Below are 113457 nucleotides of genomic sequence, written 5' to 3' on the forward strand. Positions count from 1 at the left end.
CGGAGCGGGCCCGGCGGGCCTGGCCACCGCGGTCAACGCCGCCCAGCGCGGCCACCGGGTCACGCTGTTCGAGGCTGCCGCGGAGATCGGCGGTCAATTCGACTTGGCCAGAAGGATTCCCGGCAAGGAGGAATTCGCCGAGACGATCCGCTACTACACCACCATGCTGGACAAGCACGGCGTCGACGTGCGGCTGTCCACCCGGGCCGGGGTCGACGAGGTCACCGGCTACGACGACGTGGTGCTGGCGACCGGGGTGACGCCGCGCATGCCCGACATTCCCGGGATCGATCACCCGAAGGTGCTGTCGTATGCCCAAGCCCTCACCGGTGCCCCCGTGGGCGAAACCGTCGCCGTGATCGGCGCGGGCGGCATCGGTTTCGATGTCAGCGAATTTCTGACAACCGACTCGTCGCCCACGCTCAATCTCAAGGAATGGAAGGCCGAATGGGGCGCGGCCGACCCCCAGGAGGCCCGCGGCGCACTGATCACTCCCCTGCCGGCCCCGGCGGTCCGCGAGGTGTATCTGCTGCAGCGCACCAAGGGGCCGCAGGGTCGCAAGTTGGGTAAGACCTCGGGCTGGGTGCACCGAGCCTCACTGAAAGCCAAAGGGGTGCAACAGCTGTCGGGTGTGAACTACGAACGCATCGACGACGCCGGACTGCACATCAGCTTCGGGCCTGAACATGCGGATCCCCGAGTGCTCGAGGTCGACAACGTAGTCATCTGCGCCGGCCAGGAATCCGTGCGCGACCTCGAAGACGCCCTGCGCGCCAGGGGAATCGAACCGCACATCATCGGCGGCGCGGACGTGGCGGCCGAACTCGACGCCAAACGAGCCATCCGCCAGGGCACCGAACTCGCCGCACGGTTGTGACCGTGGTGCGGCGCCGGAATAGGTTGTCGCGCTGGGCGGCTCCGGAGGGCTGAGAGCCACCCAGCGCGACATGCCTGCGGGCGCTACGGGCTACGCCTCAGGCCTGCTTGAGCGCCTCGATCTCGAGGGTGATGGTCACCTTGTCGCCGATGACGGTGCCACCGGTCTCCAGCGGCATGTCGATGTCGATACCGAAGTCCTTGCGGTTCAAGACGACCGAGGCCTCGAAGCCCGCAACCGGTCCCTGGCCCATGCCGGGGTTGACGCCGTTGAACTCGAGCTTGAGCGAAACCGGCTTGGTCACGCCCTTGAGGGTGAAGTCACCGTCGACGACGTAGTCGTCGCCGTCGCGCCGCACACCGGTCGAGACGAACGTGGCGGTGGGGTGATTCTCGGCGTCGAAGAAGTCTGCAGACCGCACGTGCGCGTCGCGCTGCTCGTTGCGGGTGTTGATCGAGTTGACGTCGATGGTGGCACTCACCGACGGGGTGCCGTCCTCGGCGACGACGATTTCGCCGCTGAACGTCTCGAAGCTGCCGCGAACCTTGCTCACCATCAGATGCCGGACTGAAAAGTTGATCGAGGAGTGCACGGGGTCGATCGCCCAGGTTCCGGCGGTCAGGTCGGTGTCCAGTGCTACTGCTGCAGTCATGTCGTCTCCTTGCTTTCGAGGGCCGGCCCGTCCGGCGCCTTCAAGAAGGGTAACCGGACCACGGTCCGATTCCATTCCCGGGAAGTCGAGGAATTTTCGAGAATTTTCGGCCGCCGCAGCGCAGGATGCTCTGACCACTATTTGTCGTGCACGACAATTTCGACCGAAGGACCATCACATGCGCGCCGCCGCCCTCGGACTCATCCTTGGAGTCACTGCCGTCCCCCTGATCGGCGTGGGTACAGCCCCAGTCGCAGGCGCTTACAGCAACTGCTCCGAAGCCCGGGCAGCCGGTGCCGCACCCCTGTACGCGGGACAACCTGGATACAGCCGGAAGCTCGATCGCGACGGCGACGGCGTGGCATGCGAAACCGGCGGCGGCAGTGCAGCGACCGGAAGTCTTCCGCTGCTCGGCGTGCCGAATGTTCCCGTGGCACCCGCACCCGCGGTACCACCCGCCGCGCCCGCACCGACGGGTACCGGCGCCGCGATCACCACGGTGGTCCAGTGGACAGGCACGGACTGCATCGACATCACTGCCCCGGCCGGATCCGCAGGCACACTGCAGACCGCGACCCACTGCGGCGGTCAGGCCACCTTGACGAGCAGTGGCAGCGGCGACCAGATGGTCGGGGCCGACCCGATCATCGGCGACGCCGGAACGCTGTCGTGCGAAATCCTGAGCGGGCGGCTCGTCGACGCAGGCACGGCCGGCGACGGGCACGACGTCAACTGCCTCACCCGCGCCGACGCGCTGTCGTAGCGCTCGCAGTGACTACGCGGCGAGAGGCGTGTAGTCGGTGGTGCGTTGGCGTGCTGGGCGGCCGATGCCCTCGGCGATCGCGACCAGCTCCGCCACCGTCTTGGCCGAACCGTTCTCCGAACCGGCCATGCGCGAGATGGTCTCTTCCATCAACGTGCCGCCCAGATCGTTGGCACCGCCCCGCAGCATCACCTGGGTGCGCTCGACACCGAGCTTGACCCAGCTGGTCTGGATGTGAGAGATCCGGCCATGCAACATGATCCGGGCCAACGCATGCACGGCCCGGTTGTCACGGTGCGTCGGCCCCGGACGCGCCCCACCGGCCAGGTACAGCGGTGAGGACTGGTGCACGAACGGCAGCGGCACGAATTCGGTGAACCCGCCGGTCTTGTCCTGGATCGAGCGCAGCACGTTGAGGTGGCCCACCCAGTGCCGCGGGGTGTCGACGTGGCCGTACATCATCGTCGACGACGACCGCAGCCCGACTTCGTGCGCGGTGGTCACCACATTGATCCACTCCGACGTCGGCAGCTTGCCCTTGGTCAAAACCCACCGCACCTCGTCGTCGAGGATCTCGGCAGCCGTGCCCGGGATGGTGTCCAGGCCGGCCTCACGCAGCGACGTCAGCCACTCCCGCACCGACATCCCACTGCGCGTCACGCCGTTGGCGATCTCCATGGGCGAGAAGGCGTGCACGTGCATGGACGGCACGCGCTTCTTGACCGCACGGACCAGATCCGCATAACCCGTGACGGGCAGCTCGGGATCGATGCCGCCCTGCATGCACACCTCGGTCGCCCCCGCGACGTGCGCCTCCCACGCCCGGTCGGCAACCTCGTCGGTCGACAACGAGTACGCGTCGGCGTCACCCTTGCGCTGCGCGAACGCGCAGAACCGGCAGCCGGTGTAGCAGATGTTGGTGAAGTTGATGTTGCGGTTGACGACGAACGTGACGTCATCGCCGACGACGTCACGGCGCAGCGAATCCGCCAGCGCGGTAACCGCTTCCAACGCAGGCCCGTCCGCAGTGGCCAGCGCCAGATACTCGTCGTCACTGCAGCCGGCCGGGTCACGTTCGGCCGAACGCAGCGCCGCCAGCACATCGGTGTCGATGCGTTCGGGCGCCCGCGCCGCCAACTCGGTGACCTTGGCGCGGATCGACTCCCAGTCACCGAACGCGCTGTCGAGGTCACTGCGCGTCTCGGTGAGCCGCCCCTCGGAATCGATCGCCGTGTGCAGATCGGTGCGCCCCAACGATTCGGATGCCTCGTCGGGCTCTTGCCAGGGCCGACCGACCGGGTTGACGTCGAGCGCATAACCGGTGTCCGCGTCCGCCAGTGCGTCGACGTGGCTGCGCACCCGCGGGTCGATCCACGCCGCCCCGGCCTGCACATACTGCGGTTGCGCGGTCAGCCGCTGCACCAGGTCATAGCCCGCCTCGGCGGTCACATCGGCCAGATCGTCCAACGCGGGCCACGGACGCTCGGGGTTGACGTGGTCAGGAGTCAGCGGCGAAACACCGCCCCAATCGTCGACACCCGCGCCGATCAGCGCCAGGCATTCGTCGCGCGAGACCAGGTTCGGCGGAGCCTGGATGCGCATCTTCGGGCCCAGCACCAGGCGGGTGACCGCAATGGTCGCCAGGAAGTCGTCGATCCCGGCGTCGGGCGCCGACGCCATTGCCGTGTGATCCTTGGCCCGGAAGTTCTGCACGATCACTTCCTGAACGTGGCCGAACTCCTTGTGGGACTTGCGGATCGCATGCATGGTCTCGGCGCGCTCGACCAGCGTCTCACCGATTCCCACCAGCAGACCTGTCGTGAACGGGATCGACAGCCGCCCGGCATCGTCGAGAGTGCGCAGCCGCACCGCCGGATCCTTGTCGGGACTGCCGTAATGCGCCTCACCCTTGGTTTCGAAAAGCCGCCGCGACGTGGTCTCCAGCATCATGCCCATCGACGGAGCGACCGGCTTGAGCCGCGACAGCTCCGACCAGCTCATCACCCCGGGATTCAGGTGCGGCAGCAGGCCGGTCTCTTCCAAAACCCGGATGGCCATCGCCCGCACGTAGTCCAGCGTCGAGTCGTACCCACGCTCGTCGAGCCACTGCCGGGCCTCGTCCCAGCGATCCTCCGGACGGTCACCGAGTGTGAAAAGCGCTTCCTTGCAACCCAGTTCAGCGCCACGCCGAGCCACGTCGAGGATCTCGTCGGGCTCCATGTACATGCCCATGCCCTGGGCGCGCAGCCGGCCCGGCACGGTCACGAACGTGCAGTAGTGGCACGTGTCGCGGCACAGATGGGTGACGGGGATGAACACCTTGCGCGAGTAGCTGACCGGCAGCCTGCCGCCCGGGCCGCGCCGGCCCGCCGACTCCAGACCCGCATCCCGCACCCGCGCCGCGCTACGACACAGCTCGACCAGATCATCACCGCGCGCGGTCATCGCGATCGCGGCCTCGTCGACGTTGAGCGCAACGCCGTCGCGCGCTCTTCGCAGCACACGCCGCAACGCTGAGGGGCTGGGCGCCCCGGCTTTCGGTGGGACCACGGGGCTCGGCAAGTCGGCGCCGCGCTGGGGGTTCAGAGCCACTTCCGTGTAACCCCGGCGTTGTCCACAATCATCCACGCGTCTCACATTCTGAAACCACTCCGCCTGGCATACCGGCCACAGTAGTCCCAGCATCGGTACCCGTGGCGACCCGCCGGTGGCTGCGCAGTCCGCGATGTTCGCATTGTTGTTTCCAATGCGTTATCTAACTCGCCATCAGCTACACACAAGAGAGCGAATCGTGACGATATTGTCAGCATTCACGTTAAGTTGAGCCTGGACCAGGCTGCGATTTTCCAGGGGTGGTGCAATGAGGGTCTCTGTCCGCTCGTATGTGATGGCGGGAGCAGCGGCAGCCACTGCAACTGCCGTAGCGCTCGCACCATTGCAGGCCACCCCCTCCGACGTCGCGGTCCCCGCGCACGCCACCCCGACCACCCAGCCGCATCTGTCGCAGGCCATGGTCGACCTGTTGGCCGCGGCCAGCCGAATGACCGCCGCGCTGCCGGTGCCCAAGGCGCCGAACGTGAGCGGGGCACCTGCCGGTGCGGCGCCCGCTGCGGCCGTCACCGGTGACGTCACGGTTCAGAACGCCGCGAGTGATTTCGTCACGTCGGCCTATGAGTACATCCAGGACTGGGTCAACTGGGGCGTGAATTACGGCGTCGACATCGCGTACTGGCTGGGTGGCTGGGGAGTACCGTTCGCGAGCCTCATCGGCGCACAGGTCGACATCATCTACTACAGCGCGGTCGTGCCGGTCGCGGACAGTGTCGTCTACAACCTCATCAGCCCCGTCCTCAACAACCCGTTGAACCTGGGCGTCTGGGCGAACGGCTTGGTGGATGTCGGCTGGAGCATCGTGGCCGCGGCCTGGAACACCGTCGTCGCCGAGGCCAACTACTTCCTCGGCTGGGTACTGCCTCCGTTGCCGGGACCGCCACCGATATCGCTCGCGGCGACAACGAACCTCACCGCTTCGGCGACCGACGCTTCACAGCCGGTCGACTTCGTCACCGAAACGGTCACCGGCGGCATCAGCTTGGCGTACGACTCACTGGCCGATGCCGGTAAGCGCCTGGCCGATGCCCTTCAGAACGGACTCGGCGCAGAAGGCGGACTGCTCGCAGGCGGCGCCATCGACGAGGGCACAACACTCACCGACGCGGTCGGCGAGATCACTCCTGCCGAGGAGATCGCCCCCGCCGTCGCGAAGTCGGTGGAGGGCCTTGGCACGACGCTCACCGAGACGGCCGAAACCGTCTCCGAGAACGTCGAGAAGATCGCCGGCCTGGCCAGCCAGGACGGCGTCGCCGATGTTCCGAAGTCGGTGACGCAGTCGCTCACCAAGCCCGACGACACCACGACAGACAAGACCGAGGCCTCCGACACCAAACCCGCGCGGTCACTGACTCGTGCGGTGCGGGACGCGACCACCAAGGTCGCCGCGGACGTCAAGAAGGCCACCGACGATGTGCGCAATGCGGTGCGCACTATCGGGACTGCCGGCAAGAAGTCGCAGGAGTCCTCGGAGTCCGACACCAAGTCGGAGGCCAAGTCCGACACCAAGTCCGATGCCGCAAAGCCTGCCAAGAAAGAACAGCGCGAACGGCCGGCGAAGAACAAGACAGAGGGCAGCTCGGCCAGCAGCGAGTAGCTCAGTGGCGCTGCCGCCGCCACAACAGCCAGGCCGGTGGCAGCGCCCCGAGCGCGATGAGTAGCAACGCGCCGTAGGCCATCAGGCCTTGGCCCGCGAAGATGATGTCCCCACCGGGGCCGCCGAGTGTCATCGCAGCGATCGTCGCGAGCCACGTCCACAGGGGCAGCGCCGCAAGGCGGTTGGATTCGGTCCACTGCGCCGCGGCCCACACCAGAGCCATGTTGACCGCACCCGCGATCAGCGCGCTGACGGGAAACGGGATCGCGCCGAGGTAGGACGGCAGCAGGAGCGCGCTGACAACCGCCGAGATGATTCCGTCGACAGCGAGCAGGGTGAGGATGATGCCGGCGAGCACCGGATCGGGAATGTCGTCGGCGCGAGAAGAGTCCCCGCTCAGGTCGGGATGCTGTCGAGCAGCGACACCAGGGAACCGACCACCCACTGGAAGTTGTCGGCCCGGTCCTGCCAGTGCTGCAGGTTCGGATCCAGATCGGGGTCCATGGTTTTCCCTTCGACGCGGCAGCTGACTTTCCGGAGCTTACAACGTCCGGTTCCGGCTATTCCAGATCCAGGCCGGCGAGTAGGTCGGTTTCCCAACCGCGGGCATCGCGCGGGCCCGCCGTTCCCGCGACCAGGACGTAGTGCTCCTCGCCGAGGATGGGCAAGGCGATGTTGTTGGACAGCGCGCAGGCCTGCGCGTCAGGAGAGACCGTGACCTGGGTGGCATGTGCGCGCATGGCGGCCACCTTGGCCTCCCGCGAGGCATTGGCGTCGACGACGGCATCGATACGGCCGTCCGGGTAACCGAACGGCACGTCCTCGATGTTCACCCTGATCCATTCGGCGGGTACGTCGCCCAACGCCTTCAGGCCGGCCCCCATCGCACTGGTGGCCATGACCGTCCAATAGAACTTCGGTATGGCCCAGTGTTCAGCTGCGGCGGCGACGGCTCGAGTCGTGACGCGGTGTGTCTGGATGTGGTCGGGATGCCCGTACCCGCCGTCGGGGTCGTAGGTGACGACGACGTGCGGGCGCATCTCCCGGATGATGTCGACCAGTGCGCCGACCGCTTCGTCCATGTCGGCGTCGACGAATCGCTGCCGCCCGCGCGCCGGTGTGCCGTCCATCCCGGAATCACGCCAATGCCCGGCGCCGCCGAGGAACTGCGGTGCGCCGACCCCGAGCGCGGCCAGGGCCGCGGTCAGTTCACTGATGCGGTAGCCGCCGAGCTGGTCGGCGTGGTCGACCGCCAGTTGCGCATAGCGCTCGCCGATCACCTCCCCCTCTTCCCCCAACGTGCAGGTGACCACCCGGACCTCGGCACCACGTGCGACGTAGTGCGCGATGGTGGCGCCGGTGGTGAGTGTTTCGTCGTCGGGATGGGCGTGGACGAACAGCAGGCGGGGTTTCTCGTGCGCAGGCATCCCGACTGACGCTACGCCCCGACGCTCGAGCGGGAAAAGGCGGTAACGGATGAGGAATTCGGCCGTCGCGCATACATTCACTCAGGTGAATCGGCGGGAGCTGGAATACGCCTCCAGCATTGTCATCATCGGGCTGCTCGCCGGCCTTGCCGGGATGGCGACCACCGTGTTGCTGCATGCGGTCGAGCACCTGACCTATCACTACTCGTTCGGCTCACTGCTCGAGGGCGTCACCGAAAGCAGCCCGATCCGGCGCGCGCTGGGGCCTATGGTCGGCGGCGCGCTGGCCGGGCTGGGGTGGTGGGCGTTGCGCCGTAGGGTCGAGATCCCCGCGCTGTCGGCCACCATTTCCGAGCACCGGCGCGTTCCGCGGTTGCCGCTCACCCTGGATGCCGCGCTGCAGGTGCTGCTCGTCGGCGCAGGCGCGTCGCTGGGCAGGGAGGGTGCACCACGCCAATTCTCGGTCGCACTGGGCGATCTCGGAACCTCACGGTGGTCGTTGACCGCCCGAGACCGAGAGATCCTGCTGGCCTGTGCGGCGGGCGCGGGCCTGGCCGCGGTGTACAGCGTCCCGGTGGGCGGCGCGCTGTTCGCGACGCGCATCATGCTCAACACCTGGCAACCCAGGGCTGTGGGCACCGCGCTGATCACCTCGAGCCTGGCCGTTGCCGTCGCCGCACCGGTCACCCATGTGCGTGCCCCGCTCGACTGGCCCGATCCCGAACTGTCCTATCTCCTTTGCGGTTTCGCGCTCGTGCTGGCCCCGCTCGCACTGGGCGTCGGCTTGGCGTTCAACTGGATCATGGCCGCCGCGCGGCCCGCCACCATGACGACATCCTGGTTGTTGATTCCGGGGATCGCGGCTGCCGGACTGTTGATCGGCATCTGCTCGGTGTGGTGGCCCGAACTGCCCGGCAACGGCAAGAGCATCCTGACCGTCAGCCTCAGCAGCACCATGACGCTCGGCGGCGCCGCGGTGATCCTGTTCCTCAAACCCACGCTCACCGCAGTATTTCTGCGCGCCGGCGCGGTCGGCGGAATGCTCACGCCGTCGCTGGCCACCGGCGCGGCACTGGGTTCGGTGGTGGCGCTGTCGATCAACACGTGGACCGAACACCACGTGAGCATGCCGGCCGTGTCATTGACCTGTGCCGCAGGCGTTCTGGCCGTGACGCAGCGGGCACCACTGTGGGCCGCGTTGTTCGTGTGGGAACTCGCGCGGCCACCATGGTGGGTGCTGGTGCCGTTCGTCGTCGCTGCCGCCGCGACCGATACATTGCGACGGTTGTGGGAGCGTCGGCGGGAGCCGGCCGTTCCCGCATAGGCGCAAAGTGGCAGCATCCGCCAAGTCATTGCGACCGCAAGTCCGCAGCAAATTCGTCGATGCCGGCTTCGGCGTGATCGCCATGCCACGACCGGCGTCGCCCGGCAGGCGCGCCACGGCGAAGCCCCGCACCGGCGGACGCGGGGCACACCGCAACACAGTTGGATTCAAGTTGCCCCGGGAAAGCACATATAGGCGGCCTACTCAACCCTCCAACAGTTAATTGGTGTCAGCAGCTGACATTAATTAACTGGACCGTAAGTGGCCATTTTCGACGCGTCGAATCGCTTCTGGGGAAATTCAGCCACACAAACCGGAAACGCCAAGCGCCAACCCTTTCACCAGCTAGTTTCCTTTGCGAACGGTTCCAGTTGCCGACGTTTGCGCAGCGACATCGACCGTTGTCGAAGTTCGTTAGAATCCCGAATTTTTAGGTTTTTCTCAGTTAGCTTTTGCGGTGTCAGCGCATTTACACCGACGTAAAGGAGATTTCATGCAAGTCGCTGCACGTTCTTATCTGGCCGCCGGAGCGGCACTCGTCGGAGCCAGCGCCATGGCCATCAGCCCGGTCGCGCCGCCATTGCCTGACATCGACGTTCCCGCAGTCTCTTCGGTCAACGTCAGCCTCAGCGCAGCTGTCGATCCGATCGAGGCCTACATCCAGTTGATCGGCAACACCATCACCAATGTGGGAACGACGATCGAAACGGAGTTGGCCGACCCCGCGCCGGTATTACAGCAACTCATCGCGAATCAGCTGATCACCGCTCAAGCGCTCGCCACAGGCCTGCAGGGAGCCGGTGAGGGCCTGATCAACCAGCTGGATCCGGCGAATCCGTATGGCATTCCCGCGGGACTGCAACAGGCGCTCACCCATCTCCTCGAAGGCGACGTCAACGCTGCGGTGTCCGCGGCGTGGGGTGCCCTGCTCAGCCCCGTGTTGAACGTCGGCCTCCCGTTGCTCGAACCGACGATCAACGCCATCAAGCAGCCGGTGCAGAACCTGCTCAACGTGCTGAACAACCCGCTCGTCGTCCTGATGCCGGTACTCGGGGCACTCAACGTCGCGTACACCACCGTCACCGTCACCGGGAACGTCGGCCAGGACATCGTCGACTCGGTCAAGGAAGGCGATCCGCTCGGTGTCGTCAACGCGATGCTCGGCGGACCCGCCCGCATCACCGACGCGTTCCTCAACGGCAATGAGCTCGGCGGCGGCGTCTTCGGTCCCAACCTCGGTCTGTTGTCCGCGCTCCGGCAAGCCCGCGAGGCACTCGCGGCCGCCATCACGCCGCCCGCGGCTGATGTCAATGCGGTGACGGCCGCACCCGACACGGCCGCCGCTACGGTGACTTTGGACGTCTCTCCGCAGTCGGTGCAGACGCCCGCCGAGTCCAGCACGGTGTCGACCGCCGACACAACGCCGACGTCGGAAGCTGCCGCTTCGAACGAAAGCGGCGCGGCCGCAACGGGAACCGCAGCCGGCACAGAGGGCTCCACGACGTCCGAAGCCGAATCCGAAAGCACGTCCACGTCGACGGCCGGCAGCACGACAGTCGTGAAGGACAGCATCAAGGCGGAACCCGGCAAGACAGACACGTCGGTCAAGTCCAGCCGGACCAACCCGCTCAAGCAGGTCCGGAATGACATCCGGGACACCGTCAGGAACGTCACCGACGGGTTGAAGAAGGCTGCCGAGGGTCTCACCGGCAAACCCAAGAGTCCCAAGGCGAAGACCGATTCGCCAAGCGGTTCAACCAGTTCCGGCGAAAATGCCGGTTCGTCTTCATCGAGCAGCGGGTCGAGCGGAAGCTCAAGCAACGCCGCCTGAGCCCGTATCGAACAGTGGCCCCCTGGTCTGCATGGCGAGGGGGCCACTGCCCTTTTCGCTATCGCGTCTTGGTCCAGTTCCCCGCGTCGCCGACGATGCCGACCGGTACCGCACCGGACAGGCTGACGTTCTGCACGCTCGGGCCTGCCGCGACGATGGTGGTGTCCTGCAGGATCGGCAGCACGGTGGCCATGTTCCACAACCGGGGTTCGACGGCTTCGATCACCGCGGCGATGTTCTCTGAACCATCCAGCGCCGCATCGATTTTCGGCTGAATACTGCGGTCGCAGATTCCGGTGATGTTGCTCGGCGCCTGCACCAGTTCACCACCGTCGAGCGACGGCGGCGCCGGCGGCGCGGTGGTCGCCGTCGCCGTCCCACTCGGCGGCGGCGTGGTGCTGCTCGGCGATGTCGTCGTCGGTGTGGGCACGCCGGGAGTGGCCGTGGCAACCGCCGTCGCCTCCAAAGCCCGGCAGCCGTAGCGCGATGCCAGCGTTGTCGCCAGGTCTCCCCCGGCCTGATGCCAGCCGACCACCGCGTCGACCCGATTGTTGGTCAATGCCTCGCCGTACAGCGCGACGGGATCCAGCGCCAGCACCGACGCGTCGATCCCGACGTTGCGCAACTGATCGGCCGCGGTGTTGGCGACGGCCACCGACGTCGGGTCGTTCGACGCCACTCCGAGCACCAGGGCCAACGGGGCTCCGTCCTTGGTGATGCGGGGCCTGCCGTTGTCCGGCGGCGGCGCCCCCGGTGTGGGTGGCGCGGCCGCCTGAGTCTCAAAACCGGCGCCGCGCAACAGGTCCAGTGCTGCGTCCCGGCTCATCGCCGGCGGCGCCGTGGGCACGTATCCCGGATCCGACGGCGAACGCACCTGGGCTTGCGCGAGGGTGACGGTGTTGTCGTCCCCCGCTCCCACCGAGGCGAGCAGGTCGACGTCGATGAGCCCCAGAATCGCCTTACGCACCTGGACATCGGCGAGCTTGGGCTGCTGGGCGCGCAAGGCCAGCTGCATGACGCGCGGAGTCACGATTCGCGCCGTCCGGACGTCGGGGATCGCGCTGAGCTGGGCGAAAGTCGCTGCGCCGCCGTGCACTTGGGCGACCTGAGTGTCGCCGTTGCGGATCGAATCGGCCAACGCGGCGGGTGCGCCGCCCCGGCGGAACAGCAGCAGATCGGGCTTGGCCGGCACGCTCCAGAACCGGTCGTTGCGGGCCAGCAGGATCTCGTCGCGTTGTGGGTCGATGCTCTCGACGCGGAACTGGCCGCCGGTGACGGGCATCGCCCTGGCCAATCCGGCTCCGAATCCGCCGGGCACGTCCTTGACGATGTGGGCGGGCAGGATGTCGTTGAACAGTTCGCGCCAAGCCGGGTACGGCTGCGAGAACGTCACGACGGCCTGCTTCCCGCCCTCGACGGACTGCACACCGGTGATCAGGTCGTAGCCAGCCGGGTCGACCACGCCGGGCTGGCTGACCATCTGCCGCCACAGGTACCAGTAGTCGTCAGCGGCGATCGGTGCGTTGTCGGTCCACTGCGCCTCGGGCCGGATCTTGTACGTCACCGTGAACGGGTTGTCGTTGGTCACCTCGGCGGACTCGAGCAACGTCTTGTCGAGTTCCCACCGCGAGCCCGTCGGGGACTTCGGATCGGGGACGGGCCGGAACGAGCTCGGCAGCACCAACGCGGCGACGGCCGCGTTCACCGGCGACTGGTCGGACAGCAGATGTGGATTGAAGCCTGGCCCGATCGCATCGATCGCCATGATGACCTGAGTCGCCTTCGGCGGCGGCGGTGGCGTGGACTCCGTCGTCTCGGTGCTCTGCGGTGCAGGAGGCGGACTGACCGTGCAGCCGCTAAGCAGAAGAGCCGGCACCGAGATGAGCGCCCCGATCGTCTTGTGGGCGCGTCTGGAGGGTGTCGGCACGCCCCTCAGGGTATCGACCCGCATCGGCGACGCTGCGAAGCGCTCAGCCGCGGGCCTTGGCACGCGCCTTGGCCCGCGCCCGCAGGCTCGCGGTGAGCTCGATCTTGCGCACGCGCACGATCTCCGGCGTCACCTCGACACATTCGTCGGCCGCGCAGAACTCCATGGCCTGCTCGAGGTCGAGTTCCAACGGCCGAGCGAGGGTCTCGATGACATCGGCCGTGGACGACCGCATGTTGGTCAGCTTCTTCTCGCGCGTGATGTTGATGTCGAGATCCTCGGCGCGCGGATTGATGCCGACCACCTGGCCCTCGTAGGTGTCCTGGCCGGGCTCGACGAAGAACTGCCCACGGTCGGCCAGCTGGATCATCGCGAACGGGGTGATGGATCCGGAGCGGTCGCTGACCAGCGAACCGGTGTGGCGGGCCCGGATCTCTCCGGCCCACGGCCGGTACCCGTCGAACACCGCGTTGGCGATGCCGGTGCCGCGGGTCTCGGTCAGGAAGTCGGTGCGGAAGCCGATCAGCCCGCGGCTGGGCACGATGAAGTCCATCCGCACCCAGCCCGCGGCATGGTTGGTCATCTCTTCCATGCGGCCCTTGCGCGCGGCCATCAGTTGCGTGATGGCGCCGACGAACTCTTCGGGACAGTCGATGGTCAGAGCCTCGAACGGTTCGTGCAGCTTGCCGTCGATCGTGCGGGTCACCACCTGTGGCTTGCCCACGGTGAGCTCGAAACCTTCGCGGCGCATCTGCTCGACAAGGATCGCCAGCGCCAGCTCGCCACGGCCCTGCACCTCCCAGGCGTCGGGACGGCCGATGTCGACGACACGGATCGACACGTTGCCGACGAGCTCCTGGTCGAGCCGGCTCTTGACCATCCGCGCGGTCAGCTTGTGCCCGGACACCCGGCCGGCCAGCGGCGAGGTGTTGGTGCCGATGACCACCGAGATGGCCGGCTCGTCGACCGTGACGCGGGGCAGGGCGTGCGCGTGCTCCGGGTCGGCCAGGGTGTCGCCGATCATGATCTCGGGGATGCCCGCGACGGCGACGATGTCACCCGCGACGGCCTCGGAGGTCGCGGTGCGCTCGACGCCTTCGGTGACCAGAAGTTCGGTGATCTTGGCGGAGGTGATCACGGGCGCGCCGTCCACCTCACGCATCCAGGCGACCTGCTGGCCCTTCTTGAGCTTGCCGTTGTAGATGCGCACGAGGGCCAACCGGCCGAGGAACGCCGAAGCGTCGAGGTTGGTGACGAGCGCCTGCAGCGGGGCTTCCGGGTCGCCTGACGGCGGCGGGATGTGCTCCATCAGCACGTCGAACAGCGGGTCGAGGTTCTCCCCGTCGGGGTTCTGGCCGTTTTCGGGCTGGGTGGTCGAGGCGATACCGGCCCGGCCCGACGCGTACAGCGTCGGCAGGTCGAGCGCCTTCTCGGCCGCGGCCTGGGCCTCCTCGTCGAGGTCGGACGCGACATCGAGCAGCAGATCGTGGCTTTCCTCGACCACCTCGGCGATACGTGCGTCGGGGCGGTCGGTCTTGTTGACCACCAGGATCACCGGCAGATGTGCGGCCAGCGCCTTACGCAGCACGAACCGGGTCTGCGGCAACGGCCCTTCGGAGGCGTCGACCAGCAGCAGCACACCGTCGACCATCGACAGGCCGCGCTCGACCTCGCCGCCGAAGTCCGCGTGGCCCGGCGTGTCGATCACGTTGATGACGGTGACCGTGCCGTCCGCGTTGTGCCGGTGCACCGCGGTGTTCTTGGCAAGGATCGTGATGCCCTTTTCCCGCTCCAGGTCGCCGGAGTCCATGATGCGCTCGGTGGAGTCGTCTCCGCGGTGGGTCAACGCACCCGACTGCCGCAGCATGGCGTCGACTAGGGTCGTTTTGCCGTGGTCGACGTGGGCCACGATGGCGACGTTGCGAAAGTTCACCTGGTGATTCTCGCAGTCAGGCCGGTCTATCACGAAAACGAGAGAGCCCCGTCACGTTGAAGCCCGCCAAGCTGGCCCACCTGAAACCCAAGAAGAAGTGCTGTCGGAGCAAGCCGCGGTGCAAACGATGCCCACTCGTGCTGCACAAGGTCCGCAAGGCCCACCACAACGGGGTGCGGGGTCACGAACTCGAAAAAGTCTTCAAAGTGGCCAGGAAATCCTAAGGCTCGAGAGCTACCTTTGAGTTATCCGTCAGGTGGTGTCAGGCACGGTTGGAGGTACCGATATGACGGTCTATGAAGTGCTCACCGTGGCATTGATCATCGTGCTGGCCGCAGCGACGACCGTGGCGATCTACGTGGGGCTGGCCAACTGGATCGGCGCCTGCTACATGGTGCGATGCAGCGAATGCCATCACCTGACCTTCGCCTCGGTAAACCGTCCGCAGCAGTCGTGTGCACATTGCCGTCATCCTGTGCTGCTGCATCCGCTGTACGCGGCGAGCCACCCCGGCGGAGGCGTGCGGGTGGTCGGCGACCGCCTGCGCTACTGAGCGTCAGGAGACCGTCGAGGCGCCGGTATCGGTGCCGAGGTAGTGCGGCACACCGCGGCTGCGGAACTGGCGGCCGGTCACCTTCTCGGTGCGGATCCGGACGAAGTGGTCACGTCTGCCGTCGACCCACGGTTGGACGAACGTCCCGGCGATGGCGACGAGCTCGTCCACGTCGGTGACGGTTTGTGCATGCCCAACCACGGTCACGCTCCAGCCGGTGTGCAGGTCGGCATCCAACTCGTCGGCCTCGAATGCCACCACCTGCTTCTCGGTGGCCGCTGACAGCTTGGCGCCGCCTGCGACCCGGAACACCACGTCGTCGTGCCAGAGCCGGAAGTTGACCGGTTGCACCGCGGGCAACGCCTCCTCGGTGAACACCAGGCGGCCCACGCGGACCTTGTTCAACAGATCCAGGCACTGCCTGCGGCTGAGAACGTCGAGTTCTTGTCCCTTGGGCATGATGATCAACCTCCTTGTACGAGTTCGAGAGTCCCCATTGGCGTGGAACGCCAATGGCCGATGCTGATGTCGGCCAGGCGGGCGAGCGACCGCTCGATACCGCGTGCGAGTTCGTCGACATCGGGCGTTGCGTCGTAGTCGCCGATGACGCCGAACACCAGGCGGTCGGCGTAGCTCATGATCGCCACGCCGGTACGCAACTGCATCGCGAGTGGTGGAATCGGCAGCAGCCGGACGACGTCACATCCCGTGATCCGCAACGGTTTCCGTGGACCGGGCACATTCGTCACGACGGTGACCACGCCGCGTTGGGGCAGCCGGGTCAGGGCCCGCACGGTCCATGCGGTCACCGGGAACGGGATCGCGTTCGCCGCGGACACCAGGATGTTGCCGGCCTGACACTGGCCGCCGCCCTTCGCTCTGGTCATCCGGGCGTGCACGGTGCGTAGTTGCTGTACCGGATCGGACTTCTCGACCGGCAGATACGGCAGCATGACAGACACCCGGTTGTCGGTGACGTCGCCGGCATCGGCAGACCGGACCGATACCGGCACCAGAGTCCGCAGCGAATGACGCCGGGGCTTTTCGCCGCGCCTGATCAGCGTGGCGCGGAAGCTGTCGGTGATCGCAGCCAGCGCAACGTCATTGAGCGTGACACCGAACGCGCGGCACACCGAGGTCACGTTGTCCAGCGGTACCTCGGCCGTGGCGTAGCGCCGCATGCTGGTGACGGGGCCGATCAGCGAGGACTCGGACGCCGGACGCAGCAGGCCGGTGACGATGTCGAGCGCACCGTGCACGGCCTGCACCGCGGCGCCCGGTAACCCGATCGAGGACCGCCACGCGGCGCCGATCCAGCCGACCGGGTCGAATCCTCCGGCCGCCCTTGCCGATTGATGGGGACGGACGCCGGCCGGCGCCGGCCCACCGCCGTCGTCGCACAGTCGATCGAGCAGGCGCGTGGCGGCGACGCCGTCGGCGATGCAGTGGTGAATCTTCATGAGGATCGCCCAGCGATTGCGCTCGAGCCCGTCGACGAGCCAGCACTCCCACAGCGGACGATCCCGGTCCAGCCGGCGCTCCATGACGTCGGCGGCCCACCGGTACAGCGCCGCGTCATCACCCGGCCGCGGCACCGCGGCATAGCGGATGTGATGCGATGCGTCGAAGTGGGTGTCATCGACCCAGTGCGGTGCGCCCAGATCCAAGGGTTGCGTGCGCAAAACCTGCCGCAGCCGCGGAACCGTCGACGTCCGCTCCGCCAACGCCGCGACGACGGTTTCGACCTCAGGCATCGGCCCGTCGAGCACGGCGAGTGCGCCGATTGCCAGGCTTGCATGCGGGTCAGAGTCCTCGGCCTCCAAGAACCCCGCATCGAGAACCGTCAACTGCTCCATACCGATATCGTCTGCCGTCGGCGGTCGCGGTGGCAGGGCCGAAGGTCCCTACCTCAGCCGCGTCACCACCCGCGCCGGTGCGGACGCGACCCCACCAGCTCGGACTTCTCGGCGACATCGCGGCTGCGGTAGACGACGTAGGGCCGGAAGAGGTATCCGATGGGCGCGCTGAACACGTGCACGAGCCGCGTGAACGGCCACAGGCAGAACAGCACGAGCGCGATCATCACGTGGATGTGGAAGTACAGCGGGGCCTGCACCATGAGATCGCCGCGCGGCTGCAGGATCCAGATCGACCGGAACCAGGGTGACACGGTCTCGCGGTAGTCGTGTTCGGCCCCTTCAGGCGTCGCGCCGATCAGCGTGCACGCGAAACCCGCCAGCATCGCGGCCACGAGTGCCAGGTACATCGTCTTGTCGTTGACCGTGGTGGCCATGAACACCGGGCCCGTGGCCCTGCGACGGTAGATGAGCAGCGCAATACCGAGGAGCGCGGCCCCGCCCGCGATGCCGCCGAGCACCACGGCCTGCAGGTGGTAGACATGATCGCTCATGATCATGTCCATCCAGGATTCGGGGATCAGGAGCCCGACCACGTGCCCGATGATCACGACGAGCATGCCGAAGTGGAACATCGGGCTCGCGATGCGCAACAGCCTCGACTCGTAGAGCTGTGACGACCGCGTGGTCCAGCCGAACTTGTCGTAACGGTAGCGCCACCACGTGCCGACGCCGACAATCGCGAGGGTCACATAGGGCACCACGTCCCAGAAGATCACCCAACCCGACATCCCAGCTACCTCCTGCGCGGTGGCACGGTCAGTTGAAATGGCTGCAGTCCAACGGTTTCCATCGGCGGTCCGGACATCATCAGGCGCGAGACGTCGTCCACCGAGGCCAGCGCCGGCAGGGTGGCATCCACCGCCGCGACGACAGGCGCGTAGGGCGATCTCCGCTCGGCCAACGCCTGGGCCACCACACCGATGGGCACGCGGTATTTGGCGAGCAGCCGCCTTCCGGCCTCCGGGGCGACCGTCGCCGCGAACTCCAGCACCACCGGAAGATGGTCGGGTGCCTCTCCTTTGGGGATCTCGACGCCTGCGGCACGGTAGGTCTGGGTGAATTCGACCATCTGCGCACCTCGGTTACGAGTATCGCCTGCCGTCCAGTACGTCAGCAGCATGCTGCACCGCTTGTGCAGGTCGAAGGTGTCGACGTACTCCTGCTGCAGCTCCATCGTGGGGCGCAGGCTCAACCCGACAACGGTTTCGCCGAGCAGCGCCCGGGGTTCACCGGTGACGTGATCCAGTAGGCGTGCCGCGGTCTGCAGCCGGTCCAGATGGCCGTCGTCCGGGTAGGCCAGCAGCAGCGACGCCGCCTGCCACACCAGACGATCCTGCATCGTGTTGTCGCGGGTTCGATTGCGACGCTTCATCATCGATCACCACTCGGGAACATGCCCGACGGTACTCCCCTGCCATCCCAGTTGAGCAGGTTCACGCGCGAGGGGTTCTCGGCGTTGGCGGCCATGCCGCCACTGGTCTGCCGGTGCTGCAACGCGTGGAAGGTCTCCACGGCCACCGGCACGGGCCCGCCGCTGGCCTCGCCGAACGGGCCCGACTCGTACATACCCGGTCCGCCCTCGAATGACAGTGAGCATCCCGGCTCTTCCACCGGGTGCCCCTCCGGGTTGTAGGCGGTCGGGATGACATAACGCTCTTCGTATTTCGCGAGTGCCAGCAGTCGGTACATGTCGTAGACCTGTTCTTCGGTCATGCCGACTGCGGCGGGGATGTGGCCCTGGGTCTCGCGGCCGAGGTTGATGTCGCGCATGTAGGAACGCATGGCCGCGAGCCTGCGCAATACGCCCTCGACCACGCCGGTGTCACCGGCCGTGAACAATCCGGCCAGGTACTCGATCGGGATCCGTAGCGCGTCGAGCGCACCGAACAGGTTGCCGAGATCCTCGCCGTCGTGCCCGTCGCGGCTGACCGCGTCGACCACCGGCGACAGCGGCGGGATGTACCAGACCATCGGTACGGTCCGGAATTCCGGATGCAGTGGCAGCGCAACACCGTAGGTGTGGATCAGTTTGTAGACCGGTGAGCGTTGCGCCGCCTCGATCCATTCGTCGGAGATGCCCTCTGCGCGCGCCCCGGCGATCACCTGCGGGTCGGTCGGATCGAGCAGAATCTGGCGCTGCGCCTCGTAGAGATCCTTGTCGTCGGGCACCGACGCCGCCTCCAGCACCCGGTCCACGTCGTAGAGCACGAGCCCGAGATACCGCAGTCGGCCCACGCAGGTTTCCGAGCACACCGTCGGCAATCCGACCTCGATGCGCGGATAGCACAGCGTGCATTTCTCGGCCTTGCCGGTCTTGTGGTTGAAATACACCTTCTTGTAAGGACATCCGGACACGCACATGCGCCAGCCCCGGCAACGGTCCTGGTCGACCAGCACGATGCCGTCCTCGGAACGCTTGTACATCGCGCCCGACGGACATGAGGCCACGCACGCCGGATTCAGGCAGTGCTCGCAGATCCGCGGCAGATAGAACATGAAGGTCTGCTCGAGTTCGAGCTTGACCTGCTCGCTGACCTGTTTGAGCACCGGGTCACCCGGCACGATCTCCGGCGATCCCGCCAGATCGTCATCCCAGTTGGCCGACCACGACACCTTCATGGGCTTGCCGGTGATCAGGCTCCGTGGCGGTGCCGTGGGGATGTGCTCGCCCAGAGGCGCCGACGTCAGGTTCTCGTAGTCGTAGGTCCACGGCTCGTAGTAGTCGTCGATGGACGGCAGCTTGGGGTTGGCGAAGATCCTGGCAAGCTTGGCCAGCCGACCCCCGTCCCGCAGCCGCAGCCGGCCGCGGCGGTCCAGCCGCCAGCCGCCGCGCCAGCGGTCCTGGTCTTCGTAGGTGCGTGGATAGCCTTGTCCGGGACGGGTTTCGACGTTGTTGAACCACACGTACTCGGTGCCCGACCGGTTGGTCCAGGCCTGCTTGCACGTCACCGAGCAGGTCTGACACCCGATGCACTTGTCGAGGTTCATCACCATCGCCATCTGGGCCATGACCTTCATTGGTAGCGCACCTCCTGAGAACGTCGCCGCACCACCGTCACCTCGTCTCGTTGATTGCCGGTCGGACCGAGGTAGTTCCACGCGAACGCGTGCTGTGCGTATCCGCCGGCCAGATGACTCGGCTTGACCAAAAGCCGGGTCAGCGAATTGTGGATGCCGCCACGGGTTCCGGTGGTCTCCGTCAGCGGCACGTCGATGGTGCGCTCCTGTGCGTGATAGACGTAGACCACGCCCTCGGGCATCCGGTGACTCACCACCGCGCGGCACACCAGCACGCCGTTTCTGTTGACGGCTTCGATCCAATCGTTGTCCCGCACATTGATTTTCGCTGCATCGACTGGACTCATCCACATGGTGGGACCGCCTCGAGACAGCGACAGCATGAACAGGTTGTCCTGGTACTCCGAGTGGATCGACCACTTGGAGTGCGGCGTCAGATAACGCACGGTCAGCCCGATGCCACCCTCTCCGAGCCGTGGCTCGCCGAACAGTCGCGACATGTCCAGGGGCGGCCGGTAGATCGGCAACTGCTCGCCGAGTTCTTCGAGCCAGTCGTGATCGACATAGAAGTGCATGCGGCCGGTAAGCGTGTGGAACGGCTTGAGCTCCTCGATGTTGACCGTGAACGGCGCATACCGACGGCCCCCGGTCTCGCTGCCGGACCATTCCGGGCTCGTGATCACCGGAACGGGCCGCGCCTGCGTGTCGGCATAGGTGATCCGGCGTTCTTCACTGCCCTCGGCGAGGTGCACGAGTTTGCGCCCGGTGCGCTTCTCCAGTTCCTTGAAACCCTCGACCGCCAGCCGGCCGTTCGAGGTGCCGGACAGGGCGAGGATCACATCGACCATGCGCTCCGCCGTGGTGATCGCCGGGCGTCCTTGCGCCGCACCGGAATCCATCACGCCGAACTTGGCGGCGAGCTCGCGGACCTCCTGGTCCGGATGGGTGGTGACGCCCTTGGTCGTCAGGCCCAGCGTGTCGACCAACGGACCGAGCGCCGACCACTTGTCGGCGATCGCGGTGTAGTCCCGCTCCACCACCGCCAACGGGCCCATGGTCTTGCCCGGCACAGGCGTCTCGCCCGTGGTACGCCAGTCATGCTCGGTACCGCCCGGATACGCCATCGCACCCGGGGTGTCGTGCTGCAGCGTGCCCATCACCACGTCGGTACGCGTACCCAGGTGCCTGATCGCCAGCGCGCTGAAGGCCCGGGCGATCGCACCGAAAGCCTCGTAGTCCGAGCGGGTTTCCCACGGCGGGTCGACCGCGGGGCTGAACGCGTGCACGTACGGGTGCATGTCGGTGCTGGACAGGTCGGCCTTCTCGTACCACGTCGCAGCTGGCAGCACAACGTCCGACAGCAAGGTCGTCGACGTCATGCGGAAGTCGATCGACATCAGCAGGTCGAGCTTGCCTTCCGGAATGTCCTCGGTCCAGGTGACCTCGGCGGGGCGCAGACCTTCACCGGTGGGCTCGGCCTGGACGTTGGAAGTCGTGCCGAGCAGATGCCGCAGGAAGTATTCGTTGCCCTTGCTCGACGAGCCAAGCAGGTTGGCCCGCCAGATGTTCAGTACCCGTGGCCAGTTGGCCGGATTGTCCGGATCCGTGACGGCCAGTTTCAGGCCTCCGGCGGCCAGCTGCTCGGCCACGTATTGCGGCACCTCCTGTCCCGCGGCCTTGGCCTCGTCGGCCACCTCGAGACTGGAGCGGTCGAACTGCGGATAGAACGGCGTCCAGCCCATTGCCACCGCGGAACTCAGCACGTCCATGGTGTGCTTGTCCCGGAACCGGCCCCGCCCGGTGGGACTCGACAACGCGTCCGCGCGATAACCGTCGTAGCGCCACTGATCGGTGTGTGCATACCAGTACGACGTGCCCGCCATCTGCCGCGGCGGCCGGGACCAGTCGGTTCCCATCGCCATGGCCGCCCACCCCGTGACGGGACGACATTTCTCCTGACCGACGTAGTGTGCCCAGCCGCCGCCGTTGCGCCCCATCGATCCGGTGAGCAGCAGCAGGGCCAGCACCGCGCGGTAGGTGGCGTCGCCGTGGAACCACTGGCAGATGCCCGCACCCATGATGATCATGGACCGGCCGCCGGACTCCTCGGCGTTGCGGGCGAATTCGCGGGCGATCCGAATGGCCTGTGCGGCGGCGACTCCGGTGATCTCCTCCTGCCAGGCCGGCGTGTAGGGCCGGCCGGCATCGTCGTAACCTGAGGGCCATTCGCCGGGCAGCCCCGGGCGGGCCACGCCGTACTGCGCGAGCATCAGGTCGAACACCGTGCACACCAGGTGCTCACCGACGCGGCGCACCGGCACCCCGCGCCGCATGGTCGCGCCGCTGCCGTCGACGGTGTCGAACCGCGGCAGGCTGATCTCGGCGGTCTCGCCGACCTCGTCGGCGACCGTCAGCGCAGGGACCAGATCCTCCAGTTCGAGGTTCCATTTGCCCACCCCGTCGTTGCCGTAGCGGAATCCCAACGAACCCTGGGGCACCGCAACACTATTGCTCGCACCGTCGAGGATCGCCGGCTTGAACGCGGCATTCTCGACATCGTGTCCCAGGTCCGCGGCCGTGAGGTTCTTGCCCGGGACCAGCTCGCCGTCGCGTGCCTCGAGCTTGACCAGGAACGGCAGGTCGGTGTACTGCCGGACGTAGTCGACGAAGAACGGAACCCGTTTCTCGACAAAGCACTCCCTGAGGATCACATGGCCCATCGCCATCGCCAGCGCGCCGTCGGTGCCTGCCGCGCACGGCATCCACTCGTCGGCGAACTTGGTGTTGTCGGCGTAGTCCGGGCTTATGCTGACCACTTTGGTGCCGCGGTAGCGGACCTCGGCCATCCAATGCGCGTCGGGCGTGCGCGTGACGGGGACGTTGGAACCCCACATCATCAGATACGCCGCATCCCACCAGTCGCCCGACTCGGGCACGTCGGTCTGGTCGCCGAACACCTGCGGCGAGGCCACCGGCAGGTCGGCGTACCAGTCGTAGAACGATGTCATGACCCCGCCGACGAGTTCGACGAACCGCGAGCCGGCCGCGAATGACACCATCGACATCGCCGGGATCGGCGAGAATCCCGCAACCCGGTCCGGGCCATGGGTTTTGATGGTGTGCACATGTGCGGCGGCGATCATCTCGGTGGCCTCGGCCCAGCTGAGCCGCACCAGGCCGCCCTTGCCGCGAGCGCGGTGATAGCGCCGGCGCCGCTCCGGGTCACCCTGAATGTCGGCCCACGCCAACACCGGATCCTTCAAGCGCGCCTTGGCCTCGCGGTACATCTCGACCAGCACGCCACGGGCGTACGGATACCGCACCCGAGTAGGTGAATACGTGTACCAGGAGAACGCCGCACCGCGTGGGCAGCCGCGTGGCTCGTACTCCGGACGGTCGGGCCCCACCGACGGATAGTCGGTCTCCTGAGTCTCCCAGGTGATGATGCCGTCCTTGACGTAGATCTTCCACGAGCAGGATCCGGTGCAGTTGACGCCGTGAGTGGACCGCACCACCTTGTCATGGCTCCACCGGTCCCGGTAGAAGACGTCGCCCTCACGTCCACCGCGTCGGGTCACCGTGCGCAGGTCCGCGGAGTATTCGCCGGGTGTGAAGAACCTGCCGCTGCGTTCCAGCAGTTCTTCGACTGCGCCACCGACGTGGGGTTTGGTCATGATCGTGGCTCCTTCGCCGCGGGCGGCTCATGGGTGTGGAGCCGAGTTGCGGTGTACACCAACGCGACCAGCGCCGTCGCCACCAGCAACAGCAGGCCCACCGAATAGTCGTTGTCCACGGCATCGTAGGTCGATCCCATCACCAACGGCGGGAAGTAGCCGCCCAAACCACCTGCCGCAGCGACGATCCCGGTGACTGATCCGACCGACTGCGCCGGTGCCCGGCGGGCCACCCACGCGAACACGCCACCGGTACCGATCCCGAGGAAGACCGCAAGCGTGATGAACGTCGCGGCCGACCACACGTCCGGCGGCGGCTGGAACATCGCGACGAACGCCAGCGCGGCCGTCCCTGCGAACGACGCCAGCACGACGTACTTGGGAGCGATGCGGTCCGACAGCGCGCCGCCGATCGGGCGTGCCAGCACTGCGGCGAGCGCAAAGCCCGCGGTGCGGGTGCCCGCCTCCACCGCGGTGAAGCCGTAGATGGTCTTGATGTAGGTGGGCAGGTAATTGCTGAATGCGACGAAACCGCCGAACACCACGGCATAGAGGAACGACATCTCCCAGGTCACCGGAAGTTTGACGGCGGCTTTGAGTTTGGGCAGCACCGGATCGGTGTTCGGCCGGAAATCGGGTGCGTTGCGCATCGCCACGATGCACAGCACCGCCGTTGCCGCGAGCGCCACGGCGATGATGGCGTGGGTGGCGAACAGGCCGAACCACCGCACGAACCGAGGCGTGAAGAACGCCGACAGCGCAGTGCCGACCATGCCCATGCCGAACACTCCGGTGGCAAACCCGCGGCGGGCGGGTTCGTACCAGTTGTTGGCGAACGGGATACCGACCGCGAAGATCGTGCCGGCGATGCCGAGGAAGAATCCGCACACCAGCAGGAACGGGTAGGAACCGGCACTCCCGGCCGCGCCGACGGCCAGCACGGGCGGAATCGATGCCAGCGTGACGACGAGGAACATGGTGCGCCCACCGAACCGGTCGGTGAGCGAACCGACGACGATGCGGCCGAGCGATCCGACCAGGATCGGGGTGGCTACCAGCATCGAAGCTTGCGTGCTCGACAGTCTCATGTCACCGGCGTATGTGGTGGACAGCGGGCCGATCATGTTCCAGGCCCAGAAATTGATCGCCGAAACCCAGGTAGCCAAAGCGAGATTCACACTCTGGCGCCGTGCGGTGTACGGCGCGGTTGCCGTGGTCACCTCTTCAGGGAAGCATCCACAAACGACATTTGCGTTATTTTCGCGGAAACGATATCGGCAACATCGCCGTACTCAAATTGATTTTGTTGTGGCACAACACCACTTCTTTTGCATTCAGCAAATTGTCACGGGTACGACAGCAACACCAATACCCGGCCGTCCGGGGAGGGCTCCGCAAAATCCGCCTCTGTCATGCCGTAATACTGCGCCTGGTCCTCGGTGATGTGGTCGATGACTTTGCCCTGCGCGGTCAGAGTCCCGTTGCGCATGCGCTTGATCACGCCGACAAAATCGGGCACCGAAAGGGATTCCGCCAACAACAAGGCCTCACCGCCGTCTGCCAATGTCACCAGCACTCCCGCGCCTGAATAGTTGTTGCCGCCACGGCCCGTTCCGCGCGGCGCCCAGTACACGGGCGCCGCTTCGGCGGTTCCGGCCACACGGCGGTACTGCCCGACGCTGTGCGTGCCGTCGGCGACGGTGACCATCGGCAGGGCCGCGACCGTGCGGTGTTCATGCCACCACATCCAGCCGATCGGAATGCCCACGATCGCGTAGATCAGCACCATGAGCATCAGCACGGGTTTCCACGCGATCTCCCAGCCGAGGCGGCGGTCCTGGCTCTCGAGTTGCCTGCGTCCGAATCGGAAGACGTACCAAGTCAATATGCGCGCCAGCGCCATCGCGGCGAGGATGGACAGCCCAGCGATTCCCGCCACGCGCCAGTAGAACGTGCTGTCGCCGTGATTGATCGTCGCGAGCACCATCACGGCGGGGATCGGCGCGGTCAGCAACAGCAACAGCGCATACGACGGATGGCTCGTCAGATACGTGTAATGGGCGGTCCAGGCGCGGTTGCCCGCGACGACGGTGTAGTCACCGACGTCCGCGCGCACCACGGGCGTCCACGAACCCTCGACCAGGCGGGGCCGGATCAGGTTGCGCACGAAGAAGAATCCGCACAGCACCGAGATCGCCAACGCACCCCAGAACACGCCAGGAACACTGCCGCCGGTGCCGGGCACGCCGAACGCTCCCCTGATGTCGATGACCTTCGCGATGAAGAACGCCAGCGGCAGCGCGAAGAACAACTCGACGAGCCACAGCTGGAGTAGTTGCGGGATGCGAGAACCGATGCGGTCGAATGCCAGTACACCACGCCAGATGAACCGCAGCACCCGCATGGACCGGAACAATAAGCGTCAGCCGGTGCGCAGCGCAGCAGAAAGATCGGGCAGCCACGCGCGGTCAGCGGGCACCCATGCCACGCGGTCGAGTTCGTCGGCGCGCACCCAACGCAACGCCCGGTGATCGTGGGGATGGGGACTGCCCGCGGTGAGCGACACGCGATACGCCCGAAGCGTCATGGCCGAGTTCAGCGCGACGTCGGCGCCCAGCCGCGGCCCGACGGTGACCTCGACGCCGAGTTCCTCGGCAAGCTCGCGGATCAGCGCGTCGGCATCGCTCTCCCCCGGCGCCACCTTGCCGCCCGGCAGTTCCCACAACCCGGCAAGCTCGGGCGGGCGCGCCCGCTGCGCGACCAGGAGGCAGGCGCCCGAAATGAGCGCCCCGGCGACCACGATCTGCTCACTCATCGCGCCCGACGGTATAACGTCGAAAGCATGGCTGTGCTCACGAATGATCAAGTTGACGCCGCACTGCCCGATCTGCCCGGCTGGGAACGCGCGGCGGGTGCCCTGCGCCGGTCGATCAAGTTCCCGACGTTCTTGGACGGCATCGAAGCCGTGCGGCAGGTAGCGGAGTTCGCGGAACTCAAAGACCATCATCCGGACATCGACATCCGTTGGCGGACAGTCACTTTCGCCCTTGTGACGCATTCCGCCGGCGGGATCACGGAGAAGGATCTGTCGATGGCCGCAGAGATCGATCGGATCCTCGGCCAGTAGCGGCGATCCAGCCCAACGTCGCCAGCGCCGCGACCAGGTAGACCAGGCCGGCCCAGGCCAGGTACCAGGGCCTGCTGATCTCCCAGATGGTGGGCTGGGCAAAACTCAAAACCCAGGGCACGCCGACGAGGGTCAGCGCGAGCCACACCCAGCCCAGCAGCCGAGCGCCCGACCGGTCGGCCAGCGGTCCGTGGAACAGCCACATCATCAACGGGACCAGCCACACCCAGTGATGCGTCCACGAGATCGGCGACAGCAGCAGCCCGAACAGGCTCACGATGAGAATCGCCCCGAGCCGGTCAGCATCGCCGCCGATCGCGCGCCACGCCAACACGGCGAGTACGGCGGTGACGGCGATCCCGGCCAGCACCAGCGGACCGTATTCGGCGTCGTAGCCCAGGATGCGCGAGATCGCCCCCCGCCATGACTGGTTGAACGACGTGCCGATGGGCCCGACCCGGCTGGCATCGCCGAGCAATTCGGTGAAGTAGTAACGGGTCTGGTCACCGGTGACCAACGCCGAGACCCCGATCGTGCCGAAGAACACGAGCGCGGAGAACACCGCGACGGCCCACCGTCGGGCGCCGGCGAAGTAGAGCCCCGCGACGGCAGGCGTGAGCTTCACGCCTGCGGCGAGCCCGACCAGCAGCCCCGAAAGCCACCACCGCGTGCAGTAGACCGCGTACAGCACGGCCAGCACCAGCACCAGGTTGACCTGGCCGTAGTCGAGGTTGCTGCGGACCGGTTCGGTCCAGATGCCCAGCGCGGTCCACAACATGGCCTGCCGCGTACTGGTCAGATTCAGCAAGCGCTGGGTGATCCGCACGATTCCGTACAGCGCCGCGATGCACCCGAGCTGCCAGGCGAGCGCGACGAACCCGAACGGCAGCAGGTGAAGCGGGTAGAACACGACGGCTGCGAACGGCGGGTACGTGAACGGCAGCGGGAAATCCGGTGTGACGTCGCTGTACTCGTACCGGTAGAGGGTGCCGGGGTGATCGAGCGCCGCCGCCCCGCCGAGATAGACGTGCAGGTCGACGAAGTTCGTCGCGTTGGGCACCAGGTATGTCCATGCCAGCCGGCCGGCGATGCTGAGCACCAGCAACATCGGCGCAAGCTTGAGCAGCCGCACGGTGAATGCGGCCCGGACCGGGGTTGATGGCGTGGTGTTTACCGGGCCGACTCTATCGTCCGCCCATTTCGTCACTCCGTCGTGACGCTCGGCACGGCGGCGCGCACGCGGCGGTCGGTAACCGATTCCCGTCACTGCCGTAACGGTTGAATAAATGCCACACGTGTCACTTGAGTAACACCAGTAACCCGATAGTTTCGGCTCCAGACGTGCAGTCAACCGATTGGGAGAACCATGAAACTCACCTGGAAAATGCTTTCCACCAGCATGATCGCGGCAGCAGGCGCTGTCCCGGTCGCCCTGGTGCTCAGCGGAAGCGCGAGTGCCGAACCGGTGCCCGCACCGGCGCCGCCCGGTGTGCCGATCATCGATCAAATCGCCGCCGCGCCGGCCGCCGCCGCGCCGCAACTGCTGCAGGGCGTCACTTCTGCCCTGACCGGCGCCCCGGCGCCCGCGCCCGCTCCGGCACCCGCGGCCACGGCGTCGGTCACGCTGCCGCAGATGCCCGCGACCGCACCGGCGGCAACCGCTCCCGCGGCAACGGCGCCCACAGCAACCGGGCCGGCCTCGCTGCTGCCGTCGGCCGACATCAACATCCCGCAGGTGCCCGGCATGCCGGTGCCCCTGCCCAAGCAGGTCAGCATCCCGGGCGACCTGACCGGGCTCATGCCTGTCGCCGCCAACGCGGTCGCCCCGGCGGCCAACGTGGCGGCACCGGTGGCCAACGTGGCCGCACCCGCAGCGACCGCTCCGGTGGCGACCGCTCCGGCAGCCGCCGCCGGGGCCGTGCCGAGCGCGTTGAGCCTGGCACCGCTGCTGACCGCCGGCCTGCCCTGATCACCGCCCCGGTCTGACCGTCCGAAACGCATTGGGAGCACCCATGTCACCGAAATCGTTGTTCGCCACCGCCATTGCCGTCGGTTCGGCTACCGCGCTGCTCTTGGGCAGCGGTATCGCCAACGCCGATCCGGCACCCCTGCCGCTGCCGATCGACAACCTGCAGGCGCCAGGGCTGTCGGCAGTCCAGGGCCTCAGCCCGGTCATTCAGCAGGCCGCGGCTGACCCGGCTGGTGCCGCACAACTGTTGATGGCCGCCGCGCAGGCGTTTGCCGCCAACAAATCGGAACCGGCTGACTCCCGCAATGTCGCGACGGCGGTCAACCACTTCGTGACCGACCCGGCGACGGCGGCGCCCGAGCACGTGCCCGCCGCCGGGGCCGGTCCCGAAGCGCACCTGCCGAGCGGCGTCGACCCGGCCCACTCGGTCGGACCGGCCGTCGAGGCAGCGCCGCTGGCTGCACCGGCGCCTGCCCCCGAGGCCGCACCGGCTCCCGCACCCGAGGCGGCACCTGCGCCCGCTCCAGCCCCTGCACCGGAAGCCGCGCCTGCGCCGGCACCCGCTCCCGCACCCGAGGGCGCGCCGGCGCCCCCACCGGGATTCGGGCCGGACACGCCGCCGACGCAGGACTTCATGTATCCGTCGATCAGCAACGGCTGCCTCAAGGACGGCGGAAACGTTCTCGCGACGGCGATCTCGGTGGCAGGCCCGGCGAAGATCCCGGCGCCCGGACCGGCCGCGGGCCAGACGGCCTACGTGTTCACCGCGGTCGGAACCCCGGGACCGGCCGCCGAGCAGAAGCTGCCGCTGAACGTCACGTGGGTCAACCTGACCACCGGCAAGTCGGGCAGCGTGACGCTCAAGCCACGGCCCGACATCAACCCGCAGGGACCGACGACACTCACCGCGATCGCCGACACCGGGTCAGGCAGCATCATGTCGACGATCTTCGGCCAGGTGACCACGACCGAGAAGCAATGCCAGTTCATGCCCACCATCGGTTCCACGGTGGTGCCCTGACATCACGGAAAATGGGGAAAGGAAATTCCCGGTCGCCGGCTCCGGCTGGCGACCGGGAATTTTGTCTGGGGACAGGTCGGTCAGTAGGCCATGAAGAGGATCATGTCCCGGTCGTATTCGCGGCCGGGGTGGGACTCGGCGAGGTGTGCCTGAGCCTTCTCGACCAGATCGTCCTCGTCGGTCCCGGTGATCGCCTCGCCGCACGGGCAGTTGAGATGTGTCTTCGCCATATCATCACCATCGCATAAGTGGGTTGAATGTCGATATGGACTTGTACGACGTCATGCGCACGACCGGAGCCGCCCGCCAGTTCACCGACGATCCGCTGCCCGACGAGGTGCTGGAACGGATTCTCGACAACGCACGCTTCGCGCCCAGCGGCGGCAACCGGCAGGGCAACCGCGTCATCGTTGTCCGTGACCAGCAGACGCGCGAGGCACTCGCCGATCTCAGCCGCACCGGTATGCGGCGCTACATCGCCCAGCAGCGCAACGGCGAGAACCCTTGGAACCCTTTGCATCCCCCTGGCGTGTCCGACGAGCAGATCGCGGCCGTGGACGCGCCGCGGGCCGCGCAGCTGCTCGATGCGGCCGTGGTGCTGGTGGCCTGTGTCGACCTCGGCGTGGTCGCCGCGTTCGACCAGGATCTCGACCGCATCGGCGTGGTATCGGGCGCGTCGGTGTACCCGTTCGTGTGGAACATCCTGCTGTCCGCCCGCAACGAGGGTTACGGCGGTGTGCTCACCACGATGGCGATCGCAGAGGAGCCGCGGGTCAAGGAGCTGCTCGGCATCCCCGACGAGTACGCGATCGCCGCGGTGGTGCCATTGGGCAAGCCGGTCCGTCAGTTCACCAAGCTGACGCGCAAGCCGGTATCGGAGATCGCCGTACGTGAGCGGTTCGACGGGGAGGCGTTCTAGCTCCTGCGTCTGCGTTCACTCTGCGATGACGGCGCTGCCCACTGCACTTTCCCGCCATAGCCGCAGGGTCAACTCTGGGCCTCCCCCACTTTGCGTTGACTTTGCGGTGACGGCGCTGCCCACTCGCGCTTTCGCGCCATAGCCGCAGAGCCAACTCCGAGCTAGCCCTTGGCGGCCTTGGCTGCCGCCTTCATCTGCTTCTTGTAGGACCGCACCTGCTGCAACGAGGCGGCATCCACTACGTCGGCCACTGACATGTGGGTGCCGGCCTTGCCGTAGTCACCCGCGGCGGCGCGCCATCCTGCCGGCGTCACGCCGTACTGCTTGCCGAGCAGCGCCAGGAAGATCCGGGCCTTCTGGTCGCCGAACCCGGGCAGCTTCTTGAGACGGCGCAGCACCTCTTTGCCGTCCGGGTCGCCTGCGGTCCACAAGGCTGTGACGTCGCCGTCGTACTCGTCGACGACGGCCTGCGCGAGCGCCTGCACCCGCTTGGCCATCGATCCCGGAAACCGGTGAATGGCAGGGGTTTCCGAGCACAGCGCGACGAACTTGTCCGGGTTGTATTCCGCGATCTGGCGCGCATCGACGCCGCCGATGCGGTCGGCGATCTTCTTGGGCCCGGCGAACGCCGTCTCCATCGGGATCTGCTGGTCAAGCATCATCCCGACCAGCAGTGCGAACGGGTTGTCCTCCAGCAACGCGTCGGCGGCCGGGTCTTGAACGAGCTGCAGTTTTCCCACGTCGCCAGTCTAGGACCACGCGGTGGCGGAGCAATCCGTCCTCGCTTTTTGACGCCTCCGTCGGTGCAGTGTGCAAACGTGTACGCGACAACTGCCCATAGGAGATGGACATGAGACGTGTGCTTGCCCCTCTATTCGCAGCGATGGCCACCGCCATCGCCTTGGCGGCCACGGCCAATGCCGTGCCGGACCAGGGCACGCCGGCATTCGACGAGTACATGCAGGGTCTCGACCGAAACGGTTATCACCTGAACCCTGACACCGCGTGGCGCGTCGCCCATCAGGCGTGCATCGGCGGGCTGCCGGGCTATATCGGTTTGGAGCTGGCTGCGCAAGGAGTCATCGGCCCCGGGGCACAGGAGCGCGTGATGGACGTGGCCAGAAAATACGCCTGCCCGGTTCAGTAAGTTCAGTAATCAGCGCAGTTTAAGGTTGGCCGCAAGATGTCGGTCGAGGTTGCGGTTGCGCTGGCATTGGCGCTGATGCTGACGGCGGTGGCCGCCGTCGTGGTGGTGCGCACCCGCCGCGTCGTCGCGACCCCCACCGAACGCGCGGTCCACACCGCGCTGCACACCGCGTCGCTGGCCGCGCGGGCCCTGCGTCGTGGGCTCGACACCGACTCCGCACAGACCGCCGCGCCGTTCCTGCGCGGGCTCACCGGCACGGAAGGACTCGCGCTGTTCGACAGCGACGGGGCGCTGCTGGCGCGCGATCAGGGCGACGCCGCGATCTGGGTGCCCGACCTGGTCGACACCAGCGCCGCCACGGCGAAGGAGTCGATCGCCGGGCAGCGCCGGGTGCTGCGGGAAGTGCGGACGACGGCCGTCGTCGCCCAACCGCTGTTGACCGAGGGCGGCGACGTGCTCGGCGTGCTCGTGGTGGTCACGGTCGGCACACCAGGGCCCGGCATGCTCGGCGCGGTGGGCGAAGTGGCCCGCTATGCCGCGAGCCAGATCGAACTGGCGGAGCTCGACGCGTCGCGGGCGCGATTGGACCGGGCCGAGGTGCTCGCGCTGCGCGCGCAGATCAGCCCGCACTTCATCTACAACGCGCTCAACACCATCGCGTCGTTCGTGCGCACCGATCCCGACCGGGCCCGCGAACTGATCCTGGAATTCGCCGATTTCACCCGCTATTCGTTCCGGGCGGCAGGCCAGTACACGACGCTGGCCGAGGAGCTGCGCAACATCGACCGCTACCTCACCCTGGAGCGGGCCAGGTTCGGCGCCGCGCTCAAGGTCCGGCTGCAGGTGGCTCCCGAGGTGCTCAACGTGGTGGTGCCGTTCCTTGCCCTGCAACCGCTGGTGGAGAACGCAGTCCGGCACGGACTGGCCGGGCAGGGCGGCGGATCGGTCGAGATCGTGGCGCACGACGCCGGAACCGACTGCGTGATCACCGTCGAGGACGACGGCGCAGGCATGGACCCCGACCAACTGCGCTCGGCGCAGGGCGACGCGCTGGCCGACCGCACCGACCAGTCCGCGCACGTCGGCCTGACCAATGTCGACCATCGGCTGCGCGCGGCGTTCGGCAACGATTACGGTCTGGTGGTCGAGACAGCGATCGGAGCGGGCACCAAGGTCATCATGCGGGTACCGAAGTTCCGTTCCGGGGTGCGCGCCAGCGGAGGTGCAGTGGGGTGAGCGCCAACCTGACCGTGCTCGCGGTCGACGATGAAGCACCCGCCCTCGACGAGTTGGCCTACCTGCTGGGACGGCATCCCGACGTCGCACACGTCCACACGGCCAGTGACGCCACGACCGCGCTGCGCGAACTCAACCGGCACACCATCGACGCGGTGTTCCTCGACATCAACATGCCCGGCTTGTCGGGTATCGAACTAGCCGGTGTGCTAAGGAATTTCGCGCACCAGCCGGCCGTGGTGTTCGTGACGGCGCACGACGACAAGGCCGTCGCCGCCTTCGACGTCGGCGCCATCGACTATCTGCTCAAGCCCATCCGGCAGAATCGGCTCGACGAGGCGGTACGCCGGATCAGCTCGGGTGCGGCGCAATCGAGCGAACCGGCCGCTGCGCCGGACGATCAGGACTCCGACGTGCTGCCCGCCGAACTCGGCGGCATCACGCACCTGGTGCCCCGCGACAGCATCGGCTGGGTCGAGGCCGAGGGCGACTATGCCCGCCTGCACTCGGCCACCGGTGCACACCTGGTCCGAATCCCTTTGAGCACCTTGGAAACCCGCTGGCGGGACCACGGTTTCCAGCGTATCCACCGGTCGTATCTGGTGTCTCTTCGACTGGTGACCGGCCTGCGCACGAGCGACGGCGCGGTGCTCGTGCGCATGAGGGCCAACGGCGCCTCTCCCGCGGTCGAGCTTCCCGTGAGCCGCAGGCAGGCGCGCGAATTGCGGGACCGCCTGGTGCGCGACCCGCTGCGCAACCTCAAACCGGCGGGCAGCGATGAGTGAACGACCACAACGGCAACGCGTCGTACTCGCCCACCGGCGCGGCGCACGGATGGTGCGGACACGTATCGAGGTTCAGGAACAGACCCAGGTCGGCGACGCCCTGGTGCGCGGGTTGGTCAGGGCCCAGCTCGGGCTCGCGTTGCGGTTGGCGTCGGTCGTCGTCGCGACGGTGGTAACTCTCGTGGTGCTCAACGCGACGGTCCCGGAGTTGGCCGATCTCAACGTCTTCGGCATCCGGCTCAACTGGCTGATCCTGGCCGGGCTGGTCTATCCCCTGCTCTACGGCGTGGGACGACTCTATGTTCGGCTGGCCGAGCAGGCCGAGCGGGACTTCGTCCGAGTCGTCGACAGCGAGCCGTGACCGGCTCCCCGCTGACCGCGGTCGCCCTGCTCGCGGCGGCGGTCGCCACCGTGGCCATCGGCGCGTACGGCGTCAGGTTCTCCCGCACCACATCCGACTTCCTCGTCGCGTCCCGTAGCGTCGGGCCGCGCTGGAACGCTGCGGCGGTCTCCGGCGAATACCTGTCCGCGGCATCCTTTCTCGGCGTCGCCGGGCTGATCGCCAAGTACGGCGCCGATGCACTGTGGTACCCGGTCGGCTTCACGGCGGGTTACCTGGGCCTGTTGTTGTTCGTGGCCGCTCCGCTGCGCCGGTCCGGCGCCTACACGGTGCCCGACTTCGCCGAGTTCCGGCTGGGCTCACCACGATTGCGCAGAGTCGCGATGCTCGTCGTGGTGATGATCTGCGTGTTCTATCTGGCGCCCCAATACCAGGGCGCCGGGCTCGCCCTGAAAACGCTTCTCGGCATGCCGGTTTGGGTCGGGCCGTTGCTGGTGGGCGCCATCGTCATCGCCAATGTGGTGGCAGGCGGCATGCGTTCGATCACGTTCGTGCAGGCCTTCCAGTACTGGCTCAAGCTCACCGCGATTGCGATCCCGGCGCTCGCCCTGCTGGGCTTGTTCGTCAGCGACCGTGGCGAACTCGGCGGGCCGCTACCGCCGAGCGTGCAGCACCAGACCACGGTCGCCGTCGACACCGATGTGGTGGTCCAGGTCGTCGAACCGGCGGGCATCACGGTGTCCGGAACGCTCGACGGCCGTCACGTCGACACCGCGACGTTCGGTGCTCCCGGCGAGCACACGCTGGGCAAGGGCACGACCCTCACGCTCGCGGCCGGCGCCGCCACACCCGTCGTCGCGGGTACGCCGAGCACCGGGACAGAGTGGATCGCCTCGGGCGGCGGGCTCGGCGGCGGCCACCCGCTGTATCAGGTGATGTCGATCATCGTCGCGACGTTCTTGGGCACCATGGGCCTGCCGCACGTGCTGGTGCGGTTCTACACCAATCCCGACGGGCGGGCCGCGCGCCGGACGGCATTGGCGGTGATCGCACTGGTGTCGCTGTTCTATCTGTTCCCGACGCTGCTCGGGGTGTTCTCCCGGTTGTATGTGCCGCAATTACTGATCACCGGGACGGCCGACGCCGCGGTGCTGCTGGCGCCGGGCTCGGCGATCGGCGGAGTGCTGGGCCAGTTGCTGGCCGCGCTGGTGGCGGCGGGCGCGATCGCCGCGTTCCTGGCGACATCGTCAGGCTTGCTGGTCAGCATCGCCGGTGCGCTGGCCACCGATGTGCTGCGCGGCCGGGTGCGCGATTTCCGCGTGGCTGCCGTGATCGGCGGCCTCATCCCAATTCCGTTGTCGCTGGTGGTGTCCGGGCTCGAACTGTCCCGCAGCGTCGGCCTGGCGTTCGCGGTCGCGGCGTCCACGCTGTGCCCGCTGCTGGTGCTCGGCATCTGGTGGCGCGGTCTGACCGCGGCCGGTGCGGCATGCGGCCTGGTGGTCGGCGGCGCGGTGTGCGGCACCGCGGTCCTGGTCGCCATCGCCGGAGGCGTCGACGAGACCGTGCTCGGCGGCTGGCCCGCGGTGATGGTGGGCTACCCGGCGGCGGTCAGCGTTCCGCTGGCCTTCGTGACCATGATCGTGGTCAGCCGATTCACGCGCGCGACACCGAATGTGGCGCAGATCTTCGCGCGCATGCACGTGCCGGAACGCCTTGGCATGGGAGTCGAACGGCTCCCGCGGGGCTGACTTCTCCGGCGACCGCTCATCGTCACCGACCGACCGCTCAGCGCAGCACTGCCCGGCTTCGGCGTATGGCCGCCACGCAAGCCGTTTTGTGATCCACATCTCAATTAAGTTCGATTCCCAGCTGGTTCACAGTCGACGTCAGGAGTCACCCGGTGCCCGAAACCGACCTACCCGCCCGACCCGCGCCGAGCGGCGAGCAGTTCCTCGCCGCTCAGGCCAGCCCCGAGTTCCAGGAGCTACGCAGCAAGCTACGCCGGTTCGTCTTCCCCATGACGGCGTTCTTCCTGCTCTGGTATACCCTCTACGTGGTGTTGGGGGCGTTCGCCCACGAGTTCATGGCCATCAAGGTCATCGGCAACATCAACGTCGGGCTGCTGCTCGGCCTGGGGCAATTCGTCACCACATTCGTCATCACCGGCATCTACGTCCGGTTCGCCAACCGCGAGCTGGACCCGCGGGCTGCCGCCATCCGCGAACGGCTCGAAGGAGACGCTCAGTGAACACCCTCGTCGCAGCCGCAGACTCGGTCGGCAACCCGATCGCCAACATCGCGATCTTCGGCGCGTTCGTCGTCGTCACGATGTTCGTGGTGATCCGGGCCAGCGGCAACAACCGGTCGGCCGACCAGTTCTTCACCGGCGGCCGCGCGTTCTCCGGCCCGCAGAACGGCATCGCCATCGCCGGTGACTATCTCTCGGCGGCCAGCTTCCTCGGCATCGCCGGGGCCATCGCCGTGTACGGCTATGACGGCTTCCTGTACTCGATCGGCTTCCTGGTCGCCTGGCTGGTGGCCCTGCTGTTGGTGGCCGAATTGCTGCGCAACACGGGCAGATTCACCATGGCCGACGTGCTGAGCTTCCGGCTCAAGCAACGTCCCGTCCGGTTGGCCGCGGCCACCACGACGCTGACGGTGTCGCTGTTCTACCTGCTGGCCCAGATGGCCGGGGCCGGCGGCCTGGTCGCGCTGCTGCTCAACGTCAAGAGCACGCTCGGCCAGAGCGTGGTGATCGCGGTCGTCGGCGTGCTGATGATCGTCTACGTCCTGGTCGGCGGCATGAAGGGCACCACATGGGTGCAGATCATCAAGGCCGTGCTGCTGATCACCGGTGCCGCGTTGATGACGTTCATGGTGCTGGCCAAGTTCGGGCTGAACTTCTCCGAGATCCTCGGCAGCGCCCAGTCCGCGATCTCCGGGGCCACCACGGAAGGCGTGGCCAACCGCGACGTGCTCGCGCCCGGCGCGCAGTACGGCGGCTCGACCACGTCGAAGATCAACTTCCTGTCGCTGGGCCTGGCGCTCGTGCTGGGCACCGCGGGTCTGCCGCACGTCCTGATGCGCTTCTACACCGTGCCGACCGCCAAGGAAGCCCGTCGTTCGGTGGTCTGGGCCATCGCCTTGATCGGCGCGTTCTACCTGTTCACGCTGGTGCTGGGATACGGCGCCGCGGCCATTGTCGGCCCTGACCGCATTCTGTCGGCCGCGGGCAAGGAGAACTCGGCCGCACCGCTGCTGGCGCTGGAACTCGGCGGTGTCGTGCTGCTCGGCATCATCTCGGCGGTGGCCTTCGCGACCATCCTGGCCGTCGTCGCGGGCCTGACCATCACGGCCTCGGCGTCGTTCGCACACGACGTCTACGCCAGCGTCATGAAGGGCCACAACGTCACCGAGGAAGAGCAGGTTCGGGTTTCCCGGATCACCGCGGTGGTCCTCGGCGTGTTGGCGATCGTGTTGGGCATCCTGGCCAACGGCCAGAACATCGCGTTCCTGGTCGCCCTGGCCTTCGCCGTCGCGGCCGCGGCCAACCTGCCGACGATCGTGTACTCGCTGTACTGGCGGCGCTTCAACACGCGGGGCGCGCTGTGGAGCATGTACGGCGGCCTGCTGTCCACGATCATCTTGATCGTGTTCTCGCCCGCGGTGTCCGGCACGCCGAAGGCGATGTTCCCGAGCCTGGACTTCGCATGGTTCCCGCTGGCCAACCCGGGCATCGTGTCGATCCCGCTGGCCTTCGTCCTGGGTGTGGTCGGCACGCTGACCTCAAAGGACACCGGCAACCCGGAACGCAACGCCGAGATGGAGGTGCGCTCGCTGACCGGTGTGGGAGCCGAGAAGGCGATCGCGCACTAATCCGGCGAGCAGTCGCGAAAGTCCCCCAAACCACGTGGTTTGGGGGACTTCTGCGTCTGCTCGCTACCGTGAACTGTGCGCCGCCGAATGTCTTTCGCCCTCCTCGCCTACGCCTTCGCAGCCATCATGATCGGCACCACGCTGCCGACTCCGATGTATGCGCTCTACGCGCAGGAGATGCATTTCGCGGTCCTGACCACGACCGTCATCTACGCGACCTACGCGGGCGGGGTGCTGTTCGCACTCCTGGTGTTCGGCCGGTGGTCCGACGTGCTCGGCCGACGGCCTGTGCTGCTCGCCGGGATCGCATTCGCCCTCGCCAGTGCGGCGGTGTTCCTGGTCGCGGACTCGGTTCCGGTGCTGCTCGTGGCACGCGTGCTGTCCGGCCTTTCGGCGGGCGTGTTCGCGGGCACCGCTACCGTGGCCGTCATCGAGGCGGCACCGCCGTCCTGGCACAGCCGCGCCGCGGCGGTCGCGACGGTGGTCAACATCGGTGGTCTCGGCGCGGGCCCGCTCGTCGCGGGTCTGCTCGTGCAATACGCACCTCATCCGCTGCACCTGCCGTTCATCGTGCACATCGTGCTGGCGGTTCTCGCAGGCGTCGCGGTGTTCGTCGCACCGGAGACCTCGGCCCGCACCGGTCGCATCGGTCTGCAGCGCCTTTCGGTGCCCGCCGAGGTTCGGACGGTGTTCGCCATCGCGGCGCTGGCCGCGTTCGCCGGGTTCACGGTGACCGGCATGTACACCGCCGTCGCGCCGTCGTTCCTGGCCGACGTGATCGGAATCGACAACCACGCCGTTGCCGGCGCCATCGCGTGCTCGATCTTCGCGGCCTCGGCCGTCACCCAGGTCGTGGTCAATCGCGTCCCCACCGGCCGGGCGGTTGCGCTGGGTTGCGCGCTGCTCATCGTGGGCATGGTGATTCTGTCTGCGGCACTGTACTTTTCGTCGCTTGCGGCGTTGCTCGCGGCCGCCGTGGTGTCGGGTGCCGGACAGGGCATGAGCTTCAGTCGCGGGCTTGCCGCGGTCGCCGAGAAGGCTCCGGCCGACCGCCGCGCCGAGGTCAGCTCGACGTACTTCGTGGTCGCCTACATCGCGCTGTCCCTGCCGGTCGTGGGCGAAGGCCTGGCCGCTGAGGACTGGGGTCTGCGCACTGCGGGCGTGGTGTTCGCGATCGCCGTCGCGGTGCTCGCCGCGGTGTGTCTGGTGGCGATCCTGGTCGAGGAATCCCGCCAGAAACGGGCTGCGACCACCAATTTGAGTGCTTCTACCTAGATCGGACGCGCCGCGGCGGCCTTAGCGTTACTAGCCATGACCAGTGCTGTCACCACGCGCGCCCCGAAGGCCGCCCTGTTCCCCACCCCCGCCGAAGTCGAGGCGCAGACCCCGGCCGGCCGGGACCGCGCGATCGACGTGATCCGTATCGTGTCGTTGGTCGGCGTGGTGTTCGGCCACACCATCATGGCCACCAGCACCATCCGCGACGATGTGTTCATCTGGAGCAACCTGCTCACGGCCTCCACCGTGTTCCAGGCCCTGACCTGGATCTTCCAGATCATGCCGCTGTTCTTCTTCGCCGGCGTGGCCGCTTCCGTCCAGTCGTGGCGGCCCGGCGCATCCTGGGGTGGCTGGCTGCTCAAGCGGTGCACGCGGCTCTACCGTCCGGTGTTCTACTACCTGGGGTTCTGGGCCGCCGCCCTGGCGGTGCTGCGGTTCGTGTTGCCCGAACACATCTACGAGCCGATCGCGGGGATCTCGATCCAGCTGCTGTGGTTCCTGGGAGCTTATGTCCTGGTGCTGGCCGCGGTACCACTGCTGGCCCGCATCACCACCCCCGCGCAGCTGGCGAGCGCGGTGATCGGTACGTACGCATTCATCGCAGTGATAGACGCAGTCCGCATCAACATCGACGGATACACGTCGCTGGGCTACCTCAACACCGTGGTGTGGCTGATCCCGGGCATGTTCGGGGTCGCCTACCGCCGTCAGCTGCTCTCGAGCGCCGCGGCCCTGAAGATCGGCCTCGGCATGCTCGGGGTGAACATCGCGCTGCTGGCCTTCGGCCCGTACGAGCTGAGCCTGGTCGGCATCGAATCTCAGCACCTCAAGAACATGACGCCGCCTTCGCTGCTGCTTGCCGGGCACGCGATCATGATGTGCGCGTTCGCGATTGCCGCCGCGCCTGCCATCGCGCGGTGGGCGCAGCGGCCGCGGGTCTGGTGGCTGGCCGCGATCGGCAACTCCGGCGCGATGACGCTGTACCTGTGGCACATGCCGCTGCTGCTGGCCACGCACGTGGTGTTCGACTACCTGGGCCTCGACCGCTATGACCCCTCGACTCCGGGCTTCGTCGCACTGTCGGTATTGCAGCTCGCGCTCATGGCCGCGCTGGTGGCGATGGTGTTCGTCGCGCTGCGGCCGCTGGAGAACAACCCACTTCCGCTGTGGGACGGCGGCGCCGTCACCACCACCGGAACCCGCAGCGCCGCAGTCGGTTTGCTGCTGTGCATCGCGGGCGCCGCGACGCTGACCTCGGTGGCCTGGGGGCTCAAGGACCAGGGGATCTACTGCGTGGCCGTCATGTTGGCCGCCCTGGTCGCGGCCCGCTGGTTGGCATCAACGCCGAGGATCACAGGCGCTGGGTGACTGCGATCCTCGGCGTTGATGGCTATGCGGCGCGGTCGAGCCTGCCGAACTCGCATTCCGCGCCACATGGCTGTCCGACCACGGCCATGCCGTGCCGCCGCAGCACCTGAACAAGCTTGTCCGCCGTCCGGCATGGCCGACGGAAAACCTGTCCATACGACAACCTGACGGTCGCCCGGCCATCGACCGCGGCATCGAGATCTCGCTCGAAGTCCGCATCTCGCCGGGTCGCCGAATCGTGAAACACCCGCCCGTCGAGTTCGACGACGAGCCGTTCGCCGTACTCGGCATCGCGGTAGCAGACGCCGACGGACGACACCGATCGCTTCTGACGTGCGGCGCGGGGTAAACCGTGCGGCCGCTCGACGCGAACAAGATAGCCATGTTCGAGTACCGAACACGTACCGTCGGCGATGTCGACGAGCACCCCGCGCAACCATCGGCGGCGGCGCACCCGCCCGCGGGAATCGAGAACATCGAGCAGCCGCTGTGCCGTGGTACGCCGAGATTGGCATGCATTGGCCAGAACAGCGATGGCATCGAGTTCGGAGTCAGCGCGGCAGGCGACGTCGAGCGCTGCTTCGTCGTAGCGCATCCTCGGTGGACCGACGTTCCACAGAACCCGCTCCTCGAGGTGCGCGAGATGGTGAATGCGGACTCCCGCCGGCTCTGCCAATGCCGCGCGATCTCGCGCGATCGCGACGTGAACAGGCGACGCTTCGTCTCCCAACGCGGATTCGAAGCACAACGCTGCCGGAGCCGCGTAAAGCGCTGCAGCCCAGGCTTGTTGCAACCACGTCAGCGGCCCGGTGTGATTGATGTACACGCCGGCGTGCACCCGCGCCCACTCGTTGCGTCTGAGAAAGCGCCGGATGTCGTGCTGCACCAGCCCCGCGGCCAGTGCTTGCCGACGCGAGATCACCCCGTCCTGTTGCCGAAGCATGTGGTCGATGTCCACAGCCTCGATACTCATCGACGGGCGCTGCGGCCGCCAGAGCCATCCGGCGACCTGTGGATAACCATCAACGCCGAGGATCACAGCCGCTGGGTGACTGCAATCCTCGGCGTTGATGGACTCCCTGAGGATTAACCGCTCTTGCGGCGGAACTCGCGCCGATTCTCGACGGGGCCGTGCGCCCGGGGTTGGTTGCTTCCGCCGTCCTTGTGGGCCGCGCCTCCGGACGACTTCGCCTTCTTGCGCTCCAGCGCCTCCCGGAACTTACGTTTGGTGTCGTCTTCCGGTGTGTCAGCCATACGCCGCAGCGTAGCGCGATTCAGCCGGACACGTCACGCGCTTTACCGCAGGCCCGGCGGCATGCCGTAGACGTGCGACACGGGCAGCGTCAGCAGCACCCGGCGATCGTCGACCATCGCCCGTCGGTAATCGTCCCAATCAGGGTGCTCACCGGCGATGTTGCGGTACAACGCAATCAGCCCCTCGACCGTGTCGTCGTCCGGTGACGCGGCAGGCGGGGTGAGGATGGCGTCGCCCTCCGCAACGGCGTACGACCAACCGTCGTCGGAGCTGACGTGGATGGACGCTCGCGGGTCACGACGGAGGTTGCGGGTCTTGGCCCGGGACTCGGTGATGGACACCTGGATCACGACGGCCCGCGGATCGAAGTGATACGAGACGTTGGACAGCTGTGGCCGCCCGTCCTGTCTGATGGTCGCCAGTACGCCCAGCGAATTCCCACTGATCAAGGCCAACAGCTTGTCGTCGAATACCTGGCGCCCCATGATCCGAGCCTACGTCTTTACCATCGACTCGATGAGTGTTGGACCGAATGCGGCCCGGGATCACAGTTTTGGAGTTCGGCTAGGAGGGTCATTGCGCAACACCTGGCTGGCCGCCGCGCTCGCACTGGCCGCCCTACTGGCGCCCGCGTGCGCGAGCGGGTCGTCAGAACCGGTCACCACACCGATGCCCGAGGTGGTCACACTCACCGAGATCACCGTGGAACGCTTCAGGTATCCGACCGATGACCGGGCCGACACGCAGCAGAACTGGGCCGATCTGTATCTGCCTGCCGGCCCGCAGCGGGTGGACACCATCCCGCTGGTCGTGCTGATCCACGGCGGCGCGTGGCAGAGCGAACTCGGCGCGAGCGTGTTCGAGGGCCTGGCCCGACAACTCGCCGGCCGAGGCATGGCGGTCTACAACGTCGAGTATCGCCGCGTCGGCTCGGGCGGTGGCTGGCCGACCACGTTCCATGACGTCGCGCGCGCCCTCGACTACATCGTCGAGGTGGACAGGAAGTACCCGCAGCTGACGCTCGACGATGAACTCGTCGTGGGCCACAGCGCCGGAGGACAACTCGCGGTGTGGTCGGGCACCCGGCACAACCTGCGGGACGACGAGGTCGGTTCGCGGCCCGCGTTCCGGCCGACGCGCGTCATCTCGCTGGCCGGTCCGCTCGACATGGTGTACGCGGCCGAGCACGGTGACCGTCACATCGTCACCGTGCTCGGCGGCAGCCCGCGCGACGTGCCCGAGCGCTACGCATCCGTCGACCCGATCCAGAACATCGATCCGTCGGTGCCGGTGATCGCGATGCACGGCACGCGGGACAGTGTGGTGGCGCCCGCCAATTCGCAGCGCTATGTCGACGCGGTCAAGCACCGCGGCGGGCGCGCGGCCGTCGAGATGCTCCCCGGCGACAACCACACGTCGATCGTGTCGGCGCATTCCCCGAATTTTCAGCGGGTGCTCCAGGTCATCACCACGACATCGGACACGGACCTGGAGGATCTGCTCAGCAAGTAGCGCGGCGTCCCTACACTCAGATGCCGTGACCCGTTATGCCGCATTCCTGCGCGGCGTCAACGTCGGCGGCGTGAACCTCAAGATGGCCGACGTGGCGCACACACTCACCGAGGCCGGGTTCAGCGAAGTGCGCACCATCCTCGCCAGTGGAAATGTCCTGCTGGACAGCGGATCCAGCGCAGCCAAGGTCCGCAGCGTGGCCGAGAAGGCGTTGCGGGACGCCTTCGGCTACGAGGCGTGGGTGCTGGTCTACGACATCAAGACCCTGGCGGCGATATCCGCCGCCTATCCGTTCGAGCGCGAGGTCGAAGGGCATCACTCCTACGTGACGTTCGTCAGCGATGCCGAACTGCTCGACGAGCTCGCCGCATTGAAGCCGGGCGCGCAGGAGAAGATGCGACGCGGCGACGGGGTGCTCTACTGGCAGGTCGCGCGTAGCGCCACCCTCGGCAGCACGATCGGCAAGACCATGGGCAAGAAGCGGTACAAGTCGTCGACGACCACCCGCAACCTGCGCACGCTGGACAAAGTCCTGCGCTGACGGCCGGTTCGGTACATTCGGGCTGGTGACGACGAATTCGCCCGCCACGCAGCGCACCAAGGTGGCCCTGACCGGGGTTTCCGAGACGGCGTTGCTGACGCTGCAGGTGCGCGCCCATGAGGCTCGCCGCCCCGACCGGATCCTCGACGACCCCATGGCGGTGCAGTTGGTCGACTCGATCGACTTCGATTTCGCCAAGTTCGGCTACACCCGCCGTCAGGACATGGCGCTGCGGGCAAAGATCTTCGACCGTACGACGCGCAGCTATCTGCGCGACCATCCACGAGCCACCGTGGTGGCGCTGGCCGAGGGGCTCCAGACCAGCTTCTACCGCCTTGACGACTCCGGTGTCGGCCACGAGTTTCGCTGGCTGACAGTCGATCTGCCACCCATGGTCGAGCTGCGACGGAAGTTGCTGCCACCGTCGGACCGCGTGCAGATGTGTGCGCAGTCGGCGCTGGACTACAGCTGGATGGACCGCGTCGACACCGATCAGGGCGTGTTCATCACCGCGGAAGGGCTGCTGATGTATCTGCAGCCCGAGGAGGCGATGGGTCTCATCCGCGAATGTGCGCAACGATTCCCCGGCGGTCAGATGATGTTCGACCTGCCGCCCGCGTGGTTCGCGGCCTGGGCGCGCACGGGCATGCGAACGTCGTTGCGGTACAAGGTTCCCCCGATGCCCTTCAGCCTGACCCCGGCGCAGGCCGCCGATCTGGTCAACACCGTGCCGGGCGTGCGGGCCGTCCACGACCTGCCGATGCCGGCCGGCCGCGGCGCGATCCTCAACTCCATCATGTGGGCCATGCAGCGGCTGCCCCTGCTGGACCCGGTACGGCCCGTGATGACGCTGCTGGAATTCGGTTAAACCGTCGCAAGCGCCTTCCCGAACCGCAGCGCGGGATCCTCGACCGGCCCGCGACGCAGCGTCTCGGCGTCCAGCGTGTAGTTCATCGTCATGAGCCACGGACCGTCGACGCCCTGGCGGGGCAGTTCGTCGACGACGCGCTGCACGTAACCGGCCCCGAAGTCCAGCAGCGGACGGGTGGGGCCACCGGGGAACTCAGGACGCGCGGTGTCAAAACCCTTGTCGTCCATGTGCGTCAGCATGCGGCAGAAGTGTTCGCACAGCAGCCCGACCTTGAGCGTCCACGACGAGTTGGTGTAGCCGAACGCGAAGACGAAGTTCGGCACGCCCGAGAGCATCATGCCTTTGTAGCCCACGGTGTTTCGCAGCTCGACGGGTTCACCGTCGACAGTCAGGGTCATGCCGCCGAACAGCTGGACGTTCAATCCGGTCGCGGTGACGATGATGTCGGCCTCAAGCTCACGCCCCGATTCCAGCAGGATGCCACGCTCCGTGAAGGTGACGATCCGGTCGGTGACCACCGAGGCGCTGCCATTGCTGATGGCCGTGAACAGGTCGCCGTCGGGCACCGCGCACAGCCGCTGATCCCACGGGTTGTAATGCGGCGAGAAGTGTTCGTCGACGGGGTAACCGGCGGGCAGCTGGGCGGCGTTGACCTTGCGGATCAGCCGGCGCGCCGCGGTCGGATACTTCTGGCACAGCGTGTAGACCGCACGTTGCTTGATGATGTTCTTGCGCCTGGTCAGCGCATAGCCCCGCGCGTCGCCGAGCAGCCGCTTGGCGGTGTTGGCGAAGGTGTCCTTGGCCGGAACGGGCAGCACGTAGGTCGGCGACCGCTGCAGCATGGTCACGTGCCCGGCGGTCGGCGCCATCGACGGCACGAGCGTCACAGCGGTCGCACCGCTGCCGATCACGACGACCTTCTTGCCTGCGTAATCCAGATCCTCGGGCCAGTGCTGGGGGTGCACGATGCGGCCGGTGAACCGCTCGGTGCCCTCGAAGTGCGGCGTGAATCCCTGGTCGTAGCGGTAGTACCCGCCGCCGCAGAACAGCCAGTTGGCAGAGATCTGGACGAGTTCCTCGGTGTCGGCGCGTTCCACATCAACCGTCCACCGGGCTTGCGCCGAGTCCCACGCCGCCCCGAGCACCTTGTGGTGGAAGCGGATGTTGCGGTCGATTCGGTTCTCCGACACCGTCTCCCGCAGGTAGGCCAAGATCTTGTCGGCGGTGGCGATCGCGTGCTCGTCGCGCCACGGCTTGAACTCGTACCCGAACGTGTGCAGATCGGAGTCCGAACGAATCCCGGGGTAGCGGAACAGATCCCAGGTGCCGCCGGTCGCGCCGCGGGCCTCGAGAATCGCGTAGCTGCGGCCCGGGTGCTCGGCCTGCAGGTAGTAGGCGGCCCCGATGCCGGAGATGCCGGCGCCGATGATCAATACGTCGACGTGTTCGAGGTCGGACATGTCGAGGGCTCCTGTCGGGTGAGCGAAAGTGGTAGTGACGATCGTCGCGGGTACGGCCCACCGATCCAAGGGCAGAACTTCTCACTTTTCCTGGTTTAGCGGTGCAATGTGCACCACCGCCTTATGGTGGGCGGATGACCTGGAAGCCGCCGTCGCCGCGGGTCAGGGAGCTGATCCGGCAGTGCGCGCAGATCGTCGTGAATGCCCGGCCGGAATGGCTGGACGAACTCGATCACGCCGTGCTGGCCGCGAGTCCGCTGGTCGCGTCTGACCCCGAGCTCGCGGCGGCCGTCAGCCGCAGCAACCGCGCCAACCTGTACTTCTGGGGCGCGGCCAACGTGCGTGACCCCGGCGCACCCGTACCGCCCAACACCGGGCCCGAACCGCTGAGCATCGCGCGCGAACTGGTGCGCCGCGGCGCCTTCAACGCCTTCCCGCTCGACGCCTACCGGGTCGGCGAAGGGGTGGCCTGGCGTCGCCTCATGGAGATCGCCTTCGAGCTCACGTCCGAGCCCGCGGAACTGCATGAGCTGCTCGACGTGTGCTCGCGATCGATCAGCGCCTTCGTCGACGCGACCCTGGCCGGCATCGCCGAGCAGATCGAGCTCGAGCGCGACGAACTCACGCGCGGCACGCACGCCGAGCGGCGGGAGACCGTCGCCTTGCTGCTCGACGGCGCGCCGATCACCCGCAGGCGCGCGGAGAGCCGGCTCGGCTACGCCTTGACCGGCACCCACACCGCGGCGGTCATCTGGAGCGAGCAGCCAGAAGGCGACCTGGCCAGGCTCGACCGGGCGGCAGAGGCATTCGGGCATGCGTGCGGTGACCCGCGGCCGCTGAGCGTGCTTGCGAGCGCCGCAACCCGGTGGGTGTGGGCACACGGCGCGGCGGCCGGCGAGGTGCCCGCACTGGCCGACGACGTGCGTATCGCGATCGGCTCCACGGGTGACGGCGTCGACGGATTCCGGCGCAGCCACTTCGACGCGATCACGACGCAACAGATGATGGCACGGTTGCACTCGCCTCAACAGCTGGCCACGTTCACCGACATCGAGTTGATCGCGCTAGTGACCGCCGAACCAGACCGGGCAACCGCATTCGTCAACCGCGTACTGGGCGACTTCGAATCGGCCGGCCCCGAATTACGGGAAACCGTACGGGTTTTCATCGACGAACAGTGCAACGCGTCGCACGCCGCCGCCCGGCTGTACACGCATCGCAACACCCTGCTGCGACGCATGGCCCGGGCTGACGAGATGCTGCCGCGCCCGCTCGCCGAGAACACCGTCGACGTCGCGGTCGCCCTCGGCGTGCTGCGCTGGACGGGTTAGTCGAACACCGCATCCAGGTAGCGCAACGCGTCGGATTTGCCGATGCCCAGCGTCCGGGCCGTCTCGGCGAACGCGCTCGCGGCAGCCGCCATCGCGGCGTCGGCCGGATCGGCGCGTGCGACGAACGTGCCGTACCGCCCCCGCGTCTCCAGCACCCCCGCGGCCTCCAATTCCCGATACGACCGGGCCACCGTGTTCACCGCGAGGCCGATCTGTCCGGCGAGATCGCGAACGGTCGGCAACCGGGTACCCGGTGGCAGCCGACCATCGCGAATGCCGTCGATGATCTGGACCCTCAGCTGGTCGAACAACGCCTTGTCCGCATCCGGGTCCAATCGGACCCACTCCCCCAACTCGACCACGTGCTCAGTATCACTCAAAGCCGCTACGTTGGTGACGTGCAAGTGACTGTGCTCAGCGGTGCCGGCATCTCGGCGGAAAGCGGCGTGCCCACATTCCGCGACGTCGAGACAGGCCTGTGGGCCAAGGTCGACCCTTACGAGATCTCCAGCACAGACGGCTGGGAGCGCCATCCCGAGAAGGTGTGGGCCTGGTATCTGTGGCGGCATTACATGATGGCCGCGGTCGAACCGAACGACGGTCACCGCGCCGTGGCGGCGTGGCAGGACTACGCCGACGTGCACGTCGTCACGCAGAACGTCGACAACCTGCATGAGCGCGCGGGCAGCACCAAGGTTTACCACCTGCACGGCAGCCTGTTCGAATTCCGTTGCGATGCTTGCGGTTCCCCGTTCGAGGGGGATCTCCCGGAGATGCCCGAGCCGATCGAGGCGGTCGAGCCGCCGCAGTGCTTCTGCGGCGGCCTGATCCGGCCGAATGTGGTGTGGTTCGGCGAAGCACTGCCCGATGACGCCTGGCAGCGTTCGGTGCTGGCCGTCAGCAACTCCGACCTGGTGGTCGTGGTCGGCACGAGTTCTGTCGTGTACCCCGCCGCCGGGCTTCCCGAGGCCGCGCTGGCCACGGGAACCGCGGTCATCGAGATCAATCCCGAGCGCACACCGCTTTCGGACGCCGCCACGGTGTCGCTGCGCGAGACCGCCGCGACCGCTCTACCGGGCCTCCTCCAGCGCCTGCCTGCGCTGTTGGGCTAGCCGTCGGCGCTAGGCCGGCCGTACCGCGCGCCCGATCGCGAACTCCGACACGGGCACGGGCACCCAACTCGGCATGGTCCATTCGCGGCGCGCGCCCTCGACCGCGAAGCCGGCAGCCGTGATGTTCTCCTCGGTGTGCCGGTGGGTGTGGCAGTTGCCCAGCAGCCGGGGCCAGATCGTGGCGTCGGCGAGGCGTTGCAACGGTTCCCGGTAACCCGTGCTGGCGACGTGTTCGAGGTAGCGCAACTCTCCACCCGGCCGCAGCGCGGAGAACAGCTGTTGCAGCACGGTGTCGGGATCCTCGATCGAACACAGCACCAGCGAGCAGACCACTGCGTCGAAAGGCTCTGCGCTGCCGAATTGTTCGACGGTCTCTCCGGTCACGGTCACCTTTACGGGCGCGCTGACGGCGGCCTGGCGGGCCACCGCGGCCAGCCGGTGCTCGGGTTCGATGGCCACCACCTCGTCGACGGTCGTGGGGTAGAACTCGAAGTTTGTGCCTGTGCCGGCCCCGACCTCCAGCACCCGACCGGTCAACCCGGCCAGGTTCTCGGCCCGCAGCCGCCGTAGCGATTCCGGTTCGTAGTTCGACAGGGTCTTCCAGATTCTGGCGAAGAACGGGTTGTCCACGGTGCTGGTGCTACTCATCGGCGAATCCCTTCAACCGTGCGACCGACTCCTGGGGTGAGAGGTCGGTCCCGATGATGCCCGACATGATCTGCCCGAGGCACACGGCCCGCAGCACGCGGTCGGTGAACTCTTCGGCGTCACCCCAGGGCAGATACGGTTTGGAGATCAGCATCGCCGCCACGCCGTGCGCTGCCGTCCACAGTTCCAGGGCCATCGTGGTGGCGTCGCCCTGCGGGTAGATCCCTTCGGCCATAAGGTTTTCCACCGAGGTGCGCATGTGCACGAATGCCGAGCTGTTCAGCGTCATGTCGACGTCGCTGCCCGGCCGGCCTTCGCCCATCGTCGCGAGCCGGTACAGCTCCGGGGTCCGCCGCGCGAAGCTCACATAGGCCAGGCCCTGAGCCCGTAGCACGTCGACGGTCGAGGTGTGGTCGGCGGCCAGCCGCTGCATCTCTTCGTCGAGCTTCTCGAAATAGCGCGCGCACACCGCGTCGAGCAACGCGTCCTTGTCGGCGAAGTGCAGATAGATCGATGGCGGCGTGACGCCCACGCGCTGGGCGACCGACCGGATCGACATCGACTTGGCATGCCCGGTTTCCAGCAGCAGGTCGGTGGCCGCGTCGAGGATCTCCTCGCGCAGCAGTTCACCTGATCCGCGGGGGGCACGCCGGCGCTTGAGCGGTTCGATCGACACGTTATTCAGTGTCCGCCACACCGGCCGCTACCCGCTGGCGGTTGTCGGTCGGCGGCTCTCCGGATTCGCTGATACCGATGCGTCGATGGAGCCGGGCCAGCGGCGCGGGAGCCCACCAGTTCCACCGGCCCATCACGTGCATCGTGGCGGGGACCAGCAGCATCCGGACCAGCGTCGCGTCGACGAGGATCGCCAGGGTCAGTCCGAGCCCGAACATGCGCATGAACGCGACCTGTGCGGCGATGAGTGCGGCGAACGAGATCGACATCAGCAGCGCCGCCGCGGTCACCACGCGGCCCGTGCGGGCCAGACCGAGCGCGACGGCCTCGTCATTGCGCACGCGAGGAGCAGATTTGGCATTGCGCACGCGAGGAGCAAATTGGGCACTGTCCTGGCGGGTCTGGCCCGTCTGCAGCCAGTACTCGCGGATCCGGGAGACCAAGAACACTTCGTAGTCCATCGACAACCCGAACGCGATGCAGAACAACAGCACGGGCAGGTTCGCGACCAGCGTCCCGGTGGGCGTGGTGCCGAGCGCACCGAGGTGGCCGTCCTGGAAGATCCAGACCAGGGCGCCGAACGCCGCGGACAGCGACAACACGTTGAGCACCAAGGCTTTCAGCGGCAGGATGACGCTGCCGGTGAGCAGGAACAGCAGCACAAAGGTGATGGCCGCGATCACTCCGAGCACGAGCGGCAACCGCGACGTGATGGCCTCGGAGCTGTCCCGGTTGACTTGAGCAGTGCCCGTCAACTGCACCTGGGCCGGCGCGGGTACGCCGTGCAGCGCATCGAGTTGCGCCTCGGACGCGTCGCTGAACAGTGGCGCATCGCTCGCGACGGTCAGGTAGGCGCTGCCGTCGGCGAACCCGGTCGCGGCCGACGGCGGACCCACGTGCCGGCCGGAGACGAAGGTGCCTCCGGGCGCGGACACCGACGCGACGTCGGGCACGTCGGACAATGCGCTCGCGTAGCGGTTGAGGTCGGCGGGCAGCACACCGGTGGCGTCGGGAATCACGACGGTGACCGCGGTCGCGGAGTCCGCCGCGAACTGGGTACGCAGCTCGTCGCCGACCTGACGGGCCGACGCCGACGACGGCAGCACGCGGTCGTCGGGGAATCCCCACTTGATGCCGAGGAACGGTGTGCCCAGCATCAGCAGCAGCGCGATGACCGCCAGCCCGACCGGAACAGCCCTGCGCATAACGCGTTTCGTCGTCACGTACCAGAAGGTCTGCTCGACGGGCTTGCGGGCCGGTTCGGGCCTGCCCAGCACGCGCCGGACGAAGCGGCGCACATCGAACGCGTCGAGCCGGTCACCGAGCAGCACGATGGCCGCAGGCGCGATCACGATGGCCGCGAAGGCCGCCAACCCCACCACCGCGATGCCGGCGTAGGCGAAGGACTTGAGGAAGTACATCGGGAACAGCACCATCGCGACCATCGACAAGGCCACCGTCATCGCGGAGAACAGCACCGTGCGCCCTGCGGTCGCCATGGTGCGCACCAGGGCGGCCTCCCGGTTGGCGCCCTCGGCGAGCTCGTCGCGGTACCGGCTGATGATCAGCAGCGTGTAGTCGATGGCGAGCGCGAGACCCATCGCCACGGTGAGGTTCAGCGCGAAGATCGAGACGTCGGTGACCATGGTGAACCCGCGCAGCACCGCGAGCGATCCGAGGATCGCGAATCCCCCGACCGCCAGCGGCAGCGCGGCGGCCAGCAGCCCGCCGAACACCCACACCAAGACCACGAAGCTCAGTGGGATCGCGATGGATTCCATCATCAACAGGTCTTTCTCGCTCTGCCCGTTGATCTGGACGTAGATCATCGCCTCACCACCCGCACGCACCGTCACGCCGTCGCGGTCGTGGACGAGCTTGTCCGTCAGCTCCTTGGCGTGTTTCTGCGCGCCGCTCTCGCCGCCGGTGATGCCTGCGACGATCAGACCGGTCTTGCCGTCTTTGCTCATGAGGGCGGCCGCGGCCGGCGGCGGCGCGGTCCATGCCGAGCTGACCTCGCCGACGTAGGGCGACGCCTCCAACTGGTTGGCGATGTCAGTGCCGACCGCCCGCGCGGCGGGACTGCCGGGACGGTCGGCGGTCACGCTGATGACCAACTGCATGTCGCCGCGATCGAACTTCTGCGACAGCAGCGCGGTGGCCTTGGCGGATTGCGACGTCGGATCCTGGAAGCCGCCCGCGGACAGGCTCTTGGCGACCGGGACACCGAAGATTCCGGCGGCGACCATGACCAGCGCGGCGAGGACGAGGATGCGCCGCGGCGCAGCGATGGCCAGGTAGGCAATTCGATGCAGCACTTCGTGTCCTCTCAAAGCCGGACGTTATCGACGTTAACTTAACAACGATAACTTGGTGCAGTCAACGTCTACCTCGTCCGTTCACACGAAGCAGGAGCCCGAAATGTTCATACTGAGGCGGAACTGGTCGGCCCCGATGAATTCCCGACCGATGACAGGTCTAGGTGGTCATGATGACGAACAACACGACCGAACTCGCGCCGGCGACCACGATGACCGACACCGGTCTGTTGATCCTGCGGATCGCCGTAGGCGCGACGATGATTCAGGCGGGCCTGATGAAGGCCTTCGACTTCGGCACCACAGTCGGCTTCATGGAGTCAGGTGGATGGCGACTGCCGAAGTTCGCGGCGTTCATGGTGACCGCCTCCGAGACCCTTGGCGGAATCGGACTGCTCTTCGGCGTTCTGACACCACTGGCCGCATGCGCGGTGATCGGGGCCATGGTCGACGCCTGGGCGGTCAACGTGTCGGCCGACGCGTTCTGGTCCCAGCCGTTCAACGTGCCGTTCCTGGTGGCGTTCTCCGCGGCCGCGCTGCTGTTCACCGGCGCGGGCACGTTGTCGGTGGACCATCGCATGTTCGGCCGGTCCCGCGCGCCCGTGGCCATCGCGGTCGGACTGCTGGTGGCGGGCATCGTCGTCGCGATCGTGACGTGGATCGCGCTCAACGGCACGAACCCAATCCACTTCACGGCGCCAAAGGGCTGATCGATCCGGGCTACCGGCCAGAAACCTACCCAGAAGTAGTATTGCCACCATTTTCCGAATCGTGACTCAAAGATTCCTTAATGGTGACCCATACGCTCAGTGTCATGTGGATCGACGACACCAGTGCCGATGTCATCAAGGTCGACTTCGAGGCTCTCTACCACGGCGATGTCCTGGTCGAGGGTGACACCTCGGAGCAGTTTGACGACTTCCAGCCACTGCCCAAGGCAGTATGAGAAAACGCGCGCCTCACGGCGCGCGTTTCCCTTGTTGAGTTTGCCCTGAACCGGGCCACTCCTTGACCTCGCGTTGGTCCAGTCCCTGCCTCAGGCAGGGACTGTTTCTTTCTCGGGCTCCGGTTCATCGGCGCCGATCATGTTCAAAAGGCGCCCGCTGATCAGAATCTCGGCCTCGGTGACAATGCGGGATACCAGGTCGCCGACGGTGGGGATGTCGTTGATCAGGCCCATCGAGGTGCCGACCGACCAGATGCCGGCATCCAGATCACCCAACTCGTAGACCTTGTTGCCACGCACGCCGGCCACCAGATCCTTGACGTCGGGGAACTGCCCGCCCTTGTTGAGGATGTCCACCACTTCACGCGACACCGCATTGCTGGCCACCCGCGCGGTGTTGCGCAACGGCCGGAAGATCAGCTCGGTGTCCAGTTCCGAACCGGCCACGATGGCTTCCTTGACGTTCTGGTGAATCGAGGACTCCGCGGTACACATGAACCGCGACCCCATATTGATGCCGTCGGCACCAAGCGCCAGCGCGGCCACCAGGCCCCGGGCATCGGCGAATCCACCCGACGCGATCATCGGGATGGTGATCTTGGCCGAAGCCGCCGGGATCAACACGAGCCCCGGGATGTCGTCCTCACCCGGATGGCCCGCACACTCGAACCCGTCGATGCTGATGCCGTCCACACCCAGGCTCTGCGCCTTCACGGCGTGCCGCACCGACGTGCACTTGTGCAGCACCTTGATGCCGTTGTCGTGGAACATCGGCAGGTGCGGCGCCGGGTTGGAGCCCGCGGTCTCGACGATCTTGATGCCGGCGTCGACGATCACCTGACGGTATTCGTCATACGGCGGCGGGTTGATCGTCGGCAGGATCGTCAGGTTCACCCCGAACGGCTTGTCGGTCAGCTCCCGGGTCTTGGCGATCTCCTTGGCCAGATCGGCGGGCGTCGGCTGGGTCAACGCCGTCAAGAAGCCCAGCGCACCCGCATTGGCAACGGCGGCAACGAGTTCGGCGCGGCCGACCCACTGCATGCCACCCTGCACGATCGGATGCTCGATCCCGAAGGTCTCGGTGAACTTGGTGTTGATCATGCGGAGGTCTCCCTGTGTTGTCTGCTCTTCGCGCAAGCGCTCATCGCGGGGCCATGCGGATCGCGCCGTCGAGGCGGATCACCTCGCCGTTGAGCATCGGATTCTCGACGATGTGCACGGCCAGGGCACCGTACTCGTCGGGATCGCCGAGACGGGCCGGGTGCGGCACCTGCTGGCCCAGCGACTTCTGGGCCTCCTCGGGCAGTGAGCCCAGCAGCGGGGTCTTGAACAGGCCCGGCGCGATGGTCACGACGCGGATCAGCTCTCGTGAGAGATCGCGCGCGATGGGCAGGGTCATGCCGACCACGCCGCCCTTGGACGCCGAGTACGCAGCCTGGCCGATCTGCCCGTCGAACGCCGCGACCGATGCGGTGTTGATGATGACGCCGCGCTCTTCACCCACCGGCTCGGTCTTGGCGATCCGCTCGGCGGCCAGCCGGATCACGTTGAAGGTGCCGATCAGGTTCACCTCGACCACCTTGCGGAACCCGTCGAGCGGGAACGCACCGTTCTTGGACAGCGTCTTGATGGCGTTGCCGATGCCTGCACAGTTGACGTTGATGCGCACCGGGCCAAGCGACTCGGCCACGTCCAGCGCCTCCGACACGCCCGCCTCGTCGGTGACGTCGGTCGCGACGAACTTCGCCCGGTCGCCCAGCTCGGCCACCACCTCTTCGCCCTTGAGGTCGATGACCACCACCTGAGCGCCCGCATCCAGCAGGCGCTTGGTGGTCGCCAAGCCCAGACCGGAGGCGCCGCCGGTGACGACGGCTACCGCGTCTCTGATCTCCATATACCGCATTCCTCTCCGGCCGGCCCTATGCCGACCAACTAGTTAGTTGGGAGACTATACCCAGTCCCGCAATACGGCTTCGGTGTCGGCACCGCGCTCGCCCGGAGGCGTCGGCTCGACCAGCGCACTGCGGGAAAAGCGTGGCGCGGGCATCGGCTGCAGGTTCCCCGCGTCGTCGTAGAAGGTGCCGCGCTCGGCGACATGCGGTTCGGTGAGCACCTCGGCGAACGACAGCACGGGCGTCACACACGCGTCGGTGCCATCGAACACCGACGCCCAGTGATCGCGATCGTGCGCGGCGAACGCCTTGGTGAGAATCTCGCGCAACTCGGGCCACCGGCTCACGTCGTTCTGTCCGGGCAGCTCGGCCGGATCGAGCTCGAGGCCTTTGAGCAGCTCGGCGTAGAACTGCGGCTCGATCGCGCCGACCGCAACATAGCGGCCGTCGGCGGTCTCGTAGGTGTCGTAGTAGGGCGCGCCGGTGTCGAGCATGTTGGTGCCACGCTCGTCGGACCACATGCCGTTGGCGCGGAAGCCCCACATCATCTGCATCAGCACAGCCGACCCGTCGACCATCGCCGCGTCGATCACCTGGCCCTTGCCCGATGTCTGCCGCTCGAACAGCGCCGAAAGGATGCCGACGAGCAGGAACATGGAACCGCCGCCGAAGTCACCGGCGAGATTCAGCGGCGGCACCGGCCGCTCGCCCTTGCGGCCGACGGCGTGCAGCAGGCCGTTGAGCGAGATGTAGTTGATGTCGTGGCCGGCTTGTAGCGCCCGCGGACCGGTCTGGCCCCAACCGGTCATGCGCGCATAGATCAGTCGCTCGTTGACCTTGGCGCAGTCCTCAGGGCCCAGACCCAGCCGCTCGGTGACCCCGGGGCGATAGCCCTCGATCAACACGTCGGCCTTCGAGATCAGCTTCAGGACGAGTTCGCGCCCCTCGTCGCTCTTGAGATCGGCCGCGACCGAGCGGCGGTTGCGCAACATCGAGTCGCGGTCACCTGCGGGCACTCCCCCGCCGCGGTTGGGCCGCTCGATCCGCACGACGTCGGCGCCGAGGTCACCGAGAATCATCGCCGCATGCGGGCCGGGGCCGATACCGGCCAGCTCGACAACCCGCAATCCCTGTAATGGTCCTGCCATGCTCTACGCCCCTTCGCGTGTTGGGCCTCAGTTGACCGCCGACATAGCTTACTTGTATAACCTTCTCGAGTGGCATCGCCCACAACCGGCCCCGACTTAAGGTGCATTTGATGACTTCCACCGACGCCCGTTCCGAGCCCGAAACCCGCGAATACCCCGGCATCGACGACGTTTCCGTCAGCCTCGCGGACGGCGTGCTGTCGGTGACGCTGAACCGGCCGGACAGCCTCAACTCGCTGACCCAGGACATGCTGAGCGCCGTCGCCGAGGCGATGGAGTTCGCGGCGACCGATCCGGCCGTGCGGGTGGTGCGGCTCGGCGGGGCGGGCCGCGGCTTCAGCTCCGGCGCGGGCATCAGCGAAGACGACCAGAACGCCGAGGGCCACGACGCCGAAGGCGTGCTCGATGCGGCCAACCGCGCGGTCGGGTCCATCGTGGCGCTGCCGAAACCCGTTGTGGCCGTAGTGCAAGGCCCGGCCGCGGGGGTCGGCGTATCGCTGGCACTCGCGTGCGACGTCGTACTCGCCGCGGACCAGGCATTCTTCCTGTTGGCGTTCACCAAGATCGGACTGATGCCCGACGGTGGTGCGTCGGCTCTCGTGGCCGCGAACATCGGACGGATCCGGGCGATGCGGCTGGCATTGCTGGCCGAACGCCTCACCGCGACCGAGGCCCACGACTGGGGCCTGATCAGTGGTGTGTACCCCGCGGCCGAACTCGACGCCGCGGTCGACAAGGTGCTGACCAAGCTGCGGACCGGCCCCGCCGTCGCGTTGCGCAAGACCAAGCATGCCGTCAACGCGGCCACGCTCACCGGACTCGACGACGCGTTCGCGCTCGAGCGCGAAGGCCAGCTGCAGTTGTTGGTGTCCAACGACTTCCGCGAAGGCACGCGCGCCTTTCAACAGAACCGGCGGCCGGACTTCACCGACTCCTGACTAACGCGCCGCACCGCTCGCGGCCGAAAATCGTTGGACTGACCGGGCACCGATCGGCGACCATCGAATGTTGTGAGCACACAGCATTACGTCGAACAACCCGTCCGCGAACCGGGCGGCTGGCGTGTGCTCGCACCGTTCCGGGTGCGCGAATACCGCCTGCTCATCGCGGCGGTCACGCTGTCGATCTTCGCCGAGGGCATGTGGTCGGTGGTGATGGCCCTTCAGGTGATCGCGATCGACAACGATCCGACATCGCTGTCGCTCGTCGCCACGTGCCTTGGGGCCGGGCTGGTCGCGTTCGTCCTTGTCGGCGGTATCGCCGCCGACCGAATCAACCAGCGCACCATCATCATCGCCGTCGAGACGGTCAATCTCGTCACCGTGACCACCGTCGCGATTCTGGGCATGACGGGCGCGCTGCGCATCTGGCACATGGCCGTGGCCGCGGGTGTGCTCGGTATCGCCGCCGCGTTTTTCTTCCCCGCCTACAGCGCGCTGCTGCCGCGCATCCTGCCTCCCGAACAACTGTTGGCGGCCAACGGCGTCGAAGGCGTCGTACGGCCGGTGTTCCAACGTTCGGTCGGTCCGGCAGTGGCAGGCATGGTGGTGGGTGCGACGCTGCCGTCGGTGGGTGCGACCGTCGTCGCGGTGCTGTTCGGCCTCGGTCTTGCGCTGCTCGTGGCGACCCGCCCGTCGGCGGATTCGTCAGCGCCGCAAGCTGTTACCGAACGCCCCCATGTGCTGCGCGACCTGAAAGACGGGTTCCGGTTCATGGTGCGCACGCCATGGCTGCTGTGGACGTTGATGTTCGCGAGCATCTTCGTGCTCGTGGTGCTGGGCCCCATCGAGGTGTTGTTGCCGTTCATCGCGCAGGACCGCTTCGAAGACGGCCCGCGGATGTACGGATTCATCCTGGCGTTCTTCGGTTTCGGGAGCGCACTTGGCGCGTTGACGGTGTCGTCGCGGCGGATGCCTCGCCGCTACCTCACCACGATGATGATCATGTGGGGCGCCGGTTCGATACCGCTCGTGATCGTCGGCGTCACGTCGTCGTTCCCATTGATGGCATTGGCGACGTTCGTCATCGGCGTCACCGATGGCGCGGGCATGGTGATCTGGGGGACGCTGCTGCAACGCCGGGTGCCGACCGAGATGTTGGGCCGGGTGTCGAGCCTGGACTTCTTCGTGTCGCTGGCGTTCATGCCACTGTCGTTCGCGATCGTCGGACCGCTGTCGAAGGTGGTGTCGATGCAGGCCATCTTCCTGGTGGCCGGGGTACTGCCCGTGGTGATCGCCGCGATCGCGCTCGTCGCGGCGAAGATGCCGCGCGACGAGCTGGCTCACCCCCTGCGCTAGCCGGCAGGCAGTTCATTCTGCGGTGAGGGCCTATCCCACTCGCACTTTCGCGCCGTGGACGCAGAGTCGACGGTGGTGGGCAACAACGCACCATCGACTCTGCGGTGAGGGCTTATCCCACTCGCGCTTTCGCGCCCTCACCGCAGAACCAATGCGCAGCGCTAGCGGTGCAGCTCGATCAGTTGCGTGTAGGCCTGGGCGTTGAACCGGTTGTGGCCCACCTCGTCGTCGGTGAGCTCACGGCGCACCTTGCCGGGCACCCCGGCGACGAGAGACCGGGGCGGCACCACCATGCCCTGCGGCACCACCGCACCCGCGGCCACGAGCGAGCCTGCGCCGATGACGGCTCCGTTGAGCACCACCGCGCCCATACCGATCAGGCTGTCCTCCTCGACTGTGCAGCCGTGCAGGACGACGTTGTGGCCGACAGTCACACCGCGGCCGACGCGGCACGGGTAGCCGGGGTCGACGTGCACCGTGACGCCGTCCTGGATGTTGCTGCCCGCCCCGACCTCGATCGGTTCCATCTCGGCGCGCAGGGTGGCGCCGTACCACACGCTCGCCCCGGCGGCCAGCGAAACCTGGCCGATCACACTGGCATTGGGTGCGACCCAGGACTCGGGATCCAGTTGCGGCGCACGGCCGGCAATGGTGACGATCAGCGGCTCAGGCATGCGCGTCATCGTAACGGGGGCGGGTTTCCGCGATTACTGCCCCTGGTACACCTTGCGGTAGCTCGACGGGGACATGCCGACGCCGCGGCGCAGGTGGTGCCGCAGGTTGCCGGCCGTGCCCAGGCCCGAGCGCCGGGCCACCTCGTCGACCGAGAGATCGCGCGACTCCAGCAGTTCCCTGGCCCGGTCCAGCCGGCGAGCACGGATCCACGCACCGGGCGCCTGACCGGTCTCCTCCCGGAAGCGGCGGATGAAGGTCCGGTCACTCATGTGCGCGTGGCGCGCCAGGCGCTGCACGGTGAGCTCCTCGTCCAGGTGGGCGAGCGCCCACTGGCGGGTCGCCGCCGTCGACGCCGTGTCGGCCACCGGCAGCTGCCGGTCGATGAACTGCGCCTGGCCACCCTCGCGCCACGGCGGCACCACGCAATAGCGGGCCACCGCGTTGGCCACCTGGGTTCCGTGGTCGGCGCGAATGATGTGCAGGCACAAGTCGATTCCGGCGGCCAGGCCCGCCGACGTCAGCACGTCGCCATCGTCGACGAACAACACGTTCTCGTCGAGCAGCACCCCGGGATGCATGGCACGCATCGTCTCGGCGAACCGCCAGTGAGTGGTCGCGGGCCTGCCGTCGAGCAGCCCCGCCGCCGCCAGCACGAACGCGCCGGTGCAGATCGAGACCCACCGCGTGCCGGGCCGGACCAACGCGAGCGCGGCCGCGACATCGGCGTCGAGCACGCCGTCCACGCGCGCCGGTGGGTACCGGGTGCCAGGGATCACCACGGTGTCAGCCGTGGCGAGCGCCTCGCGTCCGGCGGTGGGCACCATGGCGAAACCGTTGGTCGACGGCACCGGCTCGGTGGTCAGACCGCACGTCACGATGTCGTAGAGCGGGTTGCCGTCGGTGTCGACGGCGTTGGAGAAGAGCGTCGGAGCGATGGTCGCGTCGAAGCCGACCACGGGCGCCAACAGCAGCACGGCTACACGGTGCACACCGCCAGTCTGACACAGAAAGTGGCATGTTTTTGATGATTACTGTCGTTTATGCCACTGGCTCGACGTCCGGCCGTCGGCCACAGTGGTCGGGTGACACTGACCTCGACCCCGAAACCCGCGCGTCTGCACTGGGCCTGGGTGATCGCCGCGGTGAGCTTCGTGGCGATCCTCGGCGCCGCGGGTTTCCGCTCGATCCCCGGCGTGATGATGAACCCGCTGCATCACGAGTTCGGTTGGTCGCACGGCACCGTCGGCCTGGCGATGTCGGTCAACATGATGTTGTACGGCCTGACCGCACCGTTCGCGGCCGCGCTCATGGACCGCTTCGGTGTGCGACCGGTGCTGACCGTCTCGCTGCTGTTGATCGCGACCGGCTCGGCGCTGAGCATCACGATGACCGCGAGCTGGCAGCTCGTGGTGTTGTGGGGCGTGCTGGTCGGCATCGGCACCGGTTCGATCTCGATGGGGTTCGTCGCGACCGTCGCCACCCGCTGGTTCCAGAAGCGCCGCGGCCTGGTCACCGGTGTGCTCACTGCGGCAAGCGCGACGGGCCAGCTGCTGTTCCTGCCGGTCGTCGCGGCCGTGACCACGAGCCACGGCTGGCGCTGGGCCTCGCTCATCGTGGCGGCCGCCGCGCTGGCCGTCGTGCCGCTCGTGGCACTGTTCATGCGGAACTACCCGCAGGACAAAGGTCTGCCACCGTACGGGGCCGATGCGGCCCTGCCAGTGCCCACTGCACCGGCAGGCGGTTTCCGGGCGGCGTTCGACGGGCTACGCATCGGGACACGGGTGCCCGCCTTCTGGCTGTTGGCCGCGAGCTTCGCGATCTGCGGCATGACCACAAACGGTCTGATCGGCACGCACTTCATCCCGGCCGCCAACGACCACGGTATGCCGACCACGGTGGCGGCCGGGCTGCTGGCCACCATCGGCATCCTCGATGTCGCGGGCACGGTGTTCTCCGGCTGGCTGACCGACCGCGTCGATCCCCGCATCCTGCTTCTCGTCTACTACGCCGGGCGGGGCGTGTCACTCCTGCTGCTGCCGTCCCTGCTGTCCCCGCACGCCGAACCGAGCACCTGGGTGTTCGTGATCTTCTACGGGCTGGACTGGGTCGCGACGGTGCCGCCGACGATCGTGCTGTGCCGCGATTACTTCGGCGACCGTTCGCCGGTGGTGTTCGGCTGGGTGTTCGCGTCCCACCAGATCGGCGCGGCCATCGCGGCCGCGGGCGCAGGGTGGCTACGTGACCTCAACGGCAACTACGACATGGCGTTCTACCTCGCGGCGGGGTTGTGTTTCGTGGCCGCGGTTTTCTCGGCCAGCATCCGAAAAGTCCAGGTGGAAAGCCCGATCACGGCGGCGGACCACCGCGAAGTAGACACTTCTGCTTTGCCGTAACCGCACCGTTGCCCTTAACATCCGATGCGGCGCCGCGGGGAACGCCGAGCAGGTGGTGCTCGCGGTCGCTCGCAGATTGTCGCGTCGAGCGCGGCGTAACGCGTCACCGGCAGCCGACGAATACAGGCTAGGCATGAGCGGGAGGAAACCCAACCACATGAAGACTCGCACCAAGACCCTGGGCGTTGCTGCGGCCGTAGCCGCGTTCACGGCGTCGCTGCCGCTGGCCGTCACCGCGTATGCCGACCCGGCACCGACGACGACCGAAGCCCCGGTGGTGGAGATCCCCGACCCGCAGGGCTCGGGTTGCGACAACTTCAAGAAGGCCATGCCGGACTGGAAGAACCTCGCCCCGCTGCCTGCCGGCAAGGTGCTGGCCGCGATCCCCGACATCAGCACGTTCAACGCCGCGCTGTCCGGCGGCCTGAACCCGGCCGTCAACATCGTGCCGGTGCTCGACAACGGGCCGTACGTGATCTTCGCGCCGACCAACGACGCGTTCGCCGCGATGGATCCCGGCAAGCTCGAAGCGCTCAAGAGCGATCCCGCCGCACTGACGAGCTTCGACTACTACCACGCATTCCTCGGCCTGCTCGGCCCCGACGACGTCAAGGGGCAGCGGCCCACCCAGCAGGGCGCCGAGGTCAAGGTGACCGGCAAGGGTGGCGACATCAAGGTCAACGACACCGCCAAGCTGGTGTGTGGCCCCATCCAGGCCGAGAACGCACGCATCTACCTGATCGACACCGTGCTGGACCCGAACTCGCCGCCCGAGGCGCTGACCCCGCAGGGCACGTCGACGACGGCCACCACGACCACCACGACGTCGGCAGCGCCGACGCCGACGCCGGCCACCCCGGCGGCTGACGCACCGATCGGCTGATCTTTCCGCGAGCAACAGCAAAGTGCCCCAAATCGCTTGATTTGGGGCACTTTTGCGTTCCCGGGAGGTTACAGACCCAGGTCGCGGCCGATGATGTCCTTCATGATCTCGGTGGTGCCACCGAAGATGGTCTGGATGCGGGCATCGCAGTAGTCGCGGGCCACGCGGTACTCCATCATGTAGCCGTAGCCGCCGTGCAGCTGCACACAACCGTCGATGACCTTCTTGGCGGTCTCGGTGCAGTACCACTTGGCCTTGGCGGCCTCGACCGCGCTCAGATCCCCGTCGAGCACGCCCTGCAGGCACCGGTCGATGTAGCGCTCGCACACGTCGAGTTCGGTGTCCATCTCGGCGAGCAGGAACCGGTTGTGCTGGAAGCTGCCGATCGGCTGGCCGAACGCCTTGCGATCCTTGGCGTATTGCAGTGTCTGACGCCAGGATTCACGCGCCCCGGCGATCGCCGAGATGGCGATTCCGAGCCGTTCCGACGGCAGGTTCTGCATCAGGTGGTAGAAGCCGCGGCCTTCCTGACCCAGCACGTTGGCGTTCGGCACCCGGACGTTCTCGAAGTGCAGCTCCGAGGTGTCCTGCGCGTGCAGGCCCATCTTGTCGAGCTTGCGGCCACGGGTGAAGCCCTCCATGCCCCGTTCGACCACGAGCAGCGTGAAGCCCTTGTGCCCGGCCTCGGGGTCGGTGCGGCACACCACCACGACCAGGTCGCTGTTGATGCCCGAGGAGATGAAGGTCTTGGAGCCGTTGACAATCCAGTCGTCGCCATCACGCACTGCCGAGGTCCGGATGCCTGCGAGGTCGCTGCCCGCACCGGGTTCGGTCATCGCCACCGCGAGGATCAGCTCGCCGCTGGCGATGCCGGGCATCCAGCGCTTGTTCTGTTCCTCGTTGGCGAGGTGCTTGAAATACGGTGCGACGACGTCGTTCTGCAGGCTCAACGACGGTGCCGGTCCGCCGTAGCGGGCCAGCTCCTCGTCGATGACCGCGTTGAACCGGAAGTCGTCCGATCCGCCACCGCCGTACTCCTCGGGCATGTTGAACCCGATCAGGCCGTACTTGCCGGCCGCGACGAACGCCGACCGGTCCACCATCCGCTGCTCTTCCCACTTCTCGGCATGCGGCACGAGCTCACGCTCGATGTACTGCCTGGTCGACTCGCGGAGCGCCTCGTGTTCAGCTTCGAAAACTGTGCGTTTCATGTTGGCCTATCTGGCTTTCCATACGGGTTGACGCTTTTCGGCGAACGCCAACGGGCCTTCTTTGGCATCTTCGGTGCGCAGCAGCGTAGAGAACTCCCGGTTGGTGCGCTTCCAGCCGTCCTTGTCGCCCGTGATCACGCCGTCGTCGACACCGTAGGCCACGCGCTTGCTGGCCTGCACGGCCAACGGCGCATTGCCGGTGATCCGTTCGGCCAGCTTGAGCGCCGCATCAACCACGGTGCCGTCGGGCACCACCTGGTTGATCAGACCCCACTTCAGTGCGTCGGCCGACGACATCGGCTCACCCGTGAACAACAGTTCGTTGGCCACCTTGCGGGGCAGCTGCTCGGCGATGCGGAACACGCCGCCGGCACCGGCGATCAGCCCCCGCTTCACCTCGGGCAGACCGAATTTCGCGCTTTCTTCGGCGACCACGAGGTCGCTCGCCAACGCCAGCTCGGTGCCGCCGCCCAGGGCCGTGCCGTTGACCGCGGCGATGGTCGGCTTGTCGATGAAGTGGCTGACGTAGCCCGCGAAACCGTATTCCGGATGGTCCGGGTGGAAAAGGTTCTCACCGCGCGAGATGGCCTTGAGGTCCGCCCCGGCGCAGAACGACTTGTCGCCCGCGCCGGTGAGGATCACGGCGCGCACCTCGGGGTCGTCCTGCGCGGTCTGCAACGCGTCGCCGACGGCGATGCTGACCGAGGAGTTGACCGCGTTGCGGGCCTCGGGCCGGTTGATCGTGATGAGCAGAACGTTGCCTCTACGCTCTACGAGAGCGCCTTCGTCACTCACAGCAGCTCCAGGATGGTCGCGTTGGCCTGGCCGCCACCCTCGCACATGGTCTGCAATCCGTACTGAATGTCGTTGTCCCGCATGTGATACAGCAGCGTGGTCAGGATGCGGGCGCCGGAGCCGCCGAGCGGATGGCCCAGGGCGATCGCGCCGCCGTTGGGGTTCAGCCGGTTCTCGTCGGCGCCGATCTCCTTGAGCCACGCCATCGGGACCGGCGCAAACGCCTCGTTGACCTCGAACGCCCCGATCTGATCGACGCTCAGGCCGGACTTCTTCAGCGCCTTCTGGGTGGCCGGGATGGGCGCGGTCAGCATGATGACCGGGTCGGCGCCGGCCAGCACCGCGGTGTGCACCTTGGCGATCGGCTTGAGGCCCAGCTCTTTTGCCTTGTCGGCCGAGGTGACCAGCAGGGCGGCCGAGCCGTCGGAGATCTGGCTGGAGTTGCCGGCGTGGATCACACCGTCTTCCTTGAACGCGGGCTTGATGGCGGCCATGGACTCGACCGTGCCGCCGCGGCGGATGCCGCCATCCTCCAGCACCACATTGCCGTCTTGGTCCTTGATTCCCACGATCTGGTCCTTGAACGCACCAGAATCCTGTGCGGCGGCAGCCTTCTCGTGCGACCGCAGCGAGAACTCGTCGAGTTGGGTGCGGGACAAGCCCCACTGCTCGGCGATCATCTCCGCGCCGACGCCCTGATTGGGCGTCTTGTTGTCGTAACGCTCACGGAAGGCTTCGGGATACGGATGCCCGCCGTTGGCCAGCGAGGAGCCCATCGGGGTTCGCGACATCGATTCGACGCCACCGGCGACGACGACGTCGTAGTGACCGGCGACCACCCCGGCGACGGCGAAGTGCAGCGACTGCTGGCTCGAACCGCACTGGCGGTCGACGGTCACGCCGGGCACGGTCTCGGGCCAACCCGCCGTCAGCACTGCCGTGCGGGCGATGTCGAGCGCCTGCTCACCGGCCTGCATGACGCAGCCCCAGATGACGTCGTCAACGAGCGCGGGGTCGATCCCGGCACGCTGCACCAGGTCGCTCAGCACCTGCGCCGAAAGCTCCGCCGGGTGCACGCCCGACAACGCGCCGTTGCGTTTCCCGACGGGCGACCGGACGGCCTCGACGATGACGGCTTCAGCCATGGCTTCTCCTTTGAAAGTGGGTAGCTGTGTCGCGAGTGGACGGCTCCGAGGTCGAAACTAGACCAGTAGGTTTACTAGGTCAACCTACTGGTTGGTAGAGCGTCTCACCTGCACGTTCCGGTACGGTGGAGGACCGGTTTGGTCGAGCAAACCGTCTCCACATGGTTTACTGAGTTGCACACCTGGCCGCTACGGCCAGGCCGAATTGCGTTATCAGGAGATCTCGTGGCCCGAACCACCCCGCTGGCACCGATGATCGGGCCCGATGCGATCACGCGCCAGGCCCCGGTCCGGTCGCCGAAAACCGCCGAGCTCGTCGCGGGCACGCTGCGTCGCATGGTCGTCGACGGTCAACTCAAAGAAGGCGATTTCCTGCCCAACGAAGCCGAGCTCATGGAGCATTTCGGGGTCAGCAGGCCGACGCTGCGCGAGGCCGTGCGCGTGCTGGAGTCCGAGCGGCTGGTCGAGGTGCGCCGCGGCTCCCGCACGGGCGCTCGCGTGCGCGTGCCCGGGCCCGAGATCGTTGCCCGCCCCGCGGGCCTGCTGCTCGAGCTCTCGGGCGCCGACATCGCCGACCTTCTGGTCGCACGCTCGGCGATCGAGCCGATGGCCGCGCGGCTGCTGGCCGAGCAGGGCGACGAGGCCGCGTTCAGCGAGCTGGAACGCATGCTCGACGAGCACATCCCCAAGGACTGGCGGTCAGACCGGCTCGCCGAGACCACGGGCGATTTTCACCGGCGGGTCGTGGAGTTGTCCGGCAATGCCACGCTGGGCATCATCGCCGGCATGTTGCACGAGATCACGGTGCGGCATCACGCGTTCCTGTTCAAGGAGCACCGCCCGGTGTCCAAAGCCGACTACGAGAAGCTCATGCGGTCCTACCGGCGCCTGATCCAGTTGATCCGCTCGGGCGACGGCGACGCGGCCGAGGCACACTGGCGCAAGCACCTGGACAATGCGCGCAACCTCATGCTGCAGGGCCTCGAGACGGTCAAGGTCCGCGACGTCATGCGCTGAGCGTCGGATCAATCCGGCCAGACCGCCAGCCGCGCAGCGGTTTCCCGCCAGCCGTCGGCCGTCTTCCACCGCATGGGCAACAATCGGTAGCGCCAGCTGCCCGCTGGGCCGTCAGCGCCCACATGGTCGACGCTGATCGAAATCAAATCTGCGGCAAGGACTTTGGCGTGCGTCTCCAGATAGATGCCGGCCTCGTCGTCGACGTCGGACATTAGCTCGCCGAACACCAGGCGGGGCCCCGGCGGCCGGTGTACCAGGACGCACTGTGACCGGTGCGGGCAGTGCCGCGCCCGCACGGCCGCATGACATCCGGTGTCGACGACGCCCAGATCGCTCATCAGCCTCCCGGACTCGTCGACCCACACCGCAACCGGATCAGGTGGTGGCGTGGTCATCTCGATGGACGTGCACCGGTACATCGTCGGCCCACGGTTGACGCGTCACCATGTCGGCAACCTTCACATATCCTCGTTCGAACTCGCCCGTGGCCGCGTCGACGAGCCGGTACTGCTGAGTCTGCCGATGGATCGGCTGGGCGTCGAGCATCACGATACGCACCTCCCCCGGCTCGAATCCGCAGCGCTTCTGCAGTGCCGCCACGAGCTGTTCGTTGCTCATGTGGCCGTCACCGAAGTTCCAGCCGATCGCGGTCGACACCAGGCGTTCGCCGTCGGTCAACGTGTAGTCGTCCTCGTCGAAACCGGCCATGGCCCGGTGCGCGAGCGTGAACAGCGCCCGGCCGTGAGTGTTGAACGCGCGGAACGCATATCCCATGTACATCGGGATCTGGGCGGCTTCCTTGCTGCCGTAGAACTTCTCCAGCTGCGCGGCGGGCATGCTGGCGATCGCGACGATGCCCTTGGCGATCTTCTCGTCGGCCGAGGGCTTGATGCACCACAGCGACGTGTCCCAGTTGCCGGCGTAGTAGCGCATGCCCGGCAGGAAAGAGACCTTGCGGGGGAACAGGTTTCCGATCACCACGGTGCCCGCGACCACCACGAACAACACGATGGGCCACGGGCTCTGCAGGTCACCGAGCCCGATGCCGGCGTGCCCGACGAACAACGTCAGCACCGAGAACATCATGAAGACGTTCCACTCGAGCGGCACGCCCATCGGGATGGACGACAGGATCCCGAAGTGGAAGCACAGCATGACGAACGCCGCGACCGCGGTCGCCCACCCCCCATGCGAGAAGAACAGCACGAGCGGCACGAGTCCTTCGATGGCGGTGGAGAAGTGCGCGAGCCACCGCGACGGCCGGCCGGGCCGCAGATCGTCGGGGAAATGCTCGAAGAACTTCCGCTTGATCCAGCGCGGCCGGAACACCGGATTGTTGCTCATCATGGTCGAGATGACGAACGGGAAGTGCTTGTTGAGCTTGGATGTCGCCGCACCGAGCCAGATCACGAGGCAGACCAGTTTGGCTGCGATGATCATGTCGACCCCGGCGAACAGGAACGCCACGGTGAACGACCCGTACACCTCACCGCGGGCGGCCAGGAAGATCACCTTGTCGCGCAGCCCCAGTACCGCAAGCAGGCCGAGCACCGCCCAGATCTGCCACATCGGCAGCATGCCCACGTCGCTGCCGAGTTCGGGGATCGGGCCCGTGCCGTCGGAGAAGATCGCGATGACGAGCACTACCAACAACGCCGCGTACAGCAGTGCGTCGAACGGGGTGCGGGTGTCCCCTTTGGTCAGCGGGATCCGGTCGGGCCACGGTGGCAGCCGAATGGTCTTGGGCCGCAACCAGTACAGGATCGAGCCCAGCGGCGGGAAGAACCGGTTGTTGAGCGGTCCGAAGCCGCAGCCGAGGCCCACGACCTCGAACAGCATGGTGAACAGCACGACCTTCTGGAAGACGATCGGCTCGGTGTACCAGTGTGCGACGTCGGTGAACCCGTCGATCCCGGTGGTCGAAAGAACCACCAGCCATGCCGCGAGGATGTAGGCCAGGATCTTGACGACGTAGAACAGGTGCAGCGCCACCGGGGTGCCGAAGCCCACCTCCGCCCAGTGCCGGGCCATCGGAACGATCTTCTCGGCACGCGTGCCCTTGCTCCACTCCTCGAAGTCGATCACCGGAGTGGTCTGCTTGAGAAAGCCCATGCCGACAGACTAGAACGTGTTCTATTCCGACTTCACGCGAACGGGCCCATAGATGCGAGAACGCCCGGCTGCGGGCGCCTACGCGCCTTGCCGGTGGGTGCGAGAATCAGACGTGCGTTACGTCATCTTCCCCGGCCGCCACCACGTCCTGACGCGGTTCCAGGCGCGTTATCTGACCGAACTCGCGCCTGGTGCCACCGTCATCTGGGCGGTCACGAGCGCCAACCATCAGAACACCCGGCGCAACCCGGTGCCTGCGAACCGGCGCGAGGCCGCGATCGAGCTCTTCTCGCAGGCCGAGGGCATTCGCTCGCTGGTCGTGCCGATCGTCGACGTGGCGCCCGACGAGCGGTTCGCCGAGATCACGCTCAAGGCCATCCGCCACGCCACCGATATCGATCCGCGGCCCGAGGACGCCGTGGTGGCGTGCTCCACACCGGCGGTCAGCGAACTGTATGCGCGGCTTGGCTTTCGGATCGCACCGGTGGAACGCGGCCATCCCGACAACCCGCCGTATCCGTGGCAGCTGTTGGAGCGGGTGGCCACGGGCGAACCGTGGCGGGACGAGGCTCACCCGGCGACGGTGGACGTGTTCGACCGGTACGGCCTGGCTGCCCACATCGCCGCGATCAGCGCGGACCCGATCGTGAGTTCAGAGGGTTCGCTCACCGAGACTCGCGACTACCGTTCCTACAGTGCGGCCTTCGACGCGGCCGCCGAACGCAAGTGGGCACAGGCACGGCCGTATGTACGGCCCGGGCGCATCGTCGACATCGGCTGCGCGGCCGGCGGCATGCTCGAATTGGTCGCTGCTGACCCGGAACTGCGTGAATCCGACCTGTACGGCATCGAGGTGGCCCGCCACCTGTTCGAAGAATGCGAGCACCGCAAATCCCAAGGGGTGTTCGCCAATCCGAACACCTTCTTCTACCAACGCAACATCTTGTCGGGTTCGGTGTTCGGCGATGCCAGCATCGATACCACGCTGACGTTCGCGCTGACTCACGAGATCTACAGCTACGGCGACGGCATGGAATCGCTGCGCAGGTTCGCCGACACAATCGCCAGGCACACCGCACCCGGCGGGGTGTGGATCAACTCCGATGTGTGTGGCCCGGACGACCCGGATCGGCCGGTGCGCCTGGTGTTCCACGAGTCCGGACTCGACCACGCGGCGGTCGACCTCACGACGCTCGACGACGTGCCGGGCTATCTGACCCCACTGACGCCCGCGGCGCGCTTCGCCCAGTTCGCGGCCGACTTCCGGCGCAACGCCGGCGCTGAGTTCGGTTACGAAGTGGTCGACGACCGCACCGTACGGCTGCGTCTGGCAGATGCAATGGAGTTCCTCACCCGGTTCTCCTACGTCGACAACTGGCTGTCGGAAACCCACGAGCAGTTCTGCGCGCTGTCGTGGGCGGACTGGGTCGCGCTGGCCGGTGAGGTGGGCCTGCAAGTGGACCCGCGTTCGGGACCATGGCGTAACGACTGGCTGGTGCACAACGTGTTCGAACCGGCCGCAGCGTTGCGCGACGACCACGGCTCACGCTTGGACTGGCCCGTCACGCACGTGCTACTGGCGGCCACCGCACTCCGCGAGCGGCGAGACTACGGTTTGTGACGGGGAATCGCCAGAAATCGATCAGAAACCGTAGTGTCGGCGCACAGGTGTCAGGACTTGACCGGTGGGCGGTAGAAGATCGCGAGCTGGCCGATGCCGCCCGCCAGGCCCAGCACCACCGCGATCGCTAGCCCGCACCAGCCGTAGAGCAGGTGGTAGAAACCCGTCGAGGAGAACAGCGCGTAGTCCAGGCTGTAGCGGCCGGCCCCGGTCCCGGCGATCGCGACCGCCGAGACCGCGAGGACCAGGTTGTACTCCCAGCCCTCCTTGACGATGAAGAAACCGTTGTGCCGGTGCACCGTCCAGGCCGCCACGAGCATGAGCGCCACGAACCCCGCCGCGGGCACCGGCGTGAGCAGGCCGACCGCCAGGCCGAGACCGGCTGCGATCTCGGTACTGGCCGCGACCCTGGCGTGGAACATGCCGGGCTTCATGCCGATACTGTCGAACCATCCTGCGGTGCCGGGGATCCGGCCGCCGCCGAAGAACTTGTTGTAGCCGTGCGCGGCCATCGTCAGACCGAGCACCACCCGCAGGATCAGGATCGCAGTATCAGCAGCCATGTAACAGAATCTAGGACATCTGTTAAACCGCCGCCCACCCACCGTCGACGCTGAGCACCGCACCGTGGATGTTGGCAGCGTCGTCACCGGCCAGGAACACCACAGCGGCGGCGACCTCTTCCGGCGTGCTCATGCGCCGCGACGGGATCCGGGCCAGCACCGGCGCGACGTGATCGACCACGTCGGCGGCACGTTCGGTGGCGATCGGCCCGGGTGCGACGGCGTTGACCCGCACGTTCGACGGGCCGTACTCGGCGGCCCACGACTTGGTCAGCGAGTGCACGGCGGCCTTTGTGGAGGAGTACAGCGCTGATTTGTCACCGCCGATCAAGCCGTTGATCGAGCCGATGTTGACGACGGCACCGTGGCCACGCTGCGCCATCGCGGGCACCACTGCGCCGGTGAGCAGGAAGGGCGCGATGACGTTGGTCCGGTAGGACTCCAGCAGGGTCTTTTCGGAGATCTGCTCGGACGGTTCCGGCAACGCCCACGACGCGGCGTTGTTGACCAGGATGTCGAGTTGCCCGCCTGCCGCCGCGACGGCTTGTTCGGCCAGCCGGCGCACCTCGACATCCCCTGCGCCGAGGTCGGCGGCGACGAATTCGGCACGGCCGCCCGCAGTGCGGATATCGGCGACGACGGTATCGCCGCGCTCCTTGTCACGACCACTGACGACGACGAACGCGCCCTCAGCCGCCAACGCCTTGGCGATGGCGACGCCGAGACCACCCGTAGAGCCTGTGACCAGTGCTGTGCGGCTCTGCAGCCGCGTATTGTTTGGACTCATGGGTCCAGGTGTAATCCGATGAAAATGGACTCGCAAGTCCAGAAACTCACCGCGAAGGGCGAGGCGACCAGGCGCCGCATCATCGAAGGCGCCGCGGCAGAGATCCGCAGCCGCGGCGTTGCCGAGACCACGCTCGACGACATCAGGGCGCGCACCCTGACGTCGAAAAGTCAGCTGTTCCACTACTTCCCGGGCGGCAAAGAACAACTTCTGCTCGCGGTCGCATCCCACGAGGCCGACCAGGTGCTGGCCGACCAGCAACCACACCTCGGCGCACTGACCTCGTGGGCAGCCTGGCAGCGGTGGCGAGATGCAGTCGTCGAGCGCTACCGAAAACAGGGGCAGAGCTGCCCCATGAGCATGCTGATGTCCGAGATCGGTCGCACCACCCCCGGCGCGCAGGCCGTGACCGCGGCGCTCATGCAGCGTTGGCACGACGAGATCGCCGCCGGGGTCGCCCACATGCAAGCCCAGGGCAAGATCGCGGCCGGTGTCGACGCCCGGCGCGCGTCGGCCGCGCTACTGGCGGGGATCCAGGGCGGCGTGGGCATCCTGCTGGCCACCGGTGACATCGCCTATCTCGAGGCAGCCCTGGACGTGGGCATCAAGAATCTGCGGGCCGCCTGAACATTCAACATTCCTGTTGACTATTGACACGGCTTCGTGGTGTGCTGGACCCAGACATTCAACAAGTTTGTTGAACGAAAGGATGCTCGGCATGCCGACGGCTGACCCCGCCTACGCCTGGACCCTCTATCGCGACACGCAGCAGCGCATAGTCGACCTCATGGACGACGACGCGTGGGACACCCGACTGCCGGCCTGCCCGTTGTGGTCGGTGCGCGACGTCGTCGCACATCTCGCGGCAGTCGCGGAGGACTGGGTGAGCGGCACCCTGACGGTGCCGCCGACCGACGCCGAGACCGCGGCGCAGATCGCCCGGTTCGAAGGCCACGACACCGCCGACGTCTTGGCCGCCTGGGACAGCGCGGCAGGCCAGCTGCAGCGCCTGGCCGCCGACGGCACCGCCCCGCCGCTCGGCGACATCGTGGTTCACGAGCACGACATCCGGGGCGCCCTCGGCGTACCGGGTGCGCGCACCGATGCGGCCGTGTGGCAAGTCTCCGACCAACTGCTCGACATGCTACGGACTCCGGTTCCGGTTCGGGTGACCGTGGAGGACGGCGAATACCGCGCCGGCCCGCGGACCGGTGACGAGATCACTCTTCGCACAACCCGATTCGAAGCGCTGCGATGGCGCAGCGGACGGCGCAGCCATGCTCAGCTCGCCGCGATGGACTGGTCGGCCGACCCCGGACCGGTACTCGAGCATCTGTATCTGTTCGGGCCCGCACAGGCCGACCTCGTCGAATAGGGGAACTGATGAGCTCCGAAACACCAAGCCGGCCAACGGTTGTCGACCGCGCGGCATTCGAGTCCGAGGTCGCCGCGCTACGGATCCGGGAAAAGGCGCACGTGCGGGAAGGCGACGCCATCGCCGCGGCGCGCCGGCGGTTGCCCATGGTCGAGGTCGACGCGACGCTGGAACTGACCGGGCCGGACGGACCCACCACGCTGCTGGACGTCTTCGAAGGCAGACGCCAACTGCTGGTGTACTACTTCATGTGGCACGCCGGGCATCCCGCACCGGAGCAGTGCGAAGGGTGCACCTGGGTGACCACGCAGGTGGCCGAGCTGTCATACCTGCATTCCCGCGACATCACCTACGCGGTCTTCGCGCAGGGGCCTTATCCGGAGAGCGCGCGGTACCGCGACTTCATGGGCTGGCAGGTGCCGTGGTACTCCGCACTTCCGTCGCTCGACCAGCTTCTGGTCGGAAGGCACGCGGGCATGATGCACATCGTGTGCTATCTGCGCGACGGCGACCGCGTCTTCGAGACGTACTGGACCACGCTTCGCGGTGTCGAGGCCATGGACTACAGCTATGCCCTCATGGACCTCACGGTGTACGGGCGTCAGGAACCATGGGAGGATTCGCCGCCGGGCTGGCCGCAGGGATGGCCGGTCGACGGCTCGAACACCCGCATCGACGGCCGGCCGATACCGCAATGGTCCCGGCTGGCGGCCGGCCGCTCCGACGACCTCAGCGGCTGATCGCGCTCAGCCGCCTACCCGCGATGCGCGAAAGGCCGGAGACCCCGAAGGGTCGCCGGCCTTTTCGCCCAGCGTCCATACCCAGCTCAGCGGCCGATGCCTGCGTCCACGCCACCGTCGACACCCGCGTCGACGATCGGGGTGTTGACACCGCCCTCGACACCCGTATCACCGGAAACACCCACAGGGGCAAACGGGTTAAACGGATTAGGCAGATCGACACCCGTTCCACCCTCGACATTGCCACCACCGACCGGAGTGCTCACACCACCCTCGACACCCGTATCACCAGAAACACCCACAGGGGCAAACGGGTTAAACGGATTAGGCAAATTGACACCCGTTCCACCCTCGACATTGCCACCCCCCACCGGAGTGCTGACACCACCGTCAGCACCACCCGTGACACCGTCATCGGCCCAGGCAGCGCCGGCGGCCGCAAGTGGAATCAGTCCAGCAGCGAGAAGTGTGCCGGCACCCACGCCGAGGCCGAATGCAACTCCGTTACGCCTAGTTTTGCTCATGCGGATAACCACTCCCATCATGGATTATTCGGGTGTTGTCACGGACTCGACACATCATGAATGTCCACCGTCGACAAACCGGATATCGATCGTCGCGCCGCCGGCGTTACACACCCAAACGTCGATCATCTGAAAGGTATTGATACACAGGTAAATATCAGGAAGTTCCGGTAAGAGCTACGGTAAGCCGGGTCTGCTCATCAGGCCAGGGCGATGCGGTCGTCGCGCGACACTCACACCTTGGAAATGGCAACGACATTCACCAAGCGCTCGCCGAAACATGTTTGTGGAACGCATGTTCCATTGCCACCACCGGAAGCCAGGGCGGACTCGGTAGCTAAGGCCGCAGCGCCTGCTCCAACCGTCCGACGTAGGCGTCGACGTCGTCGACCGCCGACTCGGCGGCGTGCACGCTGACCGCGACGGTGTCACCGATGCCGTGCACGCCGTGGGTCAGGCCCATCATGGGCGACAGCGCCGGATAGCCGGCCGTCACCACGACCGGGCAGGTACCGAACGTCAAATCCGCGGCGCCCCGGTTGACGCTCGACACCACGGTGTTGCCGGTCACCACCGGTGATCGCAGGGTCGGATCGAATTGCGCGACGCCCCAGCGCAACAGCGGTGCGGGAGTCGCGGCGAACGCCCGGCTGGCCGCCGCCATCGCCGGATGCGCGGCCCGGCGGCGGCGTTGCGCGAAATCCGCCACGATGCGCGTCATCCGATCTTGGCTGTCGAGCTCTGGATACAGACCGATCCCGACGTTCCCGAAGTGGTTGTGCGCGTACCGGACTCCCGCCTTCGCCATCGGCACCTCGGCGCCAAGCGTCGCGGGATCCTCGCCGAGCGCACGGAGATGGCCGCTCAACGCCGAGGACACCGCAGCCAGAACACCGACGGTCACGGTGGGCCCCGAGATCTCGGCGCGGCGGCGCACGATGGTGCGCACCCGGCGCGTGCCCACGGGTGCCGCGTTGCTGCGCAGGGCGGGCCGGGATTCCGCTTGCGGGGGCACCGCACCGGACGCTGTGTCCCGGACCAGTTCGCGATGCGTGCGCGCGGCCCGAAACGCGCGGACCGGCAGCCTCGCTCCGACGAATCGCTGCGACGGCACGGCGGGCACCGGGTCGGCACGCCCGAACAACCACGCGGCCAGCGCAGATGACCGGATGCCGTCCCCCAGCGCATGTGCAACCTGGACGACGGCGACCGTGCCCGGTCCGCCTGCCCCGGGAATGCCACGCACGCCGGGGAATACGTGCAGCCGCCACGCCGCGGCGGTGGCGTCGAGCTGATCGTCGGCGAGCCGCGCAACCAGGTCGAGGCCCTCGTTCCAGCCGGGTTCTCCGACGTCGTGCACGACGAACTGGTCGTCACCGACCTCACGGTGCACCCAAGCCGGATACGTCAGCCTGCAGTCGTCGCGAACACACAACGCCAGGTCCGCCGCACCGCGGGCCCGCATCCGCAACTCATCCAGTACACCCACGAGATTGCTTGGCACACCGTCGAACCCGTAGAGCAGAAACTGATCGCTCGGCAGTTTCGCCGACATCCACCAGGTCTGTGCGTCCACCGCCGCCAACCGGCGCACCCGTCAGTTCTCCCCGGGGCTGCCGATGAAGTCGAGAATCTGCCGGGCCACGACCTCGGGTTGATCGAGCTGCAAGAAATGACCGGCCCGCTCGACAATCGACGTCGCGCTGCCGTCGGGCAGGATCTTCTCCACCCAGTGCGCGTAATCCGGTGCCGCACAGCCGTCATCGCTGCCGTGCAAATACAGCGTGGGTAGCTGCGGCGGCGACAGCCAGTGCTCGTGCAGTTCGGCGTACCGCGGTGGCGGCTTGCTGCCGCGCAACATGGCCCGGTAGTAGCCGATCGCCGCACGCCACCGCTGCGGCGCTCCGATCGCGGCATCCACGTGGCGGACGTCCTCGGCGGCGTTGTAGCCCGGCGACCACTGTCGCCACAACCTCGGCACCACCCACGACGCGGATCGCTCCGGCAGCCAAGGTAATTGGAAGTACATCATGTACCAGCTCCGCAGCAGCTGGCGCGGCAGCTGCGCGGCCAGCTTGCCCGCGTCGGCCACCCGGCCCAGCGGGCGGAACGATGCCGACGGGGGCACCGACATGATCACACCGCGGTCGAACGGACTGCCGGGCATGGCGGTCAGGCCCGCCGCGGCGATCGCGCCCCAGTCGTGTCCGATGAGCACATCGCGCCCAGTGGGCCCCGCTGCCCGCAGCACCTGCAGGGCGTCGTCCATCAACGCACCGACGTGATAGCTGCCGTCGGCCGGGATCGACGACGGCACATAGCCGCGCAGGAACGGCGCAACCACCTGCCACCCGGCGTCGGCCAGCACCGGGGCGATCTTGCGCCACCCGTACGCGGTGTCGGGAAAGCCGTGCAGACACAACGCGACCGGCGCGTCCTCCGGACCCCACACAAGTGCCCTCAACTGCACCGCGGGCGCGGCGACGTCCAACCACCTCGGCTCACTCATACCGGGTCGAACTCCGAGATCAGCCACCTGTCCCCCACCTTGTCGAGCGTGACACGAACACTGGACGCGGTGTTGGTCGGCGGATCCTGACCGACCACCACCGTCTGGTTGACGAACACCAGCACCACGGCGTGATCGGCGGTGGCCGATACGGACGCCACGGCCGGGACCGTCGCCTGGGCTGAAATCTGCTTCTGCTTGGCACCGGGAATCACCACCTCGGTGGTGAGCGCGGTGTACGACTTCTGGAAATCCCCGGTCAGCAGATCACGGGCGGAACCGAGTTGCTGATCCACCGTGTCGGGTTGGTACGACAACATCTCAGCGACCGCGTCGCGTGCGGTCTGCACAGCCTCGGCCCGGGCCGTGTCGGCGTTGCGGACCGAATTGTCCTGCCACTTCAGATAACCCGCGGCACCTGCCAGCAGCACGGCCAGAGTGGGCAGGAGCCCGAACACCGCGACGCGCGACCAGCTGACCGTGCGCTTCGGCTTGTCCGGTTCAGTTGCCGAGTCCGCGGTCTCGCCGACCGGCTCTTCGACGGCTTCCGGTTCGATCTTCTCGTCGTCTGCGGTCACGGCACGAACTTCACGTTGGACACCTTTGCTTCGTCACCGACCTGCTGCACCGTCAGGAGCATCCGCCAGGCACGTGGCGCCTGCTGCGGTGCGCCGGCGTTGGACGTGTTGACGGTGACCGCGACCAGGATCTGCGCCCCGCCGTCGGTCTCGGACTCCACTCCGGCCTCGGCGATGGTGCCCACCGACTTCGACTTGGCCTGCTTGACGACCTCGACGAACGGCTGGGCCCGCTTGGAGAAGTCGTCGTAGAAGGTACCGGTCGCGGAATCCAGCACGCGCTGCACGTCGGCGTCGGCCTGCTGCCAGTCGATCGAGGTGAGATTGAGTGCGCCCTGCCTGCCCGCTTGCAGGAACAGCTCGCGTTGTTGCTCGGCGCGGTGTGACTGGTCGGCCCGGTAGGCCAGCCAACCGGTGAGACCCGCGAGCAGCACCACGACCACGACGCCGACGATCGCCGCGAGCCGCACCGGTGACAGGCCCGACTGCACGGGTTCCGGGGATTTGCCCCCTTCTGTGTTGCCCTCTTCTTCGCTGTCGGCTTCGTCGTCGGCACCGACCTCGACAGCCGTCGCCTCCGGCTCGTCGGGCGCGTCGTCATCGGCGTGCTTGGCCATATTTGCTCCTCCGTGGCACTGCAACCTGCGGTGAGTGTGTCGGGGCACACACACGTGCGGTCCAACGTACGTGCCGAGGCTGATCGACGCGCAAGCCCCTGCCGGGGCCTGGCCGACTCACACGGAGGCGACGGCGGCCTCCAGATCCGCGATCACGATCTTGCGCATTCCGAACATCGCCTGCGCCGCGGCCTGGGCCCGGGCCGGATTCGGGTCGCTCATCAGCTCGAGAAGTCGATCCGGCACGATCTGCCAGCTCAACCCGAACCGATCCTTGAGCCATCCGCACCGCGACTCTTCCCCACCGTCGACCAACCGGTCCCAGTAAAAATCAACCTCATCCTGATCCCGGCAACCGACCATGAAGGACACTGCCTCGGTGAACGCGAACGCGGGACCACCGTTGATTCCGACGAATCGATGGCCGTCGAGCACTAACGTCGCGGACACGTCGTTGATGTACTCGACCGACGAATTCGGGAACACCGACGTGTAGAACTCGGCGGCCTCGGCGAGGTTGTTGTCGAACCACAGGGCCGGGGTGATCGGTGGCATGGGTGGGCTCCTTTGTCGCGAATGGTCGGCTGACTGATCTGACCGCCGCGCCGACCGAAACTCACCGCGCCCCGAGCGCGCGCAGCGAGAAGTCGACCACCCGGTCCACCGCCCGCTGCCATTCGTCGACGGCGGTCGGCATGATCATCTCCCGCGTCACGACCGCGCCGATCGACGCCGCGTCGCTTTCGGGCTTGGCAAGCGGAAACGAACCGTCTCGCAGCCCCCGCTGCAGGATCACCGCCAACGACTGCTCACGGTCGACGTGCCAGCGCTGCCGCGCCTCGCGGTAGCCCGGTGCGGCGCGCACCTCGTCGGAATCGAGCACCATGGCCCGCATACGCAACCGGGGATCCTGCACCAGCTCGAAGATCTGGGCGATCCAGGCCCGGAGTTGCTCGGCCGGAGTTCCCGAATCTTCCTCGGCGATCCGGTCGAGCCGGTGGGCCAGCGCGTCACCCTCGTCGCGCAGCATCGCCAGGAACAACTCGTCCTTGGACTCGAAGTGGCGGTAGAACGCCCGCGTCGACAGGCCCGCGCGGGCCAGGACGGCGGCGATGGGCACGGCGCCGGTGTGCGGCTCGGAGAGACACCCGTAGGCGGCATCGATGATGCAGTCGCGGTCGCCGTCTGAATCGGGATCCAACTGCACAAACAACGATTCTATTGAGGCCTGCGGCGGACGGGTCGAAGAGTCCGCGAAAAACGCCGCTGGGTAACGTGAGGCGCGGGGGCGGCCGAGAGGAATGTCCGTGAGCACTGCGAAGTCCGAGCACAGCGAATCGCGCACCGTCACATTCCAGGGCGTCGACGACCTGACTCTGGTCGGCGACGAATGGAACGCCGGATCAGCGGAGGCCGCGGCCAGGCCCACGGTGCTGATGCTGCACGGCGGCGGGCAGAACCGGTTCTCCTGGAAGAACACCGGGCAGATTCTCGCCGACCAGGGGCTGCACGTTGTCGCGTTGGATTCCCGTGGCCACGGCGACAGTGACCGCTCCCCCACTGCCAATTACTCGATCGAAGCCCTGTGCGGGGACGTGCTACACGTTCTGCACCAACTGAACCGGCCCGTCGTACTGATCGGCGCCAGCATGGGTGGGCTGACCGGCATCCTCGCCGCGCGCGACGCCGGGCCGGAACTGGTGACCAAGTTGGTACTCGTCGACGTGGTGCCCCGGTTCGAGAAATCCGGCAGTGCCCGCATCCGCGACTTCATGTTCAACCACGTGCACGGTTTCGACTCGCTGGAGCAGGCCGCCGAGGCCGTCGCCGCCTATCTGCCGCACCGCACCAAACCGCGCAGCCCCGAGGGCTTGAAGAAGAACCTGCGCCACCGCGACGGCCGATGGTACTGGCATTGGGATCCGGCGTTCTTGACCAAACCGGAAGACGACCCGTTCATCCGGGTGGAGAAGCTCGAACAAGCCGCGATCGACCTCACGATTCCGATCCTGCTGATCCGCGGCAAGCTTTCCGACGTGGTCAGCGCGGAGGGCGTGCAGGACTTCCTGGAAAAGGTTCCTGCCGCGGAATTCGTCGAGTTGTCCGACGCCGGTCACACCGCGGCCGGGGACGACAATGACGCGTTCTCCCAAGTCGTCGTCGATTTCGTGACGCGATGACCACACAGCGCCGCACCGTCGGCTTCAACTTCCTGACCGAACCCGAGCTGCCCGCACCCCAGGTCAGCGAGCAGCAGGCGGAGGACATCCTGGCCGCCCGGTTCGGATTGATCGCCGATGTCACATCGCTGGGCAGCCAGCAGGACAAGAACTTTCTGGTGCACCGCAGCGACGAGACCCTCGGCGTGCTCAAGATCGCCAACCCGGCCTTCAACGAAACCGAGTTGGCCGCGCAGGATCTGGCCACCGAGCTGATCGCATCGGCGGAGCCGGACCTGCGCGTCGCCGTGGCAGTACCCAACAACGCCGGTGAAATACGCACTGCGGTAACTGGTTTGGTGGACGGCACGGCCTATGTTCGGCTGCTTCGCTACCTTCCGGGCGGCGCCCTGCTGGAATCCGGCTATCTGTCGCCCACGACGGTCGCCGAGCTGGGTGCGCTGGCGGGCCGCGTGAGCCGGGCGCTGGCCGAGTTCACCCACCCGGGCCTGGACCGGATTCTGCAGTGGGATCTGCGTTACGGCGCCGAGGTGGTCTCCCAGTTGGTCTCCCATGTGGACGCAACGCACCGCGACCGATTGCAGGCCGCAGCCGATGCGGCCTGGGCGCGGCTCTCCCCGCTTGCCGACGTGCTGCCGCGACAGGCGGTCCACATGGACCTCACCGACGCCAACGTCGTGGTGTCTCACACGCCGGGCGGCGCCGTACATCCGGACGGGATAATCGATTTCGGCGATCTCAGCGAAAGCTGGGCGATCGGAGAACTCGCTATCACCCTGTCCTCGGTACTGCAGCATCCCGGCGCGGACCCGACATCGGTCCTGCCGGGTGTCCGGGCGTTCCATGCGATCCGGCCGCTCAACCTCGCCGAAGTGGAGGCGTTGTGGCCGTTGCTGGTTCTGCGAACCGCGGTGTTGATCGTCAGCGGCGCACAGCAGGCCGGCATCGATCCCGACAACACCTATATCACCGAACAGTCCGACGGCGAGTGGCGCATGTTCGAGCAGGCCACCTCGGTTCCGATCGATGTGATGACCGCGCTGATCAAGGCGGAACTGGGGCTGGCTTCCCCCGCGGCTCCGCCATCGGGCTCGCTGATCAGCGGGATACCCGCCGAGTCGGTGGCGACGCTGGACTTCTCCGCGACGTCAGACGCCCTGGATTCGGCGTTCACTCCGGGCGGCTGGTTGCGTCCCGCCGCCGAGGACGAATTGGCCAGGGCCGCAATCCATGATGGCGCTCGCCTGGTCGTCACGCAGTTCGGGCAGCCACGGCTCACCCGCGCGCCCGCGCTGAGCCAGACCGAACCCGAGGTGGTGCCGACCGGCATCAGTCTGTGGCCCGCCGAGCCGGTCGAGCTGCGGGCGCCGTGGGACGGTGAGGTCGTCGAACGCGTCGCCGATCGGGTGACGTTCCGGGGCGCCGAATTCGAACTGACGTTGACGGGTGTCACGGCCGGTGACGGCAGCGTGCTAGGGGTCGCCGCGCCCGGACAGTGGACCGAGGTCGCGGTGCGTCCCGTCGGCGCACCCGTCGCGCCGGCGCTCGTCGAGCCATCCTTCGGGCCGGGATGGCTTGCGGTGAGCCGGGATCCGCGCCCGCTGTTGGGACTGCCCGAGCTGACGTTGCCCACCGCCGACACCGATCTGGTGGCGCGACGCGACCGGTCGTTCGCGCCGGTGCAGGAGCACTACTACAGCAGACCACCGCGCATCGAGCGCGGCTGGCGGCACTACCTGATGTCGACCAGCGGGCGGTGCTACCTCGACATGGTCAACAACGTGACCGTGCTCGGGCACGCCCATCCTCGGGTGGCGGCGGCCGCCGCGCGACAGTTGCGCAAGCTCAACACGAATTCTCGGTTCAACTACGCAGCGGTCGTCGAGTTCAGCGAACGGCTGGCAGCCCTGCTGCCCGAGCCGCTGGACACGGTGTTCCTGGTGAACTCCGGCTCGGAGGCCAGCGACCTGGCGTTGCGACTCGCGATCGCGGCCGCGGGGCGCCCGGATGTGGTGGCGATGCGCGAGGCGTACCACGGTTGGACGTACGGCACCGACGCTGTGTCGACGTCTACCGCCGACAATCCGAATGCGTTGAGCACCAGGCCCGATTGGGTGCACACGGTGGAATCACCGAACAGCTTCCGCGGCAAGTACCGTGGCCCCGATGCCAAGCGGTACACCGGCGAGGCTGTCGATCAGATCGAGCAGTTGATCGCCGCCGGGCGCGCGCCGGCCGCCTTCATCTGCGAGACCGTGTACGGCAATGCCGGCGGCATGGCGCTGCCCGACGGGTATCTCGACCAGGTCTACGCCGCGGTGCGCGGCGGTGGCGGATACGCGGTGGCCGACGAGGTCCAGGTCGGCTACGGCCGGCTCGGTGACTGGTTCTGGGGCTTCCAGCAGCAGGGCGTGGTGCCCGACATCGTGTCGATGGCGAAGTCGACGGGCAACGGCTATCCGCTCGGTGCCGTCGTCACGAGCCGCGCGATCGCCGACGCCTTCCGGAGTCAGGGCTACTTCTTCTCGTCGACCGGCGGCAGCCCGCTGTCCTGCGCGATCGGCATGACCGTGTTGGACGTCCTGCAGGAGGAAAGGTTGCAGGAGAACGCGGTTCGAGTCGGCGGGCACCTGAAGTCACGGCTTGAGGCGCTGGCCGCCAAGCATCGGCTCATCGGTACCGTGCACGGCGTGGGCCTCTACCTCGGTGTCGAGATGGTGCGCGATCCGCAGACCCTGGAACCGGCGACCGAGGAAACCGCGCTGATCTGCGACCGGATGCTCGAGCTCGGCGTGATCATCCAGCCCACCGGCGATCACCAGAACATCCTGAAGACCAAGCCCCCGTTGTGCATTGACGTCGAGAGTGCTGATTTCTACGTCGACGCGCTCGACCGGGTGCTCACCGAAGGCTGGTAGGCAGAAGCAGCTACGAGCGCTACAACCCCAACTCCGAGGCGAAGTAGGCCCGCGCAATGTGTTTCGCCTCGTCGGCGGGAACGGCGCGCACGACCTTCTGCGCACCAAGGCCGTCGATCATGGTCAGCAGCCGGCGAGCGGCCACCGCGTCGTCGACGACCCTTAATTCGCCACTCTCCCTGCCCGCCTTCACAATTGCGGTGAGGAAGGCCAGCCACTCGTCGGTCAGGGCGTTGGCTTCTGCAGCCAGGAGCGGGTTGCGCCGGCCGAGGCTCCACGCGTCGAGCCACAACGCGCTCGCGTCGTCGGTGGAATCGTCTAGCAGATAGTCGACGAGCCCATCGAGCTTGTCTGGCGCCGTGGCGATCTCGGCGACGCGCGCCACAGCTCCGTCGAGATCCGCGCGGGCAGCGCCGCGGAAAACATCGACCACGAGCTGCTCGGCCGACGAGAAGTAATGGCTCACCAGCCCGGCCGTGACACCCATGTCAGATGCGACGCGCCGCAGCGTCACCGCGCCGAGACCGTCGGCAACGCTGATCTCGACGCCACGGGCGAGCAGCTCCTCACGGCGCTCCGCAGGCAGCTTCCGCTTGGCATCACGCGTCTCAACCGACAACTCAGCGCTCCCCTCTTGACGAATCCTGCGGGCTATTGAAGACTACATCAACACTATTGAACCTCCTCTCAACAAGCGGGTGCGCCATGACAACCACAGACCCCGCAGGCGCGATCGAAGTCGCCGGTGTCGAATACCTGCCGGAAGAGGCGCGGGACTCCCGCCCCCGCAACCTCGGCGCGGTGTTCCTCGGAGCCAACCTGACCTGGACGAATGTGGTGTTCGGCGCCTTCGCCGTGGTCTTCGGGCTGAGCTTCTGGCAGACCGTGACGTCCATGGCCGTCGGGATCGCCATCGGCATCCTCGTGGTCCTGCCCACCGCGGTGATCGGACCACGCACCGGCACCAACATGACGGTATCCAGCGGCGCGTTCTTCGGTATCCGGGGCCGGTTCATCGGTTCCGGGATCGCACTGGCCATCGCGCTGGGCTTCGCAGCCGTCACGGTGTGGACAAGCGGCGACGCGATCGTCGCCGCCGCGCATCGCATGCTCGCGACCCCCGAGAACGACGTCGCTCGCGCGCTCGGTTACGCGGCCGTCGCCGTGCTCATGGTGACCATTGCGCTGTACGGACACGCGACCATCGTCGCGATGCAGAAAATTGTGGTTCCCGTGGTCGGCGCACTGCTGGTCCTCGGCGTGCCCGCGTTCGCGGACACCTTCCAGACCGCCTCCACCACAAGCGAATACGCGCTTGGCGGGTTCTGGCCCACCTGGACCTTGTCAGCAGTGCTGTTCGCGGCCGCGCCGATCTCCTACGGCCCCACCATCGGTGACTACACGCGGCGCATCTCGGCCCGCCGCTACACCGACCGCAGCATCTGCACCGCGCTCGCGTTCGGGATGTTCGTCGGCGTGCTGCTGCCGAGCCTGTTCGGCGCCTTCACGGCGATGTCGATCACCGATCCCACCGATTCCTATCTGAACGATCTCGTCGCCGCGGCGCCGGCGTGGTACGTCATCCCGATCGTCGTCATCTCGCTGCTCGGCGGTCTCAGCCAGGGAGTGCTGTGCATCTACGCCAGCGGTCTCTAGCCATTTGACTGTTGTTGTTGCATTCGATCCGCGAGTTACCTCGGCGGCTGTCTTACCGCGGGCATATGGTGCGGCCGTGGCGGCAGAGACGCGGTGGCAGGTCTTTTGGTGTGATCCCAAGGCGGAGTGGGACGGCCTCCAGTTCGATCCGCTCCTGGCCGGGTTGCCGTCGATAGCCGAAGTCGCACATCGTAACGGCAATCGCGCTGGTCAGCCGTTCCTGTTGCGTTCGGACGGGGCGTACGCAACGGAGGTCAATGCGTTCTTCGCGTCGGTTCGAATGCGCGGTGTCACCGAAGGAACCCGCCGCAAGTACGCGCTCGGATTGGCGACTTGGCTCGGGTTTCTGGATTTGGTGAGCTGTTGCTGGGCGGATGCGACTGCTGACCACGTCGACACGTTCAAGTTCTGGCGGATGAGCGATGAGAAGAATCCCCGCAGGGTTGCCGGCGGCACGGTCCGGTCTGGATTGGTGGCGATCAGCGCATTCTATGAATGGGCCGAGAGCCGTTACCACGTCGAGAATCCGGTGGAGCGGATCTCGGTTCGCGTCGGTCCGGACCAGCCACCGGTCGATGCGTATCGCGCCGCGCCTCGGACGGGACGCGACCGCGACGTGAAGTGGCTCGATCCTGGCGGGTACGCCCGATGGCGGGACGTCGGTTTACGAGGACTGGATCTGTCCGGGCGGGAAGCCCGATCGTGGCGAGGCCATTGCCCGCAACGTGACTGCAGCTTTGTCGACGGCCTTTACGGAACGGGTCTGCGGTTGACCGAATGGGCCAGCCTGTTGCAGATCGAGTTGCCGTACGACGATCCCAGCCGCGGGTTCATGACCGCACAGTTGGCAGCCGCGTGCGCGAAAGGCGGTGTGCGCCGCAAGTACTGGATGCCGCGGCCGGTGTTGAGCGCCGCGCTGGCCTACGGCGAGGGTGAGCGTGCCGCAGCGGTCCGCAGGGCGCAAGCCGCCGGGCGGTACGAACGGGTAGCCGACAGAAAGATTCTGCAGCGACAACTTGGTGGTCGGCGGGTCCAGCTGCGCGATATGCAGGGCCAACTGTCATCGGTCTCCCTAGACGTCCTCGATCCGCGAGCGAGGCTCCGCATCTTCCGAGAGTCCAAGTCAGGACTCGAACCGGTAGCATTATGGCTCAACGAGGACGGCATACCGCGAGCGCCGCATGGCTGGCAGCACACGTTCGTCGCGGCGAACAAGCGCGTGACCCGTGCGAGTCTGATCGGATTGGCAGCTACCGCGCACATGCTGCGGCATTCCTTTGCGTTGCGGTGGTTTTCGGTGGGCCGCCTGTTGTACGAGAAGCGCTTCGCACACCTCAACGCAGAGGAGATGCGCGATTTTCGCGCACAGTTCGGCGACACCTGGTACTTCGTTATGACCCTGTTGGGACACCGGAGTGTGGCGACCACCATGAACGTCTATCTGGAACCGTTCCGGGATCTCGACGTCGAATTGCTGATCGAGCATGCGCACGGCGCGGCGATGCAGGGCCTGTTGGCGGAGATGTTCGCCACGCACCCCCTGGTAACCACGGACCCACTGGCGTCCGGGTCGCAATCGTGAGCAGTGGACGTCGCGCCGCATTGCCCCCGATGGCGTATCGATTACCGGCGCGCTTCGATGACCGCGGCGACCATCCGTTGCGGCTCACCGTGTTCCCCGAGCACGGCAGGTCTGCGGTCGAATTCGATTTCGCGGCGCTACCGGTCTCGGATGTGATGCGGCGTTGGTTCCTGGAACGATTTGCGTTGGCGACCGGTCCCAGTGGTTCCTACCGGACGGAACGCTCGGCGCGGTCGCTGATGAGCGCTGTGCGGTCATTCGCCGCCTACCTTGGGTCGTTGGATCACCCGCCGGACGCCCCGAACGGACTGCGCGGCGCGCATTGGGACGGATGGGTGCTCACCTTATCGCCGGGAACACGAAAGTCGTTCTACGGGGCGATGCGGACCCTCTCGCGAGGATGCGAGGACATTCCCGGAGAGTTCTTCGCGCGGGCCGCACGCACACGGGCTCCAGAGCGATCCGTAAAGCTCCCGAGCTACACACCGGACGAGTTCAAGCGCATCACCGCGGTGGCGAAATCGGACGTGCGAGAGGCAGTTCAGCGTGTCCGTCGAGGCCGTGCGCTACTGGTCGAGTGGCGCGCCGGGGACGTCGACCGCACCGACGATCCCCACCGATGGGAGCACGGCGCCCTCCTGGATCACATCGATCGGCACGATCAGATACCGCGGTATCCGAGCGGGAGAAATGTCAAACGGGTAGCGCAGCACGGCGGAAGCGCCGTCCTCTTTGGGCAGCTCTACCCGACGGTGTGGGACGTGTCGGCGGCTGCGGTGCTGCTGGTATGCCTGACGGGCCACAATCTGTCGCCGGTGCTCAGTCTGCCCGCCGAGGCGCACCGACCAGACGGCGATAGCGGTGGCACGAAGACCGCCCTGGTGGACATGCTCAAGCCACGCCGCGGCCGAAACCGGGCACACATGAATGTCGCGCTTACCGACGTCGGCGGTCAGGCGGACGGCCGCACCGACGTGTCCTCCGCGTTCGGCGTATATGAACTTGTGCGCGAACTTACGGCACCCGTGAGAGCGCGCTCGGGAAGCGAGCTGCTGTTCGGATACTTGGGCATCAAGCAGGGACTGGCATTTCGGCCGGAGTTGCGCGAAACAGCGGTGAGCAGGTGGGCACGATCCCAACAAGTAGTTGCCGATGCACCCAGCACTAGCGATGGCGAGGCCGGCGTGTTGTCGATCGATACTCGCAGGTTGCGGATGACGTGGCTGCAGGTGCATGAACGACCGGTCGCACACACCGAGCAGACTCTCGCCAACGACTATCTCGCCCGTAACCGCGGCAACCTTGCCGAGTATCAGAAAGTGGTCGCGGACACCTTGGAGGAACAGGTCACCACGGCCCGCGAGCAGGTGCACATGAGGACCATCACCATCGAGCAGGCCGATCGCGCCGCGAGGGAACCCGAGGTGGTCGCCGCCGAGGTCGACTTGGCGCCAACGGTTCTGACCGACCTGATTGCCGGCAGTCTGGACACCGTCTTGGGTGGCTGCACCGACTTCCGTGGCGGACCCCACGCCGCGCCCGGTCAGCCATGTGCCGCGTCGTTTCTGATGTGCCTGTCCTGCCCATGCGCGCGAGCCACCCCGGCACACCTACCGGTCATCGTCGCGGTGCACGACCGCCTGCACGACAAGGCCAACGAGATGACGCCGCTGCAGTGGGCACAGCGATTCGCAGGTCCCGTCGCGCAGCTGACAGACATCATGCACCGGTATCCCACCATCGCCGTCGACGACGCCAGAGCGCACATCGGCCCGGAACAGCAAGACCTCGTCGAGCGGTTCCTCAGCCGGTCGCTGGACGTGCAATGAAGACATCGGAGGTTCAATGACGACCGCAGCAGTCAGTAGCGAGGGGCAGCAATGGATTCCCTCGCCCGACTCCGTCGTGCTGAGCAATCGGCCACTGCGCCCAAACGCCGCCGCGGTGTCACGTTTTCGCGACGACCGCTGGGAGCTAGGGGCGGCAATGTTCGCTCCGCAGCTCGGAGCCTGCGGCATCCCCTTCGTAAAGGCGCCTGCCGCGTTCCGTGGCGTGCTCAAGCACGTGTGCTGGCTGATGATCAACTACGACGGACCCGACGTCACGGTAACGCGCGTGTCTCCTCCGCGCCCAGCCATCCTCAGCATCGTCACCGAGTTCCGCCAGATGAAGGCCTTTGCCGAGTGGCTGACCGCCAGAGGAATCGTCCGCTTCGCCGAGGTGTCGCTGGACGACCTCGATGAGTATTTGGCAACGGTGAAGGACAGCGGTCTAACCCGAGACCTGCAGCAGGACAGGCTAACAGCGGTCATCAAACTCTGGGCCTACCGGTCGTTGCTCGACACGGACGACCGGCTGCCCGAAGCACCGCCGTGGCACGGTGACCGCCTCCACCACCTCTTGGAAGGCCGCCGGTCTGCGGAACTCACCACCCCGAGAATCTCACCGCCTGTCATGAACGCTTTGTTGGGTTGGGCGTTGCGTTTCATCGAAGACCTAGCAGCCGACATCACTGCCGCAATACGCGAAGACCAACGACTCGCCGACCGCACACGGCCAGGACAGGGGCGCGCAGGACGCTATCGTCGCGAAATCGGCGACGCCGCCAACGATCTGCACGGACTCATTCGCGCATTCAGTCGTTTGAACATTCCGCTTCCCGGCAGGCGGTCAGCCACGACTGGCGAAATGGACTACCACTACGGCTTTCTCGCACGCCTTATGGACGCGGACGTCAGAAGCCTCCAGACGCCGGCAAGCCAGGCGGTTCTGCGTGGCTGTGGGCTTCCCATCCGGCTAAGTCCCCTGGGGTGGTGGGAATTCGGGGACGGGGCTGAGGTGGGCGGAGATGTTCAGGCCGTGTCGGTGCCGGTGTTGGGGTGGGCCATCGCGTAGTGGTCAGTGAGTTACGTACCAAAGTGACTCACCGAAGGAAACCGCGCGATGACCCTTGACCATTCTGCCCTGCTCGCTCAGCTCGATGCACTGAAGTCCGCTGACTCGGGTGCGGTGTTCGCCGAGTTGATCCGTTCCGGGTTGCAGCAGCTCATCGAGGCCGAGGCCACCGCGGCGATCGGCGCGGGCCGTTACGAGCAGCGACGGCCGGGTGCACCGCAACGGGCACCGCCCAAGACCGTCTCCACGACCGCCGGGGACATCGAGGTGCAGATCCCCAAGCTACGGGCGGGATCGTTCTTCCCGTCGCTGCTGGAACCCCCCGGCGTATCGACAAGGCGCTGCACGCGGTCATCATGGAGGCCTACGTGCACGGGGTGTCCACCCGCAGCGTCGATGACCTGGTGACGGCGATGGGCGTGCAGACCGGGGTGTCAAGTCGGAGTGTCGCGGATCTGCGCCGGCCTGGACCGCGAGATCACAGCGTTTCGGGAACGCTCGCTGACCCACCAGCTTCCCCTACGTGTTCTGCGATGCCACCTTCTGCAAGGTCCGCGTGGGGGCGCACGTGGTCTCCAGGCCCTGGTGGTCGCGACCGGCGTGTCGATCGACGGCACCCGTGAGTGCTGGGCACCGCGGTCGGTGACAGCGAGTCGTTCGAGTTCTGGCGCGAGTTCCTCGCCTCGCTTAGGCGCGCGGCCTATCGGGGTGCACCTGGTCATCTCCGATGCGCACGCTGGGTTGAAAGTCGCTGTGGCACAGCAGTTCACGAACTCATCGTGGCAGCGGTGCCGGGTGCATTTCATGCGGAACCTGCATACCGCGGTATCGGCCAAACACGCCCCGGCGGTTACCGCGGCGGTCAAGACCATCTTCGCTCACACCAGGCCCGACGAGGTCGCCGCGCAGTGGGACCGGGTCGCCGACACCCTGGCGCGTCGTTCCCGAAGGTGGCCGCGATGATGGGCGAGGCCAAGACCGACGTGTTGGCGTTCACTGCGTTCCCGAAGGCGCATTGGCGAAGATCTGGTCGAATAATCCGATAGAGCGTCTGAATAAAGAGATCAAGCGTCGGGCCGATGTCGTGGAGATCTTCCCCAATCCGGCGGCGTTCCTTCGCCTGGCCACCGCGGTGGTCATCGAATCCCACGACGAGTGGCAGGTCACCCGCCGCTACCTCTCCGATGTCTCCATGGACGAACTACGCGCCGTGATCGCCGCCAAACACGCCGCGGCAGCACTTGCCAAACAACACCAAATCGCCTAGCGTTCACCATGACTCGTTGATCACAACGCGTGAACCACGCCAGATCCGAAGTCCACCACTCCCCGGGACGCTATCTCCCATCCGGGAAGGGGCCCCTCTGCTGCTCGTTCCCAGCGGACTCATCGACGGCCAACGCTGGCGCGATGACCCGATCGATGAGAGCGAAACACGTCCACTAGCGCGCCATCTGATGGCGGCGTGTTTCATCGTGATCGCCTACCTTTCCGGGATGCGCCCCGGCGAGGTGCTCTCACTGGAACGCGGTTGCCTGCACCGCGATCCCGACAGCGGCCTACTGCTGATGACGGGCAGACACTGGAAGGGCGTCCGCGACGATGCCGGCGAACTGCTGCCGGAGGGCGAAATCCGTCGCGACCCGTGGGTAGTCGCTGAGCCCGTCGCGGCCGCGGTCACAGCTCTGGAGAACCTGCACGACGAGCAGCTACTGTTCCCCAATCGGCTCGGCGCCCGCACCGAGACCGGCGCACGCTTCCGCGACGGCCGAGCACGTGGCACGCAGAAAATGTCCAACGACCTGAACGCGTTCCGCGACTGGGTCAACGACTACTGCGCCCGAACCGGGCGCGCCGATACCATCCCCGTCGACGCCCAGCACCCGTCGATTCAACCGAGACAATTCCGACGCACTCTGGCGTGGTTCATCGCGCGCAAACCCCGCGGCATCATCGCCGCAGCGATCCAGTACGGCCACGTCAAAGTCCAGATGACGGTCGGATACGCCGGTACCTACGCGTCCGGGTTTCCCGACGACCTCGCCTTCGAGGAACTCCTCGCACGACTGGACATGCTCGCCAACTCCCACGAACACCTCACCGCCGGAGAACACGTATCCGGACCAGCAGCGGACCAGTACCGCTATCGGGTCGAAGACGCTCAGCGATTCGCGGGCCACGTTCTCACCACGCGACGCGAAGCGCGCGCCCTGTTCTCCAACCCGGATCTGCAGATCTATCCCGGCGCAGGAATGACCTGCGTGTTCGACCGGAACCGGGCGGCCTGTCGGGTCAGTCGCGACGACACCGACGCCCGCCGCACCCCCGACCTGTCGGACTGCCGCGCCCACTGCCCCAACATCGCCCGCACTGACCGCGACGTAGAAGTCCTACGTGAGCAAGCCACGCAGCTCGCCGAGATCGCCGATGACCCCATGGCGCCCGAACCGCGCATCATCCGGTACCGACACGAACTGGAACGGCTCCGCGCTCTCATCGACGGGCACGACGACGGGGAGCCCAATTCGGATGACTGACGCTGATGCCGAGCGGGCCGCGATTACCGCGGCCATGCAACGTCTGCTCGATGGCACCCCGAAGCGCTCCACCGGGGCCCTCTCCGTTGTGCAGCTGGCCGTCGAAGCCGACGTCAAACGCTGGGTGCTGACCCACAAACACACCGACCTCGCCGACGAATTCCGAAGTTGCGTAGAAGCTTCCGGTCCGATCCCAGCGGCGTACTCCAATCTCGAACAGCAAGCCCGAGAAGCGCAAGAGGACAACCAGGAACTCAGAGCGCAGAACACGCAACTTCGCGCTCAGGTCACCGCCTACGCCCGAATCATCCATGAGCTGCACACCGCTCTTTCGAACGGGACTGCGCCGCCGCGGTTGGCAGCCGTTCAAGAACGAGACGCACCGGAGTGACCCTCATCGTCTGCGGAGTATTGCGGAGGAGAGCGGATGCTAGAGCGATGCGAGGCGCCGCACCAAGGGTCTGCCCTAGGTTCGAGATGCAGCGAAGATTGACAAGAAACGCCGGGCTGCTTTGATAACACCTCGGCGTGTCGCGGAAGCTTGTCAAAGTAGGTTTTACAGCATCAGTGATGTACACCCAAAGTCCGTCGCTAGATGCTGCTTCGACCTGGCCGCGACGACCCTGTGTCGCGCCGCGACGTGAGGTATCAGACCTCCGCCTTGGCGGTCTAATCGACTTGGCCGCAATCGATTTCACGCCATCTGATGAATTGTGGCCATTGTCCATGATCCAGCGCTCCCTGCTGAACCCCGGATATAAATCGCTTCGGTCGCCGCATAAACATGCAGGCGGCGAGGAGCTTGTTCGAGGCCGCCGACGACGGGCGTTTACGTTGGTTCGGGCGTCGCGCCCGCCACCCGGGGGACCGCTGCTCATGGTCCCGTCACCCTGCCTCAATCTGGTCTTGACAGACCAGTTGGGCGGAGACACACTAATTTTCCGATCCGACCGGATTACCGCTCGACGGTGCAAGGGGGTTGCTCGGTGTGGCCGACCACTTCGATAGCACGACCGCGGGTGAAGATCGGGGCTGAAGCGCTGCAACTTCTAGTTCTTTGGCGCCAGACGGCGGCGATGACGATAACCGTCAACGCCGCCGCCACTCTTGACACTGCGCCGCCGTTCCCCGACAAAGCCTTCCCAGTGTTCCGCTTCAGCACTGGCGCGGACCGCCCAGACGGTATGCCCTCGAAGTTCCGCATCCGCCATTTGATTGACGTCCCGACCCCTGAGGTCGAGAACGAAGATGGCCAGGAACAACTCCCGGGTCTGGCAGCGGTCTTTGGTCAACCCCTACTACGCGCGGATGCGGCGCAAATCAATCACTGGTCGCAATCGGGCCGACCTCGCCGTCGCCATGGGTACCGATTCGCAGGCCCGGCACTTACACGACGGCACCAAGCACTGCGACCGGACCTGATCTGACAGATGAGATCATCCATCGTCACGTCGAACGGAGTATGCGTGTACCACCCATCAAGACCGCTTAATTCGGTGCGCACTTTCAAGATGACAGCCGTGAGACGATTGATGTACGGGGGGCTTGCCGCCATGATCGTCGCTTCGCCATTCGCTACTTTGCTCTCGCCTGCAACGGCGCTCGCCACTCCGCCCGTCGGCGCGAGTGCCGTCACACTGGCGAAGCAGACCATCGACGGCATGGACTACATCGTTAGCGAACTAACCATTGCACCCGGCGGGAGCACTGGCTGGCACACCAACGAAGGCGAACTCTACGGAGTCGTCAAAGCTGGCACGGTAAACCACTTCATCGTCGACTGCACGCAGGATGGCGTGCACTCGGCGGGAGATCCCATCACTGACCCGGCGGGCCCCGACCACGTCCACACCGTTCGCAATCTTGGCAACGTGCCGGCGGTACTAGACATCACCTACGTCGACTCCGCAGGAGCACCGACCACTGACAGCGCACCCAACCCGGGCTGCCCCTTCGAGTGATCTGACTACTGAGATGAATGCATTGCTCACCAATCGCCCGGATTCTTTTGCAGTGTCGGCGTTTTGAGTGGCCCGTGCTGGGTGATCGCGCGTGAAACCGTTGCGCGAAGGGGGCAGCAGGACCGAGACGATCCCGGCGTCAATGAGTGCCCCCGCTGTCGTGCCGCCCGCCGGTATGACGTCATGGCTTGTCCCGCGGCATCGGCGCCCACCAGAGATCACTCATTAAGTCGGATTCGACTCATGCCTGATCTGGGCCGCAGACGCTCCCCTGTCGTCATGCCGACCGCCCCTCGGGTGTATCGACAGCGACGGAGTCCTCGCCAATTTCACTGCGCGCAACGATAATTCGACAGATCTCGATCTCACCTATATCCAATAGGGACAAATTTCCCTGTCCCCAGGTGATTTCAGAGCCGCGTAGCGAATCGTGACCGAGCAAGGCCGCGAACGCCACTATTGCCCCCTCGATCTCGATGAATTGCTTGAGCCGATGCCCCTAGCTGCGGGTTTGCAGAATCCGCACCAAAATGGCGGCGGCCTCACCACCCTGAGTGATCCGAGCGAGCACGCACGACGTCCGAGCCCGTTTTGTCGCACTCAACAACTTTGAAGCCGGACCCCTTTTAGCGACAATGTCACTCGCCACCATGTTGACTAGACAGACTTCGCGTGTAGTCCTCACTCGCGGAGATATGGCCGAGCCGGTGACGTGTTTAGCGTCCTTCCGCCGTGACACCGCTAGTAGCTGCCGCGACGGCTATTCGTCGATCGCCGCGGCGGATCCCCCGTCAGGCGGATCCCCTACCGGCTTGAGCAGCTGCAGCGCAAGTGGCGGGAAGAGGAGAACGGAGACGATTCCGGCGGCGATCAGCGCCGCGGCCGTGGTGCGGTCGATCAACCCCATGCGTATTCCGACCTGCGCGACGGTCAGGAGGAACGGCAGTGACGTTGCCTGCAGGAGAGCGACCGCAGGCAGGTTTCCGTCCCGGCAGGTCGCGTCGCAGCGACACGATCGGCAGGCCTCGCACGACGAGCAACGCGATGATCAGAAGGGGCACGCCGACGAGCGCCCGCGGGTCCTCGAGCAGACCTTTGACGTCGACGGTGACGCCGCTGTTGATGAAGAACACCGGAATGAGCAAGCCGAAGCCGACGGCTTCCAACTTGATCGGGTAGTGCGGGTGAGACACCTCGGGTTCGGGGTCCAGGGTGCGTACGAGGACGCCGGCCAGAAACGCCCCCAGGACGGCTTCGAAGCCCAGCCCGAACGCTGCGAGAGCTACACCGGCGACCAGCAGTACCGTCAACCGGATCCGGATCTGCGCGCTGGTGTCGGACAATTGGTCGACGAGGGCCTCGACCCTGCCAACGTGTTCGGCGCCCCAGACGACTCCACCGATGACCCCCAGCAGCACCAGCAGCAGACCCAGCGGCAGCAACCGGCCCGCCAACGGAGTGTGCGCACCGGCCACGCCAACCGACAGCGTCACCACCGCCGCCATTGCGCCGCCCGAGGCGCACGCCACGGTCAACTCGCCGACCCGCCGTTCCCGCAGGCCCGCACGGGTGAGCGTCGCCACGACTGGGCCCGACCATGTCGCGAGCAGGGAGATCGCCACCAACAATCCGCCCCGCACACCGGCCACAGCCAACGTGGCGCCGACACCGGCTGCCAACACGAGGGACCCGGCGAGTGTGAGCAGCACGTGGTGACCGGTGCGCCCGCGAAAGCACCGCACGTCGACCTCGAAACCCCCCAGGAAAAGCAGGAACGACAACCCGAGCACCGACAGCGCGCGGATCACGTCATCGGGGTGCACCCAGCCCAGGACCGTGGGCCCGATGACGACACCGGCGATGATCTCCACGAATGCACCGGGTATCGCCATCCGGGGCATCAGCCCCAGCAGCAACGGGATCACCGCGGCCACCGCGAGCACGATCACCAGGTCCTTCGTCATGTCAGTCCCACACCCCGACGCCGAGGAACCGACTCTCACCGGTCGCCCGTCGCATAGCCGCGGAGCTCTCGGCGCACTCCCCTGCGGCCGTGGTGAAGCAATACCCGTTGGTAAGACCGTGCTCAGTCCCAAACGGTCGCACACGTCGCGGTAGCCGACGTCGAGCACCGCGCGCAACGTGATCACGGCGCGCTGAAGGTCGAGTAGCGCAACAATCTCGCAGCGGATGACCGCCAAGAGTTCGCCGGCCAAGGTCGCCCCTTCGGGGGTCTGCGGGCAGGGGGTCACGGCCCCGCTGCGGGTCGGCCATTCGTCGTCGGCCATACGTACCCACCCCATGCCACCGCGGTACGCCGCGATCGTCCCGTCGCGATCGCGGCGTTCCCGGACTCCACGGGTCTTCGCGATGGTGACCATGATGGCGAAAATCCAAGGTCCGCAGCGAGGATCGGCCTTCGAACCCGCTCGTACCCCGGTATACCGCTAGCCACGTTTCCTGGACGACGTCCTCGGCGATCTCGTGGCTTGCCACGTATTGACGCGCCACTCGCAGCATCACGGGGGTGTGTTGGTTCACCAGATGCTCGACGCCATCTGGTCCCCCGCGCGAAGTGACGCCACCCGCTGGGCTTCGTCTTCAGGTACCGGCACGGCGATGAGATGGCCCGGGCTCAGCGGTATTCGGGGTTTTCGAAATCGTAGCGGCAGCCCGCGTCCCATCCGGACCGGATGTTGCCGTAGGCCGGGATGCCGCCAGCGGCGTGCAGCATGCGGGCCAGGTGCATCAGGTTCCAGGTCATGAAGGTGGTGTTGCGGTTGGTGAAGTCGTTCTGCGGACCACCGGAGCCAGGGTCCAGATAGGACGGTCCGGGCCCGGCCTCGCCGATCCAGCCGGCGTCGGCCTGCGGGGAGATCGTGTACCCGATGTGCTGCAAGGTGTAGAGCACGTTTTGCGCACAATGTTTGATGCCGTCCTCGTTGCCGGTGATTAAGCATCCTCCGACCCGCCCGTAATAGAGGTACTGTCCTGCCTCGTTGAGCAGATGCGACCCTCCGTAGAGGCGTTCGTGCACCCGCTTCATCACTGAACTGTTGTCGCCCAGCCAGATCGGGCCGGCCAAGACCAGGATGTCGGCGGCCAGCACCTTCTCGAAGATCGCCGGCCAGTCGTCGCTCGCCGCGCCGTGCTCGCGCATGTCCGGCCACACCCCGGTGGCGATGTCGTGGTCGATGGCGCGCACCACCTCGACGGCGACACCGTGCTTTTCCATGATCGCTGCACTGACGTCGACGAGTGCCTGGGTGTTGCTGACCTGGGGGGACCGCTTCAACGTGCAATTGATGAACAGTGCCTTCAGATCGGTGAAGTCGTCGAGTGGCTGGGTCACGCAGTTCTCCTTCGTTGTCGACCAGCGGGCATGCGGCTCACCGGCGCGCCCATTCTGACAGAAACTGGTCGCTATGGACCATTTATTTCCTGTGCATCCGCTGCAAATCGGCGGGTCTCGGCGCAGCTGGCGCGTAATGCAGCGCCAGGAGCTTGAACGAAGCGGTGGGATGCGAACGGGCACCCGCGATGTGACCCTCGAAACGATCGCCCTACGTCGCCGCAACCGGTCTTCAAGGACCAGGTATCTACCAAACACGCAGGTGACGTAGGGTCGACATGTGGCGGTCGAAGACTCTCCCCGGCCCGGCCGCCGATTGACCGCGCGAGGCGCCGCAACCCGGGCCAGGATCGTCAGCGCCGCCGCCGAACTGATGTACCTCAAGGGCGTCACCGCCACCACGCTGGACGAGCGGCACCAGCAAGTCCCAGTTCCGAGCACACTTCGCCGACAAGGGTGATCTGGTCCGTAGCGTGATCGAATTTCGCGCCCGGGAAATCCTGGCCAAGCAGCGCTCACGGCTGGAAAACCTCGACTCGTTCCGCGGTCTGGAACTGTGGCGCGATGCGCTCCTGCAACGCAACGCGTTACGGCGCGGTTCCTGGGGCTGCGAACTGGGCTCACTGGCTGCCGAGCTCTCCGACACCGACGAAAACGCGCGCGTCGCGCTGGCCGAACACTTCCGTGACTGGGAGCGGCTCCTAGCCGATGCCTTCGAACGCATGCGCGACAACGGTGAACTATGCGACGACATCGACGCACCCACGATGGCCACGTCGGTGATGGCCGCCGTCCAGGGCGGCTACCTGCTGGCCCAGACCGCGCACGACTCGACGCCGATGAAGATGGCCCTCGACATGGCAATCGGCCACGTCCGGTCCTATCAGCAACCCCGCTGAGCAGCGCTCGACGAATCCTTCGTGGCGGTATCGGGCGATAATCGCAGAACTGGTCTTGACAGACCAGTTTAAGGGCGGCCAGACTGACCGCCACCACGCCGGTTCACCTCGGTGCATCACCCCCGCTTCCCTTAATGGCGATACCGGCGTCCGGCACCCCAAGGAGGTTGCGACATGTCCCACCACTTCGACACCCCGACGGCACGAGAAGACCCCCGCCTGAACATCTGTGACTTCTACCTGTTCGACGGCGCCCCCGGCACCACCGTGATGGCGATGACCGTCAACCCGACCGCCGCGATCGACACCGCCGCACCGTTCCGCGACGAGGCCCTGTACGTGTTTCGCTTCGACACCGATGGCGACACCCATGAGGACGTTTCCTTCAAGGTCCGGTTCGGGGACGTCGGCCACACCGCCGACGGGCACGCGCAGACCTTCGAACTGCGCCTGGCCGACGGTGCCGACGCCGCCACTGGTGACGGCGGCCGGGTAGTCGTGTCGGGGACGACGGGCGCAACTGTGCACGGAGAGAACGGTGTACGCATATTCGCCGGGGTCGTCAACGATGCGTTCGGCGGCGACGCCGCCGCCGTCACCGCATTCAAGGACGCCTACCTGGCCGGCACCTACAACCCCGAGGCCTTCGACAACCACGTCAACTTCTTCGCCGGTCGCACCGTGGCGGCCATCGTCGTCGAAGTGCCCAACGCCCTGATCGGCGCCGACGCCATGGTCCAGGCCTGGGCCACGGTGTCCCTGCACGGTCACGCCCCCGAGCAACAGGTGGCGCGCTGGGGCCTCCCGCTATTCACCCACCTATATCTCAACGACGACGACTTACGCGAATCGTTCAATCGCACAGCGCCATCGGGCGACAACGCGCCGTTCGTCGCAGCCACCATCGACACCGTCACCCGATACGTCACCCTCGCCGGCACGGCACCCGACCCGGCCGCCTACGCCCGGCGCGTCGCCGACCTGCTCGGGCCGATGACCTTGCCCTACACGATCGGAACGCCCGCCTCGTTCGACTACACCGGAGTCAACGGACGCGCGCTGGCCGACAACGTCATGGACAACGTGCTGTCCGTGCTGACCAACTCCCCACTGGGCACCGGGATCGCCCCCGACCCGGAGAAGATCCGCCCGGAGTTCCCGTACTTCACTACCCCGGTGACGGTGTGAGCATCCCACCTGCACCACCGGGAACCCGGTGGCATCCGGTGACCGACCTGCCAGACGACGGCCGTGTGCTCACCGCGATCGTCGACGGACGCAGCATCGCCGTGACCCGCTGCGGCGGAAAGCTCGGCGCCCTGGCCAATCACTGTCCGCATCAGGGTGGCCCGCTGGGCGAAGGTTCCATCGAGAACGGCCTGTTGCGCTGTCCCTGGCACGGCTACGACTACGACCCGATCACCGGCACGCCACCGGGCCACTTCAGCGACGCACCCCAAGCGTTCACCGTCGTAGAGGATGACGGGCAGAGTTGGGTAGCGCTTCCCGACCTGGTCGAACGGGCCCGTTCGGTATCGGATGCGATGGTCGAGACCCTCCTCGCCTGGGGCATCGACACAGTGTTCGGGATGGTGGGACACTCCAATCTCGGCTTCGCTGAAGCAATCCGGCGTGCCGAGGCCCGCGGGCAACTGCGCTACATCGGCATCCGGCACGAAGGCGCCGCCTCCTTCGCTGCCAGCGCCTACGGGAAGCTGACCGGGCGTCCCGCAGTGTGCTTCGCCATCGCCGGTCCCGGCTCGACGAACATGCTCACCGGCCTCTACGACGCTCGACTCGACAGCGCCCCAGTCGTCGCGATCTCCGGGCAGGTGCCCTCCGACGTCCGCGGCAAGGGCGCCTTCCAAGACCTCGACCTCGCCACCGTGTTCGGTGACGTCGCGATCTCCAGCGTCACCATCGAATCAGGATCCGATCATGCGGAGTTGGCCGCCGAAGCAGTCAAACACGCACTCGACCGACGCGGCGTGGCGCACCTGATCCTGCCCGATGAAGTGCAGGACCAGCCGTCGTCCGTGGCACCGGTCCTGCCTGTCGGGCGGACCAGCCGGGTGCGCGGCGCCCCCGACCCGGACGCGGTCCGCGCCGGGGCCGACCTCGTCGGTGCCGCGAGCCGCCCCGTGCTCATCGTCGGCCAAGGTGCCCGCCACGCCCAATCGGCCGTCATCGATCTCGCCGAACGACTCGGTGCGCCCGTGCTGACCACCTTTCGAGCCAAAGGCCTGGTGCCCGACTCCCATCCGCTGGGCGCCGGGGTGCTCGGGCGGTCGGGAACCCCGGTCGCGTCCTGGCTGATGAACGAATCAGACTTGCTGATCGTCATCGGAGCGTCCTTCTCCAACCACACCGGTATCGCTGCCTACAAGCCGATCGTCCAAATCGATGACACCGCCACCTCGATCGGCCGATTCGACGCGATCCGGGTCGGACTGCTCGGCGACGCCGCGTCATCGATCCGCGCTCTGACCCCGCTGCTCACCGACGTCGCAGCCCACGATCAGCGCGGCGACGTCGCGGCCCGCTGGGCGATCTGGCGGGCCGAGAAGCAACGACGCCTCAGCGATGATCACGGGCGGGGCATCGGCTCGGCCAAGGTGTTCGCCGCGCTGGCCGAACACTGTCCCGACGACGCGGTCATCAGTGTCGACGTGGGCAACCACGCCTACTCGTTCGGCCGTTACTTCGAAAGCGCCGGTCAGCCGGTGCTGATGAGTGGATACCTCGGGTCGATCGGCTTCGGATATCCCGCCGCGATGGGCGCCTGGGCCGCCGACCCCAGCCGCCCGATCGTCGCGGTCACCGGCGACGGCGGCTTCGGACAGTACCTCGCGGAGTTGACCACCGCGGTCAAGTACAACATACCCATCAAACACGTCCTGCTCGACAATGCCTCACTCGGCAAGATCACCAAAGAACAACTCGCAGGACAACTTCCGGTGTGGCAGACCTCCCTTGTCAACCCGGACTTCGCCGACTACGCACGCAGCTGCGGCGCGACCGGCATCACGGCGCGCAACCCAGCAGACGTCGACCGCGGCATGCGCGAACTGTTCGCATCCGACGGCCCCGCACTGCTACACCTGCACTGCGACCCCGAACTCGTCTGAACGGTCATCAACCTCTCCGTCTCCGGTAACGGTCGCATTCATACCGACCGCACCATCTTGCCGAGCGCGCCAATCGAACAATCCTTTGGACGGCGGCGGCGGCGTCAAGCGGCGGGCATCCGTCGGAGGATCTGCTGACCCAGATGGTGACTGCCGTCGACGAGAGCGAGGTGTTCACCGACGACGAACTGGTCGCCAACCCGATTTTGGTGCACATCGCGGGCCATGAAACCGCATCTGGCGCGGCGTGTTTGGCGTTGACGACGTTGCAGGCCATCTCGAGGGGAAGAACTCGTCGCCTGCGCCCTTGCATCCCTGTTCGAGACGCTCGCTCGGCGCGGCGGCGGCCATGTGTACATCGATGGACACGTTACCGATCCCCACCTGCAGCCGGTACTCGGCCGCATTCCGCGAGAGGACGCCAACCCCGTCGATCTCATCGAGATTGGTTGAAGATCTGAGACGGGAACTGATCGACCTCGAATCGCTGGAGACGAGACTAGTGCGCGATAAGGCCAGGAGCTGATCAGAGCGGTCGACGTCGACAGCTAGGGCATGCGACTGTGGAGACATGCCGTGGGATGCTCCGGATCGGTGTTGGCGCTTCGCCGTCGGCGAGGACCCACCCGCTGATCTTCCTGCCGCGTGGGCCACCGCTGCTCGCGCAGTGACGCACGACCTCGATTGCCGTCAGCACGGCCGGCTCGTCAGCTCCACCAAGGTGGGATGGTGCTTTCTGGTCTCTGATGGTGAATGGATAGCCGTGGGGTTCGAGGCGAATGATGACGCCGACGTTGGCGGCTATCAGCGCTGTCAGAGCTATCGACTGGAGACTTCCGCGGCGCAGGCGCTGGTGTGGCTGGCCGACGACGTGCAGGAACAGTTGAACGGTCAAGAGTTCGTGCAATGGCCCATCGCCGGTCAACACGTCCTGGCTCCACGCATCATCGACGGTCAGGCGGTATGGGTGGAACCCAGCACGAACGCCGTGACCGCGCCCATCGGTGAACTATTCGCAGCACCGATCACGCCTGATCGAGAGTGGATCTGATCACTCTCGAATGTCTACAGCGAGACATCGGAAACGAGTAGGTACAACAGCGGTGAACCGGCTAGAGATCCAGCGGACTGGATCTGGAAGGGTTGGCGCCACGACTCAAACGAACCCAGACCACGATCGTCACGGCGGCCGTCGCGATCGCGCTGCTGTACCTCGGTGTGTTCGTGTTCGACGCGGTCGAATCGGTCACCGCGATGACCGTGGCGCTCAACGCCGTCATCACCCCGTGGGTCGCGATCCTGGCCATCGGCGCATTGACCACCCGCAGCTATGACCCCGTGGACCTGCAGGCGTTCGCCCACGGAATCCGCGGTGGCCGTTACTGGTTCACGCGTGGCTGGAACCTGCCCGCAGTGGCGGCCTGGACCGTCGGCGCGACCTTCGGGGTGCTGGCCGTCAACACCACGCTCTACGTCGGACCGCTGGCCGACGTCGCCGGCGGCGTCGACGTCAGCACCGCAGGCTCGGCGGCACTCGCCGGCCTGATGTACCTGGCCTCCCGCACATCTGCGCACCGGAGCCCAATACTGGTCCAGTGAATCCAGCGCTGATCGCCGCGGTCGCCCTCGGCGTTGTCGCGGTCGCGGAGGCAGTCGCGTTGCTCGTGATGTCCCGCCGGTTACGCGCGAGCCAGGACGAGATCGAGACCCTGCGCAAACGCACCGACACGCGCAACATGCTCCTGTCGGGCAGCCGCGAGGCGGTCAAGACCGTGTGGCAGACCGCCAACATCCTGCGCAAAGAGGGTTTCGGTGCGGCTGTGCGGTCCTCGATCGAGGATCTCGCCGACTGGGCCGAGGTCGAGCGTCCCGACCTGGCCCGGCTCGCGCCCAACGGCAAGGTCGCCATCCTGTTCTCCGACATCGAGGGATCCACCGCGCTCAACGAACGCATGGGCGACCGCGCGTGGGTCAAGCTTCTGGACCGCCACGACCGCCTCGTCCAACGCTGCGTAAAGGCTCACCACGGTCACGTCGTCAAGAGCCAGGGCGACGGCTACATGATCGCGTTCGCGCAACCCACGCAGGCCGTGCGGTGCAGCGTCGACATGCAGCGTGCGTTGGGACGCCAAACCGACGGCATCCGCGTCCGGATCGGCATCCACACCGGCCGCTCGGTGAGGCGCGGTGACGATCTGTTCGGCCGCAACGTCGCGATGGCCGCGCGGGTGGCCGCGCAAGCCGACGGGGGCCAGATCCTGGTCAGTGAACCGGTGCGCGACGCGATCACCGACGAGGACGGCATCGTGTTCGACGATGGCCGGGACGCCGAACTCAAAGGCTTCGGCGGCACCCACCGGCTCTACGCGGTGGCTTAAGGCTGCGGGTCGGGCGTGCCGGCTGCCTCGGCCAGCCGCTGGTGCAGACGCTCGCGGATATCGTCCGGGCTGTACGCATTGCGCCTGCGCTGATCACGCGCGACCATCACGCCACCGGCCACCACGCCGGCGACACCAGCCAACCCGAGCCACTTCCAGATGCTGCGCATGCGTCAAGTGTGCATAAGCTGCGACGGTGGACGCGAACACGGTGCCTCTGTCGAAGGCATTGGAGGAAACCCGCACCGGCGACATCTGGCTGTTCCGGGGCGGCTCAGGGCCCGACCGGGCCATCCAGACGCTCACCAACAGCCCCGTCAACCACGTCAGCATGACCGTCGCGATCGACGATCTGCCGCCCCTCATCTGGCACGCCGAACTCGGCGACAAGCTGCTGGACGTGTGGACCGGTACCAACCACCGCGGCGTGCAACTCAACGATGCCCGCCAAGCGGTCGAACGGTGGGCGCACGCGTACGGCCAGCGCTGCTGGTTGCGGCAACTGACCCCGTACGCGACCCGCAAACAGGAGGACGAGCTGCTCAAGGTGATCGCCCGGATGAACGGCACCGCGTTCCCGACGACGGCGCGGCTTACCGGCCGCTGGCTCCGTGGGCGGATCCCGGTTGTCAGCGATTTCACCCGTGGAATTCCACTGGTACACAGGAAGGTTCGGGCGTCTGCCGAACGCAGGAAGGCCCAGCAACGCCAGGTCGGGCTGGAAACCGCGTACTGCGCAGAGACCGTCGCCATCACGTACGAGGATATGGGCCTGTTGACGACGGAAAAGCACTACAACTGGTTCGATCCCGGCTCGTTCTGGAGCGGCGATCAGCTACCGCTGACCGCGGGTTACCAACTCAGCGACGAGATCGCGGTGATCATCGACTGAGGGCCCGGGTATACCTGCTGGCAGGTATACCCGGTTTGCGGCCAGCAGTGAGGAATTCGCCGCTCGCTCCGGCAAGGCTGGGTCTATCAAGCCAAGCAGACCCGGAGGTGGTGGATGCTGACCGTCGAGCAACCAACCGAACAGATGCTCGAGCTGTACGCCAACCACGTCGAGCCCTTACGACGCTATGCGTTTCGGCTCACCAGCAACCGCACCAGGGCTGAGGACGTGGTGCAGGAGACGCTGCTGCGCGCGTGGCGTCACCTCCAGTGCACCAACGGTGAGCTGCCGGTACGGTCGTGGTTGTTCACGGTCGCACGCAACATCGTCATCGACGCGAGCCGGTCGGCAAAGTTCCGCTACGAGGTCTGCTATCCCGACGCATCGGAGGTACCGGATCGTATGTGCCCCGATGAGGTGAATTCCGCGCTGGACCGAATGGTCGTGGCAGAGGCCATGGCACAGCTGCCCCAGACCCATCGCGCCGTGCTGAGCCGTGCGTTCTACCTCGGCTGGACAGTGCGACAGATCGCCGAAGATCTCGATGTCGCCGAGGGAACCGTCAAATCGCGGCTGCACTATGCACTCAGGCGGCTGCGACTCGTCCTGTCGGAGATGGGCTACGCGAACCGGCTGTGAAACTACCGGCCGTTGAGAAGCGGCTTGCCCGCACCCAGCGCGCCCACCTGGACCCGCTCATGTACCTGTAGCGACCGGCCATCTGGAACGGCCACGAACCGGTACTCGCACAGGTTCCGGACGTAGGCCGCAGTGAGTGCATCCAGCAGGTGACTGTCACCATCCGCCAACCGACGCCGCTGCGCTTCAGTGAGGGTGGGGACGATGAAACGATCACACAGATGAACGCTGAAAATGTCGCGACTCCGCATGCCATAAGCGTGGTAGGTGAGCCGCCGCTCCAGCGAGTCAGGCCGTTTGCGCCCGTCCGTATCCGGCTCGGTCCGGCCGACGAAGAGCAGCCGTCGAGATTCCCAGACGGTGTAAACGCTCGCGCCAGCCGACAATTCGGCATCGCGAAGCTCCCCGAAGCGATGCGGCGTCCCGTGCTCCAACGCGTCGAGGCATGCCGCCTCGTCGAACGGCGCGTCCACCCGCTCAGCGTAGGGCGCGAATCCGCGCGGTGCAGCTGAAAACGCCGCCTCACACGGTCCCACGGGCGGCCCACGCGGTGGCGGTGACGGTGAACGGCCCGTTGCCCAACCGTTCGCGGGCCACCGATTCCAGGCGGGTGCGAGCTGCGTCGTCGAGTTGCCGGACGTAATCCCCCGCCGGACCGATGCCGAAGGTGAACGGCTCCCACCACTCATCGAAGGTCGGGTGCTGGACATCGACCGAAATGGCGGCCTCTTCGACGTCATGCACGCCGGCGGCGCCGAACAGTTCGGTCAGGTGTCCTCGGTGCGCGCCCGACAGCAGCGCTTCGTCCTGGGCGCCAGGCTCGATCGCGTGAACCGCATCCCAGAACGGCGCGAGCGCACCGGTCGGCCCGTCCCACACGCATGCTGCGATCACCCCGCCGGGCCGGGTCACGCGCGTCATCTGCCCGATACCGCCAACCGGATCGGTCATGAAGTGCACGACCAACTGCGCCATCGCGGCGTCGAAACTGTCAGTGTCGTAAGGCAATTCCTCGGCCGTTCCCAGCCGCACATCGACGTCGGGGAAGCGCGCCCGGATCTCGTCAACGAACGGCGGTGACGGATCGATACCCGCGGCAACTGCTCCCACCGACAGCAAGTGCGCCGTCAACGCGCCTGGGCCGCAACCCACGTCGAGCACCTTGTCACCGGCGCCGACCCCGGCGAAGGTCACGAAGACCTTCGCCAACGGCTCGGCATAGCGGCCCATGAAACGGCCGTAGGCCTCCGGTGGGACGTCGAAACCCATCGCAAAATGCTACGCCGAGCCGTCACCACGGGGAATGTCGCTGTGGCACCACCGGTCGAACAAGTTTCGGTAGATCTCCACGGCCGCCTCGACTTTGGCCGCAGAGCACCACTCGTCGACGACGTGGCACTGGTCGGGCTCGCCGGGCCCGAGCACGACCGTGGGCACCGGCGCGCCGTTTTCGGTCGGCGACAGGAGCCGAGCCAACACCGACGCGTCGGTGAAGAAGCGTGCGGGCGGCTGCGGCTCGCCGTCCTGGCCGGCGGCGACGAGCGCGTCGCGCACGATACCGACGAACGGGTCGTCCAGCTGCGTGTCGACGACGGGCAGCACCACGTGGTCCTCCACCCGGACGCCGTCACCCGCAAGCTGGGCGACGGTGGCGCGCACATCGTCACCGTCGACGGCCGGGACGGTGCGAACGTCGAGGAGCAGCTCAGCGAAGTCGGGTACGACGTTGGGCTGGATGCCACCGCGCAGCATGCCCACGTTGGCGGTCATGGGGCCGAATATCGCGTGGTGCGGCCAGCCGTCGTGGTCGTGCAGCGCGGCGGCGGCCCTGGCCAATCGCACGACGGCGTTGTCCCCGAGGTGCGGTGCCGAGCCGTGCGCGGCCCGTCCGTGCGCAGTCAGGCGGATCCAGTGAGCACCCTTGTGACCGGGAACCAGACGATTGGCCGTCGGCTCGGCCACGAGCAGCGGCCCACCCGGTGCGAGCGCCGACCGCTGCAGCCGGACGGCTCCCGTGCAGCCCGTCTCCTCCCCCGCGGTCAGCACCACTTGGAGGCCTCTGCAGTTGTGCGGTCGCACGGTGTGATCGACTGCGGCGATCAAAACGGCGGCCACCCCCGACTTCATGTCGCTGGTGCCGCGCCCGACCACGCGGTCGCCGTCGCGCTCGGCGGCCCATGGGTCGGACGCCCATTGCCCGGGCTCGGCAGGCACGGTGTCGAGATGTCCGGTCAGTGTGAGCGGGGCTGCGTCGGACCCGACCCGAGCGATCAGTTGCTCACGCCCTTGTTCCCATCCAGGCACGGAGACCTCGAAGCCGTTGTCGCGCAACAGCTCAGCGCATCGCACTGCCAACGCACCCTCACCGGAGGCCACGGTGTCTGCGCGCACCAACTCGGTGAGCAGATCCAGGACAGCACTCATCGAAGCTCCTCGTGGGCCGTTTCGCGCAACGTGAGGATCGTGAGGAAGGTGATGACCGCGCCGACCGTGACGTAGACGAAGAAGAACTCGGGGTGACCGGCGTTCGCCATGGCCGTGATCACCAACGGCGCTGTTCCACCGAACGTCGCGACCGTGATGTTGTACCAGGCACCGATGCCGACACCGCGCAGTTCGGTCGGGAACAGCTCGCTCATGATGGCGGGCGCGATGGAGGACATCAACGCGTACAGGCCGAGGCCCGTGCAGAAGACCACCAGCAGCTGGGGCAGCCCGGCATCGGGGGTGATGAGCTTCGACAGCGGGATCACCAAACAGGCAAGCGCCCCAGACCACACCAGGAGCTGCGGTTTGCGGCCGAACCGGTCGGACAGCTTGCCGAACGGGTACTGCAGCACGATGAAGAGCGCCGTTGCGACAGACAGCGCGATGAACACGTCGTTGTCGTCGACGCCCTGGGACTTCACGGCATACGGCGTGAGTGCGCTGAAGAACGTGTAGTAGGACAGCGTGTTGAGCAGGGTGATGCCGACCAGCTGCGCGACCGCCTTGGGGTGGTGCGTGAGCGTGGTGAGCAGCGGCCGCTTGGTCCGCACGGCCTTGTCCTTGTTCTCCTCGAACTGCTCGGTCTCCGAGAGGCTGCGCCGCAGGTACAGGCCGACGATCGCGAGGATGCCGCCCACGATGAACGGGATCCGCCAGCCGAACGCGCGCAGCTGCTCTTCGTTGAGTGTGGCCGACATGGCCACGCCCATGAGCGAGGCGAGCAGCAGCGCCGAGCCGGTCGAGGTGTAGAAGAAGGCCGAGTACCGGCCGCGGCGGCCTTGCGGCGCGATCTCCGCCAGATACGCGGATGCGTTGGAGACCTCACCGCCGAGCGACATGCCCTGGCTGACGCGGGCGACGAGCAGCAGGATCGGAGCCAGCCAGCCGACCTGCTCGAAGGTGGGCAGCACGCCGATGGCCAGCGAGCCGCCCGCCATCAGCAGGATGGTCAGGATCATGGCGGCCTTGCGTCCCCGGACATCGGCGAACCGGCCAAGCAGCCATCCACCGACCGGCCGGAAAAAGAAGGCGACCGCATAGGTCGCGGTGGTGTTCACCAAGGCGAGGCCCGGGTTGTCCGCGGGGAAGAACTGCGTCGCGAAGTAGATGAGGAACGTCGCGTAGACCGTCCAGTCGTACCACTCGATCGCGTTGCCGATGCTGGCCGCGATCAGGGTTTTGACCGGCAGCTTGTGCGGGGTCGAATCGCTGTCTGCTGATGGCTGTACCAGTGGCCCGGGAGCTGTGCCCTTCTCAGGATCCGACATGGTTTTCCTTCATACACGAGATGAAGGCGAGAATTGCCGCAGTTCGTGAGTCGGCCGCTCTCAAGGCCGCTCGTCGTACTCGGATTTGGCTGTCTCCCGGTCGATGTCGGCCTGGTCCCGCTCGGCTTGCGCGGTGTCCCGGTCCGCTTGTTCCTGCACTCGCCTGAGACGCTCCAGCTCGCGGGCTGCCGCGGTGCCCTCGCGTTCGTCGGCGAGATGCTCGCGTTCATCAGCCAGTTGCTCACGGTGGTCCGCTATCCGGTCCCGCTCATCGGCGATGCGCTCGCGCCTGCCGGCCATCCATTCGCGTCTTTCGACCTCGGCCTCGCGCTGTTCGAGCGCCAATTCGCGCTCGTCGAGCGCCGTTGTCCGGTGTTCGGGCGCGTCCGGCGTGCCGGTGGGACTCTCGGCGGCCATAACCACACCCTAGTCGCGCAACGGCCCGGCCGTACGGGCAAGATTCACAGCCCGAACTTGGCCCGTGCCATATCGGTGACAGGAGTGAACAGGTTCACCAGATTGCCGTCCGGGTCGCGGAACAACAGGGCCCGGTTGCCCCACGGCATGGTTGTCGGCTCGGTGACCACCGCACCGATGTGGCCGCGCAGCCGCTGGTACTCGGCGTCCACATCGTCGACGATGAACTCGATGATGGCGCTGCGGTTCGCCGCGGCCTCGGCCGAACCCGCCCCGAACAACGGCACGGTCTTGTCGCTGCCGATGGCCAATGTTCCTACCGGCGTTGGGATCTCGGCGAAAAGTTCGTTGCCCCAGACCGCCGTGGCACCCGTGAGGTGCTCATAGAACGTGACGAGTCGGTGGACGTCTGAGGTGATGACGCGCGTCGAGACGAATTTCATGCCGGCGACGATAGGGGCCGGCACCGACATGTCGCCGTTGCCGTCGCCGTTCACTCTGCGGTGACGGCGCAAAAGTGCGAGAGGGCTCCGCCGTAGCCGCAGAGTCAATCGCAGACCCATACCATCGAGACAATGCCCATCGGAAAGCCCGAACCGGCGCTGATCGTCTTGTCCGGCCTTCCCGGAGTCGGCAAGACGACGCTCGCGCGCAGGCTCAGCACTGAGATCGATGCCGTACACGTGCGGATAGACACGATTGAGGCTGCCTTGACCGCCTCCGGAATTGTCGATCGCGTGGGGGGATGGTCAGCTGTTCCCGATACGGGCTACCGAATCGCCTACGCCATCGCGCTCGACCACTTGAGCGCTGGGCACAGTGTCGTCGCCGACAGTGTGAATCCCATCGCGATCACGAGGGCGGCATGGTCAAGATGCGCAAAGGCCGGTCGGGCCAGACTGCTCAACGTCGAGGTGGTCTGCAGCGATCTCGCACTTCACCGGAGACGAGTCGAAACTCGCACGTCCGATCTCGAAGGACTGGTGGTGCCGACATGGCAGCAGGTCGAGGAACGGACCTACGAACGCTGGGACACACCGGTGCTCCGTGTCGACACGGCAGTCAGTATCGATCAGGCGGTTCGGGAGATCACGTCGGCGATGACTCAAGGTGACGTCGAGACTCCATCACGATGATTCAAACGCAGCGGCGGTGGCCTACCAACTGATGTCGGGCCGCCACATTTCGTAGCCGTTCTCACGGACGATCAGGCCGTCCTGGATGTGGAAGTTGTGCACTACCCGTAGCGCCACTCGCGTACCGACGGGGAGCGGATGGTTGGGAAACCCTTTGCCGTCGATGAGCTTGAAGGTCATCTCCAGATCGTCGAACACCCGATCAGGCGTTCCATAGCGCTCGACTGGAACCACCTTCGGCTCTGCACAGCTCTCGAAGATCTTCGCGTAGTTTTCGAGGACGTCCCTCTTGCCGCGATGTATCACCCGGCGAGACGGCACCTCCCACACGATGTCGTCATGGTAGAGCTTCTCCAGCATCGGAAGCTGATCGGGATTTTCGAACTGGAAGTGCCAGTGGGCCAGCCACAACGCATGTTCGGTGGTCCCCAACGATGGCGGCGAATCCCAATCGAAGTCACCGGTCTGCGCCGCTACTGTTTCCATGAGACTCCAAGGCGTCATCAACGTCGAGAGCCATCGTCGCACGTCTGCCGATCAATCGGCGACGATCGAGCGACAAACCTGCTGCCTACACGTTAAAGCGGAACTCGACCACGTCACCGTCGGCCATGACGTAGTCCTTGCCTTCCATGCGGACCTTGCCCGCGGCCTTGGCCGCCGCCATCGATCCCGCCTCGACCAGGTCGGCGAACGAAACCACCTCGGCCTTGATGAAGCCCTTCTCGAAGTCGGTGTGGATCACTCCGGCGGCCTTGGGTGCGGTGTCGCCCTGGTGGATGGTCCAGGCGCGCGCCTCTTTCGGGCCGGCGGTCAGATACGTCTGCAACCGCAGGGTGTGGAACCCGGCCCGGGCCAGTGCGTCGAGCCCGCGTTCGGTCTGCCCGATCGACTCGAGCAGCTCGGCGGCGGACTCGTCGTCGAGCTCGAGCAGCTCGGCTTCGATCTTGGCGTCGAGGAACACCGCGTCGGCCGGCGCGACCAGCTCGCGCAGCTCGGCCTTGCGCGCCTCGTCGGTCAGCACGCGCTCGTCGGCGTTGAAGACGTAAAGGAACGGTTTGGTGGTCAACAGGTTCAGTTCACGCAGCAGCGACGCGTCGGCGCTCGCCGAGAACAGCGTCTTACCGGAGTCGAGCACGGCCGCAGCGGCCACGGCCGCGTCGTACACCGGCTTGCGCTCCTTGTTGTTGCGCGCTTCCTTCTCGAGCCGGGGAATGGCCTTCTCCAGCGTCTGCATGTCGGCCAGGATCAGTTCGGTCTCGATGACCTCGATGTCGGACCGTGGGTCGACCCGGCCGTCGACGTGCACCACGTCGTCGTCGGTGAAGACCCGCACCACCTGGCAAATGGCGTCGCATTCGCGAATGTTGGCCAGGAACTTGTTGCCGAGGCCCGCCCCTTCGGAGGCGCCTTTCACGATGCCTGCGATGTCGACGAACGTCACCGGCGCGGGCACGAGCTTCTCCGAGCCGAACATCTTGGCGAGCTCACCGAGCCGGGGATCGGGCAGCGGCACCACGCCCTCGTTGGGCTCGATGGTCGCGAAGGGGTAGTTGGCCGCCAACACGTTGTTGCGTGTCAGGGCGTTGAACAAGGTCGACTTACCGACGTTCGGCAAACCGACGATTCCCAGGTTCAGGCTCACAGGAACCACAGTCTGCCAGAGAGTGTGAGGCACGCCGTCGCATGCTGGCAGCACGACGCCCCCGGGAGCCGGTACGGTCTAGCTGTGTCAGGACAGCGCGCACAGTCGGCAGTGCCGGCTGACCACCGCTCTGTGCACCCTAAATATGCAGGTGTGCCGTGGTGGGGTGCTGTGCTGCTGGCGGTAACGGCTACCGCGATCGGGTTTGCTTTCGACGCAGGTTCGGGTGACCGGGAACTCAGTTCGGTGTTCGCGGTCTGCTACTCGCTCGGGTGTCTGCTCGCGGTGTTGGTGGTACGGCAGGCGGGCGTGTTTACCGCGGTCATCCAGCCTCCGCTGATCCTCTTCGGGTCGGTTCCCGGCGCCTATTTCCTGTTTCACGGTGGCCAATTGGGTGGCTTGAAAGACCTGGCAATCAACTGTGGATATCCGCTGATCGAACGTTTCCCGCTGATGTTGTTCACGTCGGCGGCAGTCTTGCTGATCGGCCTGGCCCGCTGGTACTTCGGGCTGTCGACCCGCGGTTCGAACGAGACGTCGCAGAAGTCCGCTGGACGCAAAACGGCCGAGAAGGCCGGCGCGGCAGGATTTGTGGCGGCCATCACAGCGAAGTTTTCAGGTTTGGTGCTCCGCAAACCTGCGAGCCGCAAATCGGTGGCAGCCGATGCCGACGCGGAGCCGCCTCGTCCGCGCCGCCGGACGTCGGACCGGCCACCACGGCGCAGGCCCGCGGCGACTGGCGAGAGTGCCGCCCGCGGCGAGCGC

The 113457-nt window shown here is 66.7% G+C and carries 113 protein-coding genes and 2 pseudogenes (2 of these 115 cut by a window edge); 57 read left to right on the forward strand and 58 right to left on the reverse strand.

What is annotated here, in order from left to right; all coding sequences use genetic code 11:
- Positions 1–877: the final stretch of an FAD-dependent oxidoreductase gene (locus G6N67_RS02185; protein ID WP_407663312.1), read on the forward strand. Its footprint begins 1172 nt before the window's first position; 877 of the gene's 2049 nt are visible here — the last part of the coding sequence; its start codon lies off the left edge, out of view; its stop codon occupies positions 875–877.
- Positions 878–974: 97 nt separating this feature from the next.
- Here the strand turns inward: G6N67_RS02185 and G6N67_RS02190 are convergent, their stop codons facing one another.
- Positions 975–1529: a YceI family protein gene (locus G6N67_RS02190; RefSeq protein ID WP_036437665.1), complete on the reverse strand. Its 555-nt coding sequence runs from the start codon at positions 1527–1529 to the stop codon at positions 975–977.
- A 178-nt stretch (positions 1530–1707) separates the two neighbouring features.
- Here G6N67_RS02190 and G6N67_RS02195 point away from each other — a divergent pair, with 178 nt between their 5' ends.
- Positions 1708–2292, forward strand: a complete 585-nt coding sequence (locus G6N67_RS02195) for an excalibur calcium-binding domain-containing protein (protein ID WP_051579033.1) — start codon at positions 1708–1710, stop codon at positions 2290–2292.
- A 12-nt stretch (positions 2293–2304) separates the two neighbouring features.
- Here the strand turns inward: G6N67_RS02195 and G6N67_RS02200 are convergent, their stop codons facing one another.
- Positions 2305–4884, reverse strand: a complete 2580-nt coding sequence (locus G6N67_RS02200) for a bifunctional FO biosynthesis protein CofGH (RefSeq protein ID WP_036437666.1) — start codon at positions 4882–4884, stop codon at positions 2305–2307.
- Between the two features lie 268 nt (positions 4885–5152).
- On the opposite strand from G6N67_RS02200, the gene G6N67_RS02205 reads away from it, so the two are divergent.
- Positions 5153–6499 (forward strand): hypothetical protein, encoded by a 1347-nt coding sequence (locus G6N67_RS02205; RefSeq protein ID WP_131524789.1) that lies wholly within the window; start codon positions 5153–5155, stop codon positions 6497–6499.
- A gap of 1 nt (position 6500) precedes the next feature.
- Here the strand turns inward: G6N67_RS02205 and G6N67_RS02210 are convergent, their stop codons facing one another.
- Positions 6501–6944 carry a hypothetical protein gene (locus G6N67_RS02210; RefSeq protein ID WP_036437668.1) on the reverse strand — a complete coding sequence of 148 codons (444 nt, stop codon included), beginning with the start codon at positions 6942–6944 and terminating at the stop codon, positions 6501–6503.
- A 115-nt stretch (positions 6945–7059) separates the two neighbouring features.
- Positions 7060–7926 (reverse strand): N-acetyl-1-D-myo-inositol-2-amino-2-deoxy-alpha-D-glucopyranoside deacetylase, encoded by an 867-nt coding sequence (gene mshB, locus G6N67_RS02215; RefSeq protein WP_036437669.1) that lies wholly within the window; start codon positions 7924–7926, stop codon positions 7060–7062.
- Positions 7927–8011: 85 nt separating this feature from the next.
- On the opposite strand from mshB, the gene G6N67_RS02220 reads away from it, so the two are divergent.
- Positions 8012–9250: a chloride channel protein gene (locus G6N67_RS02220; RefSeq protein ID WP_036437671.1), complete on the forward strand. Its 1239-nt coding sequence runs from the start codon at positions 8012–8014 to the stop codon at positions 9248–9250.
- Positions 9251–9743: 493 nt separating this feature from the next.
- Entirely contained in the window at positions 9744–11081 is a 1338-nt protein-coding gene (locus tag G6N67_RS02225) for a hypothetical protein (RefSeq protein ID WP_051579034.1), read from the forward strand.
- Positions 11082–11139: 58 nt separating this feature from the next.
- On the opposite strand, the gene G6N67_RS02230 is transcribed toward G6N67_RS02225, so the two are convergent.
- Complete coding sequence (locus tag G6N67_RS02230; protein ID WP_051579035.1) at positions 11140–13032, reverse strand: ABC transporter family substrate-binding protein; 1893 nt, start codon at positions 13030–13032, stop codon at positions 11140–11142.
- 19 nt (positions 13033–13051) lie between these two features.
- A complete protein-coding gene (gene typA / locus G6N67_RS02235) occupies positions 13052–14941 on the reverse strand; it encodes a translational GTPase TypA (RefSeq protein ID WP_110798581.1) in 1890 nt (629 codons plus the stop codon).
- A 286-nt stretch (positions 14942–15227) separates the two neighbouring features.
- On the opposite strand from typA, the gene G6N67_RS02240 reads away from it, so the two are divergent.
- Positions 15228–15494, forward strand: a complete 267-nt coding sequence (locus tag G6N67_RS02240) for a hypothetical protein (RefSeq protein WP_036437674.1) — start codon at positions 15228–15230, stop codon at positions 15492–15494.
- A 3-nt stretch (positions 15495–15497) separates the two neighbouring features.
- On the opposite strand, the gene G6N67_RS02245 is transcribed toward G6N67_RS02240, so the two are convergent.
- The 9 genes from G6N67_RS02245 to G6N67_RS02285 all read right to left on the reverse strand — a co-directional run bounded on the left by G6N67_RS02245 (position 15498) and on the right by G6N67_RS02285 (position 26920).
- Positions 15498–15953, reverse strand: coding sequence for a pyridoxamine 5'-phosphate oxidase family protein (locus G6N67_RS02245; protein WP_036438612.1), 456 nt, complete (start codon positions 15951–15953; stop codon positions 15498–15500).
- 5 nt (positions 15954–15958) lie between these two features.
- A complete protein-coding gene (locus G6N67_RS02250; protein ID WP_036437676.1) occupies positions 15959–17350 on the reverse strand; it encodes a WS/DGAT/MGAT family O-acyltransferase in 1392 nt (463 codons plus the stop codon).
- A gap of 62 nt (positions 17351–17412) precedes the next feature.
- Positions 17413–18141: a respiratory nitrate reductase subunit gamma gene (gene narI, locus G6N67_RS02255; protein WP_036437677.1), complete on the reverse strand. Its 729-nt coding sequence runs from the start codon at positions 18139–18141 to the stop codon at positions 17413–17415.
- A gap of 5 nt (positions 18142–18146) precedes the next feature.
- The gene (narJ, locus tag G6N67_RS02260) at positions 18147–18785 is read right to left on the reverse strand and encodes a nitrate reductase molybdenum cofactor assembly chaperone (RefSeq protein ID WP_036437679.1); all 639 of its coding nucleotides are present in this window, start codon (positions 18783–18785) and stop codon (positions 18147–18149) included.
- Positions 18785–20431: a nitrate reductase subunit beta gene (gene narH / locus G6N67_RS02265; protein WP_036437681.1), complete on the reverse strand. Its 1647-nt coding sequence runs from the start codon at positions 20429–20431 to the stop codon at positions 18785–18787. The genes narJ and narH overlap by 1 nt, the downstream gene beginning before the upstream one ends.
- Entirely contained in the window at positions 20428–24105 is a 3678-nt protein-coding gene (locus G6N67_RS02270) for a nitrate reductase subunit alpha (RefSeq protein ID WP_036437683.1), read from the reverse strand. Before G6N67_RS02270 ends, narH begins: the two co-directional genes overlap by 4 nt.
- A complete protein-coding gene (locus G6N67_RS02275; protein ID WP_036437684.1) occupies positions 24102–25325 on the reverse strand; it encodes a nitrate/nitrite transporter in 1224 nt (407 codons plus the stop codon). Before G6N67_RS02275 ends, G6N67_RS02270 begins: the two co-directional genes overlap by 4 nt.
- A 125-nt stretch (positions 25326–25450) precedes the next feature.
- A complete protein-coding gene (locus G6N67_RS02280; RefSeq protein WP_036437686.1) occupies positions 25451–26509 on the reverse strand; it encodes a hypothetical protein in 1059 nt (352 codons plus the stop codon).
- A gap of 18 nt (positions 26510–26527) precedes the next feature.
- On the reverse strand, positions 26528–26920 hold the full coding sequence (locus tag G6N67_RS02285; RefSeq protein WP_036437688.1) for a (deoxy)nucleoside triphosphate pyrophosphohydrolase: 393 nt from the start codon (positions 26918–26920) through the stop codon (positions 26528–26530).
- A gap of 27 nt (positions 26921–26947) precedes the next feature.
- Here G6N67_RS02285 and G6N67_RS02290 point away from each other — a divergent pair, with 27 nt between their 5' ends.
- Positions 26948–27232 carry a 4a-hydroxytetrahydrobiopterin dehydratase gene (locus G6N67_RS02290; RefSeq protein ID WP_036437690.1) on the forward strand — a complete coding sequence of 95 codons (285 nt, stop codon included), beginning with the start codon at positions 26948–26950 and terminating at the stop codon, positions 27230–27232.
- On the opposite strand, the gene G6N67_RS02295 is transcribed toward G6N67_RS02290, so the two are convergent.
- On the reverse strand, positions 27177–28340 hold the full coding sequence (locus tag G6N67_RS02295) for a mannosyltransferase (protein ID WP_036438615.1): 1164 nt from the start codon (positions 28338–28340) through the stop codon (positions 27177–27179). The two genes, G6N67_RS02290 and G6N67_RS02295, sit on opposite strands and share 56 nt — an antisense overlap.
- Before the next feature lie 258 nt (positions 28341–28598).
- On the opposite strand from G6N67_RS02295, the gene G6N67_RS02300 reads away from it, so the two are divergent.
- Positions 28599–29201 (forward strand): hypothetical protein, encoded by a 603-nt coding sequence (locus tag G6N67_RS02300; protein ID WP_036437691.1) that lies wholly within the window; start codon positions 28599–28601, stop codon positions 29199–29201.
- Between the two features lie 43 nt (positions 29202–29244).
- Entirely contained in the window at positions 29245–30222 is a 978-nt protein-coding gene (locus G6N67_RS02305; protein ID WP_036437693.1) for an Rv1157c family protein, read from the forward strand.
- Between the two features lie 80 nt (positions 30223–30302).
- Here G6N67_RS02305 and G6N67_RS02310 read toward each other — a convergent pair whose 3' ends face one another.
- The gene (locus G6N67_RS02310) at positions 30303–30452 is read right to left on the reverse strand and encodes a DUF1059 domain-containing protein (RefSeq protein ID WP_063835163.1); all 150 of its coding nucleotides are present in this window, start codon (positions 30450–30452) and stop codon (positions 30303–30305) included.
- Between the two features lie 35 nt (positions 30453–30487).
- Here G6N67_RS02310 and G6N67_RS02315 point away from each other — a divergent pair, with 35 nt between their 5' ends.
- Positions 30488–31141 (forward strand): nitroreductase family protein, encoded by a 654-nt coding sequence (locus tag G6N67_RS02315; RefSeq protein WP_036437695.1) that lies wholly within the window; start codon positions 30488–30490, stop codon positions 31139–31141.
- Between the two features lie 161 nt (positions 31142–31302).
- Here the strand turns inward: G6N67_RS02315 and G6N67_RS02320 are convergent, their stop codons facing one another.
- Positions 31303–31881: an HhH-GPD-type base excision DNA repair protein gene (locus G6N67_RS02320; protein WP_036437696.1), complete on the reverse strand. Its 579-nt coding sequence runs from the start codon at positions 31879–31881 to the stop codon at positions 31303–31305.
- Between the two features lie 104 nt (positions 31882–31985).
- Between G6N67_RS02320 and G6N67_RS02325 the strand changes: the two genes are divergently transcribed.
- The 9 genes from G6N67_RS02325 (at position 31986) to G6N67_RS02365 (ending at position 41171) form a co-directional block, all read left to right on the forward strand.
- Positions 31986–32288 carry a DUF732 domain-containing protein gene (locus tag G6N67_RS02325; RefSeq protein WP_036437698.1) on the forward strand — a complete coding sequence of 101 codons (303 nt, stop codon included), beginning with the start codon at positions 31986–31988 and terminating at the stop codon, positions 32286–32288.
- Between the two features lie 36 nt (positions 32289–32324).
- Complete coding sequence (locus G6N67_RS02330) at positions 32325–33524, forward strand: sensor histidine kinase (RefSeq protein WP_036437700.1); 1200 nt, start codon at positions 32325–32327, stop codon at positions 33522–33524.
- On the forward strand, positions 33521–34309 hold the full coding sequence (locus G6N67_RS02335) for a LytR/AlgR family response regulator transcription factor (RefSeq protein WP_036437702.1): 789 nt from the start codon (positions 33521–33523) through the stop codon (positions 34307–34309). Before G6N67_RS02330 ends, G6N67_RS02335 begins: the two co-directional genes overlap by 4 nt.
- The gene (locus tag G6N67_RS02340; protein ID WP_036437703.1) at positions 34302–34670 is read left to right on the forward strand and encodes a hypothetical protein; all 369 of its coding nucleotides are present in this window, start codon (positions 34302–34304) and stop codon (positions 34668–34670) included. Before G6N67_RS02335 ends, G6N67_RS02340 begins: the two co-directional genes overlap by 8 nt.
- The gene (locus G6N67_RS02345; protein ID WP_036437705.1) at positions 34667–36397 is read left to right on the forward strand and encodes a sodium/solute symporter; all 1731 of its coding nucleotides are present in this window, start codon (positions 34667–34669) and stop codon (positions 36395–36397) included. Before G6N67_RS02340 ends, G6N67_RS02345 begins: the two co-directional genes overlap by 4 nt.
- 152 nt (positions 36398–36549) lie before the next feature.
- Positions 36550–36897, forward strand: a complete 348-nt coding sequence (locus tag G6N67_RS02350) for a DUF485 domain-containing protein (RefSeq protein ID WP_036437706.1) — start codon at positions 36550–36552, stop codon at positions 36895–36897.
- A complete protein-coding gene (locus tag G6N67_RS02355) occupies positions 36894–38525 on the forward strand; it encodes a monocarboxylic acid transporter (RefSeq protein ID WP_036437708.1) in 1632 nt (543 codons plus the stop codon). The genes G6N67_RS02350 and G6N67_RS02355 overlap by 4 nt, the downstream gene beginning before the upstream one ends.
- 87 nt (positions 38526–38612) lie before the next feature.
- Positions 38613–39800, forward strand: a complete 1188-nt coding sequence (locus tag G6N67_RS02360) for an MFS transporter (RefSeq protein ID WP_036437710.1) — start codon at positions 38613–38615, stop codon at positions 39798–39800.
- Between the two features lie 36 nt (positions 39801–39836).
- Positions 39837–41171, forward strand: coding sequence for an acyltransferase family protein (locus tag G6N67_RS02365; protein ID WP_051579037.1), 1335 nt, complete (start codon positions 39837–39839; stop codon positions 41169–41171).
- A 22-nt stretch (positions 41172–41193) separates the two neighbouring features.
- Here G6N67_RS02365 and G6N67_RS02370 read toward each other — a convergent pair whose 3' ends face one another.
- The 3 genes from G6N67_RS02370 to G6N67_RS02380 all read right to left on the reverse strand — a co-directional run bounded on the left by G6N67_RS02370 (position 41194) and on the right by G6N67_RS02380 (position 42911).
- Positions 41194–42144 (reverse strand): type IV toxin-antitoxin system AbiEi family antitoxin domain-containing protein, encoded by a 951-nt coding sequence (locus tag G6N67_RS02370; protein WP_036438622.1) that lies wholly within the window; start codon positions 42142–42144, stop codon positions 41194–41196.
- A gap of 113 nt (positions 42145–42257) precedes the next feature.
- Positions 42258–42425 carry a DUF5302 domain-containing protein gene (locus G6N67_RS02375; protein ID WP_110798584.1) on the reverse strand — a complete coding sequence of 56 codons (168 nt, stop codon included), beginning with the start codon at positions 42423–42425 and terminating at the stop codon, positions 42258–42260.
- Positions 42426–42467: 42 nt separating this feature from the next.
- Positions 42468–42911, reverse strand: a complete 444-nt coding sequence (locus tag G6N67_RS02380) for a PPOX class F420-dependent oxidoreductase (protein WP_036437711.1) — start codon at positions 42909–42911, stop codon at positions 42468–42470.
- 184 nt (positions 42912–43095) lie between these two features.
- On the opposite strand from G6N67_RS02380, the gene G6N67_RS02385 reads away from it, so the two are divergent.
- The 3 genes from G6N67_RS02385 to G6N67_RS02395 are packed head-to-tail and all read left to right on the forward strand — an operon-like array spanning position 43096 to position 45347.
- The gene (locus G6N67_RS02385) at positions 43096–43938 is read left to right on the forward strand and encodes an alpha/beta hydrolase family protein (protein ID WP_230022010.1); all 843 of its coding nucleotides are present in this window, start codon (positions 43096–43098) and stop codon (positions 43936–43938) included.
- 25 nt (positions 43939–43963) lie between these two features.
- Complete coding sequence (locus G6N67_RS02390) at positions 43964–44479, forward strand: DUF1697 domain-containing protein (protein WP_036437712.1); 516 nt, start codon at positions 43964–43966, stop codon at positions 44477–44479.
- A gap of 25 nt (positions 44480–44504) precedes the next feature.
- Entirely contained in the window at positions 44505–45347 is an 843-nt protein-coding gene (locus G6N67_RS02395) for a class I SAM-dependent methyltransferase (RefSeq protein ID WP_051579038.1), read from the forward strand.
- Here G6N67_RS02395 and G6N67_RS02400 read toward each other — a convergent pair.
- Positions 45344–46810 carry a flavin-containing monooxygenase gene (locus G6N67_RS02400; protein ID WP_036437714.1) on the reverse strand — a complete coding sequence of 489 codons (1467 nt, stop codon included), beginning with the start codon at positions 46808–46810 and terminating at the stop codon, positions 45344–45346. The two genes, G6N67_RS02395 and G6N67_RS02400, sit on opposite strands and share 4 nt — an antisense overlap.
- Positions 46811–46944: 134 nt before the next feature.
- Here G6N67_RS02400 and G6N67_RS02405 point away from each other — a divergent pair, with 134 nt between their 5' ends.
- A complete protein-coding gene (locus G6N67_RS02405) occupies positions 46945–48141 on the forward strand; it encodes an Rv1453 family transcriptional regulator (protein ID WP_036437716.1) in 1197 nt (398 codons plus the stop codon).
- Here G6N67_RS02405 and G6N67_RS02410 read toward each other — a convergent pair.
- The gene (locus G6N67_RS02410) at positions 48138–48503 is read right to left on the reverse strand and encodes an Rv1152 family transcriptional regulator (RefSeq protein ID WP_036437718.1); all 366 of its coding nucleotides are present in this window, start codon (positions 48501–48503) and stop codon (positions 48138–48140) included. The two genes, G6N67_RS02405 and G6N67_RS02410, sit on opposite strands and share 4 nt — an antisense overlap.
- 36 nt (positions 48504–48539) lie before the next feature.
- On the opposite strand from G6N67_RS02410, the gene G6N67_RS02415 reads away from it, so the two are divergent.
- Positions 48540–49253: an NAD-dependent deacylase gene (locus tag G6N67_RS02415; RefSeq protein ID WP_036438629.1), complete on the forward strand. Its 714-nt coding sequence runs from the start codon at positions 48540–48542 to the stop codon at positions 49251–49253.
- A 9-nt stretch (positions 49254–49262) separates the two neighbouring features.
- Here the strand turns inward: G6N67_RS02415 and G6N67_RS02420 are convergent, their stop codons facing one another.
- From G6N67_RS02420 to G6N67_RS02430, 3 genes are read right to left on the reverse strand one after another with little or no spacing between them, the layout of a single operon-like run.
- A complete protein-coding gene (locus G6N67_RS02420; protein ID WP_036437720.1) occupies positions 49263–49901 on the reverse strand; it encodes a class I SAM-dependent methyltransferase in 639 nt (212 codons plus the stop codon).
- A complete protein-coding gene (locus G6N67_RS02425; RefSeq protein WP_036437722.1) occupies positions 49894–50577 on the reverse strand; it encodes a TetR/AcrR family transcriptional regulator in 684 nt (227 codons plus the stop codon). Before G6N67_RS02425 ends, G6N67_RS02420 begins: the two co-directional genes overlap by 8 nt.
- Position 50578: 1 nt before the next feature.
- Entirely contained in the window at positions 50579–52894 is a 2316-nt protein-coding gene (locus G6N67_RS02430; RefSeq protein ID WP_036437724.1) for an MMPL family transporter, read from the reverse strand.
- Between the two features lie 173 nt (positions 52895–53067).
- Here G6N67_RS02430 and G6N67_RS02435 point away from each other — a divergent pair, with 173 nt between their 5' ends.
- Both G6N67_RS02435 and G6N67_RS39455 read left to right on the forward strand, forming a co-directional pair.
- Entirely contained in the window at positions 53068–53604 is a 537-nt protein-coding gene (locus tag G6N67_RS02435; RefSeq protein ID WP_036438632.1) for a DoxX family protein, read from the forward strand.
- Between the two features lie 104 nt (positions 53605–53708).
- Positions 53709–53840 (forward strand): hypothetical protein, encoded by a 132-nt coding sequence (locus tag G6N67_RS39455; RefSeq protein WP_110798587.1) that lies wholly within the window; start codon positions 53709–53711, stop codon positions 53838–53840.
- 90 nt (positions 53841–53930) lie between these two features.
- On the opposite strand, the gene G6N67_RS02440 is transcribed toward G6N67_RS39455, so the two are convergent.
- Genes G6N67_RS02440 through G6N67_RS02450 form a run of 3 tightly spaced genes read right to left on the reverse strand, consistent with a single transcriptional unit; the run spans position 53931 to position 56880 of the window.
- Entirely contained in the window at positions 53931–54941 is a 1011-nt protein-coding gene (locus G6N67_RS02440) for an NAD(P)H-dependent flavin oxidoreductase (protein ID WP_036437726.1), read from the reverse strand.
- 40 nt (positions 54942–54981) lie between these two features.
- Positions 54982–55734 (reverse strand): 3-hydroxyacyl-CoA dehydrogenase, encoded by a 753-nt coding sequence (locus G6N67_RS02445; protein ID WP_036437728.1) that lies wholly within the window; start codon positions 55732–55734, stop codon positions 54982–54984.
- Positions 55735–55788: 54 nt separating this feature from the next.
- Positions 55789–56880 (reverse strand): CaiB/BaiF CoA transferase family protein, encoded by a 1092-nt coding sequence (locus G6N67_RS02450; RefSeq protein WP_036437730.1) that lies wholly within the window; start codon positions 56878–56880, stop codon positions 55789–55791.
- A gap of 110 nt (positions 56881–56990) precedes the next feature.
- Here G6N67_RS02450 and G6N67_RS02455 point away from each other — a divergent pair, with 110 nt between their 5' ends.
- Both G6N67_RS02455 and tet(V) read left to right on the forward strand, forming a co-directional pair.
- Entirely contained in the window at positions 56991–57818 is an 828-nt protein-coding gene (locus tag G6N67_RS02455; RefSeq protein WP_036437732.1) for an enoyl-CoA hydratase, read from the forward strand.
- 72 nt (positions 57819–57890) lie between these two features.
- A complete protein-coding gene (tet(V), locus tag G6N67_RS02460; RefSeq protein WP_036437733.1) occupies positions 57891–59177 on the forward strand; it encodes a tetracycline efflux MFS transporter Tet(V) in 1287 nt (428 codons plus the stop codon).
- A gap of 161 nt (positions 59178–59338) precedes the next feature.
- Here tet(V) and G6N67_RS02465 read toward each other — a convergent pair whose 3' ends face one another.
- Positions 59339–59851 carry a gamma carbonic anhydrase family protein gene (locus tag G6N67_RS02465; protein WP_036438634.1) on the reverse strand — a complete coding sequence of 171 codons (513 nt, stop codon included), beginning with the start codon at positions 59849–59851 and terminating at the stop codon, positions 59339–59341.
- A 33-nt stretch (positions 59852–59884) separates the two neighbouring features.
- On the reverse strand, positions 59885–60841 hold the full coding sequence (locus tag G6N67_RS02470) for a GlxA family transcriptional regulator (RefSeq protein WP_036437736.1): 957 nt from the start codon (positions 60839–60841) through the stop codon (positions 59885–59887).
- A gap of 51 nt (positions 60842–60892) precedes the next feature.
- Here G6N67_RS02470 and G6N67_RS02475 point away from each other — a divergent pair, with 51 nt between their 5' ends.
- Both G6N67_RS02475 and G6N67_RS02480 read left to right on the forward strand, forming a co-directional pair.
- The gene (locus tag G6N67_RS02475) at positions 60893–62245 is read left to right on the forward strand and encodes an MFS transporter (RefSeq protein ID WP_051579039.1); all 1353 of its coding nucleotides are present in this window, start codon (positions 60893–60895) and stop codon (positions 62243–62245) included.
- A gap of 157 nt (positions 62246–62402) precedes the next feature.
- Positions 62403–63128: a fasciclin domain-containing protein gene (locus G6N67_RS02480; protein WP_036438636.1), complete on the forward strand. Its 726-nt coding sequence runs from the start codon at positions 62403–62405 to the stop codon at positions 63126–63128.
- Between the two features lie 68 nt (positions 63129–63196).
- Here the strand turns inward: G6N67_RS02480 and G6N67_RS02485 are convergent, their stop codons facing one another.
- Genes G6N67_RS02485 through G6N67_RS02495 form a run of 3 tightly spaced genes read right to left on the reverse strand, consistent with a single transcriptional unit; the run spans position 63197 to position 66279 of the window.
- A complete protein-coding gene (locus G6N67_RS02485; protein ID WP_036437740.1) occupies positions 63197–64339 on the reverse strand; it encodes an acyl-CoA dehydrogenase family protein in 1143 nt (380 codons plus the stop codon).
- A gap of 6 nt (positions 64340–64345) precedes the next feature.
- Complete coding sequence (locus G6N67_RS02490) at positions 64346–65134, reverse strand: crotonase/enoyl-CoA hydratase family protein (protein WP_036437742.1); 789 nt, start codon at positions 65132–65134, stop codon at positions 64346–64348.
- Entirely contained in the window at positions 65131–66279 is a 1149-nt protein-coding gene (locus G6N67_RS02495) for a thiolase family protein (RefSeq protein WP_036437744.1), read from the reverse strand. Before G6N67_RS02495 ends, G6N67_RS02490 begins: the two co-directional genes overlap by 4 nt.
- Before the next feature lie 225 nt (positions 66280–66504).
- Here G6N67_RS02495 and G6N67_RS02500 point away from each other — a divergent pair, with 225 nt between their 5' ends.
- Entirely contained in the window at positions 66505–67296 is a 792-nt protein-coding gene (locus G6N67_RS02500) for a FadR/GntR family transcriptional regulator (RefSeq protein ID WP_036437746.1), read from the forward strand.
- 8 nt (positions 67297–67304) lie between these two features.
- Here G6N67_RS02500 and G6N67_RS02505 read toward each other — a convergent pair whose 3' ends face one another.
- Together G6N67_RS02505 and G6N67_RS02510 are read right to left on the reverse strand one after the other, a co-directional pair.
- On the reverse strand, positions 67305–67691 hold the full coding sequence (locus G6N67_RS02505; protein ID WP_036437748.1) for a hypothetical protein: 387 nt from the start codon (positions 67689–67691) through the stop codon (positions 67305–67307).
- Entirely contained in the window at positions 67672–69408 is a 1737-nt protein-coding gene (locus tag G6N67_RS02510) for a DUF3556 domain-containing protein (protein ID WP_036437750.1), read from the reverse strand. Before G6N67_RS02510 ends, G6N67_RS02505 begins: the two co-directional genes overlap by 20 nt.
- Before the next feature lie 112 nt (positions 69409–69520).
- Here G6N67_RS02510 and G6N67_RS02515 point away from each other — a divergent pair, with 112 nt between their 5' ends.
- The gene (locus G6N67_RS02515) at positions 69521–71029 is read left to right on the forward strand and encodes a class I SAM-dependent methyltransferase (protein WP_051579040.1); all 1509 of its coding nucleotides are present in this window, start codon (positions 69521–69523) and stop codon (positions 71027–71029) included.
- Between the two features lie 50 nt (positions 71030–71079).
- On the opposite strand, the gene G6N67_RS02520 is transcribed toward G6N67_RS02515, so the two are convergent.
- Positions 71080–71592 (reverse strand): DoxX family protein, encoded by a 513-nt coding sequence (locus G6N67_RS02520; RefSeq protein ID WP_036437753.1) that lies wholly within the window; start codon positions 71590–71592, stop codon positions 71080–71082.
- A 22-nt stretch (positions 71593–71614) separates the two neighbouring features.
- Positions 71615–72379, reverse strand: a complete 765-nt coding sequence (locus G6N67_RS02525; protein WP_036437755.1) for an SDR family NAD(P)-dependent oxidoreductase — start codon at positions 72377–72379, stop codon at positions 71615–71617.
- Positions 72380–72403: 24 nt separating this feature from the next.
- On the opposite strand from G6N67_RS02525, the gene G6N67_RS02530 reads away from it, so the two are divergent.
- From G6N67_RS02530 to G6N67_RS02540, 3 genes are all read left to right on the forward strand, one after another.
- Complete coding sequence (locus G6N67_RS02530; RefSeq protein WP_036437757.1) at positions 72404–73006, forward strand: TetR/AcrR family transcriptional regulator; 603 nt, start codon at positions 72404–72406, stop codon at positions 73004–73006.
- A 91-nt stretch (positions 73007–73097) separates the two neighbouring features.
- Positions 73098–73754 carry a maleylpyruvate isomerase N-terminal domain-containing protein gene (locus G6N67_RS02535; protein WP_036438640.1) on the forward strand — a complete coding sequence of 219 codons (657 nt, stop codon included), beginning with the start codon at positions 73098–73100 and terminating at the stop codon, positions 73752–73754.
- Between the two features lie 8 nt (positions 73755–73762).
- Positions 73763–74494: a DUF899 family protein gene (locus tag G6N67_RS02540; RefSeq protein WP_036437759.1), complete on the forward strand. Its 732-nt coding sequence runs from the start codon at positions 73763–73765 to the stop codon at positions 74492–74494.
- Positions 74495–74580: 86 nt separating this feature from the next.
- Here the strand turns inward: G6N67_RS02540 and G6N67_RS02545 are convergent, their stop codons facing one another.
- The 7 genes from G6N67_RS02545 to G6N67_RS02575 form a co-directional block, all read right to left on the reverse strand.
- Positions 74581–75018: a hypothetical protein gene (locus G6N67_RS02545; protein ID WP_131524790.1), complete on the reverse strand. Its 438-nt coding sequence runs from the start codon at positions 75016–75018 to the stop codon at positions 74581–74583.
- Between the two features lie 337 nt (positions 75019–75355).
- Positions 75356–76573: a WS/DGAT domain-containing protein gene (locus G6N67_RS02550; protein WP_179976840.1), complete on the reverse strand. Its 1218-nt coding sequence runs from the start codon at positions 76571–76573 to the stop codon at positions 75356–75358.
- Positions 76574–76615: 42 nt separating this feature from the next.
- A complete protein-coding gene (locus G6N67_RS02555; protein ID WP_036437762.1) occupies positions 76616–77527 on the reverse strand; it encodes an alpha/beta fold hydrolase in 912 nt (303 codons plus the stop codon).
- Entirely contained in the window at positions 77524–78105 is a 582-nt protein-coding gene (locus tag G6N67_RS02560) for an Rv1363c family protein (protein ID WP_051579042.1), read from the reverse strand. Before G6N67_RS02560 ends, G6N67_RS02555 begins: the two co-directional genes overlap by 4 nt.
- Entirely contained in the window at positions 78102–78722 is a 621-nt protein-coding gene (locus tag G6N67_RS02565; protein WP_036437765.1) for an Rv1363c family protein, read from the reverse strand. Before G6N67_RS02565 ends, G6N67_RS02560 begins: the two co-directional genes overlap by 4 nt.
- A 117-nt stretch (positions 78723–78839) precedes the next feature.
- Complete coding sequence (locus G6N67_RS02570) at positions 78840–79277, reverse strand: VOC family protein (protein ID WP_036437766.1); 438 nt, start codon at positions 79275–79277, stop codon at positions 78840–78842.
- Positions 79278–79338: 61 nt separating this feature from the next.
- Entirely contained in the window at positions 79339–79929 is a 591-nt protein-coding gene (locus G6N67_RS02575; protein ID WP_229477665.1) for a TetR/AcrR family transcriptional regulator, read from the reverse strand.
- Positions 79930–80029: 100 nt separating this feature from the next.
- On the opposite strand from G6N67_RS02575, the gene G6N67_RS02580 reads away from it, so the two are divergent.
- Complete coding sequence (locus G6N67_RS02580) at positions 80030–80902, forward strand: alpha/beta fold hydrolase (protein ID WP_036438646.1); 873 nt, start codon at positions 80030–80032, stop codon at positions 80900–80902.
- Positions 80899–83820, forward strand: coding sequence for an aminotransferase (locus G6N67_RS02585; RefSeq protein ID WP_036437768.1), 2922 nt, complete (start codon positions 80899–80901; stop codon positions 83818–83820). The genes G6N67_RS02580 and G6N67_RS02585 overlap by 4 nt, the downstream gene beginning before the upstream one ends.
- A 19-nt stretch (positions 83821–83839) precedes the next feature.
- Here the strand turns inward: G6N67_RS02585 and G6N67_RS02590 are convergent, their stop codons facing one another.
- Entirely contained in the window at positions 83840–84439 is a 600-nt protein-coding gene (locus tag G6N67_RS02590; RefSeq protein ID WP_036437769.1) for a TetR/AcrR family transcriptional regulator, read from the reverse strand.
- An 86-nt stretch (positions 84440–84525) separates the two neighbouring features.
- Between G6N67_RS02590 and G6N67_RS02595 the strand changes: the two genes are divergently transcribed.
- From G6N67_RS02595 to G6N67_RS02630, 9 genes and pseudogenes are all read left to right on the forward strand, one after another.
- On the forward strand, positions 84526–85476 hold the full coding sequence (locus G6N67_RS02595) for a purine-cytosine permease family protein (RefSeq protein WP_051579043.1): 951 nt from the start codon (positions 84526–84528) through the stop codon (positions 85474–85476).
- A gap of 76 nt (positions 85477–85552) precedes the next feature.
- Positions 85553–87058 (forward strand): site-specific integrase, encoded by a 1506-nt coding sequence (locus G6N67_RS39040; RefSeq protein WP_230021894.1) that lies wholly within the window; start codon positions 85553–85555, stop codon positions 87056–87058.
- A gap of 29 nt (positions 87059–87087) precedes the next feature.
- Entirely contained in the window at positions 87088–88887 is a 1800-nt protein-coding gene (locus G6N67_RS02605) for a hypothetical protein (protein ID WP_036437771.1), read from the forward strand.
- Between the two features lie 16 nt (positions 88888–88903).
- The gene (locus G6N67_RS02610; protein ID WP_131524792.1) at positions 88904–89953 is read left to right on the forward strand and encodes a site-specific integrase; all 1050 of its coding nucleotides are present in this window, start codon (positions 88904–88906) and stop codon (positions 89951–89953) included.
- A gap of 48 nt (positions 89954–90001) precedes the next feature.
- Positions 90002–90916: pseudogene (locus tag G6N67_RS02615) on the forward strand (IS256 family transposase).
- A gap of 52 nt (positions 90917–90968) precedes the next feature.
- Positions 90969–91220: a transposase gene (locus tag G6N67_RS39460; protein ID WP_268951250.1), complete on the forward strand. Its 252-nt coding sequence runs from the start codon at positions 90969–90971 to the stop codon at positions 91218–91220.
- A 190-nt stretch (positions 91221–91410) separates the two neighbouring features.
- Positions 91411–92490 (forward strand): hypothetical protein, encoded by a 1080-nt coding sequence (locus tag G6N67_RS02620; RefSeq protein WP_197747947.1) that lies wholly within the window; start codon positions 91411–91413, stop codon positions 92488–92490.
- Positions 92483–92881 (forward strand): hypothetical protein, encoded by a 399-nt coding sequence (locus G6N67_RS02625; protein WP_016343801.1) that lies wholly within the window; start codon positions 92483–92485, stop codon positions 92879–92881. The genes G6N67_RS02620 and G6N67_RS02625 overlap by 8 nt, the downstream gene beginning before the upstream one ends.
- A 1129-nt stretch (positions 92882–94010) precedes the next feature.
- On the forward strand, positions 94011–94451 hold the full coding sequence (locus G6N67_RS02630) for a cupin domain-containing protein (RefSeq protein WP_230021893.1): 441 nt from the start codon (positions 94011–94013) through the stop codon (positions 94449–94451).
- Between the two features lie 791 nt (positions 94452–95242).
- On the opposite strand, the gene G6N67_RS02635 is transcribed toward G6N67_RS02630, so the two are convergent.
- The 3 genes and pseudogenes from G6N67_RS02635 to G6N67_RS02645 form a co-directional block, all read right to left on the reverse strand.
- The gene (locus tag G6N67_RS02635) at positions 95243–96832 is read right to left on the reverse strand and encodes a cation:proton antiporter domain-containing protein (protein ID WP_051579045.1); all 1590 of its coding nucleotides are present in this window, start codon (positions 96830–96832) and stop codon (positions 95243–95245) included.
- Between the two features lie 76 nt (positions 96833–96908).
- Positions 96909–96971 (reverse strand): annotated as a pseudogene (locus tag G6N67_RS39045) (hypothetical protein); the annotation flags it as partial.
- 115 nt (positions 96972–97086) lie between these two features.
- Complete coding sequence (locus tag G6N67_RS02645) at positions 97087–97803, reverse strand: flavodoxin family protein (protein WP_036437773.1); 717 nt, start codon at positions 97801–97803, stop codon at positions 97087–97089.
- Between the two features lie 280 nt (positions 97804–98083).
- Here G6N67_RS02645 and G6N67_RS39050 point away from each other — a divergent pair, with 280 nt between their 5' ends.
- The 7 genes from G6N67_RS39050 to G6N67_RS02675 all read left to right on the forward strand — a co-directional run bounded on the left by G6N67_RS39050 (position 98084) and on the right by G6N67_RS02675 (position 104208).
- Positions 98084–98263 carry a hypothetical protein gene (locus G6N67_RS39050; RefSeq protein WP_230021891.1) on the forward strand — a complete coding sequence of 60 codons (180 nt, stop codon included), beginning with the start codon at positions 98084–98086 and terminating at the stop codon, positions 98261–98263.
- Positions 98264–98276: 13 nt separating this feature from the next.
- A complete protein-coding gene (locus tag G6N67_RS02650; protein ID WP_230021890.1) occupies positions 98277–98702 on the forward strand; it encodes an LmrA/YxaF family transcription factor in 426 nt (141 codons plus the stop codon).
- 174 nt (positions 98703–98876) lie between these two features.
- Complete coding sequence (locus G6N67_RS02655) at positions 98877–99890, forward strand: DUF4331 family protein (protein ID WP_016343796.1); 1014 nt, start codon at positions 98877–98879, stop codon at positions 99888–99890.
- Between the two features lie 38 nt (positions 99891–99928).
- Complete coding sequence (locus tag G6N67_RS02660; RefSeq protein ID WP_110798633.1) at positions 99929–101830, forward strand: thiamine pyrophosphate-binding protein; 1902 nt, start codon at positions 99929–99931, stop codon at positions 101828–101830.
- Between the two features lie 667 nt (positions 101831–102497).
- Entirely contained in the window at positions 102498–102881 is a 384-nt protein-coding gene (locus G6N67_RS02665; RefSeq protein ID WP_051579046.1) for a hypothetical protein, read from the forward strand.
- Positions 102882–102958: 77 nt separating this feature from the next.
- Positions 102959–103429 (forward strand): cytosine permease, encoded by a 471-nt coding sequence (locus G6N67_RS02670; protein WP_081812720.1) that lies wholly within the window; start codon positions 102959–102961, stop codon positions 103427–103429.
- 68 nt (positions 103430–103497) lie between these two features.
- Positions 103498–104208: an adenylate/guanylate cyclase domain-containing protein gene (locus G6N67_RS02675; protein ID WP_081812747.1), complete on the forward strand. Its 711-nt coding sequence runs from the start codon at positions 103498–103500 to the stop codon at positions 104206–104208.
- On the opposite strand, the gene G6N67_RS38745 is transcribed toward G6N67_RS02675, so the two are convergent.
- On the reverse strand, positions 104205–104378 hold the full coding sequence (locus G6N67_RS38745; RefSeq protein ID WP_110798588.1) for a hypothetical protein: 174 nt from the start codon (positions 104376–104378) through the stop codon (positions 104205–104207). The genes G6N67_RS02675 and G6N67_RS38745 overlap by 4 nt on opposite strands.
- A gap of 26 nt (positions 104379–104404) precedes the next feature.
- Between G6N67_RS38745 and G6N67_RS02680 the strand changes: the two genes are divergently transcribed.
- Together G6N67_RS02680 and G6N67_RS02685 are read left to right on the forward strand one after the other, a co-directional pair.
- Positions 104405–105100, forward strand: a complete 696-nt coding sequence (locus tag G6N67_RS02680; RefSeq protein WP_036437775.1) for a hypothetical protein — start codon at positions 104405–104407, stop codon at positions 105098–105100.
- 114 nt (positions 105101–105214) lie between these two features.
- Positions 105215–105739, forward strand: a complete 525-nt coding sequence (locus tag G6N67_RS02685; RefSeq protein ID WP_036437776.1) for a sigma-70 family RNA polymerase sigma factor — start codon at positions 105215–105217, stop codon at positions 105737–105739.
- A gap of 2 nt (positions 105740–105741) precedes the next feature.
- Here G6N67_RS02685 and G6N67_RS02690 read toward each other — a convergent pair whose 3' ends face one another.
- Genes G6N67_RS02690 through G6N67_RS02715 form a run of 6 tightly spaced genes read right to left on the reverse strand, consistent with a single transcriptional unit; the run spans position 105742 to position 110354 of the window.
- A complete protein-coding gene (locus tag G6N67_RS02690; RefSeq protein WP_131524794.1) occupies positions 105742–106212 on the reverse strand; it encodes a hypothetical protein in 471 nt (156 codons plus the stop codon).
- A 49-nt stretch (positions 106213–106261) separates the two neighbouring features.
- The gene (locus tag G6N67_RS02695; protein ID WP_036437778.1) at positions 106262–107008 is read right to left on the reverse strand and encodes a class I SAM-dependent methyltransferase; all 747 of its coding nucleotides are present in this window, start codon (positions 107006–107008) and stop codon (positions 106262–106264) included.
- A gap of 9 nt (positions 107009–107017) precedes the next feature.
- The gene (locus G6N67_RS02700; RefSeq protein ID WP_051579048.1) at positions 107018–108163 is read right to left on the reverse strand and encodes a M20 family metallopeptidase; all 1146 of its coding nucleotides are present in this window, start codon (positions 108161–108163) and stop codon (positions 107018–107020) included.
- Positions 108160–109494, reverse strand: coding sequence for an MFS transporter (locus G6N67_RS02705; RefSeq protein ID WP_110798589.1), 1335 nt, complete (start codon positions 109492–109494; stop codon positions 108160–108162). The genes G6N67_RS02700 and G6N67_RS02705 overlap by 4 nt, the downstream gene beginning before the upstream one ends.
- A 60-nt stretch (positions 109495–109554) precedes the next feature.
- Positions 109555–109911: a hypothetical protein gene (locus G6N67_RS02710; RefSeq protein WP_036437779.1), complete on the reverse strand. Its 357-nt coding sequence runs from the start codon at positions 109909–109911 to the stop codon at positions 109555–109557.
- 44 nt (positions 109912–109955) lie between these two features.
- Complete coding sequence (locus G6N67_RS02715) at positions 109956–110354, reverse strand: VOC family protein (RefSeq protein ID WP_036438681.1); 399 nt, start codon at positions 110352–110354, stop codon at positions 109956–109958.
- 132 nt (positions 110355–110486) lie between these two features.
- Here G6N67_RS02715 and G6N67_RS02720 point away from each other — a divergent pair, with 132 nt between their 5' ends.
- Complete coding sequence (locus G6N67_RS02720) at positions 110487–111047, forward strand: P-loop nucleotide/nucleoside kinase family protein (protein ID WP_036437780.1); 561 nt, start codon at positions 110487–110489, stop codon at positions 111045–111047.
- Between the two features lie 21 nt (positions 111048–111068).
- Here G6N67_RS02720 and G6N67_RS02725 read toward each other — a convergent pair whose 3' ends face one another.
- Positions 111069–111533, reverse strand: a complete 465-nt coding sequence (locus G6N67_RS02725; RefSeq protein WP_051579049.1) for a nuclear transport factor 2 family protein — start codon at positions 111531–111533, stop codon at positions 111069–111071.
- Between the two features lie 85 nt (positions 111534–111618).
- Positions 111619–112692: a redox-regulated ATPase YchF gene (gene ychF, locus G6N67_RS02730; protein WP_036437781.1), complete on the reverse strand. Its 1074-nt coding sequence runs from the start codon at positions 112690–112692 to the stop codon at positions 111619–111621.
- An 84-nt stretch (positions 112693–112776) separates the two neighbouring features.
- Here ychF and G6N67_RS02735 point away from each other — a divergent pair, with 84 nt between their 5' ends.
- Positions 112777–113457, forward strand: the 5' portion of a protein-coding gene (locus tag G6N67_RS02735; protein ID WP_036437784.1) for a DUF6542 domain-containing protein. The gene runs 441 nt beyond the window's last position; 681 of the gene's 1122 nt are visible here — the first part of the coding sequence; the start codon lies at positions 112777–112779; the stop codon falls past the right edge of the window.

The sequence above is a fragment of the Mycolicibacterium mageritense genome, assembly GCF_010727475.1.
Taxonomy (GTDB): domain Bacteria; phylum Actinomycetota; class Actinomycetes; order Mycobacteriales; family Mycobacteriaceae; genus Mycobacterium; species Mycobacterium mageritense.

Excerpts from the sequence above, each read along its gene's own strand:
- G6N67_RS02435 (WP_036438632.1), top strand. The coding sequence starts at position 53,068 with ATGACGAACAACACGACCGAACTCGCGCCGGCGACCACGATGACCGAC.
- G6N67_RS02375 (WP_110798584.1), bottom strand. The coding sequence starts at position 42,425 with ATGGCTGACACACCGGAAGACGACACCAAACGTAAGTTCCGGGAGGCG.
- G6N67_RS02625 (WP_016343801.1), top strand. The coding sequence starts at position 92,483 with ATGACTGACGCTGATGCCGAGCGGGCCGCGATTACCGCGGCCATGCAA.
- G6N67_RS02655 (WP_016343796.1), top strand. The coding sequence starts at position 98,877 with ATGTCCCACCACTTCGACACCCCGACGGCACGAGAAGACCCCCGCCTG.
- G6N67_RS02525 (WP_036437755.1), bottom strand. The coding sequence starts at position 72,379 with ATGAGTCCAAACAATACGCGGCTGCAGAGCCGCACAGCACTGGTCACA.
- G6N67_RS02505 (WP_036437748.1), bottom strand. The coding sequence starts at position 67,691 with ATGACCACGCCACCACCTGATCCGGTTGCGGTGTGGGTCGACGAGTCC.
- G6N67_RS02465 (WP_036438634.1), bottom strand. The coding sequence starts at position 59,851 with ATGCCTGAGCCGCTGATCGTCACCATTGCCGGCCGTGCGCCGCAACTG.
- G6N67_RS02725 (WP_051579049.1), bottom strand. The coding sequence starts at position 111,533 with ATGGAAACAGTAGCGGCGCAGACCGGTGACTTCGATTGGGATTCGCCG.
- G6N67_RS02250 (WP_036437676.1), bottom strand. The coding sequence starts at position 17,350 with ATGGAGCAGTTGACGGTTCTCGATGCGGGGTTCTTGGAGGCCGAGGAC.
- narH (WP_036437681.1), bottom strand. The coding sequence starts at position 20,431 with ATGAAGGTCATGGCCCAGATGGCGATGGTGATGAACCTCGACAAGTGC.
- G6N67_RS02710 (WP_036437779.1), bottom strand. The coding sequence starts at position 109,911 with ATGGCCGCCGAGAGTCCCACCGGCACGCCGGACGCGCCCGAACACCGG.
- G6N67_RS02485 (WP_036437740.1), bottom strand. The coding sequence starts at position 64,339 with ATGAAACGCACAGTTTTCGAAGCTGAACACGAGGCGCTCCGCGAGTCG.
- G6N67_RS02380 (WP_036437711.1), bottom strand. The coding sequence starts at position 42,911 with ATGGGGCGCCAGGTATTCGACGACAAGCTGTTGGCCTTGATCAGTGGG.
- G6N67_RS02385 (WP_230022010.1), top strand. The coding sequence starts at position 43,096 with ATGCCCGAGGTGGTCACACTCACCGAGATCACCGTGGAACGCTTCAGG.
- G6N67_RS02270 (WP_036437683.1), bottom strand. The coding sequence starts at position 24,105 with ATGACCAAACCCCACGTCGGTGGCGCAGTCGAAGAACTGCTGGAACGC.
- narI (WP_036437677.1), bottom strand. The coding sequence starts at position 18,141 with ATGTCGGGTTGGGTGATCTTCTGGGACGTGGTGCCCTATGTGACCCTC.
- G6N67_RS02325 (WP_036437698.1), top strand. The coding sequence starts at position 31,986 with ATGGACATGAGACGTGTGCTTGCCCCTCTATTCGCAGCGATGGCCACC.
- G6N67_RS02545 (WP_131524790.1), bottom strand. The coding sequence starts at position 75,018 with ATGAGCAAAACTAGGCGTAACGGAGTTGCATTCGGCCTCGGCGTGGGT.
- G6N67_RS02635 (WP_051579045.1), bottom strand. The coding sequence starts at position 96,832 with ATGGTCACCATCGCGAAGACCCGTGGAGTCCGGGAACGCCGCGATCGC.
- G6N67_RS02555 (WP_036437762.1), bottom strand. The coding sequence starts at position 77,527 with ATGAGTGAGCCGAGGTGGTTGGACGTCGCCGCGCCCGCGGTGCAGTTG.
- G6N67_RS02715 (WP_036438681.1), bottom strand. The coding sequence starts at position 110,354 with ATGAAATTCGTCTCGACGCGCGTCATCACCTCAGACGTCCACCGACTC.
- G6N67_RS02195 (WP_051579033.1), top strand. The coding sequence starts at position 1,708 with ATGCGCGCCGCCGCCCTCGGACTCATCCTTGGAGTCACTGCCGTCCCC.
- G6N67_RS02455 (WP_036437732.1), top strand. The coding sequence starts at position 56,991 with ATGACTTCCACCGACGCCCGTTCCGAGCCCGAAACCCGCGAATACCCC.
- G6N67_RS02475 (WP_051579039.1), top strand. The coding sequence starts at position 60,893 with ATGCCACTGGCTCGACGTCCGGCCGTCGGCCACAGTGGTCGGGTGACA.
- G6N67_RS02190 (WP_036437665.1), bottom strand. The coding sequence starts at position 1,529 with ATGACTGCAGCAGTAGCACTGGACACCGACCTGACCGCCGGAACCTGG.
- G6N67_RS02565 (WP_036437765.1), bottom strand. The coding sequence starts at position 78,722 with ATGGCCAAGCACGCCGATGACGACGCGCCCGACGAGCCGGAGGCGACG.
- G6N67_RS02285 (WP_036437688.1), bottom strand. The coding sequence starts at position 26,920 with ATGAGTGAGCAGATCGTGGTCGCCGGGGCGCTCATTTCGGGCGCCTGC.
- G6N67_RS02205 (WP_131524789.1), top strand. The coding sequence starts at position 5,153 with ATGAGGGTCTCTGTCCGCTCGTATGTGATGGCGGGAGCAGCGGCAGCC.
- G6N67_RS02695 (WP_036437778.1), bottom strand. The coding sequence starts at position 107,008 with ATGGGTTTCGACGTCCCACCGGAGGCCTACGGCCGTTTCATGGGCCGC.
- G6N67_RS38745 (WP_110798588.1), bottom strand. The coding sequence starts at position 104,378 with ATGCGCAGCATCTGGAAGTGGCTCGGGTTGGCTGGTGTCGCCGGCGTG.
- G6N67_RS02300 (WP_036437691.1), top strand. The coding sequence starts at position 28,599 with ATGAAACTCACCTGGAAAATGCTTTCCACCAGCATGATCGCGGCAGCA.
- G6N67_RS02700 (WP_051579048.1), bottom strand. The coding sequence starts at position 108,163 with ATGAGTGCTGTCCTGGATCTGCTCACCGAGTTGGTGCGCGCAGACACC.
- G6N67_RS02720 (WP_036437780.1), top strand. The coding sequence starts at position 110,487 with ATGCCCATCGGAAAGCCCGAACCGGCGCTGATCGTCTTGTCCGGCCTT.
- G6N67_RS02310 (WP_063835163.1), bottom strand. The coding sequence starts at position 30,452 with ATGGCGAAGACACATCTCAACTGCCCGTGCGGCGAGGCGATCACCGGG.
- G6N67_RS02245 (WP_036438612.1), bottom strand. The coding sequence starts at position 15,953 with ATGCCCAAGGGACAAGAACTCGACGTTCTCAGCCGCAGGCAGTGCCTG.
- G6N67_RS02610 (WP_131524792.1), top strand. The coding sequence starts at position 88,904 with ATGACGACCGCAGCAGTCAGTAGCGAGGGGCAGCAATGGATTCCCTCG.
- G6N67_RS39455 (WP_110798587.1), top strand. The coding sequence starts at position 53,709 with ATGTGGATCGACGACACCAGTGCCGATGTCATCAAGGTCGACTTCGAG.
- G6N67_RS02605 (WP_036437771.1), top strand. The coding sequence starts at position 87,088 with ATGGCGTATCGATTACCGGCGCGCTTCGATGACCGCGGCGACCATCCG.
- G6N67_RS02290 (WP_036437690.1), top strand. The coding sequence starts at position 26,948 with ATGGCTGTGCTCACGAATGATCAAGTTGACGCCGCACTGCCCGATCTG.
- G6N67_RS02445 (WP_036437728.1), bottom strand. The coding sequence starts at position 55,734 with ATGGAGATCAGAGACGCGGTAGCCGTCGTCACCGGCGGCGCCTCCGGT.
- G6N67_RS02550 (WP_179976840.1), bottom strand. The coding sequence starts at position 76,573 with ATGTCGGCGAAACTGCCGAGCGATCAGTTTCTGCTCTACGGGTTCGAC.
- G6N67_RS02440 (WP_036437726.1), bottom strand. The coding sequence starts at position 54,941 with ATGATCAACACCAAGTTCACCGAGACCTTCGGGATCGAGCATCCGATC.
- G6N67_RS02530 (WP_036437757.1), top strand. The coding sequence starts at position 72,404 with ATGGACTCGCAAGTCCAGAAACTCACCGCGAAGGGCGAGGCGACCAGG.
- G6N67_RS02340 (WP_036437703.1), top strand. The coding sequence starts at position 34,302 with ATGAGTGAACGACCACAACGGCAACGCGTCGTACTCGCCCACCGGCGC.
- narJ (WP_036437679.1), bottom strand. The coding sequence starts at position 18,785 with ATGAAGCGTCGCAATCGAACCCGCGACAACACGATGCAGGATCGTCTG.
- G6N67_RS02330 (WP_036437700.1), top strand. The coding sequence starts at position 32,325 with ATGTCGGTCGAGGTTGCGGTTGCGCTGGCATTGGCGCTGATGCTGACG.
- G6N67_RS02510 (WP_036437750.1), bottom strand. The coding sequence starts at position 69,408 with ATGGGCTTTCTCAAGCAGACCACTCCGGTGATCGACTTCGAGGAGTGG.
- G6N67_RS02365 (WP_051579037.1), top strand. The coding sequence starts at position 39,837 with ATGACCAGTGCTGTCACCACGCGCGCCCCGAAGGCCGCCCTGTTCCCC.
- G6N67_RS02405 (WP_036437716.1), top strand. The coding sequence starts at position 46,945 with ATGACCTGGAAGCCGCCGTCGCCGCGGGTCAGGGAGCTGATCCGGCAG.
- G6N67_RS02450 (WP_036437730.1), bottom strand. The coding sequence starts at position 56,880 with ATGGCAGGACCATTACAGGGATTGCGGGTTGTCGAGCTGGCCGGTATC.
- G6N67_RS02230 (WP_051579035.1), bottom strand. The coding sequence starts at position 13,032 with ATGCGGGTCGATACCCTGAGGGGCGTGCCGACACCCTCCAGACGCGCC.
- G6N67_RS02585 (WP_036437768.1), top strand. The coding sequence starts at position 80,899 with ATGACCACACAGCGCCGCACCGTCGGCTTCAACTTCCTGACCGAACCC.
- G6N67_RS02240 (WP_036437674.1), top strand. The coding sequence starts at position 15,228 with ATGACGGTCTATGAAGTGCTCACCGTGGCATTGATCATCGTGCTGGCC.
- G6N67_RS02280 (WP_036437686.1), bottom strand. The coding sequence starts at position 26,509 with ATGCGGGTGCTGCGGTTCATCTGGCGTGGTGTACTGGCATTCGACCGC.
- G6N67_RS02595 (WP_051579043.1), top strand. The coding sequence starts at position 84,526 with ATGACAACCACAGACCCCGCAGGCGCGATCGAAGTCGCCGGTGTCGAA.
- G6N67_RS02685 (WP_036437776.1), top strand. The coding sequence starts at position 105,215 with ATGCTGACCGTCGAGCAACCAACCGAACAGATGCTCGAGCTGTACGCC.
- G6N67_RS02370 (WP_036438622.1), bottom strand. The coding sequence starts at position 42,144 with ATGAGTATCGAGGCTGTGGACATCGACCACATGCTTCGGCAACAGGAC.
- G6N67_RS02420 (WP_036437720.1), bottom strand. The coding sequence starts at position 49,901 with ATGAGTAGCACCAGCACCGTGGACAACCCGTTCTTCGCCAGAATCTGG.
- G6N67_RS02225 (WP_051579034.1), top strand. The coding sequence starts at position 9,744 with ATGCAAGTCGCTGCACGTTCTTATCTGGCCGCCGGAGCGGCACTCGTC.
- G6N67_RS02315 (WP_036437695.1), top strand. The coding sequence starts at position 30,488 with ATGGACTTGTACGACGTCATGCGCACGACCGGAGCCGCCCGCCAGTTC.
- G6N67_RS02400 (WP_036437714.1), bottom strand. The coding sequence starts at position 46,810 with ATGTCCGACCTCGAACACGTCGACGTATTGATCATCGGCGCCGGCATC.
- G6N67_RS02620 (WP_197747947.1), top strand. The coding sequence starts at position 91,411 with ATGGCGGCGTGTTTCATCGTGATCGCCTACCTTTCCGGGATGCGCCCC.
- G6N67_RS02295 (WP_036438615.1), bottom strand. The coding sequence starts at position 28,340 with ATGTTGCTGGTGCTCAGCATCGCCGGCCGGCTGGCATGGACATACCTG.
- G6N67_RS02360 (WP_036437710.1), top strand. The coding sequence starts at position 38,613 with ATGTCTTTCGCCCTCCTCGCCTACGCCTTCGCAGCCATCATGATCGGC.
- G6N67_RS02535 (WP_036438640.1), top strand. The coding sequence starts at position 73,098 with ATGCCGACGGCTGACCCCGCCTACGCCTGGACCCTCTATCGCGACACG.
- G6N67_RS02520 (WP_036437753.1), bottom strand. The coding sequence starts at position 71,592 with ATGGCTGCTGATACTGCGATCCTGATCCTGCGGGTGGTGCTCGGTCTG.
- G6N67_RS02495 (WP_036437744.1), bottom strand. The coding sequence starts at position 66,279 with ATGGCTGAAGCCGTCATCGTCGAGGCCGTCCGGTCGCCCGTCGGGAAA.
- G6N67_RS02675 (WP_081812747.1), top strand. The coding sequence starts at position 103,498 with ATGTCCCGCCGGTTACGCGCGAGCCAGGACGAGATCGAGACCCTGCGC.
- G6N67_RS02540 (WP_036437759.1), top strand. The coding sequence starts at position 73,763 with ATGAGCTCCGAAACACCAAGCCGGCCAACGGTTGTCGACCGCGCGGCA.
- G6N67_RS02570 (WP_036437766.1), bottom strand. The coding sequence starts at position 79,277 with ATGCCACCGATCACCCCGGCCCTGTGGTTCGACAACAACCTCGCCGAG.
- G6N67_RS02705 (WP_110798589.1), bottom strand. The coding sequence starts at position 109,494 with ATGTCGGATCCTGAGAAGGGCACAGCTCCCGGGCCACTGGTACAGCCA.
- mshB (WP_036437669.1), bottom strand. The coding sequence starts at position 7,926 with ATGCCTGCGCACGAGAAACCCCGCCTGCTGTTCGTCCACGCCCATCCC.
- G6N67_RS02305 (WP_036437693.1), top strand. The coding sequence starts at position 29,245 with ATGTCACCGAAATCGTTGTTCGCCACCGCCATTGCCGTCGGTTCGGCT.
- G6N67_RS02480 (WP_036438636.1), top strand. The coding sequence starts at position 62,403 with ATGAAGACTCGCACCAAGACCCTGGGCGTTGCTGCGGCCGTAGCCGCG.